Source organism: Streptomyces sp. SS7 (genome assembly GCF_037993025.1).
Taxonomy (GTDB): Bacteria; Actinomycetota; Actinomycetes; order Streptomycetales; family Streptomycetaceae; genus Streptomyces.
In genome coordinates, this window is record NZ_CP141223.1 from 4,724,188 (window position 1) to 4,837,122 (window position 112,935).

Consider the following 112,935-nt stretch of genomic DNA (forward strand, 5'->3'; position numbering starts at 1 on the left):
CGGGACCTCAGGCGGACGACGGACGTCGAGTCGGTGTTCCCGTCCCGCGCGGACCGCCCGGTCGGCGACTTCACGGCGGCCGAACTGGCCCGTCTGGACGCGGGCAGTTGGATGGGGGCCCGGTTCGCGGGCACCCGCATCCCGACCCTGGCCCGGACCCTCGACCGGCTGGACCGCAACGGCCAGAGCCTGCTGCTGGAGATCAAGCAGCCCGATCTGCATCCGGGCATCGAGGACGACATCCTCGACGTGCTCGGCCGCAAGGGCTGGCTGGACCGCGGCCATGTCGACCACCGGCTGACCGTCATGAGCTTCGGTACGAACGCCGTGCGGACGATCCACCGCAAACGCCCGGAGCTGAAGACGTCCGTCCTGGTCACCGCTCGGCCGACGGCCGCGGCCCTGCGCGGGTACGCGACCTACGCCGACCAGGTCAACCCCGACTACCGGCAGGTCTCCGGCGATTTCGTGGCCGCCGTGCACGCGCTCAAGGGCGCGCACGGCAAGCGGCTGGAGACCGTCCCCTGGGTGATCAACACCGCGTCGGCGGCGCGTACGGTCGCCGGATGGGGGGCGGACGGCATGACGAGCGACCTCCCGGACGTGGCCGCCAGAGCCCTCGACTGAGGCTCCCGGACTCCGGACTCCGGACTCCCGAACTCCCGAACTCCCGGACTCCCGGACTCCCGGCCCCGCCCTCAGCCGCCGCGGGCCGCCTTCACGAAGGCGGTGATGAGGGCGGGGTCCTTGACGCCCCGGCTGCTCTCCACCCCGCTGGAGACGTCGACGCCCCAGGGCCGGGTGACGGCAACGGCGACCCGGACGTTGTCCGGGGTGAGCCCGCCGGCGAGCAGCCACTTCTCCCCGGAGCCGGCCGGGGTCCAGCGGGACCAGTCCCAGGCGACCCCGGACCCCGGTACCGGGGCGTCGAGCAGGAGCAGGTCCTCACCCAGTTCCCCCGGGCGCGGCACGGAGTCGCCGAAGGCGGCCGCCCGGATCAGCGTCCAGCCGCCGGTGGCGAGTGCGTCGTAGTAGCCCCGGTCCTCCGGGCCGTGCAGCTGGACGGCCCGGATGCCGGACTCGACGGCCAAGGACCGTACGTCGTCGAGGGGTTCGGCGCGGAACACGCCGACGGTCAGGACGTGCGCGGGCACCCGCCGGGCGAGGCGTGCGGCCGTGACGGCGTCGATCCGGCGGGGGCTGGCGGAGAACACGAACCCGATGGCGTCGGCTCCCGCCTCGACGGCCGTGTCGACGTCCCGCTCGGTGCTCAGACCGCAGATCTTGACGAAAAGGGGGTCACTGGAGTTGCTCACGGGCCCCAGCCTGCCGCATCGCGCTCTCCGCGGGCGACACCGGGCCGACGGAGGCCGCGGCGGCCGGTCAGGACGCAAGGGGCCAGGGCCGCTTGCGTCCAGTCGATCTCCCTGATGGACCGGCTCGGCGCCCGCAGCCGCTTCGAGGCCGGTGTGCGAGCCGTCCAGCAGGGATGGCTGCCGCCCCACCTCTGAACGGTGACGCAGGCCACATAACCCTGCCGATGAGTTCGCTCCCGTCCCCCGGTCGGAACGGGTGACACCACCGACCCCGACGGGAGCGCCACCATGACCGCCGCCGCAGCCAAGGGCCCCGCCTCCTACTTCCCCTCCATCGAGAAGAAGTACGGCCGGCCGATCGCGGAGTGGAAGGACCTCATCCGCTCCTCGCCGCCGACCCGGCACATGGAGCTGGTGAACTGGCTGAAGTCCGAGCACGGGCTGGGACACGGCCACGCCAACGCCCTCGTCGCCGACACGCTCGCGGAGCGCTAGGCTCCACACGGTGACCATTCGCCCCTTTTGACCACTTCCGCCCCTCTCTCGCGCCCAGGAGGTTGCGATGGCCTCGCGACTCAACCCCTACCTCAGCTTCAACGGCGACGCCCGGACGGCGCTGGAGCACTACAAGGACGTCTTCGGCGGCACGCTGACGCTGAGCACGTTCGGCGAGTTCGGCCAGGCGGGCACCCCGCAGGCGGACCAGATCATGCACGGCATGCTGGAGGCACCCAACGGCTTCACCCTCATGGGCGCCGACACCCCGCCGGGGATGGACTACAGCCCCAGCGGCAACGTCTCCGTGAGCGTGAGCGGCGACGACGACGCCGAACTGCGCGGCTACTGGGAGAAGCTGTCCGCCGGGGCCGAGGTGTCCGTCCCGCTGGACAAGCAGATGTGGGGCGACGTCTTCGGCATGTGCACGGACCGCTTCGGCATCACCTGGCTCGTCAACATCGCCCAGCAGCAGTCCTAGACCTGGTACTGGCCGACCTCCAGGAAGTAGCGCAGTTCCTCGGGGGTGCCGTCCAGGGCGGTCCGGGCCGCCGCGCGCAGGGCCGCGCTGATGTCGGTCCGCGCGAGGATCCGCGCGACGGCGACCCGGTCGTCCTCGGCCCGCGCGAGCCGGTAGCCGGTGGCCAAAAACGCCTCCCGGTCCGCCGCCGTGCCGTCGAGCGCCCTCCCGGCCTCCCGCCGCACCGCCTTGCCACTCTCCGGCGCGGCCAGCAACCGCGCGATCGCCACCCGATTGTCCTCGTCCCGCGCGAGCGCGAGCCCCGTGGCCAAAAACGCCTCCCGGTCCGCCGCCGTGCCGTCGAGCGCCCTCCCGGCCTCCCGCCGCACCGCCTTGCCACTCTCCGGCGCGGCCAGCAACCGCGCGATCGCCACCCGATTGTCCTCGTCCCGCGCGAGCGCGAGCCCCGTCTTCAGGAAGGCGCGCAGATCGTCGGCGGTGCCGTCCAGGGCCCTCCCGGCCTCCCGCCGCACCGCCTTGCCCGCGCTGTCGTCGGCGAGGACGCGTGCGACCGCGATCCGCAGCTCCTCCTCCGTCATCGAGTCGTACGGCGACTCGTCCCCGGCGGTGGCGGAAGCGGCCGTCGCCGCCGTCGCCGTGGCCCCGAAGGACGGCGAGGCGAGCAGCAGGGCCGGGGTCAGCGCGCCCACGGCAAGGGCGAGCGCCGCACGATTGGCTCTCATTGTCGTTCCCCCATGATTGATTGGCTTGGTGCCGGCGGAACGATCCTCCAGGATCGAACGGCGCCGCGCACTGCGCGGACCGGGCAGTCTTGACCGCCGGTTCGTTGCCGGAACACGAACGCGGGGGGCGTATGGCGGGGGAGATTCCCGAGCAGTACCTGGACGGCTACACGCGGCTGCTGACGGAGGTCACGGCCACCGGCCGCCGGCTGAGCCGGGCGGAACTGGAGTCACGGCGCGCCCTCGGCGAACGCGCCGCCGAAGCCGGTCACGGCCTGCGGGCCCTGGTCAGCGCCCACCTGGCCGCCGCCCGCTCGGTCCGGCCCGGCCCCACCCGCACCGCGGGCTCCGCCGACACCACCCTGGCCGCCGTACACCAGGTGATAGACGCCCTGGCCGAGGGGTACGAGCGGGCCGGGCGGCTCGCGGTCCGGCGGGAGGAGGCGGCCCGCCGGGAGTTCATCGACGATCTGCTCTACGGCCGCAGCGACCTGGGCCGCCTCGCGCAGCGCGCCGAGCGCTTCGGCCTGAGCCTGTCGCACACCCACGCCGTCGCCGTCGCCCGGGGCCCCGCCGCCTACGACGAAGGCGACCCGGTGCCGCGCGCGGTGGAGCGCGCGCTGCTCGCCCGGTTCGGCGACCGCGAGGTGCTGCTGACCACCAAGGACGGGCTGCTGGTGTGCGTGGCCCCCGGCCACCGGGACGAGGTCCTGCCCGCCTTCGCCCGGCGGGCGCGGGCCGCGACCGGCGGCGGGCAGGTGGCGATCGGCCGCCCGCAGCCGGGCCCCGGCGGGGTCGTCCAGTCCTACGAGGAGGCGCTCAACTCCCTGGAACTCGCCGGGCGGCTGGGCCTGACCGACCCGGTGCTGCGCGCCGCCGACCTGCTCGTCTACCAGGTCCTGACCCGCGACCGGCAGGCGATGGCCGACCTGGTGCAGGCGGTCCTCGCCCCGCTGACCACCGCCCGCGGCGGCGCCGAGCCCCAACTCGCCACACTCACGGCCTACTTCGAGTCCGGCTGCGTCGCGGCCCAGGCCGCCCGCCGGCTGTCGCTGAGCGTGCGCGCCCTGACGTACCGGCTGGACCGCATCCGCCGGCTCACCGGCGTCGACCCCACCGACGCCGCCCACCGCTACACCCTGCAGACCGCCGTCATCGGCGCCCGTCTCCTGGACTGGCCGGCCCGGCCGCTCTGACCGACGCCCCCCCACAGCCCGCCCACGAAAACGACATGAATGGTTCACATCATGTCCACATCCGGCGGGTTGAGGGGAAAGGAACCGGCCATTGACTCTCCCCGCGCGCCTCGAACACGAAGCCGTATGAGGAGAACACCGTTTCCTTTAGGGGGACCGCAGTGGCGTCCGCAGTGGAGGTTTCCGGCGCGCCGGAGCCCGACAGACCCGTTCCTCGACGGCTGCACACGGCCCGGGACCTCGGTGACCGGATCTTCCGGTACCAGCTGACGGCCACCGGTGTCACCGTCCTCGCCATCATGGCGGCCGTGGGCCTGTTCCTGCTGCTGAGGGCCGGTCAGGCCCTGCGCGCCCGGGGGTTCGGCTTCCTCACCACCGCGGCCTGGCAGCCGGACGTCCACAACTTCGGGATCGCGGCCGTGCTCACCGGCACCCTGCTGATCGCCGTCGTGGCGGTGACGATCTCCGTGCCGCTGGCCGTCGGGACCGCGCTGTTCATCTCGGACGTGGCCCCGCGCGGGCTGCGCCGCACCCTCGTCACCATGGTCGACCTGATGGCGGCCGTCCCGTCGGTGGTCTACGGCCTGTGGGGGCTGTTCTTCCTCCAGCAGCACGTGATCGGCCTGTCGCGCTGGCTGTCGACCTGGTTCGGCTGGGTCCCGCTGTTCGCCGTCGACGGCACCCGGCCCGGCGAGCCGCTCGCCTCGGACAGCGTCTACACCGCCTCCACCTTCGTCGCCGGGATCGTCGTCGCGCTGATGGTCGCGCCGATCCAGTGCTCGGTGATGCGGGAGGTGTTCGCCCAGGCGCCGGCGGGCGAACGGGAAGGCGCCTACGCGCTCGGCGCCACCCGCTGGGGCATGATCCGCGCGGTCGTCCTGCCGTACGGCAAGGGCGGCATCATCGGCGGCACGATGCTCGGCCTCGGCCGGGCGCTCGGCGAGACCATCGCCGTCTACCTGATCATCTCGCCGGTCTTCACCATCCAGCCGCACATCCTGCAGACCGGCTCGAACTCGGTCTCCTCGCTGATCGCCCTGCACTACGGCGACGCCTCCACCTTCGGCATGTCGGCGCTGATGGCGGCGGGCCTGGCGCTGTTCCTGCTCACCCTGGCGGTCAACTTCACCGCCTCCTCCATCGTGGCCCGCTCCCGGTCCGGCGCACAGAGCGAGGCATGAGATGACCGTCGTGGACCACGCCCCCGCCCAGCCGGCCGAGGCCGGCCCCGGAGCCACCGCCCCGGCCCCGGAACTCCCGGACGTACCGCGCCGCATCGGCGGCCTGACCCGCTCGGGGGTCCTCTCCCTCGCCGGAGCCGCGGCCTCCGGGCTGTGCGTCGCCGTCCTGCTGTTCGGGGAGATCGCCCCGTTCTCCGGCAGCCTCGGCTTCACCGTCACCGCGTACGCCGCCTTCCTCGCCGTCTACGCCGTCCTCACCGCGCTGGAGGAGGACGGCCAGGCGGTCCGCGACCGGGTGATGACGGTCGTCCTGTGGACGGCGGCCGGACTCCTCTTCAGCGCGCTCGCCCTGGTCGTCGGCTTCACCGCCTGGCGGGGCCGCGAGGCGCTCCCGCACGGCAACTTCTTCACCCAGGACATGCAGGCGGCCGGCCCGCTCGACCCGCTGTCCCACGGCGGCATCGCCCACGCGATGCTCGGCACCCTGATCATGATCGCCATCGCGCTCACCATCACGGTCCCGCTGGGCCTGGCCTGCGCGGTGTACCTCAACCAGATCCCCGGCCGCTTCTCCCGGTTCGTGCGCACCATCGTCGAGGCGATGACCGCGCTGCCCTCGATCGTCGCCGGTCTCATGGTGTACGCCGTCTGGATCCTCGGCCTCGGCATGCAGAAGTCGGGCCTGGCGGCGGGCTTCGCGATCAGCGTGATGATGCTGCCGATCGTGATCCGCGCCTCGGACGTGGTCCTGCGTCTGGTCCCCGGCACCCTCACGGAGGCGGCGGAGGCCCTCGGCGCCCCCCGCTGGCGGACCGTGTGGCACGTCGTCCTGCCGACGGCCCGCTCGGGCCTCGCCACGGCGGTCATCCTCGGCACCGCGCGCGGTATCGGCGAGACCTCCCCCGTCCTGCTGACGGCCGGCTTCACGGCCGCCCTGAACGCCGACCCGACGAACGGCCCGATGGTCTCCCTCCCGCTGGCCGTCTTCAACTTCGTCAAGTCCCCCGAGCCCACGATGATCGCCCGCGGATTCGGCTCGGCGGCGGTCCTGATGGCCATCGTCCTGATCCTCTTCGCGATCGCCCGCGTGATCGGCGGCAGGGGCCCCGGCCACCAGACGAAACGCCAGGCACGACGAACGGCGAGAGCATCCCGCCAGGACGTTGCGAGATACGCCCGCAGCAGCCCACCCAGGGGCGCGGGGAACTGCGCGACCAGCCCCAACGCACCCGCACCCGACAACGGAGACAGCGACCGATGATCACCGCCCTCAGACGGCTCGGCATCCTGGCCGCACTCATAGGCATCCTCGGCGCCCTCACCGGCGCCCCCGCCCAGGCCGACACCTACACGCCCATCGCCGGCGCGGGCTCCACCTGGGCCGAGAACGCCGTCGACGAGTGGCGCAGGGCCGTCAACCAGTACGGCATGCGCATCAGCTACGCCGGCACCGGTTCGTCGGACGGCCGCCGCCAGTTCCTCTCCGGCACCGTCGACTTCGCCGTCTCCGACATCCCGTTCCAGACCAACCCCACCGACGGCAGCGCGGCAGAACGCCCCGCACAGGGGTCGTACGCCTACATGCCGATCGTCGCCGGCGGCACCGTCTTCATGTACCACCTGACGGTCAACGGCAAGCGGGTCACCAACCTCCGCCTCTCCGGCGACGTCGTCACGAAGATCTTCACGGGGGCCGTGAAGACCTGGGACGACCCGGTGATCAAGGCGGACAACCCCGGGCTCCAGCTCCCGCACCGCCCGATCGTGCCCGTGGTCCGCTCCGACGGCTCCGGCTCGACCGCCCAGTTCACGCTGTGGATGGCCGCCCAGCACAAGGCGCTGTGGCAGGCCTACTGCGCCAGGGTCGGCCGCTCGGGGGCGTGCGGGCAGACCTCGTACTACCCGACGGTCTCGGGCATGATCGCCCAGTCCGGTGACCTCGGGGTCGCCGGGTACGTCGCCCAGAACTACGGCGAGGGCGCGATCGGTTACGTCAACTACTCCTACGCCCTCAACGCGCACTATCCGGTCGCCAAGGTCCTCAACCACGCCGGCTACTACACCGAGCCCACCCCGCAGAACGTGGCGGTCTCGCTGCTCAAGGCGAAGATCAACACGAACAGGAACTCCGCCGACTACCTCACCCAGCAGCTCGACGGCGTCTACAACGACAGCGACCGGCGCAACTACCCGCTGTCCAGCTACTCGTACATGATCCTGCCGCTGAAGGTGCAGGGCACCTTCACCAAGGCCAAGGGCAAGACGCTCGGCGCGTTCTCCTACTACTTCATGTGCCAGGGCCAGCAGCAGGCGCCCGACCTCGGCTACTCGCCGCTGCCGATCAACCTGGTGCAGGCGGGCTTCGACCAGATCCGCCGGATCCCCGGTGTGCAGGCGCAGAGCATCAACATCCGCAACTGCAACAACCCGACCTTCACCACCAACGGCCGCAACAAGCTGGCCGAGAGCGCGCCCTACCCGAACGACTGCGACAAGAAGGGCGCCGCGCCCTGCACCACCGGCAGCGGCGGCGCCAAGTCGACCGGCGCGAAAGGCGGTTCGGGCGGGGCGTCCGGCGGCTCGACCGGTGGCGGCGCGGGCGCCTCGGGCGGCACGGCCGGCGGCGGCACGGGCGCGTCCGGCTCCGCCGGGCAGCCGTCCGTCGACCCCGACACCGGCCAGACCCTGAGTCCGGGCGGCGGCACGGCGACCGGTTCCGGCGGCGGTACGGCCACCACCGCCGACGGCACGGTCGCCCTCGCCCAGCCCGTCGCGATCGCCGGGCACACCGGCTGGACCTCCACCCAGACGCTGATGCTGCTCGCCGCGTTCCTCGTCCTCGCCCTGATCCTGCTGCCCTCGCTGGTCTCCCGGCTGCTGCGCGGCGGCGGCTCCTCGAACGGGGGCACGCGATGAACGCCGTACGCCGGACCCTCCTCCGTCTCGTCGCCGGTGCCGCCGTGGGCGCCCTCGCCGGGCTCGCGGTCGCCCAGGCCGCCCCGCCCGCGACGGCGGCCCCCTCCTCGTCCTCCGCCGTCACCGTCTCCGGGCGCGGCGAGTTCCGGGACATGAGGTTCACGGTCTCCCAGACCGCCGACCTCACCAGCCAGGCCGTCACCGTCTCCTGGAGCGGCGGCACCCCGAGCACCTTCGCGGGCACCCTGTTCGACACGGACTTCGTGCAGATCATGCAGTGCTGGGGCGACGACGACGGCACGGTCCCCGCCAACCCGGGCCCCCCGCGCACCCAGTGCCAGTACGGGGCCTCGCCGACCACGGACCGGGGCAGCTGGCCCGGCAACGACTACGACGACACCCGCCGGGTCTTCTACAGCGCCGAGCCCACCAACTACGGCCAGGACGACCGATACGGCGCCACCAACCCCAACGCCCCGGGCGAGGTGCCGTTCAAGCCGGTCAGCGGCGCCACCGTCACCTCCAACACCCAGAACAACCCGTACTTCAACCGCAACACCACCAACGAGATCGACTTCGCCCGCACCGGCGCCGACGGCACCGGCAAGGAGTTCTTCGAGGTGCAGACCGCCAACGAGGCCCCGCACCTCGGCTGCGGCGTCGTCGTGAAGACCGACGGGGTGTCCCGGCCGCGCAGCTGCTGGCTGGTGATCGTCCCGCAGGGCCACCTCGACCTCGACGGCAAGCCGTACGCGGACCACAGCCAGGTCAACGCGGGCTCCCCGGTCTCCTCCACCAACTGGAAGAACCGCGTCGCGATCCCGCTGCGCTTCAACCCGGTCGGCACCAACTGCGCCCTCGGCTCCGACGAACGGCCCACCACCGGCAGCGAACTGGCCGCCGACGCCATGACGAGCTGGCAGACCGCCCTGTGCGCCACCGGAAAGGTCTACGGCTACACCGAACTCGGCGAGCCCGACACCCGCGCCCGCCTCGGCAACGACGGCTCCTCCGGACTCGCCTTCACCACCCGCGCGCTGGGCGCCGACGCGGGCACGAGCGCTCCGGACGACCCCACCGTCTACGCGCCGACCGCGCTCTCCGGCACCGTCATCGGCTTCACCATCGAACGCAGACCGAAGGCCACCGCCTCCCAGGCCACGCAGAGACTCGCCGGGAGCAAGATCGAGTCCATCGACCTCAACCCGCGTCTGGTGGCCAAGCTGCTCACCGAGTCCTACCGCAACTCCCCCTGGGGAGCGGTCATCGGTTCCACCGCCGCCCAGGGCTACGGCTGGGCGAGGAACAACCCGGCCGGCCTCGCGAGCGACCCCGAGTTCATCGCACTCAACCCCGAGTTCGCGGAGCTGTCGGTCGCCGAGACCCCGGCCACCGACACCGACCTGCTGACGTCGCTCGGCCACTCCGACTCGGCCCGCGCGGTGTGGCAGTGGATCGTCGCCGACAAGGACGCCCGGGGCTTCCTCGCCGGGGTGTCCGACGACTGGGGCATGCGGGTCAACCCGTACTTCAGCACCAACACGGACCTCAACCCGACCGGTTTCGCCTTCGACCCGGCGAACACCGACACCTACCCCAAGAGCGACCCGTGGTGCACGATCCCGCCGGGCACCGGCGCCACCGAGAAGCAGTGCATGATCGACTTCCACCCGTACGTGGCGGACATGCACGCCGGCGCGCTGCACACCCTGCGCACCGACAGCCTGTGGAAGGCGAGCTGGGACCCGCTGGCCAGCCCGCCGGCGTACAAGAACTCGGGCCCGCAGACCGTCGGCTCCCGGTTCATGATCACCATCACGGACGCGGCCTCCGCCGCCCGGTACGGACTGCGCACCGCGCGCCTGCTCAACGCCGCCGGCACGTACGTCGCCCCCAGCGGCGTCACCCTGACCGCCGCCGCGGCGAGCGCCACCGGCAAGAGCGCCCCCGAGATCAGCCCCGCCAAGGCCACCGCGAAGGACGCCTACCCGCTCGCCCAGCTGGTCTACGCGGCCGTACGCCCCGCGAAGCTGGACGCCGCCGCCCGCAAGGACTACGCGACCCTGCTGCGGTACGCGGCCGGCACCGGCCAGACGACGGGCGCCGACCCGGGCCTGCTCCCGGCCGGATACGCCCCGCTGACGCGGACGCTGCGCGCCCGGACCACCCAGGCCGCCGACGCGCTCCTGCACTACAAGGCCCCCTCCACCGGGAGCGGCGACGCATCGGCCGCGGGCGGCGGCTCCGGCGGCTCCACGACCACGGGCGGCACCACCGGTGACCTCTCCGGCGGCACGGCGGGCGGCACCACCACCGGCGGCGCGGGCGCGAGCGCCAGTGCCACCCCGAGCAGTGCGGCCTCCTACGGCGGCGGCAAGGTCGTACAGACCACCGCCGCCGGCGCCACGCCCGCCGACCCCGCGAACCCGCTGCGCTACGCCGTCCCCGTCGGGGCCGCCCTCGGCGCCGTGGCGGGGGTGGGCGCGCCGTTCGCGGGCGGCGGCCGGCTGCGCCTGCCGCTGCGGCTGCCGCTCCCCGGCGGCCGCACGGTGACGGTCGTACCGGAAGTCGCCCTGCCCGAACGGCTGCGCAGACTCCTGCGGCCCTGAGCGCCCCCTCGGGCGGCGCTCCCCACGGACGGCCGCCCGCCCCGAAGGACAGTCGGGGCGGACGGCCCGCACCACCCTGCCAGATCGATCCACCTGTTTCTCCACCCCTTTCGCACAGTCACGGAGACTCTCCATGCGCAGAACGCGCTCCACGGCCGCGCTCGTCGCCGCCGCAGTGGTGGCCGGCGGTGTGGCTCTCGCGAGCCCGGCGTACGCCGACCCCACCCCCGCCGGGACCTTCCGCCAGCTGGTCGGCGTGGGCTCCGACACCACCCAGGACGTGCTCAACGCCCTCGCCGGCGACACCGTGGGCGGCAAGGACTACTCCGGAACCGCCGTGAAGTCGGCGACCGGCGCGGGCATCGCCTCCTACGACGCGATCGGCTCATCGACGATCCAGACCCGCTCGGGCGGTGCGTCCTTCAACCGCCCGAACGGCTCCGGAGCGGGCCGCACGGCGCTGAGCATGTCCCTCACCGGTGACAAGTTCCCCAGCAGCAACGGTGTCGCCATCAGCGGCCAGGTCGACTTCGCCCGCTCCTCCAGCGGTCCGAGCTTCTCCGGCAACGCCCTCACCTACATCCCGTTCGCGCGGGACGCGGTCGGCATCGCGGTCCGCGGCTCCGGCCTGGACTCGCTGACGTCCCAGCAGCTGTTCGACATCTACAAGGCCAACGGCACGCGCGTCCTGGGCGGCCAGACCCTGCACCCGGTCCTGCCGCAGACCAACTCCGGCACCCGCAAGTTCTTCCTGCAGGCCATCGGTCTGACCGAGGACACCGTCGACACCAGCCTGCCGACCGTCCAGGAGAACCAGGCGAACACGGCCCTCACCCAGGACGGCTCACTCGTGCCGTTCTCCGTGGGCAGCTGGATCGCACAGAACAACGGCATCGCCCCCGACTACAGCTCCACCGCGGTCGCCGCGGGCGCGCACCTGGCCAGCGTCCAGCTGCCGGGCGACACGGGCGGCGTCACCAGCCCGATCACCACGGTCGACGGCAAGCTCGCCCCGGTCCCCCACTACTACGAGAACTCCACCTTCGGCCGCGACGTCTACAACGTCGTCCCGAGCCGCGCGATCGACACGAGCAGCGTCTTCTTCGACAAGGACCTCTACGACGTCTTCGTCACCAGCGGCGACCACGAGGCGGCCCTGGCCTCCGAGAACGCCGAGAAGGTCATCGCGGCCTTCGGCTTCCTGAACGAGTCGTACAACGGCTCGATCAACCTGGCCAAGCACGCCAAGGTCGGCGGTCTGGAGATCAAGGGCCTGACCACGCCCGGCGCGCCTGTGCTCCAGACCACCGTGGGCGACGCGAGCGTCAACCTGACCTGGACCGCGCCGGTCCCCGCCCCCGCGCAGCCCGTCACCGACTACCGCGTCACCCTGAAGGACGCGGACGGCGGCGTCGTGGCCACGAAGGACGTGCCGGCGAGCACCACCTCGTACTCCTTCACCGGCCTGGCCACCGGCACCTACACCGCCACCGTCGCCGCCGCCACCGTCGTCGGCACCGGCGCGGAGGCCACCTGGACCGGTGCGGTCAAGTACGCCAGCACCGTCAAGGCGACCGCCGCGGCCACCGCGTACGGCAGGACGCCGAAGGTCGTCGTCACCGTCACCGGCTCGCACGCGGTCGCCCCGGCCGGCACCGTGACCGTGAAGGAGGGCTCGACCACGCTCGGCACCGGCACCCTCAACGGCGGCACGGTCACCCTCGGGCTGTCGAACCACCTCAAGGTCGGCACGCACAGCCTGACCGTGTCCTACGGCGGCAGCACCCGGCTGAACGGGTCCTCGGCCGCGGTCTCCCTGAAGATCACCAAGGCGACGCCGTCGGTCGCGACCACCGCCCCGGCCTCCGTGGCCCACACCGCCCGCGCCAAGGCCACCGTCAAGGTCACCGCGACGGGCACCACGCCCACCGGCACCGTCCGGATCTACGAGGGCACCAGGGTGATCGCCACCGGCACCCTGAGCGGCGGCAAGGTCACCGTCACGCTGCCCAGGCTGGCCCGGGGCCGCCACACCCTGCACGCGAGCTACCTGGGCTCCCCGACGGTGAGCGCCAGGAACGGCGCGAACTTCGTCATCCGGTCCACCTGATCGCACCGGACCCCGGCGGCCGGGGAGACCACTGAGGGAGTGTCTCCCCGGCCGACCGGCCCCGGTCCGCCCGCCCCGGCCGTACCCCTGCCCCTGCCTCTGCCCCTGGCCCTGCCCGTACCCGTACCCATGCCCCTGTCCGTACCCCTGACCTGAAGGAGGCGGGCCGCCGTGACGGTCGCCGTACCCTTGACGCCCCCCCGCGTCCGCAGCGTCACCGCCGTCCGTCATCTCGCCCGCGGCGGCCTGCTCGGCCTGGCCGCCCTGCTGCTCGGCATCACCGCACAGCTGCTGGTGATCAGCGGCGCACAGGAACACTCCGCACAGCACGCGGCCTACGACGAGCTGCGCAACCAGCTCGCCCTCGGCACCGCCCCGGTCGCCCAGACCGACCAGGAGGGCCGGCTGCTCGCCCCCGGCACCCCGGTCGCGATCGTCGACGTCCCCAGCCTGGGGACGACCCAGGTCGTCCTGGAGGGCACCGACTCCTCCGTCCTCACCGACGGCCCCGGCCACCGCCGGGACACCCCCCTGCCCGGTCAGGCCGGCACCAGCGTCCTGATGGGCCGCGCCGCCGCCTACGGCGGCCCCTTCAGCGGGCTCTCCTCCCTCGCGGCGGGCGACACGTTCAGTGTGACCACCGGCCAGGGCAAGGCCACGTACCAGGTCAGCGGCGTACGACGGGCCGGTGACCCGGCGCCCGCGCCGCTCGCCGCCGGCAAGGGACGGCTCGTCCTGGTCACCGCCACCGGCTCCCCGTTCGTCCCGTCCGGGGTCCTGCGCGTGGACGCCGACCTGATGTCCACGCCCTTCCCCACCCCGGCCGCGGTGATCCGCTCCGGCACGCTCCCCGCCTCCGAGGAGCCGCTGGCCCGGCCCGACGGGGTGCCCTGGCCGCTGGTGATGTGGCTCCAGGCGCTGCTGCTCGCCGCGGTGGCCGCGGTCTGGGCCTGGCACCGGTGGGGCCGCCACCAGACCTGGATCGTCTTCGCCCCGGTCGTCGCGGTGCTCGGCCTCCAGGTCGCCACCCGCACCACCGAGCTCCTGCCCAATCTGCTGTGAGGTGTCCGACATGACCGAAGTAGCCGAGTCCCTGACCGACACGGTGGTCCTCCCCCCGGTGGAGACCACCGCCCCCGGCGCCGCCCCCGCCACGCTCGACGCCCGCGCCGTCTCGGCCTGGTTCGGCACCCACCAGGTGCTCAGCCGGGTGTCGCTGACCATGCCCGCCGGCCGGGTGACCGCCCTCATCGGCCCCTCCGGCTGCGGCAAGTCGACGTTCCTGCGCACCCTGAACCGGATGCACGAGATGATCCCGGCCGCCCGTTTCGGCGGCGAGGTGCTCTTCGAGGGCGAGGACATCTACGACCCCTCCTGGCGCCTGACGGACGCCCGCCGCAGGATCGGCATGGTCTTCCAGAAGCCGAACCCGTTCCCCGCCATGTCGATCTACGACAACGTGGCCGCGGGCCTGCGCCTGACGGGCACCAAGGCGAACCGCCGCGAGAAGGACGTCCTGGTCGAGGAGTCCCTGTCCCGGGCCGGCCTGTGGAAGGAGGTCCGCGACCGGCTGCGGCAGCCCGGCGGCGCGCTCTCCGGCGGCCAGCAGCAGCGGCTGTGCATCGCGCGGGCCCTGGCCGTGCGTCCCCGGGTGCTGCTGATGGACGAACCCTGCTCCGCCCTCGACCCCACCTCCACCCGCCGGGTGGAGGAGACCATCCAGGAGCTGGCCGGGCAGGTCACGGTCGTGATCGTCACCCACAACATGCAGCAGGCCAACCGCGTCTCCCAGCAGTGCGCCTTCTTCCTCGCCGAGCAGGGCACGCCCGGCGGGATCGTCGAGGCGGGCCCCACCGAGGACATCTTCGGCTCCCCGCGGGACCAGCGGACGGCGGACTACGTGGCGGGCCGCTTCGGCTGACGGGCCCCCCAGGCACCCGCGTGCCGGAAAATCGACGGTATGAGGATCTCGCAGCGCGCCCGGGCCATCGCCCCCTTCTACGCCATGGAGTTCGGCAAGCAGGCCGCCGAACTGGAGGCGGCCGGTCACCACGTCGTCAAACTCAGCCTGGGCGAGCCCGACTTCGGCGCGCCGCCCGCCGTCCTGGAGGCCATGCGCACCGCCATGGACGGCCGGCCCATGGCGTACACGGCGGCCCTCGGGCTGCCCGCGCTGCGGCAGGCGATCGCCCGCTTCTACGCCGACCGGCACGGCGTCGAGGTCGATCCGGCCCGGGTGGTGGTGACCGCCGGCGCCTCCGCCGCGCTGGTGCTGGCCGCCGCCGCCCTCGTCGACCCCGGCGACGAGGTGCTGATCGCGGACCCGTCCTACCCGTGCAACCGGCAGATCATGGAGAGCTTCGGCGCCCGCGTCGGCCTCGTGCCGACCAGCCCCGCCTCCCGTTTCCAGCTGGACGCGGCGTCCGTCCGGTCGCAGTGGACGGACCGCACCTGCGGCGTCATGATCGCCACCCCGTCCAACCCCACGGGCACCTCCGTCCCGGCGGACGAGCTGCGGGCCCTGTGCGCCCTCGCCCGGGAGCGCGGGGCGTGGCGGCTGGTCGACGAGATCTACCTCGACCTCGGCGACCCCGACGGCCTCGGCCGCCCGCCGGGCACCGCCCTCGCGCACGATCCCGACGCCGTCGTCATCAACAGCTTCTCGAAGTACTTCGGCATGACCGGCTGGCGGCTCGGCTGGTGCGTCGTGCCCGAGGCCCTCGTGCCCGCGCTGGAGCGCCTCGCCCAGAACTACTTCCTGTGCGCGTCCGCCCCGGCCCAGCACGCCGCCCTGGCGTGCTTCACCCCCGAGTCGCTGGCCGTGGCCGAGGCCCGGCGGGTGGAGTTCGCCGAGCGCCGGGCGCTCGTCCTCGACGGCCTGGAGCGGATAGGGCTGCCGGTGCCGGTGCCGCCGGACGGCGCGTTCTACGCCTACTTCGACGTCGCCGCCACCGGCCTGACCTCCTGGGAGTTCTGCGCCCGCGCCCTGCGGGAGGCCCATGTGGCGCTGACCCCGGGCCGCGACTTCGGCGTGGCCACGGCCGAGACCCATGTCCGTCTCTCGTACGCGGCGTCGTCCGGCGAACTACGCGAGGGCCTGGCCAGGCTGGGCAAGTTCCTGGCCGCCCCCTAGAGGCCGGTGCCCGCTCCCGGGTGGGCCGGAATGGCGTGAGCACGCCAGGGCCGCGCTGTTGCCGAAGCCGGTGGCGACAAGCAGGCCGCGTCGACCTGCCGGAGGTCCTGCTGGAGGTGTTCTCGTGGACTGGCGCCGACCAGGCGTTCGCCTCGATCACCGGCGGCGAGGCCAGGCTGAAGGACCTGCACATGACGGTCGCCGCGCTGCTGGTCGCGCACGGCTGCAACGTCGGCCACACGCCGGTCATCGGCGGGCCGGCGTCCCGGCCGTGACCGTGGCCCAGGGCGGACTGGTCCGGATTCTCGTCGTTGGTCAGGTTCCCGTTTATCGGGGTGAGCGCCCGACACGCGAGCCGACCCGGTGCGTGGGCGCGGGGCCGGGTCCTGGTACGAGTGCGGCGTGACCTTGCCTGCTGGCCGATCACTTCGCCTGAGAGAGCGAGACCGCGTCGGGGCCGGCGGGGAATCGCAGCTGGCCCGTCGTGTCGTGCACGGCTCGCCACACTGTCTCGGCGACGTCGCTCTCCTTGGTGAACAGGTCCTGGCCCGTGAAGTCGCCCATGGCCTTCTTCGCCCATGGTGCATAGGGCGCCGGGACCAGCTCGTCCAGCGAGGCGCCCTTCGTCGCGTTGGCCGCGAAGTTCGTCGTCAGGCAGGCGCCCGGCTCGACCGTCTTCGCCCGCACACCGAACGGCGCGAGCTCGAGCGCGAGGGAGGCGGTGAACCCCTCGACGGCCATCTTGCTCGCCTTGTAGACGGCCGAGAGCGGCATGTGCCCCAGCACCACGCTCGAGGTCACGTTCACCACCACGCCGGAGCCACGCTCGCGGAACTGGGGCAGCACCGCCTGCGTCATCGCCATCACGCCGAACGTGTTGGTCTCGAAGACCTCCCGCACTCGGGCCATGGGGGTGCCCTCGAACACGCTGATCGAGGGCACGCCCGCGTTGTTGACCAGGACATCGATGGGGCCCTCGGCCTCGAACGCGGCGGTGATGCTCTCGGGCCTGGTCACGTCGAGCTCGATGACGCGGAGCCGGTCCGACTCAGGAAGGACGCCTGGACGCGGCGTCCGCATGGTGGCGATGACGTTCCACCCCTGCGAGTGGAAGTAGAGGGCGGTCTCCCGCCCGTACCCGGATGAGGTACCAGTGATCAGAACTGTCTTCATGTTGTGCCCCTTTGCGATGTGGTGGGATCCATACGGGTAGGCAGGCATTTTCCTGCTCCACGGGAGAACCGGTGATCCCATTGAATCGCTCTGACCTGCGGAGATAGTAGAACTATCCTCGCTACTCCTTGCACGATCCTCCAGCAAAGCCCACCCAGGTCAGGGCAGGAGACCTGCTGGCGCGCGCACGGCCTGACGCAGGCGGGCGGCGTCCTGGCTGGGGGGCGCGCCGAACTGGCGGCGGTACTCCCGGCTGAACTGCGACGGGTTGTCGTAGCCGACGCGGTGGCCGACTCCGGTGACGTCTCCGGGGTGGGTGGCAAGCAGCAGCCGGGCCTCCTGGAGCCGGATCTGCTTCTGGAACTGGATGGGGCTCATCGCGGTCACCGCTTGGAAGTTGCGGTAGAAGGCGGAGACGCCCATGCCGGACTGCCGCGCCACGTCCTCGACCCGGAAGGGCTGCGCGTAGTGCTCGCGGATCCAGCGCACGGCCCGCGAGATGTGACTGAGGCTGCTGTCGGCCAGGCCGAGCTGGCGAACCGTCGCACCCTGCTCGCCGGTGATCAGACGCCACAGGATCTCGCGCTTGACCAGCGGGGCCAGTACGGCCCGGTCACGGGGCTCGTCGAGCAGACGCACCAGCCGGACCACCGCGTCCAGCAGCGCGGCCGGAGCGTCACTGACGGCGATCCCCGACGGCGCGCCCCCGCTGCTCCGGGGGGCGTCTCCGGGCCCGGCCTCAAGCAGCAGCTCGGCAACGGCGGACGGTTCCAGGACGAGACCGACCCCCAGCGCCGGCTGCTTGGGGTCGGCCTGGGTGAACTGTCCTGTGACAGGCAGATCGACGGATGCAACCAGGTACTGCCCGGGCCCGTACTCGAACACCCTCTCACCCAGGGCGAGGCGTTTGGCGCCCTGCGCGATGACCGCCAGGAGCGTGCCGGACATCGAAGGCGCCGGCGGATCAGGGCGGTCGACCTTCGAGATGAGGACGCCGTCGACGGCGGTGGTCCAGTCGGGCCGCGCATGGCGGGCCAGCAGGGTGCGGAGTTCTTCGAGGTACATGCGTCCATTGCAGCACCATTCCGCGCAACGGTTCCCAAAGCCGCGAGGATCGTGCAAGTACGAACGAGCATCGTTCTAACGTTTCCGCAGGTCAACCCGCTTGAATGGAATCACTGCACTCCATCACCGAAGAGGAAGAGAAGGAATCCATGATTGCCGACTACGGCTTCAGCGCCACCCTGACCGCCAGGCCCGGTATGGGCGACCAGCTCGTCGACCTGCTGCTGACCGGACTGAACGAGGGCAGCCCCGGCGCGAGCGAATACTGCCTCGTCTACCTCGTCTCCCGCTCCGCGTCCGACCCCGACGTCGTCCACGTCGCCGAAGGCTGGACCAGCGAGGAGGACCACCACCGCGTCTTCGCCGGCAAGACCGCCCAGGCCATCGTGGCGCAGATCGACCCGCTGCTCGCCAAGGACTCCGAGTACACCGACTACGTTCCGGTCCGCGGCAAATCCGCCCTCTGACCCCGCCGAACACCCCACACCCCACACCCCGGCGTCTGCCGCCTCGGTGCCCACCGAGGCGGCCCCCGTCCTCGCCCTACCGTCCCGCCACCACCCACGAGAGGCAACGACCATGACCACAGCACGCCCCTCCCTCGACCCCGAACTGCATGAACTCCTGGCCGACATGCCGCTGATGTCCCAGCTCAGCCCGGAAGTGCTGGCGCAGGTACGCCCCTTCTCCTCGATGCCCGTCGAACCCCTCCTCGAAGGTCGCGCTATCGACCGGCGCGAGGTCACCGTCGCGAGTTCGGACGGCACCCCGATCCCCTTGTCCGTCTTCAGCCCCGCGAACAGCGATCGCACCGCTGCCGCACCCTGCGTCTACTGGATGCACGGCGGCGGGATGGTCATGGGCGACCGCTTCTCACAGATCGACATCCCGCTGGAGTGGCTCGACGAGTTCGGCGCCGTCGTGGTCTCCGTCGACTACCGGCTCGCGCCCGAGTCCACCGGCACCATCCCGGTCGACGACTGCTACCAGGGACTGCTCTGGATCGCCGACCACGCCGCCGAACTGGGCATCGACCCCGCCCGGATCATCGTCGCAGGCGCTAGCGCGGGCGGCGGCCTCGCCGCCGGCGTCACCCTGCTGGCCCGCGACCTCGGCACCCCGACGATCGCCGCCCAAGTCCTGATCGGCCCCATGCTCGACCACCGCAACACCACCACCTCCAGCCTTCAGTACTCGAACGGGCCCGGCGTCTGGACCCGCGAGATGAACGGATTCGGATGGCGCTGCCTCCTCGGCGACCTCACCGACGACGAGGTACCCGCATACGTCTCACCCGCCCTGGCCGACGACCTCGCGGACCTGCCGACCACCTACATCGACACCGGCTCCGCCGAAGTCTTCCGCGACGAGGACACCGCCTACGCCACCCGCATCTGGGCGGCCGGCGGCCAGGCCGAACTCCACGTCTGGGCAGGCGGCTTCCACGGATTCGACGCCCTGTACCCGCAGGCACACATCTCGGCCACAGCCCGCCGAACCCGCACCGACTGGCTCGCCCGGCTCCTGCCCACGAACCCCGCCGCATAGGTGAAGTCGACGAGTTCCGGTCGTACGCTTCAGCCTTGGCCAAGACCTCGGCGTCTGCTGTCTTTGGGCGCGAGCAGGCTGGTGACCTCGGCGATCGCCTCCGCCGAGGGGTGGAAGTAGCGCCGTACGTTCTCCGGCTTCTCGTGCCGGGACTTCGCCATCAGCATGGGCAGGCCGGCCCCGGACTCGCCGAGGTGGGTCAGACCAGAATGGCGGTATTCGTGCAGGTCCCAGCCTGTGCACGGCACCCCGCCGACTGCGGACGCGCCGCCGGTTCCCCCGTCTGAACACTTCCTCGCCTTCACCGCCATCGCCGCGACCCTCATATGTCACCGCCGGCTGACCAAGTGAAATGACGTTTTAGCGGTAGGCGCCCTGGCCGACAGGGCGGACGAGAATCTCGTTGACGTCGACAGTGGCGGGTTGAGTGACGGCATAGAGCACCGCGCGGGCGACGTCGCCGGGTTCGAGTTTCGGGTCGTGGGCGCGTTCGGGTGGGATGCCGCCGGTGTCGACCAGGCCGGGCTGGACCAGGGTGACCCGGACACCGGTGCCGACGCACTCGGCGCGGATGTTCTGGGCGAGGCCGTTGACCGCCCATTTCGTGGCGGAGTACAGGTTGCCCGGGCGTACCCCCCGCCCGGCGGCCGACCCGGTGAACACCAGGTGACCGCCGGAGGCGACCAGGGCGGGCAAGGTGGCACGTGCCGTCAGGGCGGGGCCGTAGACGTTGGCGAGGACCATGTCCCGCCACTGGTCGGGCGGTGCGCCGTCGGCGCCGAGGAAGCTCGTGATCACACTGGAGCCGGCGTTGGCGAAGGCAACGTCCAGTCGGCCCCAGGTGTCCTGGACCTGGCTGACGAGTCCGCTGATCTGGCCCCATTCGGTGACATCGCAGGCGACCGGCAGGACTCTGTCGGGGCCGCCCAGCTGGGCGGCAAGTTCGGCCACGGAGTGGTGAGTCCGTGCGGCCAGGACCACGCGGTACCCGGAGTCGACGGCCAGTCGGGCGGTGGCGGCTCCGATACCGCGGGAGGCTCCGGTGATCAGGAAGACGGGATCGTTCATGGAGGTCAGATTAGCCATTACAAACGCAAGAGGTCTAGACCACTGTGCTAAGTTTTGCCACGAGCCAGCGAAGGAGAACATCCGTGGACTTCAGTGACGACTTCGGGGCCGCGATGCGCGCCCATCTCCGCATGATCGAGGAACACAACACCGCGGCCCTGGACGAGGTTGCGGCGCGCCTGCTCGACGTGGCGCGCGCAGATCGGATCGTGCACACCACGGCGGCGGGCCACAGTGTGGCTGCGGTCCTGGAGACCTTCTACCGCGCCGGAGGACTGAGCTGTGTGCGCCCCTTGTTCCATCCGGCGCTGCTACCGCTGAACGGCGCCCAGGCGAGCACCGAGTTGGAACGAGTCAGCGGGCTGGCGGCGACCTTGGTCGCCCCGGCGGGCGTCCAACCGGGCGATCTCGCCGTCGTCTTCTCGAACTCAGGCGTGAACGCGTTCCCGGTCGAAGCGGCCCACGAACTCAAGCAGCGCGGCGCCTACGTCGTCGCAGTTTCCTCACGCCTGCACATGGCACAGGCACCCGCACGATCCTTCGCCAAGCTCGATGACGTAGCGGACACGGTGCTCGACACCGTCATCCCGCCTGGCGACGCGGTCGTGCCCACACCGAGCGGAGCGACCGCGTCGATCTCCACCATCTGCTCCGCCTACCTGTGGGACCTGCTACTGGCCCGTCTGGCCCGGCTCTCCGCAACCCAGCAGGTGCCCCTGCCTCTTTGGCGCAGCTCCAATCTTCCCGACGGCGACGCGGTCAACCAGCGATACCTCGACGACTACCGGGCAGCCATCCCCATGCTGTGAGCCGTTCAAGCGTCCAGGGCTCCTTTGTCCGCGAACGCTCACCAGAACGGATCTCGACTCGCGTGTGACCGCGTTGAGGTCCGTCACTGGATTCGTCTACGCAACGCCGTTCGCCAACTGAAATGGCGTCTAAGCCGGTACGGTGGGGCCCGGTGGTGCGGCGCCCAGGGCGCGCAGGACGAACGGCAGCAGTCGGTCCGCCCCGGCCCGTGCGGCCCGTGCGTCCACCCGTTCGGGCAGCCGGGGCGTGATCAGGAAGTGGCTCAGCATCGGCCCCACGACCAGGTCGCCGAGCATCTCCGGGTCGTCGACCGGCGGGATCTCCCCCCGGGCCACCGCCCGGCCCACGGCTTCCTCCACCCGGCGCCGCACGGGCACCAGGAAGCCGGTCGCGAGGGCCTCGGCGAGGGCGTCGTTGTGCGCGGCCTCGCCGATGAGGGCGCGCATCAGCCGGCCGCTCTCCCCGGTCAGGCTCGCGGCCTTGTCCCGCAGCAGGGCCCGCAGGTCCCCTTCGAGGCTGCCGGTGTCGGGCTGCTTCACCAGGTCCTCGGTGCGGGTGGTGGCGGCCGCGAGGACCAGTTCCTCCTTGGAGGACCAGCGGCGGTAGAGCGTCGCGGTGGACACCCCGGCCCGGGCCGCCACCGCGCCCGTGGTCAGCCCGCCGTACCCGCTCTCGGCCAGCACGGCGAGCGTGGCCTCCAGCAGGGCCCGGTCCCGGCCGGCGTCCCGGGGCCGGCCGCGCCGGGGCGGGCCGCCGCCCGTGTCCGCACCCGGGCCCTCAGGCATCGGCCAGCCCCGGCAGGTGCTCGGCCAGGTGCATGGCGTGCAGCCGCTCGTACTGGGCGTGGGTGCAGCGGCCGTACGCCGGGTGGAGGCGGTGCGGACCGGTGTGGGCCGTGAAGAGGGCCACCGCTTCCGCGAGCCGGGCCGCCGCCTCGGCGACGGGGAGCGCGGGGTCCAGGGGCGGGGCGCCGTCGAGTTCCGCGTCGAGGGAGTGCCGGGTGGCACCCCGGCGCAGGAAGACGTGCTTGGCGAGGGTCCCGGCGGTGGCCCGGAAGAGGGCCGGCTTCAGCCGGGGGTAGCCGGTCACCGAGTAGCCGACGGTCTGGGCGCAGTGCTGGAGCGTCTGGGAGAGGTTCCAGGAGCCGCCCGGCGCGAGGAGGTCGCTCTCGGGCCGGTCGAGGGACGCGCCGAGCAGCTCGGCGAGCCGGGTGAGGGGTGCGGGAGGGGAGGCAGGGGTGGAGGCGGGGGCGGTGGGCATGCCCCCAGTATAAGCAATACGAAACGAAATCCTTTCGTTTCGTATATCGTGCCCGCCATGACGACCACGCCGCACACGACCACCCCGGACACGGCCACTCCCCGCACGACCACCCCGGACACGGCCGCCCCCACCGTCGCCCGGCTGCGCGCCGCCTTCGCCATCGGCCGCACCCGCCCCCTCGCCTGGCGCCAGGCCCAACTCCGTTCCCTGCGCGATCTCCTGACCACCCACCAGGCCGACTTCGCCGCCGCTCTCCACGCCGACCTCGGCAAGAGCGCCACCGAGGCCCATGTCACCGAGACCGGGTTCGTCGTCAACGAGATCGACCACACCCTGCGCCACCTGCGCCGCTGGCTGCGCCCCCGCCGGGTCCCGGTCCCCGTCTCCCTCGCCCCGGCCCGCGCCCGGACCGTACGGGAGCCGCTGGGCACGGTCCTGATCATCAGCCCCTGGAACTACCCCGTGATGCTGGCGCTCGCGCCCCTCGTCGGCGCCCTCGCGGCGGGCAACTGCGCGGTCGTCAAGCCCAGCGAACTCGCCCCCGCGACCTCCGCGCTGCTCGCCGATCTGCTGCCGCAGGCCCTCGACCCGCAGGCCGTGGCGGTCGTCGAGGGCGGGGTGCCGGAGACGACGGACCTGCTGGAGCAGCCGTTCGACCACATCTTCTACACCGGCAACGGCACCGTCGGCCGGATCGTCATGGCCGCTGCGGCCCGCCGCCTCACCCCCGTCACCCTGGAACTCGGCGGCAAGTCCCCGGTGGTGGTCGAGCCGGGCGCCGACCTCGCGGCCGCCGCCCGCCGCATCGTCTGGGGCAAGTTCATGAACGCCGGCCAGTCCTGCACCGCCCCCGACTACGTCCTCGCGATCGGCGACACCGCCCCCGCCCTGGAACACCACCTCGGCACCGCGATCCAGGAGATGTACGGTCCCGACCCGGCCGCGAGCGCCGACTACGGCCGGATCGTCAGCGACCGCCACTTCGACCGCCTCCTGACACTGCTGGACGGCGCCGGACAGCGGACGGGCGGCGCCCGTCTGGTCACCGGCGGCGCGCACGACCGCACGACCCGCTACCTCGCCCCCACCGTCCTCGCCGACGTGGACCCGGACGCGCCCGTGATGCGCGAGGAGATCTTCGGCCCCCTCCTGCCGATCGTCCGCGTCCCCGACCTCGACGCGGCGATCGCGTTCATCACCGCCCGGGACAAGCCCCTCGCCCTGTACGGCTTCACCTCCTCCCGGCACACCAAGCAGCGGCTCGCCACCGAGACCTCCTCCGGCGCCCTCGCCTTCGGCATCCCGAACGCCCACCTCACCGTGCCCGGCCTGCCCTTCGGCGGCGTCGGCGAGAGCGGCCTCGGCCGCTACCACGGGGCGCACTCGATCGACACCTTCAGCCACACCAAGGCCGTCCTGGACAAGCCCCTCCTGCTGGACCCCCTGCGCGCGGTCTACCCCCCGTACACCCCCAGGAAGGCCCGTTTCCTGCGCACCTTCCTCTGACCCACCCGCCCCTCGCGGCCCTAGCATCACCCCATGCGCTTACGACGGAGTCATGACAAGACCGGGGCGCTCCTCGCCGCCCTCCCCCGCGATCCACGAGCCGACGCCTACCCGATGCCGGCCGTGCCGTACGGCTGGTACGCCGTGGCGCGCTCCGCCGAACTGCGCCCGGGCGAGGTGCTCAGCCTGCACTACTTCGGCCGGGCGCTGATCGCCTTCCGGGGCGCCGACGGGCGGGCGGCCGTCCGGGACGCCCACTGTCCGCACTACGGTGCACACCTGGGCGCCGGCGGGAAGGTCGTCGACGGCACGGTCGAGTGCCCCTTCCACGGCTGGCGGTTCGGGGCCGACGGGCGGTGCGTCGAGGCGCCGTTCGCGGTCCGCACCCCCAAGGTCTCCCTCGGCGGGCTCCCCGTGCGCGAGCACAGCGGACTCGTCCTCGTGCACGTCGGCCCCGACGACCCCTCCTGGGAGGTCCCCGAGATCCCGGAGACCACCTCCCGCGACTTCGCCTCCCCCGTCGACGACACCTGCCGGGCCCGCGTCCACATCCAGGAGATGCGCGAGAACATCGTCGACGAGTCGCACTTCCACTTCATCCACGGGCAGGCCGAACCCCCCGTCCAGGACTGGCAGGTGGACGGCCCCTTCGCCGAGGTGCGCGGCCGCATCCGGCGGCGGGTCCTCGGCCGGGACATCGACAACACCTTCGACGCCTTCATGTACGGCCCCGGAGTGATGGTCGTCCGCACCCACGGCCCCGTCCTCTCCGTGACGGCCGTCGCCCTCAGCACCCCCGTGGACGACCGCACCAGCGAGCTGCGGATGCTGTACTACCTGCGCAAACCGGAGCGCGCCCGGTTCCTGACCCCCGCCCTCAAGCTCGTCTTCCGCGCGGAGGCACTCGGCGAGGTCCGCGAGGAGGTCCACATCTGGGACCACAAGATCCACCAGCCCCGCCCGGTCCTGCTCCCCCATGAACAGGGCATACGGCAGCTGCGCCGCTGGTACGCCCAGTTCTATCCCCAGCAGACCGAGACGGCGCCCGAGACCGAGACCGCGCCCGAGGTCGCGCCCGAGGCCGAGACCGCTACGCCTGCGGCCTCCGCACGACCACCACACCCCCGTCGAGATCGACCGTCGTCCGACGCGGCGGAGCCCCGTCCTCCTCGGCGTCCCGCAGCACCGGAGCCGACTGCCGCTCCTTGAGCCCGTCAGCACGGTGACGAGCCCCGGCAAGGTCATGGAAGACGGCGAACCCCACGACACCATGACCGCCGGGACTGCCGCGCAGAAGGCCCGGGCCGCTTCCCCGGCCCGAGCCCTCCCGCCGTCCCGGACGGCTACAGCGTGACCCGGGTGCCGCCCAGGGTCACGACCAGCTTGCCGTCCGAGGCGAACGACCAGGCCAGGGCACCGCCGTAGGAGGAGGCGCAGCGGGAGCCGTTCGTGCCGGTCCAGAACTGGTTGGTGCTGTCGGCGTCGCCGACCGTCTTGTCGTTGGAGCCGCTGACGTTGTAGCGGCAGGAGGTGTTGGAGCGGAAGACCGACGTACCCGCGTCCCAGGAGTAGTTGCGCTGCGCGTTGTCGATGCTGAGGTTGTTCGACACCGCCATGGAGCCCGGGTTGCTGTTGTACGTGAAGCCGTGCTTGCCGTTGTGGTACGCGATGCTGCGCCGTACGACGTGGTCGACGGCGATGCTGTCGCCGCCGAGCTTGTAGCCGTTGCGGTCGCCGTTGGCGTTCACGGTCCCGTCGGAGAGGGTGCCGTTGTTGTAGGACAGGGAGTCCTCGACGGTCACCGGGCCGATCGCGCCGGTGTCCGTCTTGGTGTAGAGGTCCCAGCCGTCGTCGATGTTGTTGTGGGAGACGGCGTACCGGAACACGTTCCCGGTGCCGGTGGTGAGCTTGGCGGCGAAGCCGTCGGCGTCCTCGCCGTCGGAGTCCGCGTTGTCGTGCGACTCGGCGCTCAGGATCAGGTTGTCCGAGGGCCAGTCGGCCCTGGCCGTCGAGGAGGCGATCCGGCCGAGCTGGAGCCCGGTGTCGCGGTTGTAGCGGGTCACCGTGCGCTCGATGACGTTGTGGCTGCCGCCGACGTAGATGCCGTTGTCCCCGGCGCGCTCGACGACGATGCCGTACACCTTCCAGTACGACCCGAAGAGCTGGAGCCCGCGGTTGGCGGAACTCTCGCTCTGTGCGGCGAAGTTGAGCACCGGGGTCTCACCGGGGTAGGCGGACAGGGTGGTGCGGGCGCTCGCGGTACCGCTGTTGGTCTGCGGGACGGTCACCGTGGAGGAGTAGGTGTACGTCCCTCCGCGCAGGTAGATCGTGCCGCCCGCGCCGACCCGGCTGATCGCCGAGGTGAGGGTGGTGGGCGCGGTGGAGGTGCCGGCGGCGCCGTCGGTGCCGCTGGGCGAGACGTAGAGCGCGCCGGTGGCGGGGGGTGTGGTGCTGTCGGTCGTCGTCGCCTCGGCGTAGTCGACGTTGGGCAGGCCCTCCGCGGTGGTGGGGTTGAGGCGGATGGTGTTGCTGCCCGCGGCGAGGGTCACGGTGAGCGTCTTGGTGACCCAGGTGGACCAGGCGCCGGTGGCCTCGAAGGACGGCGTCTGCACGGTCGTCCCGTTGACGACGAGGGAGGCCGGGCGGGCGGTGGCGGTGCCGTTGGCGAACCGGACGGTGAGGGTGGCCGGGCCGGCGGTGGCCGCGTTCACGGTGAACTGGGCGTATCCGGACGTGGAGTTGGTGCCGTTGCAGAATCCGCTGCCGGAGTAGCCGGTCCAGTCGGAGTCGATGGTGCCGGTGCAGACCGCCGGCGAGGTCTCCGCCTCGTGGCGGACGGTCGCGGCCTGGACCGGCGAGGTGCCGGCGAGCGCGACCAGCGCGCCCGCCAGCAGGCCGGTGCACGCGATGACGGATCTCAGCTGCATGGGTTCATCTCCAGGAACGGGACGAGTGCGGGTCGGCCGAACTGGAAAGCGCTTTCTCCCGGAAGTTAAGGGGCTAGCCCGGACACGTCAAGAGACGTGCAGGGACGCGTACATGATTGATGTTCATGTAGATGGACGCGTCCGGACGTCCAGAAGATCCACAAGGGATTCACGCAGGAGCCTCACACGGACTGCACACAGTCCGTCGCCCGAGTCGTTAGCGTTGCCCGCCACCGGACCCCCGCCCCAGGAAGAGCGAAGACCGCAATGGACTACTGCTCCACGTGTCGCCGACATCTCAACGGCGCCCTGGTGTGCCCCGGATGCGGCGCATACGCCCCGGACATAGCTCCGGTCACCTCGGGCGGTCGCACCGTGGCGGCCAGGCCCGGTGCGTCGCCTGCCCCGTCACCCGTCCCGCCACCCGCACCCGCACCCGCACCCGCACCCGCACCCGCACCCGCACCCGAAAGCGTGCCGGCCGAGCCGCTCGTGGCGGTCGTTCCGGCGGTGGCGACGGTTCCGGCCGTGGCGTCCGCGCAGTCCGCGCCGCTCGGGCGGGCGGCGCGGCGGCGGCAGTTGGCCCGCTGGAAGAAGAACCAGCGCCGCGCCGTCGTCGCCACGGCCGTCGCCCTGGTCGGCGGCGGGCTGAGCGCCGTCGCGCTGGACCGGCAGGGCGGCGACCGGGCCCAGGCGGCGTCGGCACCGGAGAACCCCACCGTGTCGGGCCGGGAGGAACCGACGTCGGAGTACACCCGCCCGACGGCGACCGGCTCCGACACGCACCGGTCCTCCTCCGCCGACGCCACCGCCCCGTCGCGGTCCAGCGACCGCGCACGCGGTCAGGACGTGCCCACGGGCATCCGCCCGGACACGGCCGCGTCCCCGCGGACCGGCACGACGGCACCGACGGCCACGGCCCCCCGGCAGACCACCACCTCGCCCTACGACGGCACGGTCACCGCCCCCGGCGGCACGGCCGGAACGACCGGCACGACCGGCACGACCGACGGGCCCTCGTCGACGTCCCCCTCGACCTCGACCGCGACGGACGAGTCGGACACGTCGGGATCGACGTCCAACTCGTCGACGGGGTCCTCGTCGACGGGGTCCTCGTCGTCCCAGACGGGCACGTCGTCGGCGTCCACCTCGCCGTCGGACGTCTGCCTGCTGGGGCTGGTCTGCCTCAGCTGACCCGGTCGTGCACGACGAGCCGGCGATCCTTCGGGCACACTGCCTGCCATGAGCGAACCGAACCCGAAAGCGGACCTCCAGCGGTACCTCCAGGGCGCGCGGGACACCCTGCTGTGGAAACTCGAAGGACTCTCGGAGTACGACGCCCGGCGCCCGCTCACTCCCACCGGGACGAACCTGCTGGGGCTCGTCAAGCATGTCGCCGGGGTGGAACTGGGCTACTTCGGCGACGTGTTCGGGCGGCCGTTCTTCGCCTCGGACCCGCCGCCCGCGTGGTACGGGGACGACGCGGAACCCAACGCGGACATGTGGGCCACCGCGGACGAGTCGCGCGAGGAGATCGTCGGGCTGTACCGCCGGGTGTGGGAGCACTCCGACGCCACGATCACCGCGCTGGATCTGGACGCCACCGGCCGGGTCCCCTGGTGGCCGGAGGAGCGGCGGGAGGTGACCCTGCACCGCGTCCTGGTGCATGTGATCTCCGACCTGCAGCGGCACGCCGGGCACGCCGACATCGTGCGCGAACTCATCGACGGCAGCGCGGGGTTCCTCCAGGGCAACGACAACCTGCCGCCAGTGGACCGAGCGGGCTGGGAGGCCTACCGGGAGCGCCTGGAGCGCGCGGCCCGACAGGCGGCCGACAGCTGATCCCGCCCGGCGCCCACGCCCTCGCCGTCGCCGTCGCTCACGGCACCGCGTACCCGGGGACGGACGGCCAGCGGACGGTCAGCACGACGGAGTCCTCCTCCGCGTGCCAGGAGTGGTCGACACCCCGCCCCCACAGGACGTAGTCGCCCTGCTCGGCCAACAGGACGCTCCGGCCTGGCAGTTCGACCCGGAAACGCCCGCTGATCAGCAGCAGCAGTGCGGTGCGCGCCTCCCCGGTGACCCACTGGCCCCGCTCGTCGCCCTTCGGATGGACGCCCCATTTGATCTCCACGTCCTCGCTGTGCCGGGGATCGGAGGCGTCCTTGAAGTGACCGAGGAGCCAGCCCCGGTCCAGTGCCGCGTCCTCGCCCGCGTTGCCGACGTACACGGTGTCGCTCATGGGCCGGGAAGGTAGCAGGCGAGCAGGCGACGCCACCGCGGCCGCCCTGCCGCCGGCGGGCGAGCCGACGTCAGGCCCCTTTGGGGGCGAGTGCGGCGAGAATGGCCTTGGCGCCTTTCCGGTAGAAGGAGAGGTACGAGATCGAGCTGGTCAGTTCGATCTTCTGACCATCCGCGTCCCTCAGCTTCAAGCGGCGCGACAGACCCCACCACTTGACCTGGCTGGTGGTGGTGGCCCGGTTCATACGGAGGAGCTCACGCTCGGGTTCGTACCCCCAGCCCCCGAGGGACAGCAGGTGGATCGACGTCGCGGTGACGACGACGACCATGCGTACGGTCACCCCCTGGGAGTTGGCGTTGACCCGGCGGGCCGCGCGGATCCCGATCACGGCGAGCACTCCGTCGGTGAGCGCGTCGGCGTCCAGGATGGAGGCCACGGTGCTCGACGCGACGCCCCCCACCGCCAGGCCCAGATAGTCGTCCTGGAGACCGAAGATGCCGACCGCCTCGATCGGCTCCTCCAGCTTGAGGACACGCTGGGACCGCTCGGCGAGCGTGGTCAGGTTGATTCTCATGTGCTGCCTTCTTCCGGGGACCGGGACGGGACGGAGACGGGGACAGGGGCCAGGGATGTCACGGTCATGCCAAGGAGGTGCCAAGCGGACACCACGGAGACCCCAAGAAGAGGCCAAAAGGTGCTGAGGGTCCGTGACTTGACGTGCCGTCGGTGGACTCGCTGAGCGGGCGCCGCAGGAACGCACCGGCAGCATAGGTCGGGGCGCGGGAGCCGCGGATCCTTCGTGTCGGCGTCCTCTCCTCCTTCCGTGGAAGGGGTGGGACGGGCTCGGGACACCTTCCTCGGGGCAGGTGCGACGGCCCTCCGGGACACCGGTTCGGCGTAGTTGGGGTCCCCGTAGTACTCGCCGAAAAACCAACGGAGTGGCCCCTGACCTGGCCCGTTGCTGTGGAGCCGATGGCTCGTCGGGCTGAACGAGTGAATCCGGTGGCGAGAGGAGCGGGCAGATGGCAACGCGGGTGTTCTCCGATGAGGAGTTGGAGGACCTGCGCTCGTTCCCGGCGATCGGCAAGGACGAGCTGATCCGCTACTTCACCCTCACTCCGGCGGATGAGGCGTCACTGCGGAAGTTCCTGCGTCCCCAGACGGTTCTCGGCGCCGCGGTGCAGTTGTGCGCGCTGCGTGGCTGGGCTTCGTGCCGGACGAGGTCCCCTCCGCTCCGCCGGCGGCGGTGGGGCGGCTGGCCCGGCAGCTCGGCCTGCCGGTCGAGGTGCTGTGCGGCTACGGGGTGTCGAGGGGGCAGACGCGTACGGATCATCTGCGGCAGGTGGCGAAGTATCTGGGGTGGCGGCCTGCGAAGTCGCTGGAGTTGACGGAGGCACCAGGCGGGCAGGTCCAGGAGTGCGGCCGGGTCGGTGGCGATGACGTGGGCGATGGTGCCGGGCTTCACGCCGTCGATGGCGGTGCGCAGCTTGAGCAGGAGGGTGACGCAGAGCAGACCGGTGCCGTCGACGGTGAGGTCGGCTGGAGGCAGCGCCGCAGGGGCGCGGTGGTGATGTGCGGGCGGGCTCGGCGCCGCTGTCGGGACCACGAGAGATTGCCGCAGGTCAGCGATGCTTTGATCAACTGGGCCGCCGTCATTCTGATGACCCGCCGTCTGACCGAGTGCCGCCGGAAGAACCGTCAAGCCAGGGCCGCTTGCAAAGCGGTGGCCTGACGCTCCCGGCTGGGAGCAACTCATCTTTCGGACGGGCGTCATTGCTGTCCCGAGCTCTTCGGCAGACTCTACGAAACCGGGGCCAGCTCGTTACGACCCCACGGCAAAGAGTTGTTTGAGGCGGGCCTGGATCAGCGGTAGCCCGACGATGGGGACGTCATAGTGGCCTGCCCCTTCCAGGACAGAGAGGTTGATGTCGTTGCCGTTGGCCACCATCTTGTTGACGACGTCGTAGGTGACGGAGTTCGGGCTGGTGATGTCATCCGTTCCGTACAGCCACAGGACCGAGCCCGGCAGGGTTGAGGTTTCGAGCTTGCCTTGGTTCTGCTCGAAGAATCGTCTGTTCTCCGGAAGCGAGTTGGGTGTGTCTCCGCGAACCCCCGGATAGGAGTCCAGACGGTGTGACGGGGAGGCACTCAGATAGTTCTGGATGTCCTGCTTGACGAGGGCGTTCAGGTCGTCCAGGCAGCGCTGCCAGTCCTGGTGGTAAAACTTGAGCATGTTCGGGCCGTAGACCTGGTTCGGGTCGACGTCGTAGCCCGCGTGGCGTTCGGTCTTCGTGAAGTAGATGGTTTCTGCGTTGGCGAAGACCAGCTGGTCGATCTGATGGTCCGTCGGGGGGAGCCCGGATCGAGAGGTGTTGTCGATGTCCTGCCACAGGATTCTGTTCATGGCGGGAACGTCTGGAACCGGGGCGAGGGTGATGGCACCGCGGTATTCCAGGTCGGGGTCTGCCTTGGTGGCCGAGTCGGAGTAGTAGGCGGCGGCAAGTGCTGCGAAGCCGCCTTCCGACCATCCCGCCGGGACCCACTGCCCAGACAGTTCGGTGCCGAGGTAGCGCTGTGCGGCGACCGCGGCGAAGATCATGGAGTTGCCCTCGCTGGACAGGTCGTAGTAGCCGTGCCCCGTGGTGACGCCTGCGGACACCGGTCCCAGCCCTTCGTAGTCCGGCGCGACGACGGCGATGCCCATCTTCAGGACGGCCGCCAGCAAGGCGTCGTTTGAGCCGTCGACCCAGGTGTTGTGTTCCTGGAGTTGGACGCTGGGCGCGCACTGCGGTGCCCATCCGACGGTTCCGTGCCCCCAGACGAAAAGCGGCCGGCCTCCTGCCGGAGGTGCTTTCTTGGGAAGGAACAGCATGGCCGTCGCATTGACTTGGTCCCCCCGCATACCGGGCATGCGGTAGACGAGCAATTTGCCGTCGGCCACGGCGGATATCCCCCGGGGCATGTTGCGCAGAGGGGTGGGAACACCTACTACGTCCCCGTTGCCTGCAGCATCGGTGGAGCCGGCCGGGCCTCCCGATGGAGCGATGAACCCGCCGATGAGGAGCGCGGTCAGCAGTACGACCGCACATGCTCTCTGCCTGTGAAGGAAGACCCTCCGGCGGAGTCTGCGCCGGCCCGGTTCCTTCGGGAGGCCTGCGCGGGGGGACGGCCCGGGCGGAGGAGTGTGTATCGCTGCGTCGGTCATACCCGCGACCCCGCTTTCGTCTTCTTCCCACCCTGGGCTTCCTGCAGTGCGCCGAAACGTGGGGAGTCCGCGGCTCAAGGGCGGCGAGGCTGTGTGCTCATCGTTGACCGTAGGCGGCAAGGAGGACCTGCGCCTGCCGAGGGCCGGTTCGGTGCGCCATTCGGGTTGCTGTGCCCGGATCCGGTGTTCACCGTCGCCGAGGAAACCCCTGACGGGTTCTCCGATGGCGCTGTCGCACGCCCGGGTGAGGCCGCGCCTGCCGAATGGCCTACCTGAGCGGCTTTGGGCAGGCGCAGAGGCCCCTTTCTGCTTACCGTCACCCGAGGAACAACTCCCGATCTTGGTCATTCCGGGTCGGAGGGGTGAACCGGCCAAGAGGTTCGAAGACTTAGTGGCACCGTCATCGGAGAAGGGGTGCCCGGGCGCCAAGGAGGTCGGCAATGGCAACGCGAGAGCTGCGGGCTCGCCGGGCACGAAGAGGGACCCGCCGCACCGTCGGGGCCTGCATGCTCGTCGCGGGGTGTGTCGTCGCGAACTGCGTGCCCTCGGCCGCGGCGAGTCCACAAGGGGGCGCCCGCCCGTGCGCGACGGAGCCCGCCCCTCCATCGGAAAGTGCTCCGCCCCCGATCCTGTCGGGCAGCGATGTGTGGAGTTTCGTCTCGGAGCCGGGCCTTCACCCCATGCGAGTGAAGGTGACCGCGAACAAACCGGGGACGGCTCGCGGAGACATCTTTGTCGGCCCGTTCAGCGCGGACCAGATGGTCGGCCAGACCGGAGCACTGATCAACGACAACTCCGGCAATCCGGTCTGGTTTCGCCCGCTGCCCTCCACCAACCTCCAGAACGCCGACTTCAAGGTCCAGACCTATTACGACGCCCGCAGGGGCAGGGGCAGGGGACAGCCGGTGCTGACCTGGTGGCAGGGGTCCCTCGCCCTTCCGCCGTGGTATACGAACCTGCCGGCCGGTGCGCCGGAACCGGGCGGGTGCTACTACATCTACGACACCCACTACCGCCTGCTCAAGACAGTCTTCGCGCATCACGGCTACTACCCGGACGAGCACGAATTCACCCTGACCCGCAGGGGCACTGCGCTGTTCCTCGCCTCCAAGCCGGTGCCCATGGATCTCACGCCCTATGGGGGTCCGAAGAACGGGGCCATCCTGAACAGCGAGGTCCAGGAGGTCGACCTCGCCACGGGGAGACTCCTCTACTCGTGGAGCGCGCTGGACCACCTGGACCCGGCCGACTCCGAGGAGCCGGTCTCCAGCGCGTCGTCGTCCGATGGGGTGTGGGACGCCTTCCACGTCAACTCCATCGACGAGGGGCCTGGAGGCCGGCTGCTGATCTCGGCCCGGAACATGTGGGCCATCTACGACATCTCCAAGAGATCCGGGCGGATCCGCTATCAGATCGGAGGGAAGAAGAGCGACTTCACCTTCGGCCCGAACGCGGACTTCTACTGGCAGCACGATGCCCGATTCCGGCCGGGAAACCGGATCAGCATGTTCGACGACGGCTGTTGTGACCTGCCCGACGGTGCACCCGAACAGCAGTCACATGGCCTGATCCTCAGCCTCGATTTCGACCATCGCAGGGCGACCGCGGTGAAGACCTATTACCACGAGCCGCCGTTGTACTCGCCGACCCAGGGAAACACCCAGACCCTTTCCAACGGCAACGCATTCATCGGGTGGGGCCAGAGTCCGTACTATTCGGAGTACGCGGGGGCGGGGAACACTGAGGGCAACGGCTTGCAGAGCCTGCTCTACGACGCGAAACTGCCGGGCTCAAACATCTCGTACCGAGCGTTTCGGAACGAATGGATCGGCACGCCGTACTACCCGCCGAGTGCGGCGGCACGGGCCGGCGGCGGGGGCAGCGTCGTCTACGCTTCCTGGAATGGCTCGACGCAGACCAGAGCATGGCAGGTGCTCGCCGGATCTGACCCCGACTGCCTGTCGGTCGTCGTCGGACACGCCCCACGGTCCGGATTCGAGACCGCCATCACTACGAACGACCCCGGACCGTACTTCCAGGTGAGGGCACTGGATGCAAGAGGGAGGGTCCTCAAGGCCTCCAAGGTCGTGAGACGGCCCAGCTGATGGCTGACCAGGGGCACCGTGGCAGGCAGGCGCCGAAGCGGTGCTCAGCAGCCCCGGTCCTCCCGAAGCAACGGCGGTGTTTCCTAGGTGGTCCCCGTTTCGCACGACGCGCAGACAGCCACGGCCGCCAGGGCGGAGGACTCGTGACCACAGACCGCGCCGAACCCATATCGCCGCAGGTCAAGGGCTACTCCGTGGTTTTTTCGGCGAGTACTGCTGGGACCCCTAGTTATAGTTCGGGCCGTGAGGACGCCTTGGCAGGCAGCGGTCTGCGACTGGGTGGGGGTGCCGCGGTCGACGGCGAGGGACACCGGGATCGCCCTGCTTGTCATGTTCCTTTCGTTCTGGGATACCCACGGCAACGCTCTCGGAGCCCCCGCGTCGTCGACATGGACGGCGTGGCGGTGTGCGTGCGCCCTGATCGGCTGCGGTTCTCTCGTCCTGCGCGAGCGCCTGCCCCTGACGGTTCTCGGCGTTTCCCTGGTCGCCGACCTTCTGGCGCAGTTGTCGCGCAGCGGCGGGCGGGTGGATTCCTACGCCGTGCTGGTCGCGGCCGGGAGCGCGGCGTCGAACGTCGGCATCACCCCGGTCAGTACCGCGTTCTGCATCGCGGCGACGCTCGCGGAGTCCTTCGCGATGCGCCCCCTGCCCGGGGCGACCCGGGCGGCGGCCGTCTGCGCGGTGTTCCAGCTCGTGATCATGACGGGGCTGCGGACGGGCATCCGCCGGGAGCGTGCCCAGCGCACACGGGAGCATGTGGAGCGGCTGTACGAGCGCAGCGCCGCCGCGGCCCGACAGCATGCCCTGCTCATGCGTACCGCGGCCGCGGAGGAGCGCCTGCGCGTGGCTCGCGAGGTGCACGACGTGCTGGCCCACACCATCAGCGTGGTCGTGATCCAGGCCACGGCGGCGGCCGACGGCTTCGAGCACAGCCCGGTCCGCGCGAAGGCCGCGGTGGAGGCCATCGGAGACGTGTCCCGCCAAGCCCTCAAGGATCTGCGCTCCCTGCTCAACGCCCTCCACGACGACTCCGACGCGCCCGCTTCCCCGGCCGCCTCCTCGGCCACCGGCACGCCCCGGACGCCCTCGCACGGTGACACCGACCTGTCGGGGCTCCTGCCCATGATCGACCACGTCCGGGCCACCGGCCTGGCCGTCGACCTCGATGTCGCGCAGCCCGTTCCGGCGCTGCCGCCGACGGTCGCCCTGGCCGCCTACCGCGTGGTCCAGGAGGCCCTCACCAACACCCTGCGCCATGCCCACGCCCGTCGCGCCGTCGTCAGCGTCGCCCACCGGCACTCCGCGGACGACCCGGACGGCGGCGTCCTGGTCGTCGACGTCACGGACGACGGCTGGGGCCTGCGCGGGGGCGCGCCGGTCCCGCCCTCGCTCGCGGGGAGCGGCCGGGGACTGACCGGCATGGCGGCCCGGGTGCACGCCCTGGGCGGCACGGTCGCTTCGGGCAACCGGGAAGCGGGGGGCTTCCAGGTGAGTGCCCGCATACCGATGGGGGCCGGCGCCGCCTTCACGGCGGAAGAACAGGGCGTCTCCGTGGCCGTAGGACAGGGCGCTTCTCCGCCCGAGAATCCACCGTTGGACCCGCCCGATCCCCGCGAAGACAGGTGACGCGACATGCTCCGAGTGCTGATCGTCGACGACCAGGAGCTGGTCCGTACCGGTTTCCGGATGATTCTGGAGGCCCGGGACGACTTCGACGTCGTCGGTGAGGCCTCCGACGGGGGCCAGGCCATAGCCCTGAGCGAGACCCTGCGGCCCGACGTGGTCGTGATGGACATCCGTATGCCCGTCGTCAACGGCATCGACGCCACCCGGGCCATCGCGGCATCCGGCGCCGCCACGAAGATCCTCGTCCTGACCACCTTCGACACCGACGAGAACGTGCACGCGGCCATCCAGGCGGGCGCGAGCGGCTTTCTCCTGAAGGACACCCGGGCCGACCAGTTCGCCGACGCCGTCCGCACGGTCGCCGCGGGACACGCCGTCATCGCACCCACCGCGACCAAGCGGCTGCTCGACCATGTCGCACGGACCGCACCGCCAGGTGCGCCGCGCAACCTCGACAGGCTCGACGTACTGACCCGACGCGAGCGTGAAGTCCTGGTCCACGTCGCCGAAGGACGCTCCAACGCGCAGATCGCGGCGGAACTTCACCTGAGCGAGACCACCATCAAGACCTACGTCTCGGCCATCCTGCACAAACTGCACCTGCGGGACCGCATTCACGCCGTCATCACCGCGTACGACTGCGGCCTGGTCCCCACCAACCGCTGACCGGCCGGACACGGCACTAGGGGGTGCGGGCGGTCCGCCCCAGCAGGCCCAGTTCGTGCAGGAAGGACTCGGCGAGGAGTTCCGCGTCCTCCGCGCCCGAGTTGGTGGCCACGCCGAGGGTGTGGCCGCGGGCGCAGCCGCCGAGGGTGAAGGTGACCGTGTCGGCCGGGGGGACCATGGGGACGGCGGTGACACGGCGCAGGGGGCGGCCGGCGAGGGTGCGGCCGCATTCACGGAGGTGGACGTAGGAGCAGGCGGCGGGGGCGTACGCGGGGGCGAAGAGGCGGCGCCGGGCCAGCGCCTGCCCGGCGCCGGGGAGGGCCCCGGCCACCTCTTCGAGGAGCCGTTCGGCCGGGCGGCGCGGCCGGACCTCCGTGGTCAGCAGGCCGGCGCAGGCGGCGAGCCGGGCCGCCGGAGCGGCCAGGCCGACGGGCGCGGACACCCGTACGTTGGCGAAGGCGTTGCCGAGGAAGTCCCCGTGTCCGGGCGGCCGTTGGTCGACGGGCACGGACAGCCAGACCCGCTCCGAGGCGTCCGGGATTTCCGACGAGGCCAGCAGACAGGAGCGCAGAACGCCCGAGGCGGCCGCGAGGAACACCTCGTTGGTGGTGACCGGCTGCCCCGGTACGGCCCGGCGCGCCCCGCGCAGCAGGTCGCCGGGCAACCGCACCACCGTGAACGCGGGCCGGCGCTCCCCCTTGCCCGGCGGCGGTACCGCCAGCCCCGCCGTGAGCAGGCCGGGACCGCCGACCGCCGTGCGGCGCAGGGTGCGCGGCTCGGCGAGAGCGGCGGCGGCGTCGACCGGCGGGGCGCCGTCGAGGAGGGCACGCAGCAGGGTGGTGAGGGAGCGGCCGTCGAGCAGGCTGTGGTGCATCCGGAACAGCAGCGAGAACTCCCTGTCGGCCGCCCCGCGCAGCAGGTGCAGGTTCCACGGCGGCCTCCCCTCCGGGAAGGGCGTGCGGAACCACCCGTCCACCGCCTCCTGCAGGGTGACGTCGTCCCGCGTGACCTGCCCGGCGGGGTCGCCGTCCTCTCCCGTCGCCCAGCGGTGCCGACGCGGCCCGGGCAGCAGGCGCCGGCCCAGCCGGGGCAGGTGGGTCCACCGCTCGGCGACGAGCGCGCGCAGTTCGGCGGCCGTCGGCGCAGTGCCGCCGAGGTCCAGACAGACCCCGGCGTTGGGCGGCCCGAACGGCCAGCGGGCCATCCCCTCCTCCAGGAAGGGCAGAGGCATCGATCCGGGCATCGGGCTGCTCCTGTGTGTTCGCGGGTCCGTGGTAACCCAACGGACCGGCACGACCCGCGGTCACTCGCCGTGCGGCAGTCCGGTCGGCGGACCGCGCGCCCCCTTCGCCGGAGCATCCGCATGCCGAGCGACGCCGTAGCCGCCGCCCCGCATGGAGGAGGACCGGTGTTCCCCGGGGCCGAACACACAGCCGTCCCCACCTCCCCGATGGGGTGGTCCTTCGTCATGGAGGGGCCCGCACGGCGGTACGGGTTCGTTGTGCAGAATCGCGCACCGCACCGCCCACAGGACAGGACCACGCCCGTGCCCGGCACCCGCCCCGCTCATGTCGCCGTCGTCAACCTGCCGATGCTCGGGCACGTCAACCCGACGCTCGGAGTCGTCGAGGAGCTGGTCCGCCGGGGCCACCGGGTGACGTACGGCATCAGCGAGCACTTCCTGCACCAGGTGAAGGCGGCCGGCGCGGAACCCGTCCTCTACCCGGTCGACGCGGGAGACGGCTCGGAACCCCCCGAGCGGCTCTCCGAGGGCTTCGCCCGCGCGGTCCACGCCTCCCTCGGCGCCCTCCCCGCCCTCACCCGCGCCTACGGCGCCGACCGCCCCGACCTGATCCTCTACGACGTGTACGGCTTCGCGGGCCTGATCCTGGGCGCCCAGTACGGCATCCCCACGGTCCTGTTCTCCCCCACCCACCTCTCCTACGACGGCATCATCCCGGAGTTCTTCGACGGCATCCCCGCCGTCCCCGACCTCCCCGGCTACCGGGACCTCGCCGACGCCCTCGCCTCCCGGGGCCTGGACCCCGCCCGCCTGCACGAGTTCGAGTCCCCGGCCTACGCGATCGCCGCCCTGCCCCGCGCCTTCCAGCGCCGCCCCGACACGGTCGGCGCCGGCCGCGTCGCCTACACCGGCCCCATCCTGGGCGACCGCTCCCACCAGGGCACCTGGCACCCGCCGCACCCCGATGCGCGGGTCCTCCTGATCTCCCTGGGCTCGCAGTTCACCCGCCGCCCCGACTTCTACCGCGCCTGCGTCGAGGCGTTCGCGGACGGCGAGCACCACGTGGTGATGTCCGTGGGCTTCGAGCACGCCCCGTCCGACCTGGGACCGCTCCCGTCGAACATCGAGGTCCACGCGCACGTCCCGCAGGTGTCCGTGCTGTCACGGGCGGAGGCCTTCGTCACCCACGCCGGCATGGGCGGCACGATGGAGGCGGTCGCCCACGGCGTCCCGATGGTCGCGGTCCCCCAGATGGCCGAGCAGCGCGTGAACGCGGACCAGATCGCCCACCTCCGCCTGGGCGTCCACCTCCCCCGCGAACAGGCCACCCCGGCGGCGCTGCGCGAGGCGGTCCGGACGGTGACGGCCTCCTCCCCGATCCGCGCGGGCCTCACCTCGCTCCGGGCCGAACTCGCCGCCGCGGGAGGGGCCGTGGCGGCGGCCGACCTCATCGAGGAAGCCCTCCGCTCCGCGGCCCCGCGCCGCTACGCGCCTGAGGCGTAGGAGAGGAACGCCGTCCAGGCACGACCGGTGACGTGGAAGGTGGGACCGTCGTCGGGGTGCTTGGAGTCGCGGACGTGGATGAGGGTGGGGGTGGCGGCGACTTCGAGGCAGGAGTCTCCGTCTGGACCGCTGCTGTAGCTGCTCTTGAACCAGTCCAGGGCGACTTCGAGGCAGGAGTCGCCCTCGCTGCCACTGCTGTAGCTGCTCTTGAACCACGCAAGGTCAGCGGTGTCGCGGGTCATGTCTCTCCCAGCAGTTTCTCGATGAGGGCCAGCGACTCCCTCGGCGGGAGAGCCAGGGCTCGGATCGTGCCATAGCGCAGGTCAAGGATGCGGAGCTGCTTCGGGTCAGTGATCGCTCGGCCGTTGAACGCGCCGTCGGAACGCCCGACCGCAGAACCGTCCTCGAACTTCAGCAGCTCGATCCTCCCGCTCAGTCCGGGGTGGGGCCCGCTGTTCAGCGGCATCACCTGAAAGGTGACGTTGCGCAACCGCCCCACCTCCAGAAGGCGTTCGAACTGCTGCCGCCGCACCATTGTGTCCCCTACCTGTCGGAGGAGGGTCGCCTCTTCCTGGACGAAGCTGAGTGAGGGGGCGGGCTCGCGCTCGTAGACGGACCGGCGTGCCATCCGAGCTGCAAGCATGCGGTCCAGCTCGTGAGGCGCGTACTGCGGTTGCCAGACGTCGAACAGCTCACGTGCGTGTTCCGGCGTCTGCAGAAGACCGTGGATGTTGTTGCACTCGTAGACCCCGATCTCAACCGCCCTCCCCTCCAACTCCGCAATCTCCCGAACCTTCTTCGGATACGTGACCTTCTTGACGTCCTCCTTCATCGCGGAGAGCAGCCCACCCGCCCCGAGCACCTCGTCCGCCCTGTCCAGGAACTCGGGCCGGGGAATCCGCTTCCCGCTCTCAATCTTGTAGACCATGTCCTCGCCGTACCCGACGGCCGTGCCGAAGTCGCCGGCCCGCATGCCGACCGCCTCGCGCCGGAGCTTGAGTTGCCGGGCGACGGTGGCGACCACCGCGACGCCCCACTCGTCGGTGGGGTCGACCTCCCACCCCGGCTCGTCTCCCTGCGTCATCCCGAAGGCCCCCTCAGACCGTGCTCGACATGCCCGGACAGCACCGGACAAAGAGTGGACAGTGACTGTACGCAACCGCGTAGTCACTATCCACGGTAAGCAGAGACGGCCACGCTGAGTGACGTGATGCAGAAATCCCCCCAACTCGACTCCCCGCTCCGCAACTTCGACGTGCGCCTCTCGGCCACCCCGCGAGGCGCCCGGCTGGCCCGGCTGCTCGCCACGGAGCAACTCCGCTCCTGGGGCCTCCCGCTGGACCCGGCGGCGCACATCGTCGCCGAACTGGCCATCAACGCCGCCACCCACGGCCGCGTCCGGGGACGGGACTTCGGCCTCCTCCTGTACGTCATCGCGAACACGCTCCGTATCGAGGTGACGGACACGCGCGGTGACCGTCTGCCTCGCCTCCAACAGGACCCCGGCGACGGAGAGTCAGGCCGAGGTCTCCTGCTCGTGGACGCGTACGCCGACCGCTGGGGCGTGTACGAGGGGCTGCCGCCGCGCAAGACGGTCTGGGCGGAGGTGGTACTGCCACCGGAACCCGAGATCGCGCGCTTCGGTGCCGGGGGCGGTCCCCCCAAGGGCCAAAGACACAGGTGAAAGAACCCGACCAAACCCCACCCCTCCCGCCCCGTGGATCAAACTCACCCGGGAGGGTGAAATAGCCCAACACAGCTGGATTTGGTGCCGGTTGCCTGGCTTACGCTCAGCGCGACAGCCGCCGACATAGGACGGCCCCCGCCCGGGACCGACATCCCAGTGCGAGGGCCTGACCAACTAGGAAGCAGTACCTTCCCGATGGATACCGAAAACCTTAGCGCGCACACCCCCGCCAAGTCCCGCAAGCCGGGCAAGAACCACCCGCACGCGGGTGTGATCCACGAGCACGTCCGTCTCACTTCCGAGTTCACGGTGATCGACAACGACCTCGCCCAGCACAAGGAACTGTCCATCCTGGCGATCGGCCTCGGTGTCCACATCCAGTCGGTGAAACCCGGCACCTGCGTCGACATCAAGTCCCTCGCCAAGCGCTTCCCCGAGGGCACGACCCGGATCGCAGCCGCCCTGAACGAACTCGAAGCCCACGGCTACCTGCGCCGCACCCGCGAGCGCACCCCCGCCGGCCGCGTGGTCACCCGCACGGTCTCCTGCAACAGGCCCGGCCACCGCCCCGCACCGGCGGAGACCGCCGCCAGACCCTCCCCCCGGCCCACCCAGGACAAGCCGCCGCCGCGCCGCAAGCTCCTCCCCGCCGTACCGCAGCCCGCCTGCACCTCCCCCACCCTCCTCCGGGCAGCCGTGGACCTCCTCGCCACCCTCCGCCGCCACGACCCCCGCCTGGTCCTCTCCGCCACCGACGCCGAACACCTCGCTCCCGGCGTCGCCGCCTGGCTGGAGCGCGACCTCACCCTCACAGCCGTACGCCACGCACTGACCGCCGACCTGCCGAACGAGCCCCTGCGCCGCCCCGCAGCCCTCCTGGCCCACCGCCTGACCGCCCAACTCCCACCCCCGCCTCCGTTCCGGCCCCCGGCCCCCACCGCCCCGGAGCCCAGACACCCCTTCCAGAACTGCGACGGCTGCGACCGCCCCTTCCGCGCCCCGACTCCGGGCCGCTGCCGCGACTGCCGATCCGATCCGCCGCCGGGCACCTAGTAGTGCTTGGTCAGGTGGATATCGGTTCTGGCATGTTGCGGTGACAGGTGGGGCAGGCGCCGGTCCAGACCGCGAGCAGTAGCTGCAGTTCGCGGGCGACCTTGTAGAGGCTCAGGCCGGCGCCGTCTCTTTTGGGGACCGGGTGATGCGCTGGAGGGTGCAGAAGGCGTGCGCGACGGAGACCAGGGTGACGTGGTGGTGCCAGCCTCGCCAGGTGCGGCCCTCGAAGTGGGCCAGGCCCAGGACCTGCTTCATCTCGCGGCCGGCGCCGTCTTCGACCCCCGCACCGGCACCGGCGCCGTCCTCACCGACATCCACGCCACCCCCGACGGCCCCCGCTACGCCACCCGCAAGGACTTCGTCTACGGCGCGGACGTCACCCTCGCCGACTGGACCATCTCCAGCGAGGGGCTCCCTCTGTACGCATCCTGAACGGGTCCGTCAGCGGGGTGCCGGGAACCGGGCCCGGACCTCCCGTGGACATCCCGGTGAGTCTTGGTCTCCCGCTTCATCTACTTCGTGACCTTGATCCCCTCCAACTCGGTGGACTTCGGCGCCAGGATGGCGAACCAGTCGTAGGGGGAGTGCTTGAGGCTGTGGATGACCGGAACGTCGGCGTTCGCCTCGGTGTCCGCGGACGTACGGCCGACCTTGGTAGACGTGCCGTCCTTCCAGGTGCAGGTGACCTCCCGGGCGGTCTTGGCGACCTGGCCAAACACCAGGCGCGGGGTGGCCGTGCCGTTCCCTGGGAGCAGCGGGAGCGAGACGGTCCCGTACTCGCCGCCGGTCCGGACGTCGCCCTCGGGTAGCACCAAGTTCCCGATCTGAGTGGTCTTCGCCTCTTCACCGGTGACCCGGCGCACGAAGTGCGCGACCTTGCCCACCAGTTCGGAGGCTGTGGAGACGTCCTGCGGGTGCTCGCCGAACTTCGCCATGGCCGCCAGGGTGGCCTGGGCCTCCGCCGTGTCCGCCGGAGCCTTCCACACGTCGATGTACACCCTCCACGGCACTCCCGCGTCGGTGCCGCTCGCCAGGGTCGTCCGCATGGGCGGCTCGGATGCCTCCGCGCTGGCGACCGGCCGACTCGCCGACGACACCCCCCGTTCCCCGTCACCGGACAGCCCGTTCAGTGCCAGAGCCCCCGTGGAGCCGGCCACGACCAGGGTGGTGGTCGCCACGACCGCCCAGCGACGGGCCCTGCGGCGGCGGCCGCCGCGAATCAGCGCCTGGGCGGGGGCTGTGCCGATCCTCACCTCGTCGGCGGCTTCGGCCATCAGGAAGGCGATGTCGTGCTGTGTCATGTGGTGGCTCGTCTCCCAGTCCGCGCTCTTCACGTTCGTCCTCCCTGCGTCACTTTCTCCGCCAGTCCCGAAACGGCGCGCAGCTTCGCGATCCCCTTGGCTGCGTTGCTCTTCACCGTGCCGACCGAACAGCCCATCGCCTCGGCCGTCTGTGTCTCAGTGAGGTCCTCCCAGTAACGTAGGACCACTGCTTCCCGCTGCCGTGCCGGCAGTTGGGCCAGCGCTTTCAGCAGCGTGTGACGGTCGTCGGCCTGGGCGATCCGGTCACCGGTGTCGGCCACCTCGTGTGTCAGGCCCGCGTCCCCGCTCCTGGGCAACAGGAACTCCCGCAGCTTCCTTCGATATCTGCGGGCATGCGCGTTGATCATCACTCGTCGCACATACGCCTCCGCGGCGTCGGCCAAGGCGACCCTGTGCCAGGCCACATAGACCTGCTCCAGCGTCGACTGGACCAGATCCTCCGCAGCATGCTGCTCACCCGTGAGCAGAAATGCCGTGCGCATCAGGCGCGGCCAGCAACCGACGACGAAATCGTGGAACTCTCGGTCCCCGACCTGCTTTCGAACCCCCATGAGCACCTCCCTCCTAGATGTTCAAAAGAGTCCGTAAGAAGCCGAGACCGTTGCCTCACCACGGAATCTTCTTCCGCTTCGCACAAACGATCCTTTCCGAGAGCAAGATCAACAATGGGCCGCCGGATCGCCGCCGGACCCGGACGAAATTCGGGGCCATGACGAGTCCTCAGCACCCCTCCCCGGCGGACCGGTCGGACGCCGACGCCGTCGAGGCTCACGCCTGTCCGAAGTGCGAAGCCCAGCCCGGATCACCGTGCCGCTCGCGCGGCGGCGCGGTCGCCTCCGCCTACCACACCCGCCGCTTCACCCGCGTGCCCCGGCTGAAGAAGGCACTGCGCGTGCCGACTCCGGCCGACCGCGCACCGGGCCGGCCGTGGCGGCCGGGCACCCCTCCCCCCGCACCGGTCGATCCGGCCCTGCCGAGCGCGGACATCCGCATCGGCTACGCCCGCTGCTCCACCCTCGGCCAGGAACTCGCCTCCCAGCTCGACGCCCTCGCCGGGCACGGAATCCCCCGGGACAAGATCTTCGCCGAGAAGATCAGCACCCGCATCCGCGTACGCCCGAAGTTCGAGGAGGCCCTCCGTACGGAGCGGGAGGTCAAGGCCCACGCCCCGCACTGCCGTGTCATCTTCACCGCGTACGAGATGAAACGACTCGGCCGTGACGCCGCCGAACTCACCGCGCTCGCCGACCACCTCACCGCCCACGGTCTCGTCCTGGAGATGCTCGCCGGGCCACTGCCCGGCATCTACGACCCCACCGGCCCGGGGAAGCTGCTGTTCGCGTTCTTCGCCGCGATGGCGGAGACCGAGCGGGAGAACATCCGCGAATCGACGCTGGAGGGGCTCGGCACCGCGGCCCGCAAGGGCAAGCACGGCGGCCGGCCCCCGGTCATCACCGACGACATGCTCCACACCGTGCTGCGGCGCCGCGCGGGCGGTGAGAGCAGATCCAACCCGACCTGATCATCCCTACCGGCAAACGCAAGGGACACAACCCCTCGGTGGCCAGCATCTACCGGGCCCTCGCCGAGCACGCCAAGCGCGAGGCATACCCCGAAGCCGTCGAGCAGGCCCACGCCGACTTCGCCGCCAGCCGGACCGCGACGGTCCCCGAGCCCCGCCGCGACACCCCTGACCGAGCGTCACTCTGATCACAGAGAGCTACTTGTCACTTCGCGGCAGCTTCGGGAGGACAGGACCGAGAACCCCAGCCCAGGACCTTGATCAATCTCAGCGCTGCATCCTGTACTCCAACTACTCAGACCCGAAGCTGGGGCCCGGTGGCGGGGGCGAGGCCGACGCGGCCGGGCGGCGCGATGTGCGCCGCGGGTGAATCGCAGCCGCCGTTGTGGGCACTCGGTGAGTCCCCCCACAGAAACGGAACCGTCATGATCATCCAGAAGATGCACGACATGGGCATCAGAAGCGAACACGCCTACATGGCCGCCATGGCATCCATCGGCTGCACGGTCGTCGCCTGGCTGGGCTCGCTGAAGATGGAACCCGGCGCCGACAAGGCCCGCGCCGACCGCTGGGGCATCTTCGTCGGAGAGTGGGCCCCCACCTTCTTCGGCCTGGGACTCGCGCTCTCCCACTACGAACAGCAGGACGGCACCCTCAGGGCCACCGTCCACGAGTTCCGCCAGCAGAAGGCCGGCTGAACCGGCCGCACACGACCACCGACGCGGGCGCCCGACTTCGGGACGGAAGGGCGGGCGCCCGGCCGTGGCACGAGGGTGACCGCTGCTCCCCCGTACGGCTCAGCCGGACCTGCGGCCCCCCGCCTGCACGGCCGATGCTGGGCCTGGTGGTCGTCGTCTCAGGAGGTCACGATGGGTCGTCTCGACGAGCGGGTGGCGATCGTCACCGGTGGGGCGCGGGGGATCGGCGCCGCGGTGGTACGCCTGCTCGCGGCCGAGGGGGCCACGGTGATGATCGCCGACATCCTGGAGTCCGAGGGGACGGCCCTGGCGCAGGAGCTCGGCGCCCCGGCCCGTTTCCTGCTCCTCGACGTCAGCGACGAGGGGGGCTGGCGGAAGGCGGTCGCCAAGGCCGAGCAGCACGCGGGACCGGTGTCGGTGCTGGTGAACAACGCGGGCATCGCCGGGTGGGGCACCCTGGAGGAGGAGAGCCTGCTGCAGTTCCGCCGGGTCCTCGACGTCAACCTCCAGGGCACCTGGCTCGGGATGCGCGCGGCGGCGCCGTCGCTGCGCCGGGCCGGCGGCGGGGTGATCGTGAACATGTCCTCGCTGGCGGGTCTGACCGGGTACGCCGGCGTCGGCGCGTACGTGGCGAGCAAATGGGGCGTGCGCGGACTGACCAAGACGGCCGCGCTGGAACTGGCCGGGGACGGCGTGCGCGTCTGCTCCGTCCACCCCGGCGCCATCCGTACGGCGATGACGGCGGGCTTCGACGACCGGTTCGTCGCGGGGCAGCCCATCCCCCGCTTCGGCACGCCCGAGGAGGTCGCCCGCACGGTGCTGTTCGTCGTCACGGAGGCCACCTTCGCCACGGGCAGCGAGTTCGTCCTCGACGGCGGGGTCCTCGCCGGTGCGCCGGTGCTCGTGGACCCGGCGGCCGACACCCCGTAGACGAGCAGGTCGACGTGCTGATCGGCAGCCGGTGCGCGGCGGCCGAAAAATCATGTGCGGAGCGGGGCAACCTTTTCGGCGGCTGTGACCACTGGGGGTTGTTCGGACCGAGAAGTCCGGACCGAGGCAACGGCCGACCGAAAGAGAGCACCGAATGTTTCCTCCCCCCTCCACGTCGCCGGAGGCGCCGCCCGTCGGTGGTCGCGCCGGCCGTCGTCGCCGTGGTCGAGCGTCGGTCCGCTCAGGTGTTCCGGAGCGACGCCAGGGGCACCGTGGCCGTCGGTTGTACCAGCGTCGGAGCCTCTGGGCGGGTGTCGTCCTGGCCGTGGCGGGCGGCTCCGTGGCCGTGGTCAACACGGCCTCGGCGGGAGTCGTGGACACGAAGTCCTGGTACGTGCTGGTCAACCGCAACAGCGGCGAGGTGCTGGACGGCCTCTCCTACGCCACGAACGACGGTGCGGCGACGGTGCAGTGGCCCCGTCACGGCGGGACCAACCAGCAGTGGCGGTTCATCAACTCCGGGAACGGGAACTACCGGCTGCAGAACCGGAACTCCGGCAAGGTGCTGGACGACTTCGGCCGGTCGAAGACCGCCGGCTCCGCCCTGGTGCAGTGGCGTGACCTGAACGGCGCCAACCAGCAGTTCCGGCTGAAGAAGCAGTCGGACGGCTATGTGCGTCTGATCAATCGCTTCAGCGGCATGGCCGTCGCGGTCAAGAACGGCTCCAAGGCCGACGGGGCCCGCATCGTCCAGCAGCGCGACAAGGGCGGCGCCGGCCAGCAGTGGAAGCTCGTCCCGGCCGGGGGCAGCGGCGGCACCGGGAGCGCGGGCGGCTCCGGCAGCACCCCCACGCCCACCACGCCGGGCGGCAGCGTTCCGACAGGCCAGACGCCGGGTGCCACCCGCTCGCCGTCGGCCCCGGCGTCGCCTCCGGCCGCCGGTGGCGGCAGCGCGGCGAAGGGTTTCATGGGCAGTGACAGGGTGCTCATCGGTGGCTCGATGTCCGACGCCTCGGCGGCCGCCGCGCCGTTCGACGTGCGCTACGCCTATGTGCACAGCCAGCCCGCGCCCTCGTCGGACTACTACACGGCAGCGAAGTGCAAGGACGGGTGGTCGGGCTGGTGGGGCTGCTGGAACGGCAGCACCACGGCGCCCGGCACGTATGTGACCTGGCGGGACGAGGTGGTGTCCCAGGCGACGTACAAGGGCAGCCCGCGTCCGCAGAAGATGCTCTGGACCTGGTACTCGTTGCGCGACCTCGGGGATGCGGCGGGCGAGGGCGACGGCCCGGGCGAGGTCAAGGCCATCAACAGGCGTGACCTGCTCACCCGGTACCTGAACGACTACCGTTTCTTCCTCCAGAAGATCGGCAAGTCGCACGACATGATCGACCTCGAGCCCGACTTCTGGGGCTTCGCCCGGTCGCTCGGCAATCTGCACCAGGTTCCCGCGCAGGTCTCGGCCGCCAATCCGACGGATTGCGGATCGCAGGAGAACAGCGCCGCCGGACTCGCCCAGTGCTTGATTCAGATGACGCACAAGTACGCGCCGAACGCCGGCGTGGGGCTGCACCTCTCCTGCTTCGACTGGGAGAGCGACCTCCAGAAGTGCGTCAAGGACTACACGGACCTCGGGGCACGGAACGCCGACTTCCTGGTCAGCGATGTGTCGGACCGCGACGCCGGCTGGTACGCACAGCCGGCCCACGGCGGCCTTGACAAGTTCTGGACCGACCAGAAGGCCGCCGCCGCGCTGAAGTTGTACAAGACGATGGCCGAGTCCGTGGGCAAGCCGGTGGTCCTGTGGCAGATCCCCGTGGGCAACATGGCGCAGAACAACACCCTCAACCACTACAAGGACGACAAGGTGGACTGGTTCTTCGGACACATGGACCAGGTGGCGAACGCCCATGTCGCCGGCCTGTTCTTCGGTCCGGGGCAGCAGGAACAGACGACAGTCGAATCCGACGGCGGAAACCTGATCAACAAGACGATCGCGTACAACAAGTCGGGCGGTACGGCGCTCAAGTAGGCGCACACAGCCGGTCGGCCCGCCGAGGACTCCTCGCCCGGTGCCGACCGGCTGTGTCCGCCGGGGTCCGCCGCCGCCCGTCGCCCGGTCACCGTTCCAGCGCCGCCCGCAGTTCGCCCCGCCGCCGGATGCCCAACTTGCGGTAGGCGCTGGTGAGATGGGTCTCCACCGTGCGGCGGGCCACGTGCAGGTGCGCGGCTATCTCCATGTTCGTACGGCCCTCCACCGCGAGTTCCGCGATACGGCGCTCGCTGCCGGTGAGGGAGCCGGAACCGGTGTGCGCCGGGGTGGTGCGGCGGGCGCCCGCCGTGCGCAGGGCCTGGTTGGCATGGGCCAGCAGGCGGGCGCTGCCCAGCCGCTCGGCGCGTTCGGCGGCCTCGCGGAGATGGTCGCGGCCCCGGGTCCGTTCACCGGAGGCGGTCAGCTGGAAGCCCTGGGCGAGCAGGGAGGCGACCAGTTCGGCCTCGGCCGGGGAGTCCCGCAGGACGGCCACCGCCTCGTCGCCGAGTTCCAGACCCCGCCGGCCCCCGGTCGCCCGGCCGAGCACGCGCAGCGCCCGACCCACCGTGCGCGGGGTGTTCCACACCCGGGCCAGCCGCAGTTCCTCCTCCGCCAGGGCCAGCGCCTCCTGCGGGTTGCCGAGGGCGAGCCGGCACTCCGCGGCCGCCGTACGCCACGGGGTGACGACCGGGCTGAGGACGGCACGGGCGGACTGCCTGCGGCCGCACTCCAGGAAGTCGTGCAGGGCGCCCGCGACATCGCCCTCGGTGAAGCGCAGGACGCCCCGCGCGTGGAGGAAGCGGTTGAGCTCCCAGGAATCGGGGGCGTCCCGCAGGTCGAAGGAGTCCGCGAGCGCGCGCGCCTCGGCCGTACGGCCGGTCTCCACCAGCGCCGTCAGGGCGTGCGCGTCGGCGTTGCCGGGGATGCCGCTGCGGCGGGCGCGGGCCGCCCGCCGGTGACCGGCGAGGACGGCGCGGTAGTCGCCGCGGGCCGCCGCGATGTCGTAGCGGGTGTCCAGCAGCGCCTGCTCCATGGGGTGCAGCAGGGAGGGCCGCTGGGAGGCCAGGCCGCGTTCCACCAGGCGTTGCGCCTCGTCGAGTTCGTCGGCCCACTGGGCCACCGCGGCCGCCGTGCCCAGCAGGAAGGGCTCGGCGAGCGGGTCGGAGGGCTCCTCCAGCAGGGTGCGCACCCGGCGCATCGCCTCGCGCGCCCCGAGGTCCCCGGCGGTCGCCGCGTATCGCACCAGCAGGGCCTGGCCGGAGGCGCCGACGAGTTCCGGGGAGCGGTTGGCGGTCTGGGCGAGCCAGCGGTAGGCGTCCTGGCGGACGGTCTGGTCCTGGTCGGACAGGAGCGCGGACGCGGTCTGCAGGGCGCGGGTGAGCTCGGGGTGACCGGGGAGCAGGGCCTCCGTGCGGCGCAGCACCTGCACCGCCGTACGGACCTCCCCGCGGCCCGCGAGCGCCGTGCCCAGCGCGATCGCCGTACGCACCCGGTCGCGGGGCTCGGCCGGCAGGTCCAGGGCCTCGACCAGCCGGGGGATGCCGACCGGGGCGTCCGCGGAGGCGTACTCCAGGGAGCCCAGTTCGGTCAGCAGCCGCTGCCGCAGGTCGTCGGGGAGCGGCTCGGCGAGGGCGCGGCGCAGATAGCCGACGGCGTCGTCCGTGCGGCCGGCACGGACGGCGACCGTGACCGCGTCGCGCAGCACGCGCAGCGCCCACGGCTCATCGACGCGCGCGGCGTCCAGGAGTTGCCGGGCCACGCTCTCGACGCCGTCGCCGCGGCGCAGCATGGCCTGGGCGACGGCGCGGTGCGCGTCCTGCCGGCGCCCGGCGGGCCAGCCGGCGAGGACGGCGTCCCGCAGCAGGGGGTGCGCGTACCGGGGACGGCCGTCGGCGCCCGGCCGCAGCAGCCCGAGCCGGGTCATCGCGGTGAGCCAGCCGGAGACCCTCGCGGGGTCGGCGGCACAGACCTCGGCGAGCAGCGCGGCGAGCCCGGCGGCGGTCTCCCGGGGGAGCGAGCCCGCCCGCGGGTCGCCGCCGGGCCCCCGGAACCCACCCCCCGGAACCCGCAGCCCGGCCCCCGGCCGGGCCCCGCCGGACCAACCGGGCCGACTGGGGTCGACGACCAGCCCGGCCCCACCGCCGAGCCGGCCCTCGTCCGGCCGGCCCGGTCGGTTCACGTCACCGCCCGACCCGGCCTCGGCCGGCCAGCCCGGCCCGCCCACATCGGCAGCCGAAAGGGATGCGGAGGACCACCCCGCCCCCTCCAGGTCGGCGGTCGGCCCGGCCCCGGCCGGCCGGCCCGGCCGACTCGGCTCGGCACCCGAGCGAGGAACGGCGGGCCAACCCACCCCACCCGGATCACCACCCCGCCCGGACGCGTCCGCCCGGCCCGGCCCGCCCAGATCGGCAGCCGAACGAGGGCCGGGGAACCAACCCACCCCACCCGGATCACCACCCCGCCCGGACGCGTCCGCCCAGCCCGGCCCGCCCAGATCGGCGGTCAGACCGTGCTCGGCGGGCCAGGTCGGCAGGCTCGGGTCGGGTGCCGGGCCGGGCTCGCGCGGCCAGTCCGGCAGGCCCGGGGCGGCCGGCGCATGGTGCCCCGGCGGCCAGTCCGGTCGGAGCGGGGTGTCGGCGGGGTGGGGCCGTGCCGGTGGCGGGGCGGGGGTGTCGCCGCCGGGCGCGTGGTCGGCCGTCGCGTCGTCCTCCGTCTGTTCCAGGGCCGCCAGCGTGCGGGCCACCTCGGCCGTCGCCTCCCCGGCGCTCTCCAGCCACCAGGACACGGCGGCCGGGTAGGAGCCGGGGTACAGCGCGGCGCAGGTGTGCGGCAGCGGGGTGGCCGAGGGGGCGCCCGCGAGGTCGTCGAGGAGGGCGTGCAGCAGCAGCGGGCTGCCCGCGGCGGCGGCGGCGCAGTCCGCCGCCCACCGCGGCGAGGCCTGCGGGAAGGCGGCACGGACCAGCTCCGCCGACGTGTCGTCGGCGAGCGGCGCGAGGGTGCGGGTACGGACCAGGGACGGGGTGAGGGCGTGCGTGATACCTGTCGGCGGGGGATCGATGTCGTACTGACTGCGCTCGGTGGCCACGAGCAGCAGCGGTAATCGGTCGACGCGCCGCGCCGCCTCCATCAGCCAGCGGCGCGAGGCGTCGTCGGCGAGGTCGACGTCGTCCACCGCCACCATCACCGGGCCCGCGGCGGCGTACGACCGCAGCAGCCGCCACAGCCGTGCCGCGCTCCCCCGGTCGTCCTCCCCGGGCCCCACCTCCTCGCCCGCGAACTCCGGTACGGGGCCGAGGAGATGGAGGACGCAGGAGAACGGCACGGCGGTGTCCCCGGGCGAGCAGCGGGCGCGCAGCACCCGCAGCCCGCGCCCCGCCGCGTGCGCCACCGCAGCCTCCAGCAGCGCGGAGCGCCCGGTGCCGGTGGCCCCGCGCAGCAGGACCAGCCGGCCCGCGCCGGCCCGCGCCCGCTCGATCTCGGCCACGAGCAGCGCGTGCGCGTCGCCGCGTTCCCGCAAGGGTCCGCTCATCCCTGTCTCCTGCCAGTCGGTACGCCCCTCAGACGTGGTCCGTCTGCCGGGCTCGGTGCCGCACGACGTCGTACGGCCGTTGTGGCGAGGCTCACGACGCACCTCCCGCACCACCATCGAACCCCCGTTGACCTGCAGTGATGTTCGCACCTTGTGGTTGCTTCCCCGTTGCTCTCGTGGTGCGGCTCGTGGTGGTCCACGATTGCGCCCGCCCCGGGGACCGCAGAAGTCTTGATCGGACCCAGCCGCACCGGTTCCCACCGGCCGCGGTCCCGTCACCATGGGGGACAGGTTGCTCAGCTCACCCCGGACAGCAGACGCCCGGACGCCCGACCCTCGGACGTCCGACATCCGGACGTCCGACGCCCGGACACCGGACGCCGGCCCGCCGCACGTCAGGCGGCGGCTGCCCGTCGCCGTCCTCGCCCCCGACCCGATCTCCCGGGAGGGCGCCGCGAGCCAGCTGCGCGGCCGGCCCGAGATCGAGGTCCGCGAGGAGGCCACGCCCACGCCCGGCACGGTCGCGCTGCTCGTCGAGGACACCCTCGACGACACCGCGCTGGCCCGGCTGCGCCGGATCACCCGTACCGAGGGCACCCGGGTGGTGCTCGTGGTGGGCGCGATCCGCGAGACCGAGCTGCTCGACGTCATCGAGTGCGGGGTCGGGGCGATCGTCTGGCGCCGGGAGGCCACCGCGCACCGGCTGGTGCAGGCGGTCCTCGCGGCCGCGCGCGGCGACGGCGACCTGCCGTCCGATCTGCTGGGCAGGCTGATCAGCCAGGTCGGCACGCTGCACCGGGGCGCGGCGGGGCGTCCGGGCGCGCCCTCGCTGGGGCTCGCGCCACGGGAGGTGGACGTCCTGCGGCTGGTCGCCGAGGGCCTCGACACCGGAGAGATCGCCAGCAAGCTGTCCTACTCCGAACGAACCGTCAAGAACGTGATGCACGGACTCACGACGCGCCTGCATCTGCGGAACCGGGCGCATGCGGTGGCATATGCCCTCCGGGAAGGCTACATCTGACCGAACGGGCACTCGAAGGGGAACACGCGGGCAGTGCGCCCTGCCCGGCGGCCGACCCCGGCGCGCCTGCGGAACCGGGCCGGTCGACGGCACGATCGGTCGAGGGGGTTCGGCGGTCAGGGTGACGGAGGAGCGCGAGGGTGATCCACGAGGTCGACGAGGTCCTCAAGGGCCTGCTCGGCGGGGGCGCGCTGACCGGCTCCGGCATCGACGTCTCCTTCGAGGCACCCACCCGTGACTGGGCGGCCCGGCGCAACTCCCCGGTCGTCAACGCCTATCTGTACGACATCCGGGAGGACGTGGCCCGCCGCCAGCGCGGTCAGGTCGCGGTGCGGGACGAGCGGGACGTCGTGGTGAAACGGCGTCAGCCGCCGCGCTGGTTCAAGCTTTCCTACCTTGTCACCGCCTGGACGAAAACTCCGCAGGACGAACACCGACTGCTTTCCGCCGTGTTGGCCAACCTCATCCCGCGCGAGATCCTCGCCGCCGACGAACTCCCCGGCGCCCTGGGAGCCTTGGGGCTGGCGGTGCAGGTGAACGTGGCCGGCGTCCAGACCGAGACCCGGTCCCTCGCCGAGATCTGGTCCGCTCTCGGCGGTGAGCTGAAGCCCTCCCTGGACCTGGTGGTGACGGCGCCCTTCCCGGCGTACCCCGAGTACGACGCGGGCCCGCCGGTCACCGAGGGCGCCCTGGTCCGCGTCGCCGGCCTCGAAGGCGACCCCCCGCAGGACGAGGGCCGCGCCCACCGCCCCCACCACCTGGAGGCGGCCCGGGAGGCCCGGGAGTCCGGCGTGGCCGCGAGGCGGAGCGACCGGTGACGGGTGCGACGACGGCCGGGGACCCGACGGCCGTGCTGCTCACCCGTCTGGCTGCCCTGCGTGAGCGGGTGGCCGCGCTGGTCGAGGGGCGGGCCGCCGGGGATCCCACGGCCGACGATCCGCTGCGCGGGCTGTACCTCTCCGAGGAGGCGGTACGGCATCTGCTGGACCGCGGGCCGGTCCCGGCGGTGGAGCAGCCGGCGGAGCCCGCCGAGGACCGCCTCACCGCCCTCGCCGCCCGCCTCCCCCTCACCGCCCTCGATCTCGCCGTACTCCTCGTCGCGCTCGCCCCCGATCTGGACCGGACGTTCGAGCCGCTGTACGGCTACCTCAACGACGACGTCAGCAGGCGCCGGGCGACGGTGGGCCTCGCGCTGGACCTGTGCGGGGCGCCCGCGCACCACGCCGAGGCCCGCGCCCGCTTCCACGCCTCGGCGCCGCTGTCCGCGCTGGGCCTGCTGGAGATCGAGGAGGGCGAACGTCCTTTCCTGTCACGCTCGTTGCGCGTCCCGGACCGGCTCCTCGCGCATCTCCTCGGTGATCCGACACCCGACGCGTCCCTCCACGGCCATCTGCACCCGCTGCCGCACCCGCAGCCCCCGGACGACGACCCCACCGCCGCCTTCGCGGCACGCCTCGCCGACCGGCTCGAGCACGGTCCCCTCACCGCCTACCTCCGTGAACACCGCGAGGGCGACGGCCCGGCCGCGCTCGCCACCGCCCTGCACGCGGCCGGCGTCGAGGCCCTGCGCTTCACCGGACCCACCGACCGGGTCCCCGCCCTGCTGCGCGAGGCCCGGCTCACCGGCCGGGCGGTCGTGGTGACCGGGCTCCCCGAGCATCCGGCCCCGCTGGCAGCCGCGTTGACCGCCGCCGAGGACGTGACCGTCCTCCTCGCGGACCCCCGCCCCTACGACCCGCACTGGACCCCCGCCGACCCGCTGGTCCTGGACGCCCCCCGGCGCCGCGCGGGCGGCACGCGTCTCTGGGCGACGGAACTCGGCACGCCGGACGGGCCGGACCCCGGGCGGCCCGGCTTCGATCTCGCGGCCACCGTCGCCCCGTACCGGCTCGGCGGTGACCGCATCGCCCGGGCCGCCCGCGCCGCCCGGGCCCTCGCCGCCTTCGACGGCGTCCCCCTCGGCCCCGGTCACGTCCGGCTCGCCGCCCGCCAGCAGTCCGCGTCCGGGCTGGAGAAGCACGCCCGCCGCATCCGCCCCGACGTCGGCTGGAGCGACCTGGTCCTGCCCGACAGGCCCCTCACCCAGCTCCACGAACTCGCCCTGCGCGCCCGCCACCGCGACCGGGTCCTCGGCGACTGGCGGCTCAGCGCGGGCGGCGGACGGGGCAGGGGCGTCCTGGGACTGTTCGCGGGCGAGTCCGGGACCGGCAAGACCCTGTCCGCCGAGGTCGTCGCCGCCGAACTCGGCCTCGACCTGTACGTCGTCCAGCTGTCCTCGGTGGTCGACAAATACGTCGGCGAGACCGAGAAGAACCTGGAGCGCATCTTCACCGAGGCGGACCGCACGGACGCCGTCCTGCTCTTCGACGAGGCCGACGCCGTCTTCGGCAAGCGCTCCGAGGTGAAGGACTCCCACGACCGGTACGCCAACATGGAGAGCGCCTATCTGCTCCAGCGCCTGGAGTCCTTCGACGGGATCGCGCTGCTCACCACCAACCTGCGCGCCAACATCGACGAGGCGTTCACCCGCCGGCTCGACCTGGTGATCGACTTCCCGTTCCCGGACCGCGAGCAGCGGCTCGCCCTGTGGCGGCACGGACTGGTCCATGTGCCGTGCGTGGCCGGCGTCGACCCGGCCCCGCTGGCCCGCGACTTCGAACTCGCCGGCGGGTCCATCCGCAGCGCGGTCGTCACCGCCGCCTACCTGGCCGCCGGAAGGGGCGAGCCGGTGGGCGACGGCGACCTGCTGGAGGGGGCCCGCCGCGAGTACCGCAAGGCGGGCCGTCTGGTGCCGGGCGAGGCCACCTGGTGAGCCCCGGCCGGCCGCCTACTCCACGCGCCACTTCTGGTTGGGCGTGCCCGAGCAGGTCCACTGCTGCAGCTTCGCCCCGTTGCCGGTCCCGTTGTCCTTCACGTCGACGCACTTGTCCGACTGCGGGTTGACCAGGTCACCGGCGTCGCTCAGCACGAACCGCTGGGCGGGGTTGCCGCTGCACCGGGCGAGCTGGATGACCGCGCCGTCGTCCTTCGACCCCCAGGCGACGTCCATGCACAGACCGAGCGCGCGGACCGTGCCGTCGCCGCGGAAGTCCCACTTCTGGTTGGCGGAGCCGGCACAGTCCCAGATCTGCAGCGGGGTGCCGTCCTTGCCCTTGCCGTTCTGGGCGTCGGTGACGTCGACGCAGCGCTGGGAACCCTGCCCGATGATCAGCTGCCCGGCCACCTGGGTCTGACCGCCGCCGGAACCACCGCCGCCGCCGGACCCCTTGGAGCCGCCCGACCCACCGCCGGACCCCGACCCGGACCCCGACCCGGAACCCGACCCGGAACCAGAGCCCGAGCCGCCGCTGTCGCTGTCGCCGTTCTGCGCCGGGGCGGACGCGGCCGGGGGGTCCGCCGGTGCCTGCGCGGAGTCGTCGGACTTCGGCGCCGACGGCGCCGCCACCGAGGGGCTCGGCAGCGCGGAGCCGTTGACCTCCACCATCTTCTCCGAGGCGAGGGAACGCACCTGCGGCTTGTACGCCAGCCAGATCATCACGAACGCGATCGCCAGCGCCGTCGCGACGCTCAGCGTCGTCGCCAGCCAGCGCGGCAGGAACCCGCGCTGCACGAACGTCCCGTCCACCGAGAGCGGCACCGCACCCGAACGCTGCACGCTCAGCGCGTACGGCCGCTGCTCCTTGGACCCGAACCAGATGATCTGCCGGGGCCGCAGCGTGGTGTCCACGAACACCGCGCGGCCCGGTTCGATCTGCACGTTCGACGGCCGGAACTCGTACGCCAGGTTGTCACCGGTGTCCGCCCCCGCGACGGACGCGGTGACCCTGCTGTTGCCCAGGTTGTCGATCGCCAGCCGGGGCCGGCCCCGGAACCGCCCCTTCACGGTCGGCGGCACCAGCTCGGCCCGCACCTCCGTGAACGGGGTGATCGTCAGATTCCCCTCCGGCACGGTCGTCGCGTCCGGGTGCTCGGTCGGCGTGATCCGCACGGCGTACGGATTCGGCCCCGCGACCGCGTCCGGGCTGCGCGGCGGCGCGAAGGTCAGCTCGACCGTGCCGGTCGTCCCCGGATACAGCCGCAGCGTCTGCGGCTCCACCGTCGTCCAGGGCGCGACGTCCCCCACCGGCTCGAAGCGGTACTCGTCGACGACGTCACCGGTGTTGCGCACCCTGAGTCTGACGGTCGTACTGCCGCCGGGGTCGACGGTCGCGGCCGCGGGCTCGAGAGAAGTCCACAGAGTCACCTCACGGGTCCTTTCGACGTGTCCTGGACGCTGAGGCGCCGGTGCGGCGGCTCAGAGGGTGAAGCGGACCGCCTCCAGCTGGAGCTTCCAGTCCATGGGGCTGCCGCCGTAGATCCACTTGTCCTTGGCGTTGGGGTCCGAACAGCCCACGCCGCGCCAGCCCTTGTCCTTGATGTGCGCGTTCTGGCAGACCGAGCTGCCGTCGCCCAACCCGATGGTGAAACCCTGGAGGGGCGAGACCGCCTCCTTGAGGCTGCCGATGTACATGTCGGCGCCGTCCGCCGCGCTCGACCACTTGCCGCCGGTCAGCCAGCCCTCGGTCACATGCGCGCCGTTGCCGTTGACGCCCTTGGTGCCCACCGTGGCGATGTTCAGCTCCTTGATGGGCAGGCTCTTGCCGGTCGTACCGGCGATCGCGCCGTCGCACACCGGGTCCTGCCAGCCGCGGTCGGCGACATAGGCGCGGTAGCAGATGTGCCGGCCGTCGCTGCGCGCCGCCAGTGCCTGCACCGCGTCCGCGGCGGTCTGCTTCTTCGGCTTGACCGTCGTGTTCGACGACCCGCCGCCACTGCCGCCGCCGCTTCCGCCACCACTGCCACCACTGCCGCCGCTGCCGCTTCCGCTGCCGGCCGTCGCCGCCCCGCCGGTGTCCGCGGGGACCTCCGGCGCCGCGGGGGCACTGGTCGCGGCGGCGGGCGGCGCGCTCACGATGGGCGCCGAGGGGCTGGGCAGCGCGGTGGCGCCGGCCTCCGCCAGCTTCTCCGAGGCGAGGGAACGCACCTGCGGCTTGTACGCCAGCCAGATCATCACGAACGCGATCGCCAGTGCCATGGTGACGCTCAGCGCGGTCGCCAGCCAGCGCGGCAGGAACCCGCGCTGCACGAAGGTGCCGTCGACCTCCAGGGGCTGCGCCCCCGACCGCCGTACGGCCAGCCGGTAGGGCTGCTCCTCCTTGGAGCCGAACCAGATGATCTGCCGGGGCCGCAGGGTGGTGTCCACGAACACGGCCCGGCCGGGCTCGATCTGCACGTTGGCGGGCTGGAGTTCGTACTGGAGCCGGTCGCCGTTGTCGCCGCCGCTCAGGGACGCCGTCACCTTGGTGTTGCCGAGGTTGTCGATCGCGAGGCGCGGCCGGCCCTTGAGCCGCCCCTTCACGGTCGGCGGCACCAGCTCGGCCCGCACCTCCGTGAACGGGGTGATCGTCAGATTCCCCTCCGGCACGGTCACCGCGTCCGGGTGCTCGGTCGGCGTGATCCGCACGGCGTACGGGTTGGGCCCCGCCGTGGCGTCCGAGGTCCGGGGCGGCGCGAAGGTCAGCTCGACCGTGCCGGTCGTCCCCGGGTACAGCCGCAGCGTCTGCGGCTCCACCGTCGTCCAGGGCGCGACGTCCCCGACGGGCTCGAAACGGTACTCGTCGACGACATCACCGGTGTTGCGCACCCGCAGCCGGACGGTCGCCCGGCTGCCGGGGTCCACGGTGACGGAGGCGGGTTCGAGGGAGGTCCACAGGCTCACGCACCGACGCTACGGTGTGGCCGGTGACCGGGGTCAGAGGCCGTGGGGCAGAGCGGCTGCCCGGCAGGACCGCACCGGCTGCCCTCCCGTCCGGGCAGGCCCCCAGGTCCGCCCCCGGAGCCCCGCGGGGCCCCCGCGCCCCCCCCGGCCCGCGCCAGGCCGGTCCCCGGGCTCCTGGTGCCCGACCGGGCAGCGACTGTGCCCCGGGACGTGCACCGGAGGCCGTTTCGAGCGACGCGCTTCGCGCGTGACGGTGGGAACGTCCTGACGCGTACCCCGAGGAGAGCACAGCATGCCGTCCTACCTGTCGCCCGGCGTATACGTCGAGGAGGTGGCCAGCGGCTCCCGCCCGATCGAGGGGGTGGGCACCTCGGTGGCGGCCTTCGTCGGACTCGCGCCGACCGGCCCGCTCAACGAGCCGACCCTGGTGACCAACTGGACCCAGTACGTCGCGGCGTTCGGTGACTTCACCGACGGGTACTACCTGGCGCACTCCGTCTACGGCTTCTTCAACAACGGCGGTTCGGCCGCCTACGTCGTCCGGGTCGGCGGCACCGCCGCGGGCGCCTCCGGCGACGCCAAGTCCCCCTCCGCGGTGACCGGTTCGGCCGCCCCGGCCGCGCTGCCCGCCGGTGAGCCGAAGCAGCTCGGCACCTTCTCGGTGACCGCGACCGCGCCGGGCAACCTGAGCGTCGAGGTCGCGGACGCGGACGGCGAGGGCCCCGCCGAGCGGTTCAAGCTGATCGTCAAGGACGGCGACCAGCCGGTCGAGACGTTCGACGTCAGCGCCAAGAAGGGCAACCGCGCCTACGTCGTCACCCAGGTCAAGGAGCGGTCCCGGTTCATCGCCGTGGCCGAGGCCGCGCCCGCCGCGCAGCTCGCCCGCCCGGACAACCAGACCGTCGCGCTGCCTGCGGCGTCCGCCGCCGCGCCCGCCGCGCCCGCAGCCGACGACACCGTCAGCGTCGGCCCCGCCCAGTACCTCGGCGACAGCGCCGACCGCACCGGCTTCGGCGGCCTGGAGGCCGTCGACGAGATCTCCATGGTCGCGGTGCCCGACCTGATGGCCGCCTACCAGCGCGGCGCGATCGACCTGGAGCAGGTCAAGGCCGTCCAGCTCGGCCTGATCGCGCACTGCGAGCTGATGGGCGACCGCGTCGCGATCATCGACCCGCCGCCGGGCCTCAACGCCCGCCAGATCCGGGTCTGGCGCCAGGAGACGGCCGGCTACGACTCCAAGTACGCCGCCCTGTACTACCCCTGGATCAAGTCCTTCGACCCGGCCTCCGGCCAGTCCCGGCTGATCCCGCCGAGCGGCCACGTCGCCGGCGTGTGGGCCCGCAACGACTCCGAGCGCGGCGTGCACAAGGCCCCCGCGAACGAGGTCGTGCGCGGCGCGGTGGACCTGGAGATCCAGATCACCCGGGGCGAGCAGGACCTCCTCAACCCCATCGGCGTGAACTGCATCCGCGCGTTCCCCGGCCGGGGCATCCGCATCTGGGGCGCCCGCACCCTGTCCTCCGACCCGGCCTGGCGCTACCTCAACGTCCGCCGGTACTTCAACTACCTGGAGGAGTCGATCCTGATCGGCACCCAGTGGGTGGTGTTCGAGCCGAACGACCACGCCCTGTGGGCCCGGATCCGGCGCAACGTCTCGGCGTTCCTGGTCAACGAGTGGCGCAGCGGCGCCCTGTTCGGCGCCAAGCCCGAGGACGCGTACTACGTCAAGTGCGACGAGGAGACCAACCCGCCGGAGTCGGTCGACGTCGGCCGGGTGGTGTGCGAGATCGGCATCGCGCCGGTCAAGCCGGCCGAGTTCGTGATCTTCCGGCTGGCGCAGTTCTCGAGCGGCAACGGGGAGCTGGAGGAGTAGGTCCGCCCGCTCTCTCCTCGTAACCCTCCCCGCAACCCCCTAGAAGGACCAGAAGGAACCGAAGATGAGCCTCCAGCCGGGTGACGCCCTTACTTCGCACAATTTCGGCCTGCAGATCGACGGCGTGATGGTCGAGTACCTCGCCGAGGTCAGCGGCCTCAGCCTCGAACAGGACGTCATCGAGTACCAGCAGGTCTCCGCGCAGGGCAAGCCAATCACCAAGAAGCTGCCGGGCGTGAAGAAGGCGGGCACCTGCACCGTCGTCCGCGGTATGACCCAGTCCGCCGCGTTCAACCAGTGGATCACCGAGTCGATCAACGGCTCGATGGGCTCCGCCCGCAAGAACGCCACGATCATGGTCATGGACTACATGAACAACCCGGTCAAGCGGTACAACATGCGCAACGCGTGGTGCAGCAAGATCGACACCAGCACCGTGAAGGCGGGCGAGGCGTCGGCGCTGACCGAGACCGTGACGATCACGTTCGAAGAACTGGTCATCGAGTAATGCGGCGTACGGCTGTGCGGGCGCCGCGGGCGGAGACGGAGCAGCCCTCCCAGGACTCCCCGGAGTTCCGGGAGGCGGCGGCCCCGCTCCCGCCCTCTGCGCCCGCGCCGGCCCCCGTGCAACGGCAGACCCTGCAGACGGAGTTCGCCTTCGAACTGCCGCGCGGGTACGTCGACGAGGCGGGCACGGTCCACCGCGAGGGTGTCATGCGGCTGTCGACGGCGCGCGACGAACTCGTCCCGCTCCGGGACATCCGCGTCCAGGAGAACCCGGCGTACCTGTCGGTGGTCCTCCTGGGCCGGGTCATCACCCGCCTCGGCACGCTCCCCCTCGTCCACGACGGCGTGGTGGAGAACATGTTCGCCTCCGACCTCGCCTTCCTCCAGGACTTCTACCGCCAGATCAACGCCGAGGGCCACACCCGCGCGTCCGTGGAGTGCCCGCACTGCGCGGAGCCCTTCGAGGTGGAACTGGGCGGGAGCCGCCTGGGGGAATCGTGACGTACGCGACCGACCGGCTGCACGAGGAGATCGCGTACGTCGCCTACCACTTCCACTGGTCCCTGGACGACATCCTGGACCTGGAACACCACGACCGCCGCCGCTGGACGGACCACATCGGCACCCTGGTCACCCGGGGCGGAACGGAGGGCTGACCGGTGGGTCTTCTGGATCGATTCCGGGGCGGCGGACGACGGACCGCGGAGTCACCGGCGACACCCGCGGAACCGGGAGCGGTGGATTCGGGTACGGATTTCGGGACGGTGGCCGGCGGTACGTCCGGCGGGGGTGCCGGACCCGTGGTGGCCGCGTCCTGGACGCGGCTGCCGCCGATCCAGCGGGCGGCGGCGTCCGGTGGGGCGGCGGGGGTCGCCGACGCCGGTTTCGGCGGCCGGCTGGCCACCTGGCAGAACCCGGCCTTCACGGACGTACGCCCTCTGACGACCCTGGACGGGAGCCGGGGCGGGGTGCTGGGCAACGGGGTGCTGGGCAACGGGGTGCTGGGCAACGGGGTGGGGGCGGCTGCGGCTGCGCCAGCGACGCCGTCCAGTTCGGGTCGGGGTCCGGTTCCGGGTTCGGTTCCGGGTTCGGGTTCGGTTCCTGTGCAGACGGCACCGGTGCCGGGGCTGCCGGGAAACGTGCCGGGACTTGCGGGGGTTCAGCGGGCCGTTCCCGTCGTCGTACAGCGAGCCGTACCCGGGGTGGCATCAGGGCTGCCCGGAAGTGCGTCCGGTGTGCCCGGGGCCGTACCGGCTCGGGCCGCTTCCGCGCTGCCGGGGCTCTCGGCCGCGCGTCCGGGGAGGGGTACCGCTCCGTCCGGGGCTTCGGCGATACGTCCCGGTGCGGCCCCCGCACGGCCCGTGACCGGACGGACGCTCCCGGCTTCGGCACCGGTAGTCGCCGCTCCGGGACCGGCGATCCAGCGTGCCGCATCCGTCCTGCCCGGTGCGGGTGCCGTCCTCCCGAGCCGTCCCGGCGTCGCACCCGCCGTCCAGCGGGCCCCGGCTGCCCCGTCCGGCCCGGTTCTTCCCGGCGCCACGTCACCGCCCCCTTCGGCTTCGGCTTCCCCCGGCCCCGTCCCGGTGGTGCAACGGCACCCCGTACGCCCCGCGACCCTGCCGTCGGCCACCCCGGCGCGGGGTGTCCGGGTGTCCCCGGCGGCTGCGCGTCCGGCGGCGCCCTCGACCCCTCTGACCAGGTCGGCCACGGCCCCGGTGCAGCGGCGTACGCTGCCCGCCCGTCTCCCGTCCACCCCGTCCACCCCGTCCGCGCCCCGGGCCGAGGGCACCGACGGCGACCGTCCGGCGGCCGGTAAGGAGCCCGCCCCGGGCCCGGGTCCCGCGCCGGCACCCGCCGCCGAGGCGCCTGCGCCTTCCGTCGGCGGACACCCCGCACAAGACCAGGTCCTCCCTCTCCAGCGGGCGGTCTCGCATGCGCCCCGGAACACCCCCACACCGGCGATCCCACGGGCCACGCCGTCGGCCGACCAGCCGCCCGAGCGGACGACCGCGCACGCACCTGAACAGACCCCCACGCCCAAGGCCCAACCGTCCACCCGGCAGTCGGCGAACCCGCCCCTCCAGCGGACGGTCTCGCACGCACCCCTCAACACCCCCACGCCGAAGCCACAACCCGCCACACCCCCCACCACCCCGCCCTCGGCAAACCACCCCGCCCAGCAGACGACCGCGCACGCACCCCAAGACACCCCCACGCCCAAGACCCCACCAGCCACCCCACCGTCGGCAAACCCGCCCCTCCAGCGCACGGCCTCACCCGCACCCCTCAACACCCCCACACCGGCGCCCCAACGGCCCACCCCACCGTCGGCAAACCCGCCCCTCCAGCGGACGGCCTCACCCGCACCCCTCAACACCCCCATGCCGAAGCCACAACCCGCCACACCCCCCACCACCCCGCCCTCGGCAAACCACCCCGCCCAGCAGACGACCGCGCACGCACCCCAAGACACCCCCACGCCCAAGACCCCACCAGCCACCCCACCGTCGGCGAACCCGCCCCTCCAGCGGACGGTCTCGCACGCACCCCTCAACACCCCCACACCGGCGCCCCAACGGCCCACCCCACCGTCGGCAAACCCGCCCCTCCAGCGCACGGCCTCACCCGCACCCCTCAACACCCCCATGCCGAAGGCACAACCCGCCACACCCCCCACCACCCCGCCCTCGGCAAACCACCCCGCCCAGCAGACGGCCCCGCACGCACCCCAAGACACCCCCACGCCCAAGACCCCACCAGCCACCCCACCGTCGGCAAACCCGCCCCTCCAGCGGACGGTCTCGCACGCACCCCTCAACACCCCCACGCCGAAGGCACAACCCGCCACACCCCCCACCACGCCGCCCTCGGCAAACCACCCCCTCCAGCGCACGGTCTCCCCCGCGCCCAAGCCCCCTTCCGCCTCTCCTCCTCCCGACTTCCCCGTGCAGCAGTCGTCTTCCCAGACGCCTGCCACCCGCCCCCTGGCCACCCCCCCGATCCGGCGCGCCGCCTCCCAGGCACCGCAAGCTTCCGTCGCGTCCGTGTCTCCCACCTCCGCGCCCCCCACCGCGGCGCCTCCAGCCGCCCCCTCCGTCCAGCGCGCGCCTTTGCAGACGCCCAGCGCCCCCTTCACCCCCACGCCCTCAGCCGCCGCCCCCGTCCAGCGCGCGGTCTCCCCCGGGGCCTCCCCCGCAGCAGCCGTCACCGCCCAGGGCCCCGGCGCCGCACCCACGCCCGCCCCGGCGCCGGTTCCCGTGCCCTCCGTCCAGCGGGCCGTACCCCCGGCCCCGGGCACGGACGTACCCGCGCCCACGCTCCCGCGCCAGGACAGCCGTACCCCCGCAGCGGCGGAACCCGGCCTGTCGGCACCCACCGGGCCCACCGGCCGACAGGCCACCACCCCCCACGACGTCCAGCGAGCCGCAACCGCACCGGCCCCCGCCCCCACGCCCCAGGCGCCAGAAACCGCGCGCCCCGCACCCGCCGTCCCCCCGCGCCCCAGGCCCGCCATCGCGAACCCCGTCGGCCGGCCCGTACAGCGCGCGGCCACCCCGCGCCCCCGGACCGGCCTCGGCGCCCCCGTCCCGCAGTCCGCCAACGCCCCGCGGCCGTCGGCCGGTTCACGCCCCCCGCAGGCGCAGGCCGCCCCCGGCAACCCGACACCCCCGGCCGTACAGCGCGCCATCGCCAAGCCGTCCGCGCTCGGTGTCCCTCTTCCCGCCCGCCCTGCCACCCCCACACCGATCACCCCTGTCCCGGTCCCGGTCCCGGAGGCGATCCAGCGCGCCCTGGCTCCCACCCCGACCCCCACCCCGGTCCCAGAGGCGATCCAGCGCGCCTTCGCCCCCACCCAGCCACCGGCCGCCGCGGCCACCCCCCAGCCGCCCCTGACCGCCGCCCCCTTCACACCCCCCGTCCAGCGCCGCACCCGCACCGCCCCCGTCCCCCTGCGCCGCCCCCACCCCGGCACGGCTCCCCTCCCCGTGGTCCAGCCGCGCCCCGTCTCCTTCACCACCCCGCCCTCGCCGACAGCCATCACCCCCACCACCCCCGCCACCCCCACCACGCCCGTCGCCCCCACCATCCAGCGCGCCACCCCTCCCCTCCAACGCCTCGCACCCCCCACACCCCCCACACCTCCCACGCCCCCGACCCCACCCCGGACCTCGCAGAAACGCGCCCCGGCCCCCGTCCCCGAGCCCGCCGAGACCCGGGACAGTGCCGCCGCCGCACCGCCCGCCTTCGACCCGCGCTCCCTCACCGACTTCCAGCTCGACGAATTGACCCACCGCCTCACCGGCCGTATCACCCGCCTGCTGCGCACCGAACTCCGCCTGGACCGCGAACGCATCGGCAGACTCCGCGACCCCCGCCACTGACCGCCACCGATTGCCACCGACCGGCGCCCCAAGAAAGGCCTGACCCCCGATGTCCCGCGATCTCGACCCGGGCTCCACCATCTTCTTCACCCTGACCATCGACGGCGAGAGCCTCGGGTACTTCAACGGGTGCGAGGGCCTGTCCTCCCAGGTGGAGATCGAGCACCGCCAGGAAGGCGGGAACAACGGCTTCGTCTGGGCGCTGCCCTCCCGCGTCACCTTCTCCACCATCCGCCTCACCCGCCCCCTCACCCCGGACACCGCCAAGGTGGCCAAGTGGATCTCCTCGATCACCACCGGCGTGACCCGGCCGACCGCGCAGATCGCGGCGCTGCGGGCGGACGGTTCCGAGGTGGCCCGGTGGGGGCTCATCGATGTGCTGCCGGTCAGCTGGCAGGGCCCCTCCCTGAACCCCGAGAGCCCGGGGGTCGCCACGGAGGTCCTGGAGATCACGCACCACGGTTTCACCGACTAGGACGGGAAGGGGACCCGACGACATGGCCAAGGGCAGCAGGAGCGGGGCGGGCAAGAGCCTGGTCCGCGCGACCCTCTCGATCCACGAACCGCCGGTCGGCACCAGCACCACCCCGGGCGGGCTGCGGAAGTCGTTCGAGTTCGAGTTCAATCCGGCGCAACTGCAGGTGGCGCGACGGGCACTGTGGAAGGTGACCCCGACGGCGGCCGTCCGGGACGGTTCGAAGCCGGAGTTCATGGGGCCGGAGCCGCGCGAGATGAGCGTGGAGATCTTCCTGGACTCCTCCGACCAGCCGGACAGCAACACCGTGATGCAGAAGGTGGAGTCGCTGTTCGACTGCTGCGAGGTCACCACCGGCAGCATCGCCGCGAACCAGCCCTCGCCGCCGTGGGTGGTGTTCCAGTGGGGGTCGTTCTCGACGGTGCACTTCACGGCGTACGTCAGCAGCGTCGACGTGTCGTACACCCTGTTCGGTACGACCGGTGTGCCGATCCGCGCCACCTGTCAGGTGCGGCTGCACGAGATCCCCAGCAAGACCAAGGGGCAGAACCCGACCTCGGGCGCGCTGACCGCGCAGCGGGTGCACCGTGTCGTGGCCGGTGACTCGCTCCAGTCGCTGGCCTGGCGGGAGTACGGCGACACGGCCGCGTGGCGGGACATCGCCGAGGCCAACGGCATCGACGACCCGACCCGGCTGCCCACCGGGATCGAGCTGATCCTGCCGTCCGCCGGGGAGGTGCGTTCCTGATGGTGGCGACCGCGTTCTCCAACATCATCAAGGTCACCCTGGGCGGCGGCCCGTTGCCGCCCGACCTCGCGCCGCTGCTGGTGGAGGGCTGGGTGGACCAGGGGCTCGGGGTGCCCGCCTCGTTCCGGCTGACGTTCCGCGACCCCTACCGGCTCGTCCTCGGCAAGCTGGGCGTCAAGTTCGGTACGCCGGTGGTGCTGACGCCGATCGCCGACGGGCAGGGCGCCGGCGATCCGCTGTTCACGGGTGAGGTGTGCGGGCTGGAGGCCGACTACGACGGCACCGGGTCCTTCACCGTCATCCGGGGGTACGACGCCGGCCACCGCCTGATGCGCCAGCGCCGGATCGCCGCGTACCGCAACCAGAGCGCCTCCGACATCGCCCGCAAACTCGCCGCGCAGGCCGGGGTGTCCGTCGGGAAGATCCAGTCGACGAAGACGGTCTACGAGTTCATCAGCCAGGCCAACGTCACCGACTGGGACTTCCTCGCCCGTCTCGCCGACGAGAACGAGATGGTGATGTCGGTCGACTCGAAGGGGAAGTTCCAGTTCGTCAGGCCCGACCCCGCCTCCGGGGCGCCGCCCACCTCGACACCCGGTGAGAAGAGCCCGTACGTGCTCGAAGCCGGTACGGACATCCTGCGGCTGCGGGCCGCCGTCACCACCGCCGAGCAGGTCGCCACGGTCGAGGCGCGCGGCTGGGACGTGACCACGAAGAAGAAGCTCACCGCGACCGCGCCCGCCACCACCAACCCCGGCATCAGCATCGGGACGACCCCGGGGGAGGCGGCCGCCAAGTTCAAGCCGGCGAAGCTGGTCGACGCGCAGACGCCGTACGACCGGCAGTCGGAGGTGAAGTTCGCCGCCGAGGCCCTCGCCGACGACGTCACCGGGTCCTTCGCCGAGCTGGAGGTCATCGCGCGCGGCACCCCGAAGCTGCGGCCGGGTCTGCCCGTCACCCTCGCCGACGTCGGCGCGCCCTTCGAGGGCAAGTACACCGCCACGTCCGTACGGCACGTCTTCGGCGACGGCAAGCACTACGAGGCCTGGGTGACGGTCAGCGGGCGCCAGTGGCGGTCGCTGTACGGGCTCGCCTCCGGCGGCGGGGGCGCCGCCTCGCACAACGGCCTGCACCTCCCGGGGACGACGAACGCGCTGGTGACGGACGTACAGGACCCGCTGAAGCAGGGGCGGGTCAAGCTCCAGTTCCCCTGGCTCGACGACGTGTACGTCTCCGACTGGACCCGGGTCGTGCAGTGGGGCGGCAAGGACGGCGGGTCGATCTTCCCGCTCGACGTGGGCGACGAGGTGCTGGTCGCCTTCGACCGGGGCGCCCTCGACCATCCGTACGTCATCGGCGGCCTCTACAACGGCAAGGACAAGCCGACCCCCGTGAAGGACGTGCCGCTGCACGACGGGGCCCGGCGGCGTGCCGCCCGGCACACCCTCTCCGACCGGGACGGCAACCGCGTCGACCTGCTCAGCCAGAAGACCGGCGGCCGCAAGCAGGGGGTCAGGGTGACGTCCGGGGACGACAAGCTCGTCATCAACCTGGACCGGACGCAGACCGAGATCACCGTCGACAGCAAGGGCTCCGTCAAGATCACCGGCACCCGGTCGGTGTCCGTCGAGGCGGGCACCGAGCTCACCCTGAGCGCGGGCCGCAAGCTCACCATCAAGAGCGGCGGGCTGCTCGACATCCGCGGCACCGGGCCGGTCAACGTCAAGTCGCTGAGCAGTGTGGTGTCCGTGGACGCGCTCGGCGCGCTCAGCCTGAAGGCGGGCGGCGCCGCCACGGTCACCTCCGGCGGCACCGTGCAGGTCAACGCCACCGCCAACGTGGGCATCCGGGCGGTCACCCTCCTGCTGCAGGGCGTCGTGATGGTCAACAACAAGCCGTATCCGATCCCGTGAGAGCCGGGCGTTACCCCAGAAGGGTGGCCGACTGATGGCCGAACAATTCGTCGGGTCGGGCTGGGCGTTCCCGCTGCGGATCGGCCCCACCGGAGGCATCGCCATGGTCAGCGGCGAGCGCGAGATCGAGGAGGCGATCCGGCTGATCCTGGCCACCGCGCCGGGCGAGCGCCCCATGCGCCCGGAGTTCGGCTGCGCCATCCACGACCTGGTGTTCGCGCCGGTCAACGAGGCGACCGCGGGCCGCATCCAGCACGAGGTGTACACGAGCCTGGACCGCTGGGAGCCGCGCATCGAGGTCAACGACGTCGAGGTGACGGCCGGTGCCGAGCAGGGCGTGCTCTGGATCGACGTCCGCTACTCCATCCGCGGGACCAACAACCCGCGCAGTCTCGTCTTCCCGTTCTACGTCATTCCGTCCCACGAAGAGCCCGGTCCGCCCGGCTCCTCCGGTGCGGCTTCCGAAAGCGACCGCTGATGGCCCTGCCCTCCCCCAACCTGGACGACCGCCGCTTCCAGCAGTTCGTCGACGACGCCAAGCGCTACATCCAGCAGCGCGCGCCGGAGTGGACCGACCACAACGTCTCCGATCCGGGCGTCACGCTCGTCGAGACGGTCGCGCACATGGCCGACCAGATCGTGTACCGCCTCAACCGGGTCCCGGACAAGAACCACCTGGCGTTCCTGGACCTGGTCGGCATCCGGCTCTTCCCGCCGTCCGCGGCCCGCACCGAGGTCACCTTCTGGCTGTCGGCGCCCCAGGAGGAGCCGGTGCTGCTGCCGTCCGGCACCGAGGTGGCGACGGTCCGCACGGAGAGCGAGGAGGCGGTCGTCTTCGCGACGGAACGCGAACTCAGCGTCGTACCCAGCGCGTTGTCGCACCTCGTCGTACAGCGGCAGGGGCAGCCGGTCACCGACCTCACCACCGATCTCGCCGAGGGCAAGGACGTGCTGTGCTTCGCCGAGGCCCCGCGCCCCGGCGACTGCATGCTCCTCGGCCTCAGCGCCGCCGTCCCGCACTGCGCGGTCGCCCTGGAACTCGACAGCCGCGTCGACGGTGTCGGCGTCGACCCCCGTCAGCCCCCGCTGGTCTGGGAGGCGTGGACGGAGGACGGCTGGCAGCCCTGCGAGGTCGACCGCGACGGCACCGGCGGCCTCAACCGCCCCGGCGAGATCGTCCTGCACATCCCCGGCGGCCACGTCCTGTCCCGCTCCGGCGGGCAGGAGGCGGGCTGGCTGCGCTGCCGCGTCACCGAACCCCTGGTCGGCCAGCCCTTCTACACCACCTCCCCGACGGTCCGCTCCGTCGAGGCCTTCACGGTCGGCGGCACGGCCCCCGCCGTCCACGCCGAGACCGTCCTCGACGAGAACCTCGGCGAGTCGACGGGCCTGCCCGGCCAGCGGCTGCGGCTCGCCCACGCCCCCGTCGTCGGCGACACCCCGCCGGTGCTGCTCCAGACCACCGAGCACGAGGGCTGGGTCGACTGGCAGGTCGTCCCCCACTTCGCCGCCTCCGGCGCGGACGACCGCCACATCACCCTCGACGCCGCCACCGGCGAGATCGCCTTCGGCCCGTCCGTCCGCGAACCCGACGGCACCCTGCGCCAGTACGGCGCGGTGGCCCCCAAGGGCGCCTTCGTCCGCGCCCGCCGCTACCGCACCGGCGGCGGGCGGGCCGGGAACGTGGCCCGGGGCGCGGTGCGGGTGCTGCGCACCTCCGTGCCGTACGTCTCCGAGGTCGTCAACCGGGAGGCCGCGCGCGGCGGCGTCGACGGCGAGACGGTCGAGGAGGCGAAGCTGCGCGCGCCGATCACGCTGCGCGCCCAGGAACGCGCCGTGACCCTGCGGGACTACGAGGAACTCGCCCGCCGGGCCGCCCCGGAGACCGCCCGCATCACCTGCCTGGAGGGCGAGCCCGACGAGCACGGCTCCTACGCGGTACGGGTCCTGGTGGTCCCGCAGGCGGTGCCGGACCCCGGCGGCCGCCTCCGCTTCGAGCAACTCGTCCCCGGCGACGCCATGCTGGACCGCATCATGCGGCACCTGGACGAACGCCGCCTCATCGGGACGCGGCTGGCGGTCGGACCGCCGTACTACCAGGGCATCACGGTGGTCGCGACGGTGCACGCCTTCCGCGGCGTCGACACCGACCGGGTGCGCCGCCAGGCCCACGACGCCCTCTACCGCCACCTCGATCCGCTGACCGGCGGCGCGGACGGCAAGGGCTGGCCGTTCGGGCGTCCGGTGCAGTCCGGTGAGGTGTTCGCGGTGCTCCAGCGGGTGCCGGGGGTGGAGCTGGTCGACCAGGTCACCCTGCACCCGGCCGACCCGCTGACCGGCAAGCGCGGCGATGCGACCGACCGCATCGATCTGGCCGCGCCCGCGCTGGTGTTCTCGTACGACCACCGGGTGCGGGTGATCGGGGACGGGACGTGAGAGACACGTGGGAGAGGGGTGGGTCGATGAGGGGTTCCGTCGACGGGCTCGGGTCGTCCGCGCCGATCGGGGCGATGCTGCCCGCCGTGTTCGCTGACGACGATCTCGCGCAGCGCTTCGTGGGCGGGCTGGACGAGGTCCTGGCGCCCATCCTGAACGTCCTGGACTGTCTGCCCGCCTACTTCGACCCGGCGCTCGCCCCGGTCGACTTCACCCGCTGGCTGGCCGGCTGGGTCGGCGCGGAGACCGACGGCACGGAACCGGAGCCGAGGCTGCGGGCCGCCGTCGCCGCGGCCGCGTACCTGCACCGGGTGCGCGGCACCCGCCGGGGGCTGGCCGAGGCCGTGCGGCTGGCGTTCGGTGTGGAGCCGGAGATCGAGGAGAGCGGCGGCTCGGCCTGGAGCGCCCGGCCCCTCGGCCCGTTCCCCGGCGACGCCCGCCCCCATCTGCACGTCACGGTCCGCCTGCCCGACCCCGGCCCGGCGGACGAACACCGTCTGGACGCCCTCGTGGCCGCCGCCCGCCCCGCCCACATGCCCTACACGGTCAAGGTGACCGTCGCCGAAAGGACCCCGAAGAGACGATGACCACCCAGAACTGCGCCGAGTGCGGCACCCGGGCGGAACCCGGCCAGTCCTTCTGCGACGCATGCGGGGCCGTACTGAGCTGGACGGACCGCGACCGCGACCGGGCCCCGGCGAGAGCCGGAACGGCGGCCGGCGCCCCGGCGTCGTCGGCCTCGGCGTCCACCCCCGCGGCCTCCTCCGCGTCCACCCCCGCGTCCTCCGCCACGACGGCGGCGGCACCGCCGTCCTCTCCCCGCACCCGCGACGAGGCCGAGACGGAGGCCGAGGCCGAGACGGAGGCCGAGGCCGAGACGGAGGCGGAGGACAGCTCCCCGGCCCGCCCGACGGCCGGCAACCGCCCCCGCGACGAGAACGACCCCAGGGACAACGACGGGGACGACAGCAGGGACGACATCAGGGACGACGCAGGGAACACCCCTGGAAGCGCCTCCGGGGTCGGCCCCGGGGCCGACGACGAAAACGACGAGGACACGGCCGAAACCCCCCTCCCCGCCCTCCCCCCGGACACGACACCCGCCGACGGTACGGCCCCCACCCCTCCCGGGGACGCGACGACCCCCGCCCCCGCCCCCGCGCTCGGCGACACGATGGCGGCCCGGGCCCGTTCCCTGCTGGTCCCCGTCGCCGATCCGGAGCAGCCCGCGCCCGCACCCCCGTCCGTGGCGCCGGTGCTGCCCGGCGTCCCGGTGGCGGACCGGCCGCAGGTCCGCGCGCCCGGCCCGGTGCAGGGTGAGCTGAACGGCGTCCCCTGCCCCTGGTGTGCCACCCCGAACCGGCCCGACCGGCACTACTGCTCGCGCTGCGCGATGCCCATGACCATGGAGGACCGCTCCTCGACCCGGCTGCCGTGGTGGCGGCGGCTGTTCGGGCGGGGCGGCGAGACACCGTGGGCCGGGGACCGCCCCCGTCTGCGCCGGACCTTCGACCGGATCCTCACCTGGGTGATGGCCGCGGTCGTCCTCACGCTGCTGATCACCGCCGGGGTGAAGGCTCCGGACGCGATCCAGGCGACCAAGGACCACTTCGCCAAGCGGGCGGCGGTGTCGCCGGACACGTACGCGGCGTCCCGCTCCTACCCCGGTCACAAGCCCGACCTGGCCTTCGACAAGATCAACAACAGTTGGTGGGGTCCGGGCGTCTCGCAGTCGGGCGAGGGCGAGTGGATCGAGGCCCGCTTCAACGAGCCGACCCGGCTGCTCGACCTGGTCATCACGCCGGGCACCTCGACGCGCGCGGAGCAGCTCACGGAGTCGGCCCTGCCGCACCGCGTCAAGGCGACGATCACCCTGAAGGACGGCACCACGGCGACCCGCGACCTGGTCCTCGACCAGCAGGCGGGCGGCCAGCGCCGCGCCTTCCGCGTCGGCGAGGTCACGAAGGTCCGCTTCACGATCGAGTCGTCGTACGGGGCGTCGGCGAGCAAGCAGGTGGCGATAGCGGAGATCGAGTTCTTCGGACCGTCCAGCGCGAACGGGTCGTAGGGGGCACCGGGAAGGGTCGGCCAGGAAGGGCCGGCCGCGAAGGACCATCGCGGCCGGCCCGGCGTGGGCCGCGAAGGCGGCGCAGACCCGGCTGACGGCGACGCTCACCCCCGACCGGCGCGCAACGCCTCCGCCAGCAACCCCAGCAGTTCCTCGACCACCGGATGCCGGGCGCCCGGGCGGCTCACGGCCAGTACCTCGCGGTGGAGCGGGGTGGCTTCCGGGGGGAGGGCGACCCGTTCCACCCGGGGTCGGTCGGCGTCCCCGGTGAGGAGGGTCGCCGGAATCAGGCCCACCGCCAGGCCCGCGCCGATCATGGCCAGCATGCTGTGCAGGTCCTCGGTCTCCAGGGTGACCTCGGGCGAGATGCCCAGCTCTCCGGCCCAGCGGTGGAGCAGCCGGCGGTCGGGGCTGCGGGCGTGGCCCGAGGTCCATTCCATGCTCAGGCAGTCCGCCAGTTCCCACGGGCGGGCGTCCGGGCGCGGGCCCGCGACGAGGACCAGGGGCTCATGGCCCAGCGAGGTGACGTACCAGTCGGCGGACGGGCTCGGCGGGTCCTCGGGCAGATAGCGGTAGGCGATGAGCAGGTCGAGGTCTCCCGAGGTGACCCTCGGCAGCCCCTCGTGCGTCTCCACGATCACCAGCCGGATTCGCACGCCCCGGCGGCGGGGGCGCAGCGCGGCCAGCACCCCGGGGAAGAGATGGCTCATCGCGCTGGGGTAGGCGCCGACGCGCAGTTCGGCGACGTCGCGGTCCGCGATGCGGGCGGCGGCGTCCTGGAAACGCGCGGTCGCCTCGAAGAGCGTCCCCGCCTCCTGCGCGAGGGACCGGCCGGCCGCGGTCAGGATCAGCCGGCTGCCCGGACGGCGTACCAGCAGCTCCACGCCGAGGTCCCGCTCCAGTGCGGCGATGTGCTGGGACACCGCGGAGGGCACGTAGCCGAGGGCCGCCGCGGCCTCGGCCATGGAACCGCGGTCCACGACGGCCAGGAAGGTCGACAGCAGTTTCAGATCCGGCTGGCGGTTCATGAACCGTGAACTCTCCCTTCGTGATCCCTCGCTTTACGTGTCCGCGGGCCCGGTGCCAGAGTCTAGGAAGCCCGCCGTCTCCCTGAAAGCCGAGGCCATGGCCATCGACCTGACCGCCCTCCGGGCCCACTTCCCCTCGCTCGACGGGGGTCTCGCCTTCTTCGACGGCCCGGGCGGCACCCAGACGCCCCGCCCCGTCGCCGACGCCGTCGCCGCGACCCTGACCGGCCCCCTCTCCAACCGGGGCACCGTCAGCCCGTCCGAGCTGAACGCCGAACGCGCCGTCACGGAGTTCCGCGCCGCCTACGCCGATCTGCTCGGCGTCCCCGCGGGCGGCATCGTGCACGGGCGCAGCGCCACCCAGCTCACCTACGACTTCTCCCGCCACCTCGCCAAGGACTGGCGGGCCGGTGACGAGATCGTCCTCAGCCGGCTGGACCACGACTGCAACGTCCGCCCCTGGGTCCAGGCCGCCGAGCGCGCCGGGGTCACCGTCCGCTGGATCGGGATCGACGCCGGGACGGCGGAGCTGGACCTCGGCTCGCTGGAGCGGGCGCTGTCCTCCCGGACGCGCCTGGTCGCGGTCACGGCGGCCTCCAACGTGCTCGGCACCAAGCCCCCCGTCCGCCGGATCGCCGACCTGGCGCACGAGGCCGGCGCCCTGGTGTACGTGGACGGCGTGCACTACGCCGCCCACCACCTGGTGGACGTCCCCGCGCTCGGCGCCGACCTGTTCGTCTGCTCGCCGTACAAGTTCCTCGGACCGCACTGCGGGGTGCTCGCGGGTGCGCCCGGACTCCTGGAGACCCTGCGCCCGGACAAGCTCCTGCCCTCCCCCGACACCGTCCCGGAGCGCTTCGAGTTCGGCACGCTGCCCTACGAGATCCTGGCGGGCGCCACCGCCGCCGTGGACTTCCTCGCCGCGCTCGACCCGGGCCCCGGCAGCACGCGCAGGGAACGGCTCGCGCACTCGCTGGACGCCCTGCACGAGCACGAGGGCGTGCTGCGCACCCGGCTGGAGGAGGGGCTGCGTGCCCTGGGCGACGCCGTCACGGTGCACTCGGTCGCCGCCGACCGCACCCCGACGCTGCTGATGACCCTCGAAGGCCGCGACGCCCGCGCGGCCCAGGTGCACCTGGCGGAGCGCGGCGTCCTCGCCCCCGCCGGCTCGTTCTACGCCCACGAGCCCTTCACCGCGCTCAAGCTCCAGGACCCGGCCCTGCGCGTCGGCCTGGCGCCCTACAACACCGTCGAGGAGGCGGACCGCTTCCTCGACGGCCTCTCCTCCTTCGTCACCGGAGCCTGACCCGGCCGCCCGCACCCACGGTCCTCGCCCCCCGCCCCCGCGCCCGGCCCCCGGCCCACCGCTGTCACCAGGGCACGACCCCGTCGTCGTCGTGCAGCAGGCCGGTGGGGCCGTCGTCCGGCAGTGCCGCCAGCCGGACGGCGATCGCCGCGCCCTGCCGGGGGGTCGCCGTCCCGCTGAAGCCGTTGAGGTCGGTGGCCACATAGCCGGGGCAGGCGGCGTTGACCAGGATGCCGGTGCCGCGCAGCTCCTTGGCGTACTGGACGGTGACGGCGTTGAGGAAGGTCTTCGTCGGCGCGTAGGCCCCGCTGATCCCGCCGAGGTCCACGCCGGGCGCGCTCTGCAGGGTCAGCGAGCCGACGTGGCTGGACTGGTTGACGATGCGCGGGTGCGCCGAGCGGCGCAGCAGCGGCAGCATCGCGTTGGTGACCCGGACGACTCCGAGGACGTTGGTCTCCACCAGCCCTCGTACGGTCCCGAGGTCGAGGGCCGACGGCTCCTGCGCCCGACCGCCCGCGACACCGGCGTTGTTGACCAGCACGTCGAGGCGTCCCGCCCGTTCCTCGATCAGCCGGGCCGCGGCGGTGACGCTGTCGTCGTCGGTCACGTCCAGGGGTACGGCGAACGCGTCGGCGCCCGCCGCCCGCAGTGTCGCCACCGCGTCGGCCCCGCGCCGCGCGTCCCGGGCGCCGACCCCGACGCTCCAGCCCCGTGCGCCGAGTCCGGCCGCGATCTCGTACCCGATGCCCTTGTTCGCGCCGGTGACCAGCGCGATCCTCTGCTCGCTCATGACAGCGAGCATGGCCGCGCGGCGCCCGGGCACCAACACCTGCCCGGTACGGCAGCGATGCCCGGGCGGCATCGATCGCGCGGGCGGCGTCGATCGCGGGGGCGGCATGGGTCGCCGGGCCGGCCCGGCGGCTACCGTGCGGGCATGGAGATACGCGAGCTGCGGTACTTCGTCGCCCTCGCCGAGGAACTGCACTTCGGCCGGGCCGCCGAGCGTCTGGAGATGGCCCAGCCGCCGCTGTCCCGTGCGCTCGCGCAGCTCGAACGGCGGCTCGGGGTCACCCTGTTGGAGGGTACGAGCCGCAAAGTCGCGCTCACCGAGGCCGGGGCCGTCCTGCTGGCCGAGGCGCGCGTGATCCTCGCCGCGGTGGCCGCGGCCGAGCGGCGCACCCGGCAGGCCGCGCGGCCCCGTCCCCGTCTGGTCCTCGCCGTGAAGAGCGGCACCGGCGGCGTCCTGCTCGCCGACCTGCTCGACGCCTACCGCGCGCGCCCCGGTGCGGCCACCGTCGACCTGCTGCTCTGCGAGGCGCACCAGCCGCAGCAGGCGCTGCGCGAGGGACGGGCCGACGTGGCGCTGCTGCATCTGCCGTTCGACTCGGCGGCCGGATTCGACACCGAGGTCCTGTGCACCGAGGGGCAGGTGGCGGTCCTGCCCGTCGCCCACCCGCTGGCGGCCCGCTCCGAGGTCCGGGCGGCCGAGGTCGCCGCGCTGCCGGACCTCCCGATGGCCCGCTGGCCCGGACCCGACGGCTGCTATCCGCAGGGGCCGGGGGCCGAGGTGCGCAACCTGACCCAGCTCTTCCAGCTGATCGCGCTCGGCCGCACCACCGTCGTCGTGCCCGAGTCCGCCGGGGCCGACCTTCGCCGGGATCTCGTCGCCGTGCCGGTCGTGGACGCGGCGCCCGTGACGACGGTGATCGCCTGGCCGCCGCAGAGCCGGCTGCGCGCGACGGCCGACCTGGTCCGCACGGCGACCGACCGCTGACCGGCTTCTCCGTCCGCCGGAACCGCCGGGGCCGCCCGGTCGAGGGGTCGAGGGGTCGAGGGGGAGAACGAACGAGTCCCACCCCGTGCGACACGGGATGGGACTCGTCATCGGAGCGCCGGGCAGGCCTTGCACCTGCATTTCCCCGCAGGAAGCGGGGCGTCTTTCCTTGGACCACCAACGCAGAGGTCGTTCACCGTTTTTGTTTCCCGGTGACCGGCTCAAGATCAACCTTACAGCATTTCCTGAGCCCTCGCGACCACACTCGATCACCTCCGGTCAGGCGACGTCCTCCACCTTCAGGTCCGGTCCCACGACCACCGTGACCACGCCGGCCGCCGCCGAGGCGTCCTGCACCGCGCGGGCGTTGGGGATCCGCGAGGCGAGCGCGGCGGCCTGGCGCTGAAGTCCCGCCGGGTAGGTGACCGTGGTCGTGGAGACCGTCGAAGGCGCGTTGCCGGTACCGGCGAGGCTGTAGCCGGCCTCGGTGAGCCGCTCGGCCACGGCCGCCGCCCGGCCGCCGATTCCGGTGCCGTTGAGGACCTGGAACTTCACCGAGGACGCGTACACCACGTCCTTCTTGGCGGCCTCCACCTGCGCCTTGGTGACCTCCTTGTCCTGGGCGAGGGAGGTGAACAGCTGGGCGGCCTGCGGGTACTGCCAGACGACGTTCGCCTTGTCGGTGGGCTGGTCGGCCTCCCGGCCGTAGTTGGGCACGGTGACGAAGCTCAGCCGGTCGCTGTCGATGCCCTTCAGCTCGTTCGCCAGGCCGTACAGCGGCTCGATGCCGGCCAGCGCGGTGTCGGCGGTGAGGGACTTGGTGACGGACTGGAGGAAGCCGTACATCGCGTCGGCGTCCGTGAGCTTGGACTTGGCCTTCTTGGCCATGGCGTCCATGAACTCCTGCTGGCGGCCGATCCGGCCGATGTCGGAGCCGTCGCCCACGCTGTAGCGGGTGCGGACGTAACCGAGGGCCTTCTCCCCCTTGATCGTCTGGCACCCGGCCTCCAGGTCCAGATGGGCCTTCTTGTCGTGGATGGCCGCCTCGGGACAGACCTCGATGCCCTCCAGCGCGTCGACCATGCCCTTGAAGCCGGAGAAGTCGATCGACATGAAGTGGTCGATGCGCAGACCGGTGTTCGCCTCGATGGTCTTGATGCTGCACGCGGCGGCCCCGGCGACCTCGCCGCCGCTGCCACCGATCGCGAACGCCTCGTTGATCTTGAAGTGGTGAGGGGAGGACGTGCCCCCGTCGCCCTTCTCGCAGGAAGGTATCTCCACCCAGGAGTCCCGCGGGAAGGAGACCACCGACGCCCACTGACGGTCGGCCGGGATGTGCAGCACCATCAGCGTGTCCGACTGCATGGTGGTCAGGTCCTTGCCGTACTTGGCGTTGGCGCCGTCCCGGCTGTCGGACCCCACGAGCAGGATGTTCTTGGAGCCCGGGCTGAGGTTCTCGGGACGGTCCCCGCCGAGCTTGCCGTCGACGTCGGCCCGCCCGATGTTGTTGTTGAGGTCCTGGTAGATCCAGGCACCGACACCGCCGACCGCGAGGACGACCACGGCGGTCACCCCGCCGCCCCAGGCGACGATCCGGCCGCGCCGGGTCAGCCTCGTACGGCCGCCACCGCCTCCGCCCCCGCGGCCGGCCGACTCCATCGGAGCGTGTCCACGCCTTCTCGTTCCGCTCATCGGCGCCCGTCCCTCCGCATCGGCCGTTTCACCCCGTACACCGTGCTCGGGTCGCCGGCGTGGTCACCGCCGAACGCCGGAACACTACACGCAGGTAGGAATACGTCCGACGAGCACAGACGTTTCAGGAGACTCGCACAACGGCCCAACGGTTGCTCTGTTGCGCAGATCAGAGGTCCCGTCAGACCGTCGCGCGGGCCCGCGGCCTCAGCCGAACATGCCCGGCCGGTAGCCGCCCGCCGGCTGCTGGACGACGACGTTGAGGCGGTTGTAGGCGTTGATCAGGGCGATCAGGGAGACGAGGGCGGCGAGCTGGTCCTCGTCGTAGTGCTTGGCCGCGTTCTCCCAGGCCGCGTCCGTGACGCCGCCCGCCGCGTCGGCGATACGGGTGCCCTGCTCGGTCAGCTCCAGGGCGGCGCGCTCGGCCTCGGTGAAGACCGTGGCCTCCCGCCAGGCCGCGACCAGGTACAGGCGCTGGGCGGTCTCACCGGCGTGGGCCGCGTCCTTGCTGTGCATGTCGGTGCAGAAGCCGCAGCCGTTGATCTGGCTGGCGCGGAGCTTCACCAGCTCCTGGGTCGCCGCCGGCAGGGTGGAGTCGGCGATCACCTTGCCGGCCGAGTTGATGTACCGGGTGAACTTGCCGGCGACAGGGTTGGCGAAGAGGTTGAGGCGCGCGTCCATGGTGTCTCCTCGTGAGCTTGCTCTCGGCTGGTTACACCTCTCTGACGGAGCGCCCCGGACGAGTGTGACCGGCCAGGATGTGACCTGCGTCACATCCTGGCCGGTCGTGGGGGTCTACGGCGCGTTGACCAGGTCGTACGGCGGGACCTTCACCGTACGGTGGCCGGGCGTGCCGCCCAGGACGACCTTGCGGTACGAGATGTTGTTGTTGACGTTGGTCTCCTTCAGGCGCTTGGCCGGGTTGGCGACCACCTGGATGTAGTACGTCCCGTTGGCCAGGTCGGTGATGTCGAAGGACTGGCCCGGACGGTACTGGGTGTAGGTGTCACCGGAGCCGACGTCGAGGACCTCGCGGACGGAGATGGAGCTCTTCTGGCCGCAGGCCGTCGACAGGTCGGTGTTGTACGGGTGCCAGTTGGCGTTCTTCACCGTGTAGTCGACCGCGTCGGTGTTGGCGAGGCAGAACGCCTCCTTGCCGCTCTTGACGATGTCGGTCTTGTCGGCGGAGAGCAGGTGGTAGCTGGCGAAGTCGGTGAAGTGCCAGTGCTCGTGGCCGATCCGCGGGTCCCACTCCATGGTGCCGGCGGGGGCGTAGCCGATCTGCTTGCCCCTGGCGTCGTAGAAGTACTGGTACGAGTCCATCAGGTCGGCGCCCGGCTTGCGGAAGCCGTCCACGACGAGCGGCGCGGGGCCGGCGTTCCAGACGTTGGCGCTGAAGGCGAGGTAGTCGCGGCCGGCGGCGTCGCCGTCCTCGCCGTCGGTGATCGCGATGTCCCAGGCGGGCAGCGAGCGCAGGTCCGGCTTGGGCGCGTTGGCGGGGACCGCCGCACGACCGCTCGGCCGCTTGCTGTTGGCCTTGAGCGCGGGCGCGATGCGCGAGCCGTCGGTGTGCCCGGAGCCGTCGCCGAGGTGGTGGGCGAGACCGCGGTCCTCGAGGGCGTGGGAGAGCGCGGAGGGCACGGGCGCGTCGGCGCCGCGCGGGCCGTAGTGGTGCCCGGCGCCCATGTCCATCCCGGCCATCGCGCCGTGGTCCATGCCCGCCATGTCGTGCGACATGGCCGAGGAGCCGCGGGTGAGCCCGGCCCCGCCGCCCTCGCCGCCGCCCTCGCTGATCTGGCGGACGGTCACCTTGATGGTCGGCGTGTCGTTGGGGATGCCGAACAGGTCCCGGTACTTCTTCGCGATCGACACCTTGGCGGTGTACTCGCCGGGCGCCAGGTCCACCGGGTGGTCGTAGTCCTGGGTGGTGGTGTTGGCGGCCCAGCCCTTCTCCACGCCCCACACCGAGCCGAGGGTCCACGGGTTGGTGGGGCAGCTCTCCGGGTAGTGCGAGGTGGCGGGCGCGTCGGGGCGCAGCCGTCCGGAGGCGTTGTTCGGACAGAAGGTGCTCTTGATCTTCTTCACCTCCGTCCCGGCACTGTTCTTGACGGAGATCTCCAGGAAGTCGGGCAGTCCCTGGAAGTCCTTGACGAGCCCGGCGGGCAGTTTCTTCGTCGTCACCTGCGAGCCGTTGCGCAGGATCTGCTGCACGACGACCGGGTCCTTGTACGACTTGCGCGTGGTCTTGAACTCCAGCGGCGCCTTGTCGACGGTCAGATAGGTGCCGAGGTCGAAGTCGAGCTGGAAGCCCCCGTCCCACTCGTACCGGTCGAGCGTCACGGCGCTCGACGCGGCGATCAGCTTCAGCTTCGGCTTCCCTGCCGTGCTCTGCGGCGCGGCACCGGCGCCGGGGGCGGCCCCGGCGACGGCGACGACGGTGAGCGCGGCCCCCGCGGCGAACGCGCCGCGCTTGAGGCCCTTGCGGTGTTGCGATCTGGTCATCGGTTCCTCGTCTGCGAGTGCCATGGTCACTGGCATCGGACAGGCCAGCCCACACCCCGGCCATCACCCGCGGGCACACCCCACGCACCCGCCGACCGGAAACTGTGAGCACCCTGTGAGAGAGGTAAAACCCCTGCCAGGGTTGCCTGTTGAAGAGGAAACCTGAAAATCAACCGGCCGCCGCGGACTCCCCCGACACGGTACGGCGCGGAGCCGGCTGCTCCAGATGCACCAGGACCGCGCCGTGGAACCGCTGCACGGCTTCGTCGACGCTGCGGATGAAGCCCGACTCCGCGTTGCCCCGGCTGCCGCCCATGCCCTTGAGCAGGGTGAGCCGGAAGCCGGTGATCCGTGCCCCGTTCTTCGGCAGCAGGTCGGCCGGTTCGGGGCGGAGCCGCTCCAGGGTGCCTCGCGGTCCTCCCGTGCCGTCCTCGACCAGGGTCTCCACATGGAGATCCGCCGGTGCCTCCGCCAGCCGTCGCACGAGCCGTTTGGCCCAGGTCAGCGGGTAGCCCTGCTCGGGTGCGGGGATCTCCACGGACGTCCGCAGCCGGCCGGTGCGCAGATCGGCGCCCACCGCGAGGACGCCGGGCGCCCCCTCGATGCGCAGCTCCGCCCGCAGTCGGCCGTCGGCGCACAGTTCGTCGGCCATACGGGCCCGTCGCTCCCCGGGATCGGTGCCGCGCCGGGTGCGCTGGACGGGCAGCACCTTCTGGCCGAGCTCGCCGCCGAGCCCCAGGCACACCTGCCGGACGAGCCGCTCCCAGCTCTCCACGACCTCCAGGGCACGCGGGTCGCCCTGGCAGAGGGTCTCGTCCTCGACGCCCTTGCGTACGGGGACCCAGGCGGCACCCATGTTCTGGAAGCCGTGACAGCCGGAGTTGTCGTGCTGGAGATAGTGCAGGAGTTCCTGGAGCAGCCAGGCGTGAGCGCTGTTGCCGACGCCCTCGTGCCGGATCAGCAGCTGTGCCTGGTGGGTGACCTCGGCCCAGGAGAGGTGGCGCAGCGCCACCTTGTGCTTGCGGCGTCCGTCGATCTTCACGTCGACCAGCGGGCTGCCTTCGAGGGCGACGTCGTTGGAGAGGGTGATCACGGCCTCGTAGCCGCGCCGCGCGGCGATGTCCATGTAGGCCTGCACCTGCTCGGGCCGTAGGGGATTGCCGTTCGTCTTCGTCTCGACGAGCGCGGTCCACAGTTTCCCGGCCCGTTCGACCCGGATGACGCCGTCGGGGCGGCGCGGGGTGTCACCGTGCGGCAGGGACACCTCGGTGAAGGTCTCCATACGGCCGGCCGGTGCCCCGTAGGCCGCGGTGAGCCTGCGCCCGAACTCCGGGACCTGTGCCATCACGGACAGCAGGACCGAGGTGGCCCGTGTCTCGCGGTCCCGGTCGCTCTTGAGCGCGGAGACCGGGAAGAGCCGGGCGTCCTTCCAGGACTCGTTCTCGGCGAGGGACTTCTTCGGCGCCCTCGGGAGGGTGACCTTCTTCTTGGCGGTGCGGGGCCGGGTGCCGGCCCGGGCCCGCCCGGTGTCGTCCCCGGCCGGACGCGGCGCGGGCACGGCCGGCAGGGCGTCGGCGGCCGGGGCCTGTTCGACGGCGGGTACGGGGACAGCGGTTACGGGGACGGCGGCCCGGTCGATGCCGTCGACCCTGCCGGCCCCGTCGGTCTCCTCGGTCTCGTCCGGGTCGGTGTCCGCGCCCGTCTGGTCGGAGGCGTCGTCCTCGATGTCGACGCCGAAGTCGGTGGCGAGCCCGGCCAGTCCGGTGTCGTAGCCCTGGCCGATGGCCCGGAACTTCCACTCCTGCCCGCGCCGGTACAGCTCACCGAAGAGGAAGGCGCTCACCGCGCCCGCGTCGTCGATCGCGAACCGCAGCAGTTCCTCGCCGGTCCCGTCGGCCAACGTGAGGCGCAGGTCGTCCAGTTCACCGAAGCCGGCGCCCTCGTACCGGCTGGCCGCGACCACGATCCGGTCCACGTCGGCCGGGATCGCCGTCAGGTCGAAGCCGATGCGGTCCTCGTTGCCCTCCCCCGCGGGCGCCTTGCCGAGGAGCTGCACGCTCCCGTCCGGCGCGACCGGATGGTTGTAGAAGTAGAAGTCGGCGTCACTGCGCACCTTGCCGTTCGCGTCGAGCAGCAGAACCGACACGTCCGCGTCGCCCTCGCCGGTCGGACTGGCCCACCCGAGGCTCACGACCACCGCGTCGACGTTCTCGCTCAGCGTCGCCAACCCCACGTTGGCGCCCTTGACCATCTCGTACACAAGCCCCCCTACGGCCCCCACCGATGTGACCCGCGACACACGTCACGCGCGGTGAGACTCTAGTGCCATGAGGGGCGAGATCGGGGCGATCCGCCGGATACAGGGGCCGCCGCCTGCTCGTAGCATCGCCGCATGGCTGAGTGGAGGACGCGGCAGGCGACCGTGGTGGACGTGGAGGCCGTCGCCGAGGTGCGGGCGGTGGCGATGCGGGGGGATCTGGAGCGGCTCGGGCGGTACGACGAGCACCGGGTGCGGCAGCGGCTGCGGGACGCCTGGGTGCCAGGGAACACTCTGGTCGTCGAGGAGGCCGACGGCACGGTGGTGGGGTGTGTGGCGCTGCGGCCGGCCGGGGACGCGGACTGGCTGGAGCACTTCTACCTCGACCCGCGGGTGCAGGGGCGGGGCATCGGGACCGCTCTGCTGGAGCGGTTGCTGGCGGACGCCGACCGCGCCGGGCGGCGGGTGCGGCTGGATGTGCTCCGGGGCAGCGCCGCCCGGCGGCTGTACGAGCGGCACGGTTTCGTGTGCGAGCGGGAGGACGGCGTGGATGTCTTCCTGGTGAGGGAACCGCGTCCCCGGTACGGGTGGTTCGCGGGTGGTTCCGGATTGCCGGTGGGGGGCGGGCGGTCATCCTGAACCGGTGCCGCCGTCACCGATCCGCAGAAGTTCTCACCCTCGTCCCGGAACGCGTCCTCGTGGCCTTCGGCCCTTCCTGACGCTCCTTCTGGTCGCCCTCGTGCTGCTCGCCGGGCCCGCGTGCGTCCGTGACGGGGAGTGGGCGGGGGTGCCCGACGGGAAGCCGGCCGACGGGCCCCCGCCCTCGCCCTTCGGGGCGTACGTCGGGTACGGCTCGGACGGCGTGCGGCGGGTCTCCGAGCTGGACGGCTGGCTGGGGCCGGCCACGCCCCGGGTCGGGCACGCCTATCTGGCGGGGGACCACTGGGGCCATATCGAGGGGGAGCCCGGCGATCTCCACCACTGGGCGCAGTGGCGCCGGGCCCGCGCGGACCGGCTGTTCGTGCTGAACGTGCCGATGCTGGACCGCGCGGAGGCGCATCTTCCCGACCGCACGGTGCGCAGGCTGCTGCGCCACGGGGCGGACGGCGCGTACGACGGACACTTCCGCACGCTGGCCCGGCGGCTGGTCTCGCTCGGGATCCCGGACACCGTGCTGGTGGTGGGCTGGGAGATGAACGGGATCACCTACACCCACCGCTGCGGTCCCGATCCCGAGGCGTGGAAGGCGTTCTGGGTGCGGATCGTGGAGACCATGCGGTCGGTGCAGGGGCAACGGTTCCGGTTCGAGTTCGCGCCGAACCGGGGGCGGGACGCCGTCCCGTGGCCCTCCTGCTACCCGGGCGACCGGTACGTCGACGTGATCGGCATGGACGCCTACGACCAGCCGCACGGCATGTCCTTCGACGAGCAGGTCCACGAGCCGTACGGCCTCACCGAGCACGTGCGGTTCGCGCGGGCGCACCACAAGGCGTTCTCGTACCCGGAGTGGGGGCTGTTCCGCAACGGCGACAACCCGGCGTACGTCCGGGGCATGCTGACCTGGTTCGCGCGGCAGCGGCCGCTGTACCAGACGATCAGCGACTACTGTCCGCACGGCGTGTGGCTGTGTCCGGCGAATCCGAGGTCGTCGCAGGTGTACCGCAGGCTGATGGCGGAGCCGTTCGACTGAAATCCGGCAGGTGTCCGGCGGCGCGCCCCGGCCCGAGCCCTGCATCGGTCCGATGATCACACAATGCGACGAGAACATTCCCTCGCTACGGCGACCGCCGTGCTGTCGGCTCTCCTGGTCCTGCTCACCGCCGTACCGTCGGGCGCCGGAAGCGGCCCCGGCGACGGCCGCGGCGGCGACCGCAGCGGCGGTCGCGGCGGCGGCGACCCGGTCGCCGTGGACCCCTCCGGCCGCGACGGCCACTGCCCCGTCGCCCGGCGCGGCCGGGAGCCCCACCACCGCACCGGCGGCCCCTGGACCGCGCCGACCCGCGGCTACTGGCTCTCGGCCGGGTACGCGGCCAAGGGCGACCGCTGGGCCCACCGCCACACCGGCCAGGACTTCGCGGTGCCCACCGACACCCCCGTCTACTCCGTCGGACCGGGCACCGTCCAGGCCACCACCTGCGGCGACGGCTTCGGCAACCAGGTCGTCGTCCGCCACCCCGGCGGTGTCTTCACCCAGTACGCGCACCTCTCCCGGATCGACGTCCGCCTCGGCGACCGTGTCTTCCCCGGCACCCGGCTCGGCCTCTCCGGCGCCACCGGCAACGTCACCGGCCCCCATCTGCACTTCGAGGTGCGCACGACCCCGTACCTCGGCTCGTCGGTACCGCCGCTGCCCTGGCTGCGGAAGAAGGACGTACGGCTCGGCGGCTGACCGGTGGGACGGCACGTCCGTCCCGCGGGCGGCCCGACGGCCGCCACCCGGCAGGTGGAACGCCGTGGACAGCGGCCGCGCCCCCGGCCCATGCTCCGGGCATGATCCGAGCCGCCACCGTCCACGACGTCCCCGAGATCCGCGCCCTGATCCGCGAACTCGCCGCCTACGAGAAGGCCGAGCACGAGGCCCGCGCCACCGAGGAACAGCTCCGGGAGGCCCTGTTCGGGGAACGTCCCGCCGCGCACGTCCTGATCGCCGAGGACGACGCCACCGGCGCGGCCGTGGGGTTCGCCCTGTGGTTCCCGCGGTTCTCGACCTGGACCGGCACCCGCGCCATGCACCTGGAGGACCTCTACGTCCGTCCGCACGCGCGCGGCGCCGGTCACGGGATCGCCCTGCTCGCCGCCCTCGCGGCGACCTGCGTCCGCGAGGGCTGGGAGCGTTTCGAGTGGTGGGTGCTGGCCTGGAACGAGCCGACTGTCGACTTCTACACCTCGCTCGGGGTGGAGTTCCTCGACGAGTGGCGGGTCTGCCGGCTCACCGGGGAACCGCTGGCGGCTCTCGCGGCCCGCTGAGTCCGACGCGCGCCACCCCTGGTGGGGGCTGCCCCGCCGACCAGGGGCAGCCCCGCGTACCGCCGGGGGCGGGTCCGGTGCCGGACACCTGCCATGACAGCGCCGACCGAGGGTTCGGCCTGCCGGCCCCCGGCCCGTCCCGGCCCCGGGCGGCACCACCAGGCTGCCCCGCCCACCGCGCTCCCCGCACACGGGTACGCCGAAGATCGGTACACCTACCCCGCAGGAGACCGCGGACGTTCTACTTACGTACGCCTACGGGCCCGTCACCGTCGCCGGGATCTCGGTACGGGAGGTGATGCCCAGCTTGGCCAGGATGTGCTCGACATGGGCGTCCACCGTGCGCTTGGAGATGACCAGGCGCTCGGCGATCTCCCGGTTGGACAGCCCCCGGGCGACCAGCGCGGCGACCTCCCGCTCGCGGCGGGTGAGGGAGTCGGCGGGACGGAGGGGACCGCGCGGAGCGGGCGGCCGTACGGGCGCCGCGGGACCCTGCGGAACCTCCGCGTCCGCGCGGACCGCCTCCAGCACCTCCTGCCCCGACATCCGCGCCCCCGTCTCCCGCCACCGCTCGAACGCCTCCGGGCCGAGCGCCGCCCGCACCGCCCGCTGCACCTCCTCCTGCTCCTCGACCAGCCGGGGCAGCAGCGCCACCGGATCCCCGCTCAGCCGGCGCGCGTTCTCCGCGTACCCGAGCAGCCAGCAGGCGCGGACGTGCCGGCCGCCCCGGGCCGCGTGCCAGGCCAGGCCCAGCGCGGCCAGCGCCGCCACCAGCACCTCCCCGATCTCGCTCACCGCCTCCAGGCCCCGCCGCAGACACGCCTCCCCCTCGGCGTCCGCACCGGCCAGCATGTGGATGACGCCCTTCGTCGTCACCGTCGACGCGTACAGCTGCCGCTCGCCCCACTCCTCCAGATGGGCGAGGCCCGTCGCGCACAGCTCCAGCGCGCCCGCCGGGTCGCCGAACACGGCCCGCAGCAGGGCCGCCTCGTAGTGCACGACCCCGATCCCCAGCCGGTCGCCCGAGGCGATGATCCGCAGCCTGGCCGACTCCACCTCGGCGAGCCCCCGCTCCACCGCCCCGCCGAAGGCCGTCATCGCCCCGAGGTACGCCTGCGCCGACAGCTCCACCCGCGACTCCCCCACCCGGCGCGCCACCTCGTACGCCCGCGGGAAACGCTCCAGCGCCGTCGGGAGATCCGCCGTCCACACCCCGAAGATCCCGGTCATCAGCAGCGCCCAGGCCCGCTCGGGACAGTCCTCCGTGACCGGCTCCAGCGCCTTGTCGATCCAGTGCCGGCCCTCCGACAGGGTGCCCGCCGCCCGCCAGTACGGCCCGAGCCGCGTCGCCAGCCACAGCGCCTCCACCGCCCGCCCCGGCCGTCCGCACCCGTACTCCAGGGCGGCCCGCACATCGGCGATCTCCTCCCGCACCGCCCGGTGCAGCGCGACCTGCGCCGGACTGACGAACTCGTCCCAGAACCGCGCCACCAGCCGCTCGTAGTGCGCGAAGTGCCGCTCCCGTACGGCGTCGGCGGCGCCCTCCGCCCCGGCCGGGCACCCGGCGCCGTACTCCCGGATGGTGTCCAGCAGCCGGTAGCGGCCGCCGTCCTCCCCGATGCGCTGCACCACGGACTTGTCGACCAGTCCGACCAGCGCGCCCACCACCTCCGCCCGCGGTAACTCCCCGCCCCCGCAGACCGCCTCGGCCGCCGACAGCTCGAAGGAGCCCGCGAACACCGACAGCCGCGCCCACAGCAGCCGCTCCTCGGGGGTGCACAGGTCGTAGGACCAGTCGATGGCCGTCCGCAGGGTCTGGTGCCGGGTCAGCGCGGTACGGCGGCCCCCGGTCAGCACCTCGAACCGCCGGCCCAGCCGCGCCACCAGGTCGGCGAGCGGCACCGCGCGCAGCCGGACGGCGGCCAGTTCCAGAGCGAGCGGCATGCCGTCGAGGCGGTCGACGAGGGCGAGCGTGCGATGCCGGTCCTCCTCGCCCAGGGTGGCGACGGCACCGGCCCGCAGCAGAAAGAGCTCCAGCGCGTCGTCCCTGCTCAGCGGCGCGATCGGGACGCAGTGCTCGCCGGGCACGTCGAGCGGCTGACGGCTGGTGGCCAGCACCGTCAGCCCGGGCGCCTCCCGCAGCAGGATGTCGCAGAGCATCGCGCAGGCGTCGACCAGATGCTCACAGGTGTCCAGCACCAGCAGCATCCGCCGCTCCCGCAGATGCTCCACCACCGCGTCCAGCGGGGTCATCCCCGGCTGCTCGGGCAGCTCCAGCACCCCGGCCAGGGTGGCCGGCACCAGCTCCGGGTCGTGCAGCGCGGACAGCTCCACCAGCCAGACGCCGTCCGCGAACCGCGCCGCCGAGGCCCCGGCCGCCCTGAGCGCCGTGCGGCTCTTGCCGACACCGCCCGGCCCGACCAGCGTGACCAGCCGGAAGCGCCCCACCGCGTCCTTGATCAGGGCGAGTTCCTCCGCCCTGCCCACGAAACTGGTGATCTCCACGGGGAGTTGCCCGCCGCGCCGCTGTCCGAAGCCGAATCCCATGCCACTCCCGCACACGCTCTCCACCGATCCGCCAATCGACCATCACAGCGTAAGCACATGATCGCCGAGCGTGAGGGGTGCGTAGGTGTCACCGGGGAGGACGACGGGCCTCGAAAATCCGCGCGAGGGATGACGGCCGTGGCGGACACTGCAGATGCCACTCACGGGGGAGGGGGAGCGGGATTGGGCGGACGACGCTATGTCGCCCGCGGCGTTCCGGGCGGCTACCGCATCTGGGACAACCGGCGCCGGGGCCACTGGGGCGACTTCTACGAGCTGTGCCCGGACGAGCTGCTGGCCGCGCTGAACGCGGGCGCCGAGCAGGCGCGGATCGTGGAGCTGATGCGCCGGTACAAGAAGGCGCGACGCTGACCCGGGCGCCGTCCCCGTGCTCCCGCGCCATCCGTCCGGGTGACCCGGCATGCGCGCCGGCCCGGCCACCCCTTCACTGGAAGGAGTCCCGGGCAGACACCCGCGGGAGACCCCAGGAGGCAAGATGCCGCGCACCAAGGGCGTGCTGCTGACGGCGGTGGCGGTCTGCTGCGCCGCCGTCCTGACCGGCTGCTCGGACGACAACACCCCCTCGTCGGTGTCGTCCGCCGCGAGCAAGGCCGCCAGCATCGCCGCCTCCGCGGCGGAGTCGCTGGGCGCCGAGGCGACGGCGGCCGCCTCCTCCCTGGCCTCCGAGGCGGCGTCGGCGTTCGCGTCGGCCACGGCCGAGGCGAACAAGAAGCTGGACGAGATCAAGAACGGCGTCGACGTGAAGTCCGACGCGAAGCTCGGCACGCCCGGCACCGACCAGGGCCGCGCCACGGTCGACGTCACCGTGACCAACACCGCCGACTCCTCGAAGTCCTTCGCCGTCCAGGTCGACTTCACCGACAGCAGCGGCAACCGCCTCGACACGGTCGTGGTCACCGTCTCCGACGTGGCCGCGGGCGGCACCGGCACGGCGACGGCCCGCAGCAACCGGGACCTGTCCGGCACGGTGAAGGCGCAGGTGGCGCGCGCGGTGCGGTACTGAGACGCCGTCAGGCTCCCGGCGTGCGGCCTGCCGCGCCGGGGCGCAGAATAAGAAGCATGGGACTCGTCGGCCTGCGTGCGTCACGCGGCCCCGGCTCCGGGTCCCCTCGCTGGGGACTCGCGGCCCATCACCCCGTTGTACCAGCCCTCTTCTGAGGAGGGACCCCCATGCGCCCCACACGCCACGTCTGCGGCATCCTGCCGCCGTTCGTCCTGGAGAAACTGACCGAGTCCGACGATCCGCACGTCCGGGAGGCCGCGCAGAACACGCTGGCCGTCGACGCCGACTTCCGGCAGAACCGGATCGAGACGCCCAGTCTGGTCTCCCCCGCCGCGCCCACCGAGTTCGTCCTGGACCGGACGCTGTACGACACCCACCACACCCTCGCGCTCCCCGGCGACCTGGTCCGCCGGGAGGGCGGCGACCCGTCCCTGGACGGCACGGTCAACCGTGCGTACGAGAGCCTCGGTCTGACCTTCGGGCTCTACAAGGAGGCCTACGGCCGGCACTCGATCGACGACGCCAATCTGCCGCTGGACGCCACGGTCCACTACCGTCGCCGTTTCAACAACGCCTTCTGGGACGGCGAGCGGATGGTCTTCGGCGACGGAGACGCCGTCGTGTTCAACGACTTCACCATCTCGGTCGACATCATCGGCCACGAACTCACCCACGGCGTCACGCAGTACACCGCCGGTCTCGTCTACCGCGGCCAGTCCGGCGCGCTCAACGAGTCGGTCTCGGACGTCTTCGGCTCGCTGGTCAAGCAGTACGACCGGCACCAGACCGCGGACCAGGCCGACTGGCTGATCGGCGCGGGTCTGTTCACCCCGCAGGTGCGGGGACAGGCGCTGCGGTCGATGAAGGAACCGGGGACCGGGTTCGACGACCCGATGCTGGGCGGCAAGGACCCGCAGCCCAGCCATATGACCCACTACGTCGAGGGCGACGCCGACAACGGCGGGGTGCACATCAACTCCGGTATCCCGAACCACGCCTTCTATCTGACCGCGGTCGCCATCGGCGGCTTCGCCTGGGAGCGGGCGGGACGCATCTGGTACGAGACGCTCACCTCCGGGGGGCTCTCCGAGAACTGCGACTTCCAGGAGTTCGCGCAGGCGACCAAGGACACGGCCGAGCGGCTCTACGGCACCCGGCTGGAGTTGGACTCGGTGGTCAAGGCCTGGTCCGACGTCGGTCTGAGCGTCCACTGAACCGGGGACGCCATGCACATCCGGCTGCTCAGGAGCGGGGGACTGCTCGGTGTGTCCCGCCGGGCCGAGGCGGACACCGCCGCCCGGCCGGACGGGGCGGCGCTCGAAGGGCTCGCGTACGAGGTCCTCGCCGCGGCGGACGAGCCGCCCCCGTCCGGGCCCGGCGTGCCCGACGCCAGCCACTACACGCTGACCGTGGACGACCGACCGCCGGTGGAGTTCACCGACCCCGGGCTGACCGATGCCCAACTCCAGCTGGTCGAAAGGGTATTGGGGGAGGGGTACTGAGGTGGAGGCATGACGCGGGGCGGGTACGGATCGAGTAGGGCACCCCTCGGCCGTTGAGTACGCGTACTCAGGAGCGGGCGTCCGGCTTCCCGCAGGCTGGTTCCACAAGCCGACCTGAGGGAGTCCGTCGTGAGTCGTACGTCCACCGCCCGCCGCCGTGTCCGCCGTGGCCCGGGCGTCGCCCTGGTGACCGCCGCCGCTGCCGGGCTGCTGACCGCGTGCTCGCTCTCGTACGAGGAGGCGCAGTGCAGCGACGGCGAGTACCCGGTCCTCGCCGTCAACAACAGCGGCAGCCAGTGCCTGAAGAACGGCGAGGAGCCGCCGGAGGGCTTTGCCCGCTACCCGGAGGGCAAGGTCCCGCAGCACGTCGGCGACAAGTGGGACGAGTACTGGATGACCCACACCCTCGACGAGAACGGGAAGATCGTCCCGCTCCCCTAGGAGCCTGATGAAGATCTTGCTCCGGCCGCGCGATTTCAAGATCTTCAGGACGCTTCCAGGGCCAGCCGTTTGGATCAGGTCGGCTGGGCCGACGCACCTGCTCGCCCGCACGAGGGGATCTCTTGACCGGGATTGACGCTTCGTTGACCAGTTCTCTGCACAGTCCGGGGCAGATCGCGGGCGAGAACTGACGGAGGCCCCGCCTAGATTCGCTTCATGTCCATGCCACAGCCGAGGCGGGCCGCCACCCTCCCCGTCCTGCCCTACCGCAAGCCCACCAGGGGCCGCGACTACTGGGTCCTGGACGACGTCCTCCCCGAGGAGGGCGTCGCCGCGATCCGTGAGCGGTGCCTGGCCCGGGACGACTGGGTCCAGGGACACCCGTACACCTCCGAGAGCTGGCCGGGACTGCGGACCATGCCCGCGCTGGAGCCCGCCGAACTCGCCCGGGTGGAGCGGCGGGTGCGCGAGGCCACCGGGGCGCAGCGGCTGTGGGTGCAGCAGGCGCCCGGCGGCGGCACCCTCAACCACAACTGCGTCCAGGTCGTCGGCGAGGGCGAGAGCACCCCCCGGCCGCACTCGGACTCGCGCGCACTGTGCCGGTACGCGGCCGTGCTGTACCTCAACCCGGGGGTGCCGAAGGACTGCGGGACCAGCTTCTACCGGCAGTCGCTGCCGGGCGGACGGCTCGGCGGCAATGTCGTGCAGGCCCCGCACAACAACCTCGTCGAGGCGCTCGGCACCCGGTTCGTCGCCCCGGACGCCTTCGAGGAGGACGTACGGGTCCCGCACCGCGCGGGCCGGCTGCTGCTCTACCACGCCAACCTCGTGCACAGCGCGACCGGTTACTGCGGTACGACGCTGGAGGAGAAGCGGATGACCGCGGTCTTCTTCTGGATGGCGTGAGCCGGTCGTTCCCCTACGGGCCTCAGCGGACCACCGCGAGGGCGGGGTCGGCGCCGGCCAGCCGGCGGACGCCCGCCGCCGTGCACACCACGGCGTCCCCGAGCCGCACCCCGAGCCGGCCGGGCAGCAGGACCCCCGCCGCGACCTGGACGCACATGCCGGGCGAGAGCAGCCGGGTGGCGCCCGGGGCCAGGTACGGCGGCTCGTACGGGGTGACGCCGAGACCGTGACCGGTGGCCGGGAGGGCGTCGCCGCCGTGCCCGGCGTCCGCGAGGACCGCGCGCGCCGCCCGGTCGGGTTCCGCGCACGGTGCCCCGGGGAGCATCACCGCCAGGGCCGCCTCCCGGGCCGTACGGACGATCTCGTGCAGCCGGCGCAGCCGGTCGGGCGGTTCACCGACGTGGACGGTGCGGGTCAGGGCGGAGGCGTAGCCGTCGCGGCGGCCGCCGAGGTCCAGGACGACCGTGTCGCCGGGTTCGACGCGGTGGTCGCCCGGCCGGTGGTCCGGGTCCGCGCCGTGGCCCGCGGCGGCGACCCGGGCCCGGTCCACCCGGTCGTGGCCGTGGGCGCGCAGGAGGCCCGCGAGGTCGGCGGCCAGTTCCGACTCACGGCGGCCGCTGAACCGTACGCCGAGGACGGCCTCGTACGCGGCGTCCGCGGCGGCGGCCGCCGCGGCCAGGCGGGCCGTCTCCTCCTCGTCCTTGACCGCGCGGAACAGGGGGAGGGCGGTGGACAGCGGCCGGTAGGTGGTGAGGGGCAGCGCCTCCTCCAGGCCGAGGAGGTGGACGGACCAGGTGGCGTCGCTGATGCCGTAGTGGCCGTGCGGGAGGAGCAGTCCGGCCGCGGCGGCGTACGGGTCCTGGCCGTCGGCCCAGGCGGTGAGCCGGACGGCACCGGCGGCGGGGCCCGCCGAGGCGTCGGTGAGGTCCCGGGCGGGGACCAGGAGGCGGGGTTCGGCCTCCGGGGCCAGCACGAGCAGCGTGAGCCGGTCCGGGGCGGCACCCGGCAGGTGCCCGCACAGCCGCCCCAGATCGGGGCCCGGGGTCACGAGAACCCCGGTGAGCCGAGCGGCGGCGGCCTCCCCGGCGGCCCACCGCAGCCGCCGGACGTACACCTCGGACGGGAAGGGAGTGCACGCGTACTCCTGCGACGCACCGCACCCCGACCCGGGCGCCGACTCGTTCCGGTCTTCCGGGGCGGGGCGGTGGGGCGGGTCGTGGGGGGCGCGCTTCATGGGTCCATTCGACCCGGTGGGAGGTGCGGAGGGCGGGTGGGGAGGGCCGTACGGGTGCAGGGTGGCCCGGTCAGGCGGTCGGGGTGACCTCGTCGCCCAGCGCCACCCGTCCCGGGCGCCGCACCGCGAAGTACGCGCCGAAGACGACCCCGCCGCCGTCCGCCCGGCGGTAGTCGGCGAGGGTGCGCAGCGGCTCGGGGCCCGCGCGGCGGCCGGTGGACTGGTCCACCAGGGTGACGGCGCAGCGGACCGTGAGCTCGGTGAGGGCCAGTTCGGTGCCGGCGACGGTGAGGCGGGGGGTGTCGTCCTCGGTGTGGGGGGTGGGCCAGCCGTCGACGACGAGGTTGGGGCGGAACCGGCTCATGGGCAGCGGCGCGGCGCCACGGGCGGCGATGCGCCGGTTGAGGGCGTCGAGGCTGGCGCGGGAGACGACGTGCAGCCGGGAGGCGCTGCCCGCACGGGCGCGGACCAGCCGGCTCGGGCGGCCCAGGAACCGGGTCAGCCAGGCGTCCGCGCCGGGGCCGGGGCCGGTCACCGTGAGCGGCTCGGCGTCCGGGGCGCGGAGCGTCAGCCCGTCGTCCCGCACCTCCGGGACGATCACCGCGAGCCGGGGGTCCGCACCCTGCCGGCGCAGGTCGCCCCGGTCGTCCGCGACCGCCCAGACCCGGTCGCCGAGCAGCCCCTCCGGCGTCACCGCCGCCTCCGTCAGGGCGACTCCCGCGCACCCCTTCACCGGGTAGTACGTGATCCCGACGACGTTCGCCCGCATCGGCTCCCCCTCGCGACGTCCCCGCTCGGACGGCGGTTTCTGTCGGTAACTCACACAGGAGCAAAGATTTTACGAACGCCATAGAGTCGCGGCGGCTCTTCCTGCGTACTCCAGTGCGTCCGACCCCGCCGGAGTCCTACCGACGGCGGACCCCCGACCGGGCAGGAGGAACGGTGCAACTCTCGCGGAACGCGATGGGAACTCTTTTCGTGGGCGGCGCCCTGACACTGACGCTCGGCGCCCTCGCCTACCCCTCGATGCTGGGGTTGGACACGGTGTCGACGTCCACCGACAGAGTCATCGCGAACACCCAGTGGGGCCCTCTGACCGAGGGCGACCGTGACTTCGTGGTGAAGGTGCGGGCCGCCGGTCTCTGGGAGTACCCGCTGGGCCAGATCGGTCTGCAGAAGGGCACGAGCAAGGCCGTCCTCACCGCGAGCGAGCACCTCGTCGACGGCCACGCCGCCCTGGACACGACCGTGCGCAAGATCGCGCCGATGCTGAACGTCACCCTGCCCAACGTGGCGAGCCCCCAGCAGGAGGGCTTCGTGACGCAGCTGAAAGGCGAGACCGGCGCGCAGTTCGACACCGACTTCGCCAACATCCTGCGCATGACGCACGGTTCCATCTTCAACACCATCGCCAAGATCCGGTCGACGACGAAGAACTCCCTGGTGCGTGCTCTGGCCGACCAGGCGAACAACACCGTCCTCGACCACATCACGGTGATGGAGAAGACCGGTCTGGTCGACTTCGACTCGACGATCTTCCAGCAGACCACCCCGCCCAAGCTGCCCAAGACGGACCTGACCCCGCCCCCGCCGGCCGCCGGCGCGCCCATGGTCGTCCTCACCCCGCCGCCGAACGCCACGTCCACCCCGGTGGACATCGACGGCATCGCGGGCGGCGCGGCCAACGGCAACGGGGGTGCGGCCAACAACAACGGCGGCGCCGTCAACGGCAACGGCGCCGCCGCGAACGCGGGTACCGGGGGCTAGTGCCGTGACCGGAAAGGTTTGCCGGGAAGCTCGCGGCGTCCGGTGCGGTGCATCGCAAGGCGGAGCGTCGCCCGCGTACTGGATGTACTCGGGTGATGCGACAACGCGGCGAGGTGCCGTGCCGGGCGCCGCGAGCCGGTGAACCTTTCCGGTCACGGCACTAGGGAGCGTATTGCGTTGTGATCATTAGGTGGTCCGGGTGAGCTCTCTGAGCCAGATCATCGAGCCGCGGAGGTGAAGGCCGGCGAGGTAGCTGGCGGGTGTCTTGTCGTACCGCGTAGCGATGCCTCGCCAGGCCTTGAGCTTGTTGATCAGCCGCTCGACGGTGTTCCGCTCCTTGTAGAGATCAGCGTCGTGGCTGACGGGTCGGCCGCCTCTGGAGCCCTTCTTCTGCCGGTTGGCGGCCTGGTCCCTCTTCTCCGGGACGACCGCCTTGATACGGCGTTTACGCAGGTGGGCGCGGTTGCCGCGGGACGAGTACGCCTTGTCCCCGGCGACTGCGCCCGGCCGGGTGCGGGGGCGGCCGGCAGGCCCACGCACCCGCACCTTCCCCAGCACGGGGATGAACTGCGGGCTGTCGGCGGCCTGGCCCGCGGTCAGGATGAAGGCCAGCGGGCGGCACTTCCGGTCGCCGGCGACATGGATCTTGCTGGTCTGCCCACCCCGGGAGCGTCCGAGGAGGGCGGCCTTCAGCCGGAGTTTGTGCCGACGCCGGATGCGCTGTCGCTCTTCCCGCTCGGGGTTGCTTTCGTTCCCCTGCCCGGTTTGTTCGTCGCAGTCACCCCCTTTGACCTGGCCTTCTCCGCTTCGGTGGCAGCCTTCTCCAAAGCGATGAGGACCTCCTCCTCCAGGTGCATGCCGGCCGCGTCGTGGTGGGCCCGGGCGGTGGTGGAGTCGATGCTGACCAGGGACAGGTCCACCTCACCGCGCTTCGCGGCTTCCGCGATCAGGCCCTCCAGCAGGGCCTCGAAGACTCCGGCATCACGCCACTGCCGGAAACGGTTGTGGACGGTCGACCAGGCGCCGAACTCTGTCGGCATCTCCCGCCACTGGCCGCCCGCCTTGAACCGCCAGATCACGCCCTCGAACTGCTGCCGCAGCCGCTCGGGGTACGGGCCGTACTCGCCAATCGGCAGGTACGGCTCGATGAACTCCCACTCCGCATCCGTCAGTTGCACGCGAGTCATCCAAGAAGGTCTACCAGTCCAGGCCCCGCCCCACGGACAGAACGAAGATTGATCACGACCCAATACGCTCCCTAGAAGCGCACCGTGGTGTCCGGTGGCAGTGGGTTCGGCGCGGTGCCGTCGGGCAGCGGTGTGCTGTTCAGCAGCCGGTGGGCCTCGGCGGCCGGCGCGTCGAAGTCGGCCAGCGTGCCCAGGCGGGGATCGACGTCCCGGTGGTCCTCGACGTCGTAGCCTCCGTCGGCGAGTTCGGAGGGGTGGAAGGGGCTGAGCCAGAGGGCGTCCACGCCGAGGGCGGCGAGACGGGACAGCCTTCCGGTGATGCCCCTCAGGTCCCCGAGGCCGTCGCCGTCGGCGTCGGCGAAACTGCGCGGGTACACCTGGTAGACGACTGCCTGGCGCCACCAGTCCGGACTGCGGGCGGAGAAGTCGGTCACGAACGGAAGTCTGTCCAGCTTGCCGGGAAAGCGAACCCTCGGACGGTCCGGAGGGGAACGTTCCGCACGTGATTGATTCGTGATGGAAACTTGAACTGGCTTGTGTTTATCCCAGGTTGACAGCGATCTGGCAGGCGAACGACGATGGTCGGACACTGTGGCGCCTGTGACCTGAGGGCCGCCCGTGTCTTCTGACCCCTGATTTGACCAATCAGCCCTGGCATTGCCCTGGCATGCGCCAAGTCCGGCAGCGCCAAGAAATGGATACGCATGTCCATAGCGAGACGTGTCACCGTGCGCCGCCTGCTGGGGACGGGCGCAGCCACCCTCACCCTCTGCGCCGCCTCCGTGGCAGCCGCCTCCGGCGCGTTCGCCGACTCGGGCCCCGGCGGCGACGGCTGGAAGTCGGGCGGGCACTACCAGCCCGGCACCGGCGCGGGCACCGAGACGGGGACCGACCGCTGCCAGTTCTCGCTCGACGGCAAGAACTTCTTCGACTCGGTGCGCGTCGACGACCAGAACCTCAAGCCGACCCAGGACGGCAAGATCCACATCTCCGTCCGCACGGCGGGCGACGCGAGCACCTGCACCGCCTCCCTGGCCTCCTACCTCGCCCACGGCGCCACCTTCGGCACCTCCGGTGAGCAGGTCTTCGTCGACTTCGACACCGTGACGGTCAAGCCCGGCCAGACCGACACCCTCGACATCGCCGTCCCCGACGCGGGCTGCTACGCCCAGATCGACCTCTACCGCGGCGCGGTGAAGTTCGACGGCAAGCTCGACGCGCAGGACGGCTTCGTCCACGGCGACCTGCCCAAGGGCCCGGACCGCCCGGTCATCAAGGACAAGCTGATCGCGGCCTGGAACGGCGGCACGAAGGACTGCACGTCCACCGAGCAGCCCCCGTCCTCCCCCTCCCCGTCGGCCCCGGCCGGAGGCGGCGGCTCCTCGCCGTCTCCGTCGGCGTCCGAGTCGACCCCCGCCGACGAGTCGTCCGAGAGCGCGTCCCCCTCGCCCTCCGCCTCGGAGTCCACCTCGACCGAGTCGGCCACGCCGACCCCGTCCGCCTCCGAGTCGACCCCGGTCACGGGCGGCGGCACCGGCGGCGGCGACCTCGCCGAGACCGGCGCCAGCAGCAACACCCCGCTCATCGCGGGCGGAGCCGCCGCGCTCCTGGCCGGCGGCGCCGCGATCGTGGTGGCCACCCGCCGCCGCAAGGCGACCCGCGCCTGACGCCGGCTTCCCCGGCTGTTCGGGCCTGCCCGGCTTCTCCGGTACGTCCGCCCCGCCGCCCCCGAGGCCGCGGGGCGGACGTGCGTCTCCGTGCGGCTCTACGTAGATCCACCGATGTGCCGACGCGACCGCCCGGGCGAGGATGCACGCACCACGCACCACGCGCCTCCCCGGCCGGAGCGAAAGGACGTCCGCGTCGATGTTCCCCTGGATCATGTGGTCGGCCGTCGTCCTGGCGCCGTTCGTCATCGGCGGGACCCTCGCGTTCCGTACCGCGCGCCGGGCGCGCAGATCGGACCGCGCGATGGGCGTCCTCGCCGGACGCCCCGGCTGGAGCCGGCTCGGACGGGGCGCGGACGGAGCGGAATGGGCAGGGTACGCGGGCCACTTCCCGTGGCTGCTGCGCACCCGGCACGGCACCGGGGCGAGCGGCCCGCTCGGCGGGCACCGGGTCACCGTCGCCCGGCGCTGGGAGCCCTCGGGGCGCCGGGACGTACGGCACTGGCTGATCGTGTGCTTCGAGGCACCCGGTGACCGACCCACCCTGCGCCTCGAACGCGGCTGGAGCGCGGCAAAGCTCGGCCTGCGCGCCCCCGAGGGCGTCCCGTACGTGCCGGTGAGCGAGCACGCCATGGACACGGCCGAGCGGTTCTACGCCTCCGACCTGCCCCAGCGCCTGATCCGGTTCGCGGGCCCCGCGGTCTCGGTCGCGGCGGACGGCGTCTGCTTCGTCCACCCGATGCCCGACGTACGGGACATGGACCGGCTGCTGACGGAACTGGCCGCCCTGATCCCGGACCTCGTCGCCCTCGCCGGGGCCACCGGCGCTCAGGAGGCACAGGACCCGCTCTAGTCCGCCCGGCCGCGTCCCACGGTCTCCAGATACAGCCGCACGTACCGCTCGACGTCCACGTCCAGCCCCACGTCCACCAGGGCCCGTTCCCGTACCCCGTGGTGGGTCTCGGACTCTCCGTGGCGGGGGCGGCGGTCGACGATCGTCTGGCCCCGGGTCGGGCCCGGGGCCAGGGAGACCTCCACCGGGAGCGGGCGGGTGGTGAGACCGGACGGGTCCACCACCGCGCAGACCGCGCCCGCGTCACCGAGGCCCCCGGCCGACTCGTCGGCGCCCGCCTCCGGCGCGGAGGGGCGGTGGGCGAGCAGTTCACCCGCGAGGCGCGTGCCCGGTTCGGTGCTCGCGCGCAGCCGCCGTACGTCCTCCCCCGGGACCACCACCCGCTGGAACACGTCCAGCCCGTACATCGTGATCGGGACGCCGACGGTCAGCAGGATCGCGGCCGCCTCCGGGTCGTGCCACACGTTGAACTCCGCGACCGGGGTGGCGTTCCCGACGGCGACCGCGCCGCCCATGAACACGATCCGTTCGAGGTTGCGCGTCACCTCGGGATGGGTGCGCAGCAACAGCGCGATGTTCGTCAGGGGCGCGGTGGGGATCAGCGTGACCGGGCGGGGCGAGGCGAGGATCTCGCGGCGCAGCAGTGTCACCGCGTCCACGTCGACCGCCCGGCGGGCCGGGGCGGGCAGGCCGGCGATGTCGCCCATGCCGTCCTTGCCGTGCACGGTCGCCGAGCGGGCGGGCTCGATCAGGGGGCGCTCGGCGCCGCGCGCCACCGGGACGTCCCCGGCGCCCGCCACGTCCAGCACCGTCAGGGTGTTGCGGACCACGCCGTCGACGTCCGTGTTCCCGGCGACACAGGTCACCGCCCGCAGGTCCAGCCCCGGGTGCCGTACGGCGAACAGCAGGGCGAGGGCGTCGTCGACCCCCGTGTCGCAGTCGATGATCACGGGGAGGGGCTGCTGATCGCGATCGGCCATCCGGCGACTCCTTCGGATCCTGCGGAACAACCTCGACCGGCTCGGTCCCGCCCGACCCTACGCGGTCTCCGGGAACCGGGTGCGCCCGGTGACGGCGGCCGGATTCCACCGCGCGCAGCAACGCGCGTACCCCGTACGGCCCGCCGCGCTGGTCGGTCCGCGGCGGTGGTGCTGCCGTGGGAGCAGGCACGCACCCCCACGTCAGGAGGCACTCCCGATGAACCGCCTTGCGCTCCTCGCCTCCTCGCTGCTGCTCACGACGCTCACCGGGTGCGCCACCCTCGGCCTGGAGCACCCGCCGACCGCCACCCCCGCCGAACCGACCGTCCAGGCCTCCACCAGCACGCCCGCCACGCCGGCCGCCCCGCGCGTCCTCAGCGACAGCCAGGCCCAGGCGGCCCTCATCACCGCCGAGGACCTCGGCGCGCCCTGGCTGCCCACCGGCGGCGCGGCGACCTGGCGGGACGGACTGCTGAAGGCGAGCACCCCCGTGCCCGAGTGCCAGAAGCTCCTGGACGCCCTCTACACCGACGAGCTGTTCGGCACCCCCGCCCGCGCGGTCGTCGGGCTGGACGACCCCGACGCCGCCGCCCAGCTGCGCTACCAGCTCACCGGCCGGAGCACTGCGGACATCGACCGCACGCTGGCCTGGCTGAGGGAACTGCCGCAGAAGTGCGCCCGGTTCACGGCCACCGCGGGGAAGGACACCGTGGAGGACGTCCAGGTGACCGACCTGCCGCTGCCGCAGGCGGGGGACGCGCGGCAGGGGCTGCGGGTGACGCTGACGCTCTGGGGCACCGCGGGCGACAACGCCGACGGGGAGCCGACCGCCCTCGCGCTGGACGTGGCCGCCGTCCGGGCGGGCGAGGACGGGTTCGCCCTGACCAACGGCGGCCTGGGCGACGTACCGAACGAGGCGACGCAGGCGGCCGTGCAGCTCGGGGTGCGGCGGCTGGCGGACGTCCGCGCGCAGGGGCGGGTCCAGGTCTGACGCCCGGCCGCTCAGTCGCGCTCGTCGAAACGGGTGCGGCGGCCGACCACCTCGCGGCCCTCGTCGAGGACCGTGCGGCCGTGCGCGAAGGCGTGCGCCCGCAGCCGGGCCAGCGCCTCGTCCGCGCCGACGCCGAGCTGCGCCATGACCATCCCGACGGCCTGGTGGACGACGTCGTGGTCGGTGGCGAGGGAGCTCAGCCAGGACTCCTCGCCGGGCGGGCGCAGCCCGTCGTCCTCCCCGAGCGGCAGGGCCGTCAGGGCCGCCGTCAGCACGTCCGCCACGAGCTGTGCCGTGCGCACTTCGTCCCCGGCCAGTTCACCGGGGACGTCACGGTAGAGGTCGAGGGTGCCCAGGCAGACCGTCCGGTCGCCGAGCGGCAGCGCGTAGACGGCGCGCACCCCGGCGGCCGCGGCCTGCTGGGCGAAGACCGGCCAGCGGACGGCGTCCCGGCCGCCGCGCAGATCGGAGGCGTACACGAGCGTGCCGGTCTCGGCGGCCCGCAGACAGGGCCCGTCCCCCAGGGTGGCCTGCATCTCCATCAGCTCCGCGGCCCGGGCGCTGCTCGCGCCCAGCGGCACGGGTATCCCCTCGCCGCACAGCGCCACGCTCGCCCCGCTCACCGGCAGCAGCCGTACCGCCACGGCGCACAGCCGCTCCGGCACGTCGCCCGGTTCGACGCCGCGCACCGCATCGGCCAGGACCGCCGCGATCCGCTCCCGCTCCCGGTCGGACACGGCGATCACCTCCGAAGTTGGGGCGGGCCGGTCGGTCGGCTCCCCCACGCGCGCCGGGTACCCACGACTCGTGGGCACGACTCCCGGCTGCGGCTCCCGGCTGCGGCTCCCGGCTGCGGCTCCCGGCTGCGGCTCCCGCGGGGCTTCTCGTACGGGTGACGTACCCGGAGCCGTCGTCACCGTGGGTGACGGTGCCGGACCGCGTGGACCTCCGTCAGAGCGGCGGCTGGGCCGGGGCCGGGCCCAGGGTGGTGGTGCCGGGGGCCGTGCGGTGCCCGAGGCCGGTGCGGTAGGCGTCCAGGGCGGCCTCCACCCGGCCCGTGCGGCGCAGCAGGTCCCCCAGCAGACGGCACAGGTCGGCGAGGTCACCGGCGGCGCCCGCCCGCTCCAGCAGGCTCAGCGCCCGGACGTAGTGCTCCTCGGCCGCCTCGGTGTCGCGGGCGTCCTCGGCGATGATGCCGAGCAGGCGGTGCGCGGCGGCCGAGTGGACGGCGCCGCGCTCGGAGGAGAGGTCGCCGAGGACGGCGTGGAGCAGGGCCGAGGCCTCCTGCGAGCGGCCCCGGCGGTGCAGGACGTCGGCCAGCTCGACGGCGACCTGGCTGCCGTAGAGCGCGGCGCCCTGGGCGGCGAGCATGTCCTGCGCCTGCTTCAGCTCCTGCTCCGCGCGTTCCAGTTCGCCGTTCTGGGCGTAGACGTATCCGCGCATCCAGTGGCAGTTGGCGAGTTCGGTGCGGAGCTGGAGCTGCCGGTAGAGATCGGCGGCCTTGGCGAGGGAGGCGTCGGCCTCGGCGAGCCGGCCCTCGGCGAGGAGGGTGCGGGCGACGGACCGGTGCATCCGGGCGACCAGCGCGGGGTCGGCGACCTGCGGCGCAAGGGCGAGGGCGAACTCGGCGGCCTGGGCGGCACGGGCCTGCGCGCCCATGTCCATGTAGGGGCCGATGACGGAGGCGTAGAGGAGGAGCAGCGCGTCGGGGTCGTGCAGTCCGCCCCGGTTGAGCTCGTCGAGGGTGGACTCCAGCAGGTAGACGGCGTAGCGGAGTTCACCGGCGAGGTAGTGGGCGACGGCGCGGCCGCGCAGGGCGGGGACCCGGGCCGGCAGCGGGGCGTCGGCGAGGCGTTCCTCGGCGCGCTCGAAGTACCGGCGGCCCTTCTCCAGGTCGCCGGTGGAGATCTCGCACTCGCCGAGTCCGAGCAGCGCGCCGGCCTGCTCCTCGGCGAGCCCGTGCTCCTCGGCCTCGGTGAGCAGGACGGCGTACTGGGCCGCGGCCTCCTGTGCCGCGCCGGTGGCGAGGGCCCGCTGGGCCTCGGTCAGGCGGAGCCGCAGATCGGTGACGAGGCGGGCGGAGCGCCCGGTGGCCAGCTCCTGGAAGTCCACGCCGAGCCGCTCGGCGATGTGCCGCAGCGCCTCGTCGGAGGGCCGCACCCGGCCGGCCTCCAGGGTGGACACGTAGGCGGGTGTGTACGTCGGCTCGGCCAACTGCCGCTGGGTCAGTCCGCGTTCGACACGCAACCGCTGCACGCGCCGTCCGATGACCTCCGGTTCGTCCCGTTCGCCCACGCCGTGTTCACCCCCAACTACCCATGAACCTCTTGCCGTTGGAGTGTCGCAGCCCCTAGGTTAAACGGCGAATTAAGCATGCTTAACACAAGAGTGTCATGAGTCGTAGTCCGCCGATGTTGTGAGGTTGCCGTGCCCGGACCCACATCCCCCCACCACGGACACCGTTACGCCAGGGCCCTCGCCGCCGCCGTCCTGGCCGCCGCCACCCTGATCACCGCGGCCAACGCGATCCCGGCCCGCGCCACGTCCACCCCGCCGACGGCCCAGCAACAGCCCGCGGACCGCTAGTGCCCGCAGTGCCGTGACGGGCCCGGCGGGCCCACCTCGGGCCTGGGCGCGCGGTCAGGCCCGGGGCGGTAGGTCAGGCGTGGAGCTGCAACTGCCGGAGCTGGCTCCGGACATGGTCCAGGGCGCCCTGGCGGCGGCCCGGGACGCGGGCGCGCAGGTCCGCCAGGGCGGGGCCGAGCTCGCGGGCGCGGGCCGTGTCCGCTATCCGTCCCCACTGGTGGTGCGCCCGGTCCACGGCCGCCTCGACGGCGGGCGCGTCGACCGCCTGCCCGGCGGCCAGCCGGGCGGCGGCGACCGCCATCCAGGTACGGCAGCTGCGCTCGGCGTCCCCCGCGAACATCGCGAGATCGGCCCGCACCTCGGCCCAGTGCAGCGCCTCCTGCGACCCCGGCCCGTGCGCGTCGGCGGACGCCTCCTGCCAGCGGGCGGCGAGCGCGTCGGCGTCGGCGTGGTTCCCGGCCCGGACAGCGTCGGAGATCGCGGCGTGCGGGTCACCCACCAGCCCGTCCGGCGTCCGGGGACGAGGCCGTTCAGGCCGGTCGGGGGTCCGGGGGGCGGCGCCTTGCGGAGGCACCGGGGCAGCGGCGCCCAGCACCAGGTCGCCCACCTCCCCGTCCCCCGCGATCCGCCCCAACGCCGCCTGGTGCAACTGCTCCACCGCCGGACGGCCCCCGCTGCGCAGGATCGTCGCGACCGCCTTCATGTACGTCGGCGCGGCCACCGTCCGCCGTCCCGGGGGCGGCGCCACCCTCCCGTACACCGCGACCGTCGGCCCGCACTCCAGCGCGTGACCGCGCAGCCATCCCCAGGCCTCCGCGTCGGCGTGCAGGTCGACCAGCACGGTCGTCGTCCCGGCCGGCCGCAGCCGCAGCTCCTCCCGGAACCAGTGCCAGGGGAACCCGGTGTAGCGGACGGTGGACGGCGTCGTACGGGCGAGCGCGAGGTGCGGCAGCCGCTGGCGCCGGTCGAGCTGGAGCTGGCCGGTGACGAACACGGTCAGCGGTCCGGCCGCCGCCGCGGCGGCCCGCAGCCGGGTCAGCACGGCCTGCGGCTCCAGCGGGTCGGCCAGTTCGACGACATTGGCGGTGTCGGTGCCGGCCAGCACGCCCGGCGGTACGGCCGCGAGCACCGGGAGGACGGACGCCGCGTCCACCAGACACCCCTTGCCCACGGGCGACGCCGCCAGCAGCAGCACGGTTCCGGGCATGGTCCCTCCCCCTGTCGATCAGTACCTCAGCACGGTAACCGCTGCTGTTGCAAAGGTCTGCCTCAGTCCCGCAAACGTCCCCCTACGGGGCTCGGGGACCGTCCTGGCCGCCGGGGACCGTCCTGGCCGCCGGGGGCCGTCCGCCGTACCGCGAAGATCGTCGTGTCGTCGGCGAGCCGGCCCCGGCAGTGCCGCAGGGTGCCCTCGCGGAGAAAGGTCACCAGCCGTTCGGGCGGGCCGTCCGCGGGTCGCGCAGGGCCGCCCGGCTCACCTCACCCGGACCGAGGAGGCGAGCACCGACAGCACCCCGCCGACCAGGACGAGCACGAAGTCGGCCGGGCCCTCCCGGTACTCGACGGGCCAGGCGGCGTCGCTGGTGACGTGGACGACGAGGGAGAGGACCACGAACAGGGCCGTCGTCCACACCCCGCACAGCGCGGCGGCGATCGCGGAGACGAACACGCACCACGACACGATCCGGAACTCGCCGGTGGAGTGGTAGTCGGCGAAGCTGATGGCGACCAGCACCGCCAGCGGCACCAGCCAGGTGACACTGCGGCCCCGGACCTGCAGCAGCTGATGACGTTGCAGGACGTCCCGGCGCCGGGCCTGCGCGGGGCGGGTGTCCCGCTCCATGTGGTCAGCGAAACACGCGGCGCGGCGCCCCGCATCCGGGAACCCGGGGCATCCCACTTGCCACCGCCCGCGCCCGGGTGTGCCCTGGAAGGCGGGGGCGAGGAGAGAGAGGAGCGCTCTCATGGCTCATGCGGCACCCGCGGTGCGGACCCCGGCGAGGCCGGCCCGCACACCGGACATCTTCAGCGCACGGACCCACCGGATCGCGCGGTGGGCGGTCCCGGTCGGCACGGGACTCGTCTACGGCTACTGGGTGGCGGCCAACAACCGTTCCGGTGGCCCGGTCACCGGCTGGAACGTCCTGCTCGGCTTCGTGAGCACGATCGTGTTCGCGGCCCTGTGGATGGGCGTGGCGGCCCTGGCGCCGCACATGATGCGCGAACTGCACGCCGTGCTGTGGGCGGTGTTCGCGGGCTGTGCGTTCGGGTTCCTTTACGCCAACACCGGTACGAGCATCCTGCGTTCGGTGTGGATGGGGCTGGTGATCGGCGCGATCACGTTCGCCGTGCTGTTCTACCGCTTCTACACGCACGAGGACGCGGCGGGACACCGCATCCGATAGACAGCCCCCGTGGCCGGCCGCGACAGCCGGCCGGAACCGGCGACCACATGGGCCCCGGCGGTTCGCGCCGGGGCCCATGCGTTTCCCTCATCCCTCCACTCACCGGCCGACCGGGATCCACTCCCAGCCACCCGACGAGGTTCCTGACGTCCCGGAGGCGCTGAAGCTCCAGGAGCCCGAGAAGCTGAACGAACCCGAGCCCGAGACGCTGAACGAGCTGTTGGTGAAGGGGTCGTTCCAGTTGGTCCAGTCACCGTTCTTCCACTGCGGGCACGGGTCGGCGCAGTCCGGGACCCGTCCGCCGCGGACGTCGACGAAGGCGGCGCTGGCCCAGCCCTGGGTGTCGTAGAGCCAGTACCAGTAGGGGTTGCCGTCGACGCTCTGTCCCCGGACCCGGCACTGGACGAGGTCGTGGGTGCCGGGCGCGAGCGCGGCGACGACGGCGGAGTGGGTGGTGGGCTGCTGTCGCACGTTCAGGTCGGTGCGGGAGACGACGGTGCCCACGAGGGGTCCGTCGCCGCCGCCGGTCGGCGGGGCTGCCGCCGCGGAGGTGCCCGCCGCGGTCGCGGCGAGGGTGCCACCGGTGAGCAGGGCCGCGGCCAGAGTCCGCAGGGCCGGAGTGGTGCGCATGATCGGCCTCCTTCTCCCCAGAACCAGGAAACACCCGTTCGGGTGAACCCTCCACCGGAGGCCCCACGCGCCCCGGGAATCCCGGCAGTCCCAGGGGCACCCGTACGGCGCAGGCCCGCTGGCGGCGGCCGCGTACCGCCCGTTGCCTGGAAGGGTGTCCCGAAGCCTGCGGACCGCCCTCTCGGCCGTCCTGATCGCGCTGTCCTGCCTGCTCGTGCCGCTCGGCGCGCTCGCGGCCTGGGCGGCGTACGGCCTCACCGACACCCGCAGCTATGTCACCGCGATGGCGCCGCTGGCCTCCGACCCCGACGTGCGGGACGCCGTCGCGGACACGGTGGGCGACGGGGTGGCGCGCGAGTCGGGGATGAGCCCGCTGTTCCTGCGCGACGCGGTGCGCTCGTTCACCGCGACCCACGCCTACCGCACCGCGTGGGACGCGGGCAACGAGGCCGCGCACACGGCCGTGATGCGGGCGCTCACCGACGACCGCCCCGGCCCGGACGACGCCCCGGTCACGGTGGACCTGGCGGCGGTCACCACCCCGCTGAAGCACCAGATGACCCTCGACCACGTGCCGTTCGCGGAGCGCATCCCGATCGAGCACACCCGGGTGGCGCTGCTGCCGCCCGACGATCTGGCCACTCTCCGGAAGGGCTACCACGTGCTCGATGTCGCCGGTTTCTGGCTGCCGTTCGCGGCGGTCGTCCTCGCGACGGGCGGTATCGCCGTCGCCGCCTGCCGTCGCCGCGCGATCACCGCGACGGCCCTCGGCACCGCCCTCGGCGGCGCGTTCCTCGGCCTCGCCGTCGCGATCGGCCGCCGGCTCACCCTCGCCGATCTGCCCGACGAGGCCCACCGCCCGGCCGCCGCCGCGGTCTACGACGCCCTGACGACCACGCTGCGCAGCGCCGCCTGGCTGCTGCTCGCGCTGGGGCTGACGGTGGCCGGGGCGACCTGGCTCACCGGCCATCTGCGGGCGGTCCGGCTGCTGCGACTGCGGCGAGCGTCCGCAGCGCCCGCCGCAGCTCCGCCTCCGGAGCCGACGCGAGCCCGAGCCTGACCGCGTCCGGGGTGCGACGCGGGTCGACGGCGAAGGCGGTGCCCGGGGTGACGGCGATGCCGTGCGCCGCCGCGGCTGCCGTGAAGGTGTCCGCCCGCCAGGGCGCGGGCAGCTCCCACCAGGCGAAGTAGGCGCGCGGATCGGTCCGCACGCGGAACCCGCCGGGGCCGAGCGCCTCGGCGAGCAGTGCCTGGCGCCGTGCCGCGTCCGTCCGCTTGTCCTCGACGAGGCGCTCCACGATCCCCTCCTCCACCCACCGCACGGCCGCCTCCACCGCGAACCGGCCGGCGCTCCACCCACCGGAGCGCACCGCCGCCCCCACGGCCATCCCTTCGACCGCACGATGTGGGCCCCGCAGATCGAGGCGTTCTCGGCCGGACGCCGGGTGATCGCCCCCGATCTGCGCGGCTACGGGGCCTCCCCGGTCGTCCCCGGCGTCACCCCGCTCTCCGACCACGCCCGGGACATCGCGTCCCTCCTGGACGGTCTGGAGGTGACGGAGTTCGTCCTGGCGGGTCTGTCGATGGGCGGCCAGATCGCCCTGGAATGCTGCGCGCGCTTCCCCGACCGGGTCCGGGGCCTGGTCCTCGCCGACACGTTCGCCGCCCCCGAGACACCGGCGGGCAGGATCACCCGCGCCGAGACGGCCGACCGGCTGCTGGCGGAGGGGATGCGCGGGTACGCCGACGAGGTCCTGGAGGGGATGGTCGCTCCGTACGCCGCTCCCGCCGTCAAGACCCACGTCCACCGGATGATGACGGCCACCTCTCCCGAGGGCGCGGCGGCCGCGCTGCGCGGCCGGGCCGAACGCCCCGACTACCGTCCCGTGCTGCCACGGGTCACGGTCCCGGCGCTGGTCGTGGTCGGCGCCGACGACACCTACACCCCGGTGGCGGACGCCCAGGCCCTGCACGCGGCCCTGCCCGACTCCGCCCTGACCGTGGTCGAGGGCGCCGCCCATCTGCCGAACCTGGAGCGACCGCGGGAGTTCAACACCGCCCTCGCGGACCTCCTGGCGCGGGTCGACGGGGCGTGAAATGCCTCGCCGGGGCAGCTGCACGCCGGTTAGCGTGCCGCCCATGGACACCACGCGGAAGACGACCACGACCACCACCCTCTGGCGCCCCACCGGCCCCGAGGAGCTGGCGCTCGTGGAGGCCTCCGGGTGGACCGCGTGGCCGCCCCGCCTGCCCGAGCAGCCGATCTTCTACCCGGTGCTCAACGAGGACTACGCGGTGCGGATCGCCCGGGACTGGAACGTGCCCGCCTCCGGCGTCGGCTACGTCACCCGATTCGAGGTCGACACGGAGTTCCTGCGGCGCTACCCGGTGCGCCGGGCCGGCGGAGAGACCATCCTGGAACTGTGGGTGCCGGCGGAGGAACTCGCGGAGTTCAACGCGCACATCGTCGGGCGCATCGAGGTCGTCCGGGAGTTCCGCTGAGCCGGTCGCCGTCGCCCTGACCGGCCCGGGTGGCGGGTGCCCATAATGGGGCTCATGTCCCGCGAGTTCCCCATCGGCCTCACGCCCCCCGACTGGCTGGTGCGGAACCTTCGGCCCCAGCAGTCCCCCGTCAACCGGGCCGCCGTCGCCCGCGCCGCCGTCGCGATGACCCTGCCCCTGGTGATCGGCATGGCGGCCGGACAGCCCGCCTACGGGGCGCTCGTCTCCATGGGCGCCCTGTCGGGGGTCATCGGCGACACCGCCGACGCCTACCGCATGCGGATCCTCAACATCGCGATCCCGCAGATGTTCGGGGCCGTCGGCATCACGCTCGGGTCGGCCGTCTACGGCCAGGGCTGGCTCGCGGTCGTCACCGTCACCGCCGTGGCGCTGGTCTCCGGGATGATCTCGACCATCGGGGCGGTGGCGTCCGTGTCCGGGCTGCTGCTGCTCCTCAACTGCGTCGTCGGGGCGGGGCTGCCGATGCCCGGCGCGTGGTGGCTGGCACCGCTGCTGATGAGCGGCGGCGGGCTGCTCGTCCTGCTCCTCGCGCTGCTGGCCTGGCCACTGCGCTCGGGGGTGCCGGAACGCTCCGCCGTCGCGGCCACCTACCGCACGGTCGCCGATCTGCTGGCCGCCTGCGGCAGCCGGGTCCCGGGCGCGTACGAGGACGCCCGCCACACCGTCACCCAGTCGCTGAACCAGTCGTACGACCTCGTCCTCGCCCGGCGGGCGCGCCACCACGGCCGCAGCCCCGAACTGGCCCGCCTGCTGGCCCAGTTGAACGCCATCACCCCGGTGGTGGAGGCGGCCCCGGCGGCCCATCTGCACGGCCGGCCGCTGCCGCCGGAGGTCCCGGAGGCCGTGCACCACCTGGCACGGGCGATCGAGACCGGCTTCACCGGCCCCCTGGCCCTCGCCCTCCCCGCCCCCGCCTCGGAGACCGGACGCGCCGTCGACCACGCCCTGCGGCACGCCGCCGCCGTGGTGACCGCGCCCGACTTCGACCCCCGCGGCCCCGAGGACGACCGGCTCGGCCGCCCGGCCCGGCTCGGCACCCGAGCCGCGCGGGCCGCCCGCAACGTGGCCCTGTCCGCCGCCTCCTGGCGGTACGGGCTGCGGCTGGCCCTGTGCATCGGCCTCGCCCAGGTGCTGGTGTCGACCGTCCCGGTCGCCCGCTCCTACTGGGTGGCCCTGACCATCACCTTCGTCCTCAAGCCCGACTTCGGCTCGGTGTTCTCCCGGGCGCTGCTGCGCGCGCTCGGCACGGTCGTCGGCCTGGTGGTCGCGGCGGCGGTGCTCTCCCAGGTGCCGCGCGGGTGGTGGGACGTACCGGTAATGCTGGTCCTCGCGCCGCTCATCCCCGCCCTCACCCCGCGCGGCTACGGCTATCAGACGGCGGCGATCACCCCGGTGATCCTGCTCCTGTCGGACATCCTCAACCACCAGGGGACGGGTCTGCTGCTGCCCCGGCTGGTGGACTCCCTGATCGGCTGCGGCATCGCGCTCGTGGCCGGCTATCTGCTCTGGCCGGAGAGCTGGCACACCCGGGTCGGGGACAGACTGGCCGACGCGGTCGCCGACACCGCCCGCTACGTCGAGGCGGCCTTCGGACCGGACGTCGACCCGGCGGCCCGCGCCCGGATGCGCCGCCGGCTGTACCGCGATCTGTCCGTGGTCCGTACGGAGTTCCAGCGGGCGCTGACCGAGCCGCCGCCGACCGGCAGCCGGGCCGCGGCCTGGTGGCCGCTGGTCGTCGCGGTGGAACGGATCGTGGACGCGACGACGGCGGCCCGGGTCCGTGTGAAACACGGAGCCGAACCGCCGTCGGGGCCGGAACTCGCGCAGGTCACGCTCCAGCTGCGGGAACTCGCCGAGGGTCTGCGCGACACCGAGGTCCTCTATCCCGTCCGCACGGACCTCACGGGCGCGTCCGGCAGCGTTCTGGAGCCGTTGCGCCAGGAGGTGGCGGCGGCGCGGGCGATCGCCTCCCCGTCGGGCTGATCAGGCGCCGATGTCGCAGCCGTCGGCGCGCCACACCGCCACGACCGCCGGACGGACGATCTTCCCGGGCCCGTCGGGCCAGGTGCTGGCCGGCTTCTCGACCGACGCCCCGTCGATCTC

Annotated in this window: 104 protein-coding genes and 8 pseudogenes (2 of these 112 cut by a window edge); 70 read left to right on the top strand and 42 right to left on the bottom strand. The window is 72.7% G+C overall.

Features of this window, described 5'->3' with window-relative positions; all coding sequences use genetic code 11:
- A protein-coding gene (locus U5640_RS21825) for a glycerophosphodiester phosphodiesterase family protein (RefSeq protein ID WP_340377449.1) crosses the window boundary here: on the top strand, positions 1-627 show its 3' portion. Its footprint begins 252 nt before the window's first position; only the last 627 of its 879 coding nucleotides appear in the window; its start codon lies beyond the left edge, outside the window; its stop codon occupies positions 625-627.
- Positions 628-698: 71 nt separating this feature from the next.
- On the opposite strand, the gene U5640_RS21830 is transcribed toward U5640_RS21825, so the two are convergent.
- Positions 699-1,316, bottom strand: a complete 618-nt coding sequence (locus U5640_RS21830) for a phosphoribosylanthranilate isomerase (protein ID WP_340377450.1) — start codon at positions 1,314-1,316, stop codon at positions 699-701.
- Between the two features lie 288 nt (positions 1,317-1,604).
- Between U5640_RS21830 and U5640_RS21835 the strand changes: the two genes are divergently transcribed.
- Both U5640_RS21835 and U5640_RS21840 read left to right on the top strand, forming a co-directional pair.
- Positions 1,605-1,811 carry a DUF4287 domain-containing protein gene (locus tag U5640_RS21835; protein ID WP_340377451.1) on the top strand — a complete coding sequence of 69 codons (207 nt, stop codon included), beginning with the start codon at positions 1,605-1,607 and terminating at the stop codon, positions 1,809-1,811.
- Positions 1,812-1,878: 67 nt separating this feature from the next.
- Positions 1,879-2,292: a VOC family protein gene (locus U5640_RS21840; RefSeq protein WP_340377452.1), complete on the top strand. Its 414-nt coding sequence runs from the start codon at positions 1,879-1,881 to the stop codon at positions 2,290-2,292.
- Here the strand turns inward: U5640_RS21840 and U5640_RS21845 are convergent.
- Complete coding sequence (locus tag U5640_RS21845; protein WP_340377453.1) at positions 2,289-3,014, bottom strand: ALF repeat-containing protein; 726 nt, start codon at positions 3,012-3,014, stop codon at positions 2,289-2,291. The genes U5640_RS21840 and U5640_RS21845 overlap by 4 nt on opposite strands.
- Positions 3,015-3,145: 131 nt before the next feature.
- On the opposite strand from U5640_RS21845, the gene U5640_RS21850 reads away from it, so the two are divergent.
- The 10 genes from U5640_RS21850 (at position 3,146) to U5640_RS21895 (ending at position 16,434) form a co-directional block, all read left to right on the top strand.
- On the top strand, positions 3,146-4,210 hold the full coding sequence (locus tag U5640_RS21850; RefSeq protein WP_340377454.1) for a helix-turn-helix domain-containing protein: 1,065 nt from the start codon (positions 3,146-3,148) through the stop codon (positions 4,208-4,210).
- Positions 4,211-4,371: 161 nt separating this feature from the next.
- Positions 4,372-5,391, top strand: a complete 1,020-nt coding sequence (gene pstC, locus U5640_RS21855; protein ID WP_340377455.1) for a phosphate ABC transporter permease subunit PstC — start codon at positions 4,372-4,374, stop codon at positions 5,389-5,391.
- 1 nt (position 5,392) lies between these two features.
- Complete coding sequence (pstA, locus tag U5640_RS21860; RefSeq protein ID WP_340377456.1) at positions 5,393-6,652, top strand: phosphate ABC transporter permease PstA; 1,260 nt, start codon at positions 5,393-5,395, stop codon at positions 6,650-6,652.
- Positions 6,649-8,307, top strand: coding sequence for a phosphate ABC transporter substrate-binding protein PstS (locus U5640_RS21865; RefSeq protein WP_340377457.1), 1,659 nt, complete (start codon positions 6,649-6,651; stop codon positions 8,305-8,307). Before pstA ends, U5640_RS21865 begins: the two co-directional genes overlap by 4 nt.
- Positions 8,304-10,916: a hypothetical protein gene (locus U5640_RS21870; RefSeq protein ID WP_340377458.1), complete on the top strand. Its 2,613-nt coding sequence runs from the start codon at positions 8,304-8,306 to the stop codon at positions 10,914-10,916. Before U5640_RS21865 ends, U5640_RS21870 begins: the two co-directional genes overlap by 4 nt.
- A 133-nt stretch (positions 10,917-11,049) precedes the next feature.
- A complete protein-coding gene (locus U5640_RS21875) occupies positions 11,050-13,026 on the top strand; it encodes an Ig-like domain repeat protein (protein ID WP_340377459.1) in 1,977 nt (658 codons plus the stop codon).
- A 171-nt stretch (positions 13,027-13,197) separates the two neighbouring features.
- Positions 13,198-14,088 (top strand): sortase, encoded by an 891-nt coding sequence (locus U5640_RS21880; RefSeq protein ID WP_340377460.1) that lies wholly within the window; start codon positions 13,198-13,200, stop codon positions 14,086-14,088.
- A 10-nt stretch (positions 14,089-14,098) separates the two neighbouring features.
- The gene (pstB, locus tag U5640_RS21885; RefSeq protein ID WP_340377461.1) at positions 14,099-14,947 is read left to right on the top strand and encodes a phosphate ABC transporter ATP-binding protein PstB; all 849 of its coding nucleotides are present in this window, start codon (positions 14,099-14,101) and stop codon (positions 14,945-14,947) included.
- A gap of 39 nt (positions 14,948-14,986) precedes the next feature.
- Positions 14,987-16,159 (top strand): pyridoxal phosphate-dependent aminotransferase, encoded by a 1,173-nt coding sequence (locus U5640_RS21890; RefSeq protein ID WP_340377462.1) that lies wholly within the window; start codon positions 14,987-14,989, stop codon positions 16,157-16,159.
- Positions 16,160-16,194: 35 nt separating this feature from the next.
- Positions 16,195-16,434, top strand: a complete 240-nt coding sequence (locus U5640_RS21895) for a Tn3 family transposase (protein WP_340377463.1) — start codon at positions 16,195-16,197, stop codon at positions 16,432-16,434.
- Between the two features lie 148 nt (positions 16,435-16,582).
- Here the strand turns inward: U5640_RS21895 and U5640_RS21900 are convergent, their stop codons facing one another.
- A complete protein-coding gene (locus U5640_RS21900) occupies positions 16,583-17,332 on the bottom strand; it encodes an SDR family oxidoreductase (RefSeq protein ID WP_340377464.1) in 750 nt (249 codons plus the stop codon).
- Between the two features lie 159 nt (positions 17,333-17,491).
- Positions 17,492-18,397 carry an AraC family transcriptional regulator gene (locus U5640_RS21905; RefSeq protein WP_340377465.1) on the bottom strand — a complete coding sequence of 302 codons (906 nt, stop codon included), beginning with the start codon at positions 18,395-18,397 and terminating at the stop codon, positions 17,492-17,494.
- 149 nt (positions 18,398-18,546) lie between these two features.
- Between U5640_RS21905 and U5640_RS21910 the strand changes: the two genes are divergently transcribed.
- Positions 18,547-18,864 carry an antibiotic biosynthesis monooxygenase gene (locus U5640_RS21910; RefSeq protein ID WP_340377466.1) on the top strand — a complete coding sequence of 106 codons (318 nt, stop codon included), beginning with the start codon at positions 18,547-18,549 and terminating at the stop codon, positions 18,862-18,864.
- A gap of 112 nt (positions 18,865-18,976) precedes the next feature.
- Entirely contained in the window at positions 18,977-19,945 is a 969-nt protein-coding gene (locus tag U5640_RS21915) for an alpha/beta hydrolase (RefSeq protein WP_340377467.1), read from the top strand.
- A gap of 29 nt (positions 19,946-19,974) precedes the next feature.
- On the opposite strand, the pseudogene U5640_RS21920 reads toward U5640_RS21915, so the two are convergent.
- Together U5640_RS21920 and U5640_RS21925 are read right to left on the bottom strand one after the other, a co-directional pair.
- Positions 19,975-20,205: pseudogene (locus U5640_RS21920) on the bottom strand (hypothetical protein); the annotation flags it as partial.
- A 100-nt stretch (positions 20,206-20,305) separates the two neighbouring features.
- Positions 20,306-21,013, bottom strand: coding sequence for an SDR family oxidoreductase (locus U5640_RS21925; protein WP_340377468.1), 708 nt, complete (start codon positions 21,011-21,013; stop codon positions 20,306-20,308).
- 83 nt (positions 21,014-21,096) lie between these two features.
- Between U5640_RS21925 and U5640_RS21930 the strand changes: the two genes are divergently transcribed.
- Positions 21,097-21,822, top strand: a complete 726-nt coding sequence (locus U5640_RS21930) for a sugar isomerase domain-containing protein (RefSeq protein ID WP_340377469.1) — start codon at positions 21,097-21,099, stop codon at positions 21,820-21,822.
- A gap of 129 nt (positions 21,823-21,951) precedes the next feature.
- Here U5640_RS21930 and U5640_RS21935 read toward each other — a convergent pair whose 3' ends face one another.
- Both U5640_RS21935 and U5640_RS21940 read right to left on the bottom strand, forming a co-directional pair.
- Entirely contained in the window at positions 21,952-22,608 is a 657-nt protein-coding gene (locus tag U5640_RS21935) for a TetR/AcrR family transcriptional regulator (protein ID WP_340377470.1), read from the bottom strand.
- A complete protein-coding gene (locus tag U5640_RS21940) occupies positions 22,601-23,083 on the bottom strand; it encodes a DUF1569 domain-containing protein (RefSeq protein ID WP_340377471.1) in 483 nt (160 codons plus the stop codon). Before U5640_RS21940 ends, U5640_RS21935 begins: the two co-directional genes overlap by 8 nt.
- A gap of 57 nt (positions 23,084-23,140) precedes the next feature.
- Between U5640_RS21940 and U5640_RS21945 the strand changes: the two genes are divergently transcribed.
- Both U5640_RS21945 and U5640_RS21950 read left to right on the top strand, forming a co-directional pair.
- Positions 23,141-24,592: an aldehyde dehydrogenase family protein gene (locus U5640_RS21945; protein ID WP_340377472.1), complete on the top strand. Its 1,452-nt coding sequence runs from the start codon at positions 23,141-23,143 to the stop codon at positions 24,590-24,592.
- Positions 24,593-24,706: 114 nt separating this feature from the next.
- Positions 24,707-25,555 (top strand): annotated as a pseudogene (locus U5640_RS21950) (Rieske 2Fe-2S domain-containing protein); the annotation flags it as partial.
- 127 nt (positions 25,556-25,682) lie between these two features.
- On the opposite strand, the gene U5640_RS21955 reads toward U5640_RS21950, so the two are convergent.
- Positions 25,683-25,856, bottom strand: a complete 174-nt coding sequence (locus U5640_RS21955) for a DUF6191 domain-containing protein (protein ID WP_340377473.1) — start codon at positions 25,854-25,856, stop codon at positions 25,683-25,685.
- 79 nt (positions 25,857-25,935) lie between these two features.
- Positions 25,936-27,519, bottom strand: a complete 1,584-nt coding sequence (locus tag U5640_RS21960) for a carbohydrate-binding protein (protein WP_340377474.1) — start codon at positions 27,517-27,519, stop codon at positions 25,936-25,938.
- A 528-nt stretch (positions 27,520-28,047) separates the two neighbouring features.
- On the opposite strand from U5640_RS21960, the gene U5640_RS21965 reads away from it, so the two are divergent.
- Together U5640_RS21965 and U5640_RS21970 are read left to right on the top strand one after the other, a co-directional pair.
- A complete protein-coding gene (locus U5640_RS21965; protein ID WP_340377475.1) occupies positions 28,048-28,713 on the top strand; it encodes a hypothetical protein in 666 nt (221 codons plus the stop codon).
- A 48-nt stretch (positions 28,714-28,761) separates the two neighbouring features.
- Positions 28,762-29,361: a DinB family protein gene (locus tag U5640_RS21970; RefSeq protein ID WP_340377476.1), complete on the top strand. Its 600-nt coding sequence runs from the start codon at positions 28,762-28,764 to the stop codon at positions 29,359-29,361.
- Positions 29,362-29,398: 37 nt separating this feature from the next.
- On the opposite strand, the gene U5640_RS21975 is transcribed toward U5640_RS21970, so the two are convergent.
- The 3 genes from U5640_RS21975 to U5640_RS21985 form a co-directional block, all read right to left on the bottom strand.
- On the bottom strand, positions 29,399-29,761 hold the full coding sequence (locus tag U5640_RS21975; RefSeq protein WP_340377477.1) for a signal peptidase I: 363 nt from the start codon (positions 29,759-29,761) through the stop codon (positions 29,399-29,401).
- A 70-nt stretch (positions 29,762-29,831) separates the two neighbouring features.
- Positions 29,832-30,335, bottom strand: a complete 504-nt coding sequence (locus tag U5640_RS21980; protein WP_340377478.1) for a hypothetical protein — start codon at positions 30,333-30,335, stop codon at positions 29,832-29,834.
- A 528-nt stretch (positions 30,336-30,863) separates the two neighbouring features.
- Complete coding sequence (locus U5640_RS21985; protein WP_340377479.1) at positions 30,864-31,367, bottom strand: sulfurtransferase TusA family protein; 504 nt, start codon at positions 31,365-31,367, stop codon at positions 30,864-30,866.
- Here U5640_RS21985 and U5640_RS21990 point away from each other — a divergent pair.
- Positions 31,344-31,439: pseudogene (locus U5640_RS21990) on the top strand (IS5/IS1182 family transposase); the annotation flags it as partial. The gene U5640_RS21985 and the pseudogene U5640_RS21990 sit on opposite strands and share 24 nt — an antisense overlap.
- Before the next feature lie 144 nt (positions 31,440-31,583).
- On the opposite strand, the gene U5640_RS21995 reads toward U5640_RS21990, so the two are convergent.
- Positions 31,584-32,702 carry an alpha/beta fold hydrolase gene (locus U5640_RS21995; RefSeq protein WP_340377480.1) on the bottom strand — a complete coding sequence of 373 codons (1,119 nt, stop codon included), beginning with the start codon at positions 32,700-32,702 and terminating at the stop codon, positions 31,584-31,586.
- Positions 32,703-33,658: 956 nt separating this feature from the next.
- On the opposite strand from U5640_RS21995, the gene U5640_RS22000 reads away from it, so the two are divergent.
- The 3 genes from U5640_RS22000 to U5640_RS22010 all read left to right on the top strand — a co-directional run bounded on the left by U5640_RS22000 (position 33,659) and on the right by U5640_RS22010 (position 37,363).
- Entirely contained in the window at positions 33,659-35,071 is a 1,413-nt protein-coding gene (locus U5640_RS22000; RefSeq protein WP_340377481.1) for an arylsulfotransferase family protein, read from the top strand.
- A 243-nt stretch (positions 35,072-35,314) separates the two neighbouring features.
- The gene (locus tag U5640_RS22005; protein WP_340377482.1) at positions 35,315-36,697 is read left to right on the top strand and encodes a histidine kinase; all 1,383 of its coding nucleotides are present in this window, start codon (positions 35,315-35,317) and stop codon (positions 36,695-36,697) included.
- A 6-nt stretch (positions 36,698-36,703) separates the two neighbouring features.
- Positions 36,704-37,363, top strand: a complete 660-nt coding sequence (locus U5640_RS22010; RefSeq protein WP_340377483.1) for a response regulator transcription factor — start codon at positions 36,704-36,706, stop codon at positions 37,361-37,363.
- Positions 37,364-37,379: 16 nt separating this feature from the next.
- Here the strand turns inward: U5640_RS22010 and U5640_RS22015 are convergent, their stop codons facing one another.
- Entirely contained in the window at positions 37,380-38,606 is a 1,227-nt protein-coding gene (locus U5640_RS22015; protein WP_340377484.1) for a wax ester/triacylglycerol synthase domain-containing protein, read from the bottom strand.
- A gap of 303 nt (positions 38,607-38,909) precedes the next feature.
- On the opposite strand from U5640_RS22015, the gene U5640_RS22020 reads away from it, so the two are divergent.
- Complete coding sequence (locus U5640_RS22020) at positions 38,910-40,109, top strand: macrolide family glycosyltransferase (RefSeq protein WP_340377485.1); 1,200 nt, start codon at positions 38,910-38,912, stop codon at positions 40,107-40,109.
- On the opposite strand, the gene U5640_RS22025 is transcribed toward U5640_RS22020, so the two are convergent.
- Together U5640_RS22025 and U5640_RS22030 are read right to left on the bottom strand one after the other, a co-directional pair.
- Positions 40,091-40,351 carry a DUF397 domain-containing protein gene (locus tag U5640_RS22025; RefSeq protein WP_340377486.1) on the bottom strand — a complete coding sequence of 87 codons (261 nt, stop codon included), beginning with the start codon at positions 40,349-40,351 and terminating at the stop codon, positions 40,091-40,093. The two genes, U5640_RS22020 and U5640_RS22025, sit on opposite strands and share 19 nt — an antisense overlap.
- A complete protein-coding gene (locus U5640_RS22030) occupies positions 40,348-41,193 on the bottom strand; it encodes a helix-turn-helix transcriptional regulator (protein WP_340377487.1) in 846 nt (281 codons plus the stop codon). The genes U5640_RS22025 and U5640_RS22030 overlap by 4 nt, the downstream gene beginning before the upstream one ends.
- A 126-nt stretch (positions 41,194-41,319) precedes the next feature.
- Here U5640_RS22030 and U5640_RS22035 point away from each other — a divergent pair, with 126 nt between their 5' ends.
- Both U5640_RS22035 and U5640_RS22040 read left to right on the top strand, forming a co-directional pair.
- On the top strand, positions 41,320-41,793 hold the full coding sequence (locus U5640_RS22035; protein ID WP_340385251.1) for an ATP-binding protein: 474 nt from the start codon (positions 41,320-41,322) through the stop codon (positions 41,791-41,793).
- A 198-nt stretch (positions 41,794-41,991) separates the two neighbouring features.
- Positions 41,992-42,849, top strand: coding sequence for a helix-turn-helix domain-containing protein (locus U5640_RS22040; protein ID WP_340377488.1), 858 nt, complete (start codon positions 41,992-41,994; stop codon positions 42,847-42,849).
- A 111-nt stretch (positions 42,850-42,960) separates the two neighbouring features.
- Here U5640_RS22040 and U5640_RS22045 read toward each other — a convergent pair.
- Positions 42,961-43,110, bottom strand: a pseudogene (locus tag U5640_RS22045) (IS701 family transposase); the annotation flags it as partial.
- Here U5640_RS22045 and U5640_RS22050 point away from each other — a divergent pair.
- Positions 43,078-43,281: pseudogene (locus tag U5640_RS22050) on the top strand (Uma2 family endonuclease); the annotation flags it as partial. The pseudogenes U5640_RS22045 and U5640_RS22050 overlap by 33 nt on opposite strands.
- Before the next feature lie 80 nt (positions 43,282-43,361).
- Here U5640_RS22050 and U5640_RS22055 read toward each other — a convergent pair.
- Positions 43,362-44,183, bottom strand: a complete 822-nt coding sequence (locus U5640_RS22055) for a hypothetical protein (RefSeq protein WP_340377489.1) — start codon at positions 44,181-44,183, stop codon at positions 43,362-43,364.
- Positions 44,180-44,722: a SigE family RNA polymerase sigma factor gene (locus U5640_RS22060; RefSeq protein WP_340377490.1), complete on the bottom strand. Its 543-nt coding sequence runs from the start codon at positions 44,720-44,722 to the stop codon at positions 44,180-44,182. The genes U5640_RS22055 and U5640_RS22060 overlap by 4 nt, the downstream gene beginning before the upstream one ends.
- Before the next feature lie 158 nt (positions 44,723-44,880).
- Here U5640_RS22060 and U5640_RS22065 point away from each other — a divergent pair, with 158 nt between their 5' ends.
- The 5 genes from U5640_RS22065 to U5640_RS22085 all read left to right on the top strand — a co-directional run bounded on the left by U5640_RS22065 (position 44,881) and on the right by U5640_RS22085 (position 49,353).
- Positions 44,881-45,693, top strand: coding sequence for a recombinase family protein (locus U5640_RS22065; RefSeq protein ID WP_340377491.1), 813 nt, complete (start codon positions 44,881-44,883; stop codon positions 45,691-45,693).
- Positions 45,694-45,731: 38 nt separating this feature from the next.
- Entirely contained in the window at positions 45,732-45,881 is a 150-nt protein-coding gene (locus U5640_RS22070; RefSeq protein ID WP_340377492.1) for a hypothetical protein, read from the top strand.
- Between the two features lie 237 nt (positions 45,882-46,118).
- Positions 46,119-46,391 carry a hypothetical protein gene (locus U5640_RS22075; RefSeq protein WP_340377493.1) on the top strand — a complete coding sequence of 91 codons (273 nt, stop codon included), beginning with the start codon at positions 46,119-46,121 and terminating at the stop codon, positions 46,389-46,391.
- Between the two features lie 171 nt (positions 46,392-46,562).
- Positions 46,563-47,321 carry an SDR family NAD(P)-dependent oxidoreductase gene (locus U5640_RS22080; protein ID WP_340377494.1) on the top strand — a complete coding sequence of 253 codons (759 nt, stop codon included), beginning with the start codon at positions 46,563-46,565 and terminating at the stop codon, positions 47,319-47,321.
- Positions 47,322-47,604: 283 nt separating this feature from the next.
- Entirely contained in the window at positions 47,605-49,353 is a 1,749-nt protein-coding gene (locus tag U5640_RS22085) for an RICIN domain-containing protein (RefSeq protein ID WP_340377495.1), read from the top strand.
- Positions 49,354-49,441: 88 nt separating this feature from the next.
- Here U5640_RS22085 and U5640_RS22090 read toward each other — a convergent pair whose 3' ends face one another.
- The gene (locus U5640_RS22090; RefSeq protein WP_340377496.1) at positions 49,442-52,882 is read right to left on the bottom strand and encodes an AAA family ATPase; all 3,441 of its coding nucleotides are present in this window, start codon (positions 52,880-52,882) and stop codon (positions 49,442-49,444) included.
- A 349-nt stretch (positions 52,883-53,231) separates the two neighbouring features.
- Between U5640_RS22090 and U5640_RS22095 the strand changes: the two genes are divergently transcribed.
- From U5640_RS22095 to U5640_RS22105, 3 genes are all read left to right on the top strand, one after another.
- Positions 53,232-53,903 carry a response regulator transcription factor gene (locus tag U5640_RS22095; RefSeq protein WP_340385253.1) on the top strand — a complete coding sequence of 224 codons (672 nt, stop codon included), beginning with the start codon at positions 53,232-53,234 and terminating at the stop codon, positions 53,901-53,903.
- A 140-nt stretch (positions 53,904-54,043) separates the two neighbouring features.
- Complete coding sequence (locus U5640_RS22100; RefSeq protein ID WP_340377497.1) at positions 54,044-54,721, top strand: DUF4255 domain-containing protein; 678 nt, start codon at positions 54,044-54,046, stop codon at positions 54,719-54,721.
- Positions 54,718-56,715, top strand: a complete 1,998-nt coding sequence (locus U5640_RS22105) for an ATP-binding protein (protein ID WP_340377498.1) — start codon at positions 54,718-54,720, stop codon at positions 56,713-56,715. Before U5640_RS22100 ends, U5640_RS22105 begins: the two co-directional genes overlap by 4 nt.
- A gap of 15 nt (positions 56,716-56,730) precedes the next feature.
- On the opposite strand, the gene U5640_RS22110 is transcribed toward U5640_RS22105, so the two are convergent.
- Together U5640_RS22110 and U5640_RS22115 are read right to left on the bottom strand one after the other, a co-directional pair.
- Positions 56,731-58,146: a ricin-type beta-trefoil lectin domain protein gene (locus U5640_RS22110; protein ID WP_340377499.1), complete on the bottom strand. Its 1,416-nt coding sequence runs from the start codon at positions 58,144-58,146 to the stop codon at positions 56,731-56,733.
- 51 nt (positions 58,147-58,197) lie between these two features.
- Complete coding sequence (locus tag U5640_RS22115) at positions 58,198-59,661, bottom strand: hydrolase (protein ID WP_340377500.1); 1,464 nt, start codon at positions 59,659-59,661, stop codon at positions 58,198-58,200.
- 292 nt (positions 59,662-59,953) lie between these two features.
- Here U5640_RS22115 and U5640_RS22120 point away from each other — a divergent pair, with 292 nt between their 5' ends.
- The 12 genes from U5640_RS22120 (at position 59,954) to U5640_RS22175 (ending at position 74,063) form a co-directional block, all read left to right on the top strand.
- Positions 59,954-61,534: a phage tail sheath subtilisin-like domain-containing protein gene (locus U5640_RS22120; RefSeq protein ID WP_340377501.1), complete on the top strand. Its 1,581-nt coding sequence runs from the start codon at positions 59,954-59,956 to the stop codon at positions 61,532-61,534.
- A gap of 64 nt (positions 61,535-61,598) precedes the next feature.
- On the top strand, positions 61,599-62,042 hold the full coding sequence (locus U5640_RS22125) for a phage tail protein (protein WP_340377502.1): 444 nt from the start codon (positions 61,599-61,601) through the stop codon (positions 62,040-62,042).
- Positions 62,042-62,542 (top strand): hypothetical protein, encoded by a 501-nt coding sequence (locus tag U5640_RS22130; RefSeq protein WP_340377503.1) that lies wholly within the window; start codon positions 62,042-62,044, stop codon positions 62,540-62,542. Before U5640_RS22125 ends, U5640_RS22130 begins: the two co-directional genes overlap by 1 nt.
- Positions 62,539-62,697, top strand: a complete 159-nt coding sequence (locus U5640_RS22135; protein WP_099054051.1) for a DUF6760 family protein — start codon at positions 62,539-62,541, stop codon at positions 62,695-62,697. The genes U5640_RS22130 and U5640_RS22135 overlap by 4 nt, the downstream gene beginning before the upstream one ends.
- A 2,388-nt stretch (positions 62,698-65,085) precedes the next feature.
- Positions 65,086-66,423, top strand: coding sequence for a hypothetical protein (locus U5640_RS22140; RefSeq protein ID WP_340377504.1), 1,338 nt, complete (start codon positions 65,086-65,088; stop codon positions 66,421-66,423).
- A 49-nt stretch (positions 66,424-66,472) separates the two neighbouring features.
- The gene (locus U5640_RS22145; protein WP_340377505.1) at positions 66,473-66,898 is read left to right on the top strand and encodes a phage tail protein; all 426 of its coding nucleotides are present in this window, start codon (positions 66,473-66,475) and stop codon (positions 66,896-66,898) included.
- 22 nt (positions 66,899-66,920) lie between these two features.
- Positions 66,921-67,646, top strand: a complete 726-nt coding sequence (locus tag U5640_RS22150) for a tail protein X (RefSeq protein WP_340377506.1) — start codon at positions 66,921-66,923, stop codon at positions 67,644-67,646.
- Positions 67,646-69,559, top strand: a complete 1,914-nt coding sequence (locus tag U5640_RS22155) for a VgrG-related protein (protein WP_340377507.1) — start codon at positions 67,646-67,648, stop codon at positions 69,557-69,559. The genes U5640_RS22150 and U5640_RS22155 overlap by 1 nt, the downstream gene beginning before the upstream one ends.
- A 34-nt stretch (positions 69,560-69,593) precedes the next feature.
- Complete coding sequence (locus U5640_RS22160; RefSeq protein WP_340377508.1) at positions 69,594-70,037, top strand: GPW/gp25 family protein; 444 nt, start codon at positions 69,594-69,596, stop codon at positions 70,035-70,037.
- The gene (locus U5640_RS22165) at positions 70,037-71,995 is read left to right on the top strand and encodes a putative baseplate assembly protein (protein WP_340377509.1); all 1,959 of its coding nucleotides are present in this window, start codon (positions 70,037-70,039) and stop codon (positions 71,993-71,995) included. The genes U5640_RS22160 and U5640_RS22165 overlap by 1 nt, the downstream gene beginning before the upstream one ends.
- A 26-nt stretch (positions 71,996-72,021) precedes the next feature.
- Entirely contained in the window at positions 72,022-72,582 is a 561-nt protein-coding gene (locus U5640_RS22170; protein WP_340377510.1) for a phage tail protein, read from the top strand.
- Positions 72,579-74,063: a zinc ribbon domain-containing protein gene (locus U5640_RS22175; protein WP_340377511.1), complete on the top strand. Its 1,485-nt coding sequence runs from the start codon at positions 72,579-72,581 to the stop codon at positions 74,061-74,063. The genes U5640_RS22170 and U5640_RS22175 overlap by 4 nt, the downstream gene beginning before the upstream one ends.
- A 104-nt stretch (positions 74,064-74,167) precedes the next feature.
- Here the strand turns inward: U5640_RS22175 and U5640_RS22180 are convergent, their stop codons facing one another.
- Complete coding sequence (locus U5640_RS22180) at positions 74,168-75,091, bottom strand: LysR family transcriptional regulator (RefSeq protein ID WP_340377512.1); 924 nt, start codon at positions 75,089-75,091, stop codon at positions 74,168-74,170.
- A gap of 97 nt (positions 75,092-75,188) precedes the next feature.
- On the opposite strand from U5640_RS22180, the gene U5640_RS22185 reads away from it, so the two are divergent.
- Positions 75,189-76,397, top strand: a complete 1,209-nt coding sequence (locus U5640_RS22185; protein ID WP_340377513.1) for a cysteine desulfurase-like protein — start codon at positions 75,189-75,191, stop codon at positions 76,395-76,397.
- 64 nt (positions 76,398-76,461) lie between these two features.
- Here U5640_RS22185 and U5640_RS22190 read toward each other — a convergent pair whose 3' ends face one another.
- Positions 76,462-77,199 carry an SDR family oxidoreductase gene (locus U5640_RS22190; RefSeq protein WP_340377514.1) on the bottom strand — a complete coding sequence of 246 codons (738 nt, stop codon included), beginning with the start codon at positions 77,197-77,199 and terminating at the stop codon, positions 76,462-76,464.
- A gap of 132 nt (positions 77,200-77,331) precedes the next feature.
- Here U5640_RS22190 and U5640_RS22195 point away from each other — a divergent pair, with 132 nt between their 5' ends.
- Positions 77,332-78,171 carry a LysR family transcriptional regulator gene (locus tag U5640_RS22195; protein WP_340377515.1) on the top strand — a complete coding sequence of 280 codons (840 nt, stop codon included), beginning with the start codon at positions 77,332-77,334 and terminating at the stop codon, positions 78,169-78,171.
- A gap of 279 nt (positions 78,172-78,450) precedes the next feature.
- Here the strand turns inward: U5640_RS22195 and U5640_RS22200 are convergent, their stop codons facing one another.
- The 4 genes from U5640_RS22200 to U5640_RS22215 all read right to left on the bottom strand — a co-directional run bounded on the left by U5640_RS22200 (position 78,451) and on the right by U5640_RS22215 (position 84,616).
- The gene (locus tag U5640_RS22200) at positions 78,451-79,830 is read right to left on the bottom strand and encodes an LCP family protein (RefSeq protein ID WP_340377516.1); all 1,380 of its coding nucleotides are present in this window, start codon (positions 79,828-79,830) and stop codon (positions 78,451-78,453) included.
- Positions 79,831-80,070: 240 nt separating this feature from the next.
- Positions 80,071-80,544: a carboxymuconolactone decarboxylase family protein gene (locus U5640_RS22205; protein WP_340377517.1), complete on the bottom strand. Its 474-nt coding sequence runs from the start codon at positions 80,542-80,544 to the stop codon at positions 80,071-80,073.
- A 114-nt stretch (positions 80,545-80,658) separates the two neighbouring features.
- Complete coding sequence (locus U5640_RS22210) at positions 80,659-82,365, bottom strand: lysyl oxidase family protein (protein ID WP_340377518.1); 1,707 nt, start codon at positions 82,363-82,365, stop codon at positions 80,659-80,661.
- A gap of 169 nt (positions 82,366-82,534) precedes the next feature.
- The gene (locus U5640_RS22215; RefSeq protein WP_340385255.1) at positions 82,535-84,616 is read right to left on the bottom strand and encodes a TerD family protein; all 2,082 of its coding nucleotides are present in this window, start codon (positions 84,614-84,616) and stop codon (positions 82,535-82,537) included.
- 141 nt (positions 84,617-84,757) lie between these two features.
- Here U5640_RS22215 and U5640_RS22220 point away from each other — a divergent pair, with 141 nt between their 5' ends.
- The 4 genes from U5640_RS22220 (at position 84,758) to U5640_RS22235 (ending at position 87,589) form a co-directional block, all read left to right on the top strand.
- A complete protein-coding gene (locus U5640_RS22220) occupies positions 84,758-85,261 on the top strand; it encodes a GNAT family N-acetyltransferase (RefSeq protein WP_340377519.1) in 504 nt (167 codons plus the stop codon).
- 148 nt (positions 85,262-85,409) lie between these two features.
- Positions 85,410-86,312, top strand: coding sequence for a glycosyl hydrolase (locus U5640_RS22225; protein ID WP_340377520.1), 903 nt, complete (start codon positions 85,410-85,412; stop codon positions 86,310-86,312).
- A 63-nt stretch (positions 86,313-86,375) separates the two neighbouring features.
- Positions 86,376-87,011, top strand: a complete 636-nt coding sequence (locus tag U5640_RS22230) for a M23 family metallopeptidase (protein WP_340377521.1) — start codon at positions 86,376-86,378, stop codon at positions 87,009-87,011.
- 101 nt (positions 87,012-87,112) lie between these two features.
- On the top strand, positions 87,113-87,589 hold the full coding sequence (locus tag U5640_RS22235) for a GNAT family N-acetyltransferase (RefSeq protein ID WP_340377522.1): 477 nt from the start codon (positions 87,113-87,115) through the stop codon (positions 87,587-87,589).
- 255 nt (positions 87,590-87,844) lie between these two features.
- Here the strand turns inward: U5640_RS22235 and U5640_RS22240 are convergent, their stop codons facing one another.
- Positions 87,845-90,136: a LuxR C-terminal-related transcriptional regulator gene (locus tag U5640_RS22240; RefSeq protein WP_340377523.1), complete on the bottom strand. Its 2,292-nt coding sequence runs from the start codon at positions 90,134-90,136 to the stop codon at positions 87,845-87,847.
- 183 nt (positions 90,137-90,319) lie between these two features.
- On the opposite strand from U5640_RS22240, the gene U5640_RS22245 reads away from it, so the two are divergent.
- From U5640_RS22245 to U5640_RS22270, 6 genes are all read left to right on the top strand, one after another.
- Entirely contained in the window at positions 90,320-90,508 is a 189-nt protein-coding gene (locus U5640_RS22245; protein WP_340377524.1) for a hypothetical protein, read from the top strand.
- A 124-nt stretch (positions 90,509-90,632) separates the two neighbouring features.
- A complete protein-coding gene (locus tag U5640_RS22250; protein WP_340377525.1) occupies positions 90,633-91,160 on the top strand; it encodes an FxLYD domain-containing protein in 528 nt (175 codons plus the stop codon).
- 167 nt (positions 91,161-91,327) lie between these two features.
- Positions 91,328-92,374 carry a M4 family metallopeptidase gene (locus U5640_RS22255; RefSeq protein ID WP_340377526.1) on the top strand — a complete coding sequence of 349 codons (1,047 nt, stop codon included), beginning with the start codon at positions 91,328-91,330 and terminating at the stop codon, positions 92,372-92,374.
- 12 nt (positions 92,375-92,386) lie between these two features.
- The gene (locus U5640_RS22260; protein WP_340377527.1) at positions 92,387-92,662 is read left to right on the top strand and encodes a protealysin inhibitor emfourin; all 276 of its coding nucleotides are present in this window, start codon (positions 92,387-92,389) and stop codon (positions 92,660-92,662) included.
- A 129-nt stretch (positions 92,663-92,791) separates the two neighbouring features.
- Positions 92,792-93,103: a hypothetical protein gene (locus U5640_RS22265; protein WP_340377528.1), complete on the top strand. Its 312-nt coding sequence runs from the start codon at positions 92,792-92,794 to the stop codon at positions 93,101-93,103.
- A 216-nt stretch (positions 93,104-93,319) separates the two neighbouring features.
- On the top strand, positions 93,320-94,009 hold the full coding sequence (locus tag U5640_RS22270) for a DUF6445 family protein (RefSeq protein ID WP_340377529.1): 690 nt from the start codon (positions 93,320-93,322) through the stop codon (positions 94,007-94,009).
- Positions 94,010-94,031: 22 nt separating this feature from the next.
- On the opposite strand, the gene U5640_RS22275 is transcribed toward U5640_RS22270, so the two are convergent.
- A complete protein-coding gene (locus tag U5640_RS22275; protein ID WP_340377530.1) occupies positions 94,032-95,243 on the bottom strand; it encodes a Xaa-Pro peptidase family protein in 1,212 nt (403 codons plus the stop codon).
- Positions 95,244-95,313: 70 nt separating this feature from the next.
- The gene (locus U5640_RS22280) at positions 95,314-96,012 is read right to left on the bottom strand and encodes an MOSC N-terminal beta barrel domain-containing protein (RefSeq protein WP_340377531.1); all 699 of its coding nucleotides are present in this window, start codon (positions 96,010-96,012) and stop codon (positions 95,314-95,316) included.
- Positions 96,013-96,206: 194 nt separating this feature from the next.
- Between U5640_RS22280 and U5640_RS22285 the strand changes: the two genes are divergently transcribed.
- Positions 96,207-97,010, top strand: coding sequence for a DUF4142 domain-containing protein (locus tag U5640_RS22285; RefSeq protein ID WP_340377532.1), 804 nt, complete (start codon positions 96,207-96,209; stop codon positions 97,008-97,010).
- Between the two features lie 186 nt (positions 97,011-97,196).
- On the opposite strand, the pseudogene U5640_RS22290 reads toward U5640_RS22285, so the two are convergent.
- Both U5640_RS22290 and U5640_RS22295 read right to left on the bottom strand, forming a co-directional pair.
- Positions 97,197-98,197, bottom strand: a pseudogene (locus U5640_RS22290) (IS5 family transposase).
- Positions 98,198-98,340: 143 nt separating this feature from the next.
- Positions 98,341-98,631, bottom strand: a pseudogene (locus U5640_RS22295) (alpha-amylase family glycosyl hydrolase); the annotation flags it as partial.
- Positions 98,632-98,901: 270 nt separating this feature from the next.
- Here U5640_RS22295 and U5640_RS22300 point away from each other — a divergent pair.
- Both U5640_RS22300 and U5640_RS22305 read left to right on the top strand, forming a co-directional pair.
- A complete protein-coding gene (locus U5640_RS22300) occupies positions 98,902-99,864 on the top strand; it encodes an LAETG motif-containing sortase-dependent surface protein (protein WP_340377533.1) in 963 nt (320 codons plus the stop codon).
- Between the two features lie 199 nt (positions 99,865-100,063).
- Complete coding sequence (locus tag U5640_RS22305) at positions 100,064-100,717, top strand: hypothetical protein (RefSeq protein WP_340377534.1); 654 nt, start codon at positions 100,064-100,066, stop codon at positions 100,715-100,717.
- On the opposite strand, the gene U5640_RS22310 is transcribed toward U5640_RS22305, so the two are convergent.
- Complete coding sequence (locus U5640_RS22310; protein WP_340377535.1) at positions 100,714-101,697, bottom strand: nucleoside hydrolase; 984 nt, start codon at positions 101,695-101,697, stop codon at positions 100,714-100,716. The two genes, U5640_RS22305 and U5640_RS22310, sit on opposite strands and share 4 nt — an antisense overlap.
- Positions 101,698-101,914: 217 nt before the next feature.
- On the opposite strand from U5640_RS22310, the gene U5640_RS22315 reads away from it, so the two are divergent.
- Positions 101,915-102,688 (top strand): hypothetical protein, encoded by a 774-nt coding sequence (locus U5640_RS22315; protein ID WP_340377536.1) that lies wholly within the window; start codon positions 101,915-101,917, stop codon positions 102,686-102,688.
- Between the two features lie 11 nt (positions 102,689-102,699).
- Here U5640_RS22315 and U5640_RS22320 read toward each other — a convergent pair whose 3' ends face one another.
- Together U5640_RS22320 and U5640_RS22325 are read right to left on the bottom strand one after the other, a co-directional pair.
- The gene (locus U5640_RS22320; RefSeq protein WP_340385257.1) at positions 102,700-103,431 is read right to left on the bottom strand and encodes a GAF and ANTAR domain-containing protein; all 732 of its coding nucleotides are present in this window, start codon (positions 103,429-103,431) and stop codon (positions 102,700-102,702) included.
- Between the two features lie 208 nt (positions 103,432-103,639).
- Complete coding sequence (locus U5640_RS22325) at positions 103,640-104,983, bottom strand: helix-turn-helix domain-containing protein (protein WP_340377537.1); 1,344 nt, start codon at positions 104,981-104,983, stop codon at positions 103,640-103,642.
- 132 nt (positions 104,984-105,115) lie between these two features.
- Here U5640_RS22325 and U5640_RS22330 point away from each other — a divergent pair, with 132 nt between their 5' ends.
- Positions 105,116-105,274, top strand: a complete 159-nt coding sequence (locus U5640_RS22330; protein ID WP_340377538.1) for a hypothetical protein — start codon at positions 105,116-105,118, stop codon at positions 105,272-105,274.
- Between the two features lie 73 nt (positions 105,275-105,347).
- Here U5640_RS22330 and U5640_RS22335 read toward each other — a convergent pair whose 3' ends face one another.
- Positions 105,348-106,481: a hypothetical protein gene (locus U5640_RS22335; protein ID WP_340377539.1), complete on the bottom strand. Its 1,134-nt coding sequence runs from the start codon at positions 106,479-106,481 to the stop codon at positions 105,348-105,350.
- A 267-nt stretch (positions 106,482-106,748) separates the two neighbouring features.
- The gene (locus U5640_RS22340) at positions 106,749-107,117 is read right to left on the bottom strand and encodes a hypothetical protein (protein WP_340377540.1); all 369 of its coding nucleotides are present in this window, start codon (positions 107,115-107,117) and stop codon (positions 106,749-106,751) included.
- Positions 107,118-107,238: 121 nt separating this feature from the next.
- Between U5640_RS22340 and U5640_RS22345 the strand changes: the two genes are divergently transcribed.
- Positions 107,239-107,679 carry a hypothetical protein gene (locus U5640_RS22345; protein WP_340377541.1) on the top strand — a complete coding sequence of 147 codons (441 nt, stop codon included), beginning with the start codon at positions 107,239-107,241 and terminating at the stop codon, positions 107,677-107,679.
- A 99-nt stretch (positions 107,680-107,778) separates the two neighbouring features.
- Here the strand turns inward: U5640_RS22345 and U5640_RS22350 are convergent, their stop codons facing one another.
- On the bottom strand, positions 107,779-108,309 hold the full coding sequence (locus U5640_RS22350) for an SH3 domain-containing protein (protein WP_340377542.1): 531 nt from the start codon (positions 108,307-108,309) through the stop codon (positions 107,779-107,781).
- Between the two features lie 154 nt (positions 108,310-108,463).
- Between U5640_RS22350 and U5640_RS22355 the strand changes: the two genes are divergently transcribed.
- On the top strand, positions 108,464-109,369 hold the full coding sequence (locus tag U5640_RS22355; protein WP_340377543.1) for a hypothetical protein: 906 nt from the start codon (positions 108,464-108,466) through the stop codon (positions 109,367-109,369).
- Here the strand turns inward: U5640_RS22355 and U5640_RS22360 are convergent.
- Positions 109,269-109,694: pseudogene (locus U5640_RS22360) on the bottom strand (aminotransferase class I/II-fold pyridoxal phosphate-dependent enzyme); the annotation flags it as partial. The gene U5640_RS22355 and the pseudogene U5640_RS22360 sit on opposite strands and share 101 nt — an antisense overlap.
- Positions 109,695-109,712: 18 nt before the next feature.
- On the opposite strand from U5640_RS22360, the gene U5640_RS22365 reads away from it, so the two are divergent.
- From U5640_RS22365 to U5640_RS22375, 3 genes are read left to right on the top strand one after another with little or no spacing between them, the layout of a single operon-like run.
- Positions 109,713-110,405: an alpha/beta hydrolase gene (locus tag U5640_RS22365; RefSeq protein WP_340377544.1), complete on the top strand. Its 693-nt coding sequence runs from the start codon at positions 109,713-109,715 to the stop codon at positions 110,403-110,405.
- 43 nt (positions 110,406-110,448) lie between these two features.
- Positions 110,449-110,811: a hypothetical protein gene (locus U5640_RS22370; protein WP_340377545.1), complete on the top strand. Its 363-nt coding sequence runs from the start codon at positions 110,449-110,451 to the stop codon at positions 110,809-110,811.
- 54 nt (positions 110,812-110,865) lie between these two features.
- Positions 110,866-112,815, top strand: a complete 1,950-nt coding sequence (locus tag U5640_RS22375) for an FUSC family protein (protein WP_340377546.1) — start codon at positions 110,866-110,868, stop codon at positions 112,813-112,815.
- Here U5640_RS22375 and U5640_RS22380 read toward each other — a convergent pair whose 3' ends face one another.
- A protein-coding gene (locus U5640_RS22380) for a PhoX family protein (protein WP_340377547.1) crosses the window boundary here: on the bottom strand, positions 112,816-112,935 show its 3' end. 1,944 nt of this gene lie beyond the right edge of the window; 120 of the gene's 2,064 nt are visible here — the last part of the coding sequence; the start codon falls outside the window, past its right edge; the stop codon is at positions 112,816-112,818. It abuts the gene before it with no gap.

Coding starts and splice junctions, on each gene's coding strand:
- U5640_RS21835 (WP_340377451.1), top strand. CDS start 1,605: ATGACCGCCGCCGCAGCCAAGGGCCCCGCCTCCTACTTCCCCTCCATC.
- U5640_RS21840 (WP_340377452.1), top strand. CDS start 1,879: ATGGCCTCGCGACTCAACCCCTACCTCAGCTTCAACGGCGACGCCCGG.
- U5640_RS21845 (WP_340377453.1), bottom strand. CDS start 3,014: ATGAGAGCCAATCGTGCGGCGCTCGCCCTTGCCGTGGGCGCGCTGACC.
- U5640_RS21850 (WP_340377454.1), top strand. CDS start 3,146: ATGGCGGGGGAGATTCCCGAGCAGTACCTGGACGGCTACACGCGGCTG.
- pstA (WP_340377456.1), top strand. CDS start 5,393: ATGACCGTCGTGGACCACGCCCCCGCCCAGCCGGCCGAGGCCGGCCCC.
- U5640_RS21865 (WP_340377457.1), top strand. CDS start 6,649: ATGATCACCGCCCTCAGACGGCTCGGCATCCTGGCCGCACTCATAGGC.
- U5640_RS21870 (WP_340377458.1), top strand. CDS start 8,304: ATGAACGCCGTACGCCGGACCCTCCTCCGTCTCGTCGCCGGTGCCGCC.
- U5640_RS21875 (WP_340377459.1), top strand. CDS start 11,050: ATGCGCAGAACGCGCTCCACGGCCGCGCTCGTCGCCGCCGCAGTGGTG.
- pstB (WP_340377461.1), top strand. CDS start 14,099: ATGACCGAAGTAGCCGAGTCCCTGACCGACACGGTGGTCCTCCCCCCG.
- U5640_RS21890 (WP_340377462.1), top strand. CDS start 14,987: ATGAGGATCTCGCAGCGCGCCCGGGCCATCGCCCCCTTCTACGCCATG.
- U5640_RS21900 (WP_340377464.1), bottom strand. CDS start 17,332: ATGAAGACAGTTCTGATCACTGGTACCTCATCCGGGTACGGGCGGGAG.
- U5640_RS21905 (WP_340377465.1), bottom strand. CDS start 18,397: ATGTACCTCGAAGAACTCCGCACCCTGCTGGCCCGCCATGCGCGGCCC.
- U5640_RS21910 (WP_340377466.1), top strand. CDS start 18,547: ATGATTGCCGACTACGGCTTCAGCGCCACCCTGACCGCCAGGCCCGGT.
- U5640_RS21915 (WP_340377467.1), top strand. CDS start 18,977: ATGACCACAGCACGCCCCTCCCTCGACCCCGAACTGCATGAACTCCTG.
- U5640_RS21925 (WP_340377468.1), bottom strand. CDS start 21,013: ATGAACGATCCCGTCTTCCTGATCACCGGAGCCTCCCGCGGTATCGGA.
- U5640_RS21935 (WP_340377470.1), bottom strand. CDS start 22,608: ATGCCTGAGGGCCCGGGTGCGGACACGGGCGGCGGCCCGCCCCGGCGC.
- U5640_RS21940 (WP_340377471.1), bottom strand. CDS start 23,083: ATGCCCACCGCCCCCGCCTCCACCCCTGCCTCCCCTCCCGCACCCCTC.
- U5640_RS21945 (WP_340377472.1), top strand. CDS start 23,141: ATGACGACCACGCCGCACACGACCACCCCGGACACGGCCACTCCCCGC.
- U5640_RS21960 (WP_340377474.1), bottom strand. CDS start 27,519: ATGCAGCTGAGATCCGTCATCGCGTGCACCGGCCTGCTGGCGGGCGCG.
- U5640_RS21970 (WP_340377476.1), top strand. CDS start 28,762: ATGAGCGAACCGAACCCGAAAGCGGACCTCCAGCGGTACCTCCAGGGC.
- U5640_RS21975 (WP_340377477.1), bottom strand. CDS start 29,761: ATGAGCGACACCGTGTACGTCGGCAACGCGGGCGAGGACGCGGCACTG.
- U5640_RS21980 (WP_340377478.1), bottom strand. CDS start 30,335: ATGAGAATCAACCTGACCACGCTCGCCGAGCGGTCCCAGCGTGTCCTC.
- U5640_RS22010 (WP_340377483.1), top strand. CDS start 36,704: ATGCTCCGAGTGCTGATCGTCGACGACCAGGAGCTGGTCCGTACCGGT.
- U5640_RS22015 (WP_340377484.1), bottom strand. CDS start 38,606: ATGCCCGGATCGATGCCTCTGCCCTTCCTGGAGGAGGGGATGGCCCGC.
- U5640_RS22025 (WP_340377486.1), bottom strand. CDS start 40,351: ATGACCCGCGACACCGCTGACCTTGCGTGGTTCAAGAGCAGCTACAGC.
- U5640_RS22030 (WP_340377487.1), bottom strand. CDS start 41,193: ATGACGCAGGGAGACGAGCCGGGGTGGGAGGTCGACCCCACCGACGAG.
- U5640_RS22035 (WP_340385251.1), top strand. CDS start 41,320: ATGCAGAAATCCCCCCAACTCGACTCCCCGCTCCGCAACTTCGACGTG.
- U5640_RS22040 (WP_340377488.1), top strand. CDS start 41,992: ATGGATACCGAAAACCTTAGCGCGCACACCCCCGCCAAGTCCCGCAAG.
- U5640_RS22060 (WP_340377490.1), bottom strand. CDS start 44,722: ATGGGGGTTCGAAAGCAGGTCGGGGACCGAGAGTTCCACGATTTCGTC.
- U5640_RS22065 (WP_340377491.1), top strand. CDS start 44,881: ATGACGAGTCCTCAGCACCCCTCCCCGGCGGACCGGTCGGACGCCGAC.
- U5640_RS22075 (WP_340377493.1), top strand. CDS start 46,119: ATGATCATCCAGAAGATGCACGACATGGGCATCAGAAGCGAACACGCC.
- U5640_RS22080 (WP_340377494.1), top strand. CDS start 46,563: ATGGGTCGTCTCGACGAGCGGGTGGCGATCGTCACCGGTGGGGCGCGG.
- U5640_RS22090 (WP_340377496.1), bottom strand. CDS start 52,882: ATGAGCGGACCCTTGCGGGAACGCGGCGACGCGCACGCGCTGCTCGTG.
- U5640_RS22120 (WP_340377501.1), top strand. CDS start 59,954: ATGCCGTCCTACCTGTCGCCCGGCGTATACGTCGAGGAGGTGGCCAGC.
- U5640_RS22125 (WP_340377502.1), top strand. CDS start 61,599: ATGAGCCTCCAGCCGGGTGACGCCCTTACTTCGCACAATTTCGGCCTG.
- U5640_RS22130 (WP_340377503.1), top strand. CDS start 62,042: ATGCGGCGTACGGCTGTGCGGGCGCCGCGGGCGGAGACGGAGCAGCCC.
- U5640_RS22145 (WP_340377505.1), top strand. CDS start 66,473: ATGTCCCGCGATCTCGACCCGGGCTCCACCATCTTCTTCACCCTGACC.
- U5640_RS22150 (WP_340377506.1), top strand. CDS start 66,921: ATGGCCAAGGGCAGCAGGAGCGGGGCGGGCAAGAGCCTGGTCCGCGCG.
- U5640_RS22155 (WP_340377507.1), top strand. CDS start 67,646: ATGGTGGCGACCGCGTTCTCCAACATCATCAAGGTCACCCTGGGCGGC.
- U5640_RS22160 (WP_340377508.1), top strand. CDS start 69,594: ATGGCCGAACAATTCGTCGGGTCGGGCTGGGCGTTCCCGCTGCGGATC.
- U5640_RS22165 (WP_340377509.1), top strand. CDS start 70,037: ATGGCCCTGCCCTCCCCCAACCTGGACGACCGCCGCTTCCAGCAGTTC.
- U5640_RS22170 (WP_340377510.1), top strand. CDS start 72,022: ATGAGGGGTTCCGTCGACGGGCTCGGGTCGTCCGCGCCGATCGGGGCG.
- U5640_RS22175 (WP_340377511.1), top strand. CDS start 72,579: ATGACCACCCAGAACTGCGCCGAGTGCGGCACCCGGGCGGAACCCGGC.
- U5640_RS22180 (WP_340377512.1), bottom strand. CDS start 75,091: ATGAACCGCCAGCCGGATCTGAAACTGCTGTCGACCTTCCTGGCCGTC.
- U5640_RS22185 (WP_340377513.1), top strand. CDS start 75,189: ATGGCCATCGACCTGACCGCCCTCCGGGCCCACTTCCCCTCGCTCGAC.
- U5640_RS22190 (WP_340377514.1), bottom strand. CDS start 77,199: ATGCTCGCTGTCATGAGCGAGCAGAGGATCGCGCTGGTCACCGGCGCG.
- U5640_RS22195 (WP_340377515.1), top strand. CDS start 77,332: ATGGAGATACGCGAGCTGCGGTACTTCGTCGCCCTCGCCGAGGAACTG.
- U5640_RS22200 (WP_340377516.1), bottom strand. CDS start 79,830: ATGGAGTCGGCCGGCCGCGGGGGCGGAGGCGGTGGCGGCCGTACGAGG.
- U5640_RS22205 (WP_340377517.1), bottom strand. CDS start 80,544: ATGGACGCGCGCCTCAACCTCTTCGCCAACCCTGTCGCCGGCAAGTTC.
- U5640_RS22210 (WP_340377518.1), bottom strand. CDS start 82,365: ATGACCAGATCGCAACACCGCAAGGGCCTCAAGCGCGGCGCGTTCGCC.
- U5640_RS22215 (WP_340385255.1), bottom strand. CDS start 84,616: ATGGTCAAGGGCGCCAACGTGGGGTTGGCGACGCTGAGCGAGAACGTC.
- U5640_RS22220 (WP_340377519.1), top strand. CDS start 84,758: ATGGCTGAGTGGAGGACGCGGCAGGCGACCGTGGTGGACGTGGAGGCC.
- U5640_RS22230 (WP_340377521.1), top strand. CDS start 86,376: ATGCGACGAGAACATTCCCTCGCTACGGCGACCGCCGTGCTGTCGGCT.
- U5640_RS22235 (WP_340377522.1), top strand. CDS start 87,113: ATGATCCGAGCCGCCACCGTCCACGACGTCCCCGAGATCCGCGCCCTG.
- U5640_RS22240 (WP_340377523.1), bottom strand. CDS start 90,136: ATGGGATTCGGCTTCGGACAGCGGCGCGGCGGGCAACTCCCCGTGGAG.
- U5640_RS22250 (WP_340377525.1), top strand. CDS start 90,633: ATGCCGCGCACCAAGGGCGTGCTGCTGACGGCGGTGGCGGTCTGCTGC.
- U5640_RS22255 (WP_340377526.1), top strand. CDS start 91,328: ATGCGCCCCACACGCCACGTCTGCGGCATCCTGCCGCCGTTCGTCCTG.
- U5640_RS22260 (WP_340377527.1), top strand. CDS start 92,387: ATGCACATCCGGCTGCTCAGGAGCGGGGGACTGCTCGGTGTGTCCCGC.
- U5640_RS22270 (WP_340377529.1), top strand. CDS start 93,320: ATGTCCATGCCACAGCCGAGGCGGGCCGCCACCCTCCCCGTCCTGCCC.
- U5640_RS22275 (WP_340377530.1), bottom strand. CDS start 95,243: ATGAAGCGCGCCCCCCACGACCCGCCCCACCGCCCCGCCCCGGAAGAC.
- U5640_RS22280 (WP_340377531.1), bottom strand. CDS start 96,012: ATGCGGGCGAACGTCGTCGGGATCACGTACTACCCGGTGAAGGGGTGC.
- U5640_RS22285 (WP_340377532.1), top strand. CDS start 96,207: ATGGGAACTCTTTTCGTGGGCGGCGCCCTGACACTGACGCTCGGCGCC.
- U5640_RS22300 (WP_340377533.1), top strand. CDS start 98,902: ATGTCCATAGCGAGACGTGTCACCGTGCGCCGCCTGCTGGGGACGGGC.
- U5640_RS22305 (WP_340377534.1), top strand. CDS start 100,064: ATGTTCCCCTGGATCATGTGGTCGGCCGTCGTCCTGGCGCCGTTCGTC.
- U5640_RS22310 (WP_340377535.1), bottom strand. CDS start 101,697: ATGGCCGATCGCGATCAGCAGCCCCTCCCCGTGATCATCGACTGCGAC.
- U5640_RS22315 (WP_340377536.1), top strand. CDS start 101,915: ATGAACCGCCTTGCGCTCCTCGCCTCCTCGCTGCTGCTCACGACGCTC.
- U5640_RS22335 (WP_340377539.1), bottom strand. CDS start 106,481: ATGCCCGGAACCGTGCTGCTGCTGGCGGCGTCGCCCGTGGGCAAGGGG.
- U5640_RS22340 (WP_340377540.1), bottom strand. CDS start 107,117: ATGGAGCGGGACACCCGCCCCGCGCAGGCCCGGCGCCGGGACGTCCTG.
- U5640_RS22345 (WP_340377541.1), top strand. CDS start 107,239: ATGGCTCATGCGGCACCCGCGGTGCGGACCCCGGCGAGGCCGGCCCGC.
- U5640_RS22350 (WP_340377542.1), bottom strand. CDS start 108,309: ATGCGCACCACTCCGGCCCTGCGGACTCTGGCCGCGGCCCTGCTCACC.
- U5640_RS22365 (WP_340377544.1), top strand. CDS start 109,713: ATGTGGGCCCCGCAGATCGAGGCGTTCTCGGCCGGACGCCGGGTGATC.
- U5640_RS22370 (WP_340377545.1), top strand. CDS start 110,449: ATGGACACCACGCGGAAGACGACCACGACCACCACCCTCTGGCGCCCC.
- U5640_RS22375 (WP_340377546.1), top strand. CDS start 110,866: ATGTCCCGCGAGTTCCCCATCGGCCTCACGCCCCCCGACTGGCTGGTG.